Annotated in this window: 115 protein-coding genes, 2 tRNA genes and 1 riboswitch (1 of these 118 running past the window's edge); of the genes, 35 read left to right on the top strand and 82 right to left on the bottom strand. The window is 43.4% G+C overall.

All coding sequences use genetic code 11. The features are described from left to right. From L1070_RS11270 to L1070_RS11195, 16 genes are all read right to left on the bottom strand, one after another. On the bottom strand, positions 1 to 35 hold the beginning of the coding sequence (locus tag L1070_RS11270; protein WP_237125616.1) for an adenosylcobinamide-GDP ribazoletransferase. It extends 739 nt beyond the left edge of the window; only the first 35 of its 774 coding nucleotides appear in the window; its start codon is at positions 33 to 35; the stop codon falls past the left edge of the window. After that, positions 32 to 1,099 (bottom strand): nicotinate-nucleotide--dimethylbenzimidazole phosphoribosyltransferase, encoded by a 1,068-nt coding sequence (gene cobT, locus L1070_RS11265; protein ID WP_237125615.1) that lies wholly within the window; start codon positions 1,097 to 1,099, stop codon positions 32 to 34. The genes L1070_RS11270 and cobT overlap by 4 nt, the downstream gene beginning before the upstream one ends. Positions 1,100 to 1,107: 8 nt before the next feature. Next, positions 1,108 to 2,103 (bottom strand): iron ABC transporter permease, encoded by a 996-nt coding sequence (locus L1070_RS11260; RefSeq protein WP_237125614.1) that lies wholly within the window; start codon positions 2,101 to 2,103, stop codon positions 1,108 to 1,110. Next, complete coding sequence (locus L1070_RS11255; RefSeq protein ID WP_237125642.1) at positions 2,100 to 2,885, bottom strand: ABC transporter ATP-binding protein; 786 nt, start codon at positions 2,883 to 2,885, stop codon at positions 2,100 to 2,102. Before L1070_RS11255 ends, L1070_RS11260 begins: the two co-directional genes overlap by 4 nt. A gap of 135 nt (positions 2,886 to 3,020) precedes the next feature. Beyond that, positions 3,021 to 3,152, bottom strand: a riboswitch (cobalamin riboswitch). A gap of 12 nt (positions 3,153 to 3,164) precedes the next feature. After that, positions 3,165 to 3,764, bottom strand: a complete 600-nt coding sequence (locus tag L1070_RS11250; RefSeq protein WP_237125613.1) for a histidine phosphatase family protein — start codon at positions 3,762 to 3,764, stop codon at positions 3,165 to 3,167. An 80-nt stretch (positions 3,765 to 3,844) separates the two neighbouring features. Further along, the gene (nqrM, locus tag L1070_RS11245; protein ID WP_070983823.1) at positions 3,845 to 4,057 is read right to left on the bottom strand and encodes a (Na+)-NQR maturation NqrM; all 213 of its coding nucleotides are present in this window, start codon (positions 4,055 to 4,057) and stop codon (positions 3,845 to 3,847) included. A 90-nt stretch (positions 4,058 to 4,147) separates the two neighbouring features. After that, a complete protein-coding gene (locus L1070_RS11240; protein ID WP_237125612.1) occupies positions 4,148 to 5,167 on the bottom strand; it encodes an FAD:protein FMN transferase in 1,020 nt (339 codons plus the stop codon). A gap of 164 nt (positions 5,168 to 5,331) precedes the next feature. Continuing rightward, positions 5,332 to 6,558 (bottom strand): NADH:ubiquinone reductase (Na(+)-transporting) subunit F, encoded by a 1,227-nt coding sequence (nqrF, locus tag L1070_RS11235; RefSeq protein WP_237125611.1) that lies wholly within the window; start codon positions 6,556 to 6,558, stop codon positions 5,332 to 5,334. A gap of 17 nt (positions 6,559 to 6,575) precedes the next feature. Continuing rightward, the gene (nqrE, locus tag L1070_RS11230) at positions 6,576 to 7,184 is read right to left on the bottom strand and encodes an NADH:ubiquinone reductase (Na(+)-transporting) subunit E (protein WP_070983820.1); all 609 of its coding nucleotides are present in this window, start codon (positions 7,182 to 7,184) and stop codon (positions 6,576 to 6,578) included. A gap of 10 nt (positions 7,185 to 7,194) precedes the next feature. Then, entirely contained in the window at positions 7,195 to 7,827 is a 633-nt protein-coding gene (locus tag L1070_RS11225; RefSeq protein WP_070983819.1) for an NADH:ubiquinone reductase (Na(+)-transporting) subunit D, read from the bottom strand. Continuing rightward, on the bottom strand, positions 7,827 to 8,573 hold the full coding sequence (locus L1070_RS11220) for a Na(+)-translocating NADH-quinone reductase subunit C (RefSeq protein WP_237125610.1): 747 nt from the start codon (positions 8,571 to 8,573) through the stop codon (positions 7,827 to 7,829). Before L1070_RS11220 ends, L1070_RS11225 begins: the two co-directional genes overlap by 1 nt. After that, on the bottom strand, positions 8,566 to 9,765 hold the full coding sequence (locus L1070_RS11215; protein ID WP_237125609.1) for an NADH:ubiquinone reductase (Na(+)-transporting) subunit B: 1,200 nt from the start codon (positions 9,763 to 9,765) through the stop codon (positions 8,566 to 8,568). The genes L1070_RS11220 and L1070_RS11215 overlap by 8 nt, the downstream gene beginning before the upstream one ends. A 2-nt stretch (positions 9,766 to 9,767) precedes the next feature. Further along, positions 9,768 to 11,111 carry a Na(+)-translocating NADH-quinone reductase subunit A gene (locus L1070_RS11210; protein WP_237125608.1) on the bottom strand — a complete coding sequence of 448 codons (1,344 nt, stop codon included), beginning with the start codon at positions 11,109 to 11,111 and terminating at the stop codon, positions 9,768 to 9,770. Between the two features lie 769 nt (positions 11,112 to 11,880). After that, positions 11,881 to 13,071, bottom strand: a complete 1,191-nt coding sequence (gene fabV / locus L1070_RS11205; RefSeq protein WP_237125607.1) for an enoyl-ACP reductase FabV — start codon at positions 13,069 to 13,071, stop codon at positions 11,881 to 11,883. A 70-nt stretch (positions 13,072 to 13,141) separates the two neighbouring features. Then, the gene (locus tag L1070_RS11200; protein ID WP_070983815.1) at positions 13,142 to 13,456 is read right to left on the bottom strand and encodes a BolA family protein; all 315 of its coding nucleotides are present in this window, start codon (positions 13,454 to 13,456) and stop codon (positions 13,142 to 13,144) included. A gap of 20 nt (positions 13,457 to 13,476) precedes the next feature. Then, positions 13,477 to 14,097, bottom strand: coding sequence for an alpha-ketoglutarate-dependent dioxygenase AlkB (locus L1070_RS11195; RefSeq protein ID WP_237125606.1), 621 nt, complete (start codon positions 14,095 to 14,097; stop codon positions 13,477 to 13,479). A gap of 38 nt (positions 14,098 to 14,135) precedes the next feature. Here L1070_RS11195 and L1070_RS11190 point away from each other — a divergent pair, with 38 nt between their 5' ends. The 4 genes from L1070_RS11190 to L1070_RS11175 are packed head-to-tail and all read left to right on the top strand — an operon-like array spanning position 14,136 to position 17,869. Beyond that, the gene (locus L1070_RS11190; protein ID WP_237125605.1) at positions 14,136 to 15,278 is read left to right on the top strand and encodes a methyltransferase; all 1,143 of its coding nucleotides are present in this window, start codon (positions 14,136 to 14,138) and stop codon (positions 15,276 to 15,278) included. Between the two features lie 3 nt (positions 15,279 to 15,281). Beyond that, positions 15,282 to 15,833 (top strand): YajG family lipoprotein, encoded by a 552-nt coding sequence (locus tag L1070_RS11185; RefSeq protein ID WP_237125604.1) that lies wholly within the window; start codon positions 15,282 to 15,284, stop codon positions 15,831 to 15,833. Continuing rightward, positions 15,833 to 16,456 carry a peptidylprolyl isomerase gene (locus L1070_RS11180; RefSeq protein WP_237125603.1) on the top strand — a complete coding sequence of 208 codons (624 nt, stop codon included), beginning with the start codon at positions 15,833 to 15,835 and terminating at the stop codon, positions 16,454 to 16,456. Before L1070_RS11185 ends, L1070_RS11180 begins: the two co-directional genes overlap by 1 nt. A gap of 15 nt (positions 16,457 to 16,471) precedes the next feature. Further along, the gene (locus L1070_RS11175; RefSeq protein ID WP_237125602.1) at positions 16,472 to 17,869 is read left to right on the top strand and encodes an MFS transporter; all 1,398 of its coding nucleotides are present in this window, start codon (positions 16,472 to 16,474) and stop codon (positions 17,867 to 17,869) included. Positions 17,870 to 17,942: 73 nt separating this feature from the next. Here the strand turns inward: L1070_RS11175 and L1070_RS11170 are convergent, their stop codons facing one another. After that, positions 17,943 to 18,185 (bottom strand): helix-turn-helix transcriptional regulator, encoded by a 243-nt coding sequence (locus L1070_RS11170; RefSeq protein ID WP_070983810.1) that lies wholly within the window; start codon positions 18,183 to 18,185, stop codon positions 17,943 to 17,945. Positions 18,186 to 18,726: 541 nt separating this feature from the next. Next, entirely contained in the window at positions 18,727 to 19,065 is a 339-nt protein-coding gene (gene erpA / locus L1070_RS11165) for an iron-sulfur cluster insertion protein ErpA (protein ID WP_070983809.1), read from the bottom strand. 186 nt (positions 19,066 to 19,251) lie between these two features. Between erpA and L1070_RS11160 the strand changes: the two genes are divergently transcribed. The 5 genes from L1070_RS11160 (at position 19,252) to L1070_RS11140 (ending at position 25,779) form a co-directional block, all read left to right on the top strand. Continuing rightward, the gene (locus L1070_RS11160) at positions 19,252 to 20,934 is read left to right on the top strand and encodes a chloride channel protein (protein ID WP_237125641.1); all 1,683 of its coding nucleotides are present in this window, start codon (positions 19,252 to 19,254) and stop codon (positions 20,932 to 20,934) included. A 10-nt stretch (positions 20,935 to 20,944) separates the two neighbouring features. Next, complete coding sequence (locus L1070_RS11155; RefSeq protein WP_070983807.1) at positions 20,945 to 21,379, top strand: CopD family protein; 435 nt, start codon at positions 20,945 to 20,947, stop codon at positions 21,377 to 21,379. A gap of 109 nt (positions 21,380 to 21,488) precedes the next feature. Continuing rightward, positions 21,489 to 22,505, top strand: a complete 1,017-nt coding sequence (locus tag L1070_RS11150) for an aspartate carbamoyltransferase (RefSeq protein ID WP_237125601.1) — start codon at positions 21,489 to 21,491, stop codon at positions 22,503 to 22,505. 15 nt (positions 22,506 to 22,520) lie between these two features. Continuing rightward, entirely contained in the window at positions 22,521 to 23,801 is a 1,281-nt protein-coding gene (gene hemL / locus L1070_RS11145; protein ID WP_237125600.1) for a glutamate-1-semialdehyde 2,1-aminomutase, read from the top strand. Positions 23,802 to 23,943: 142 nt separating this feature from the next. Continuing rightward, the gene (locus L1070_RS11140; protein WP_237125599.1) at positions 23,944 to 25,779 is read left to right on the top strand and encodes a methyl-accepting chemotaxis protein; all 1,836 of its coding nucleotides are present in this window, start codon (positions 23,944 to 23,946) and stop codon (positions 25,777 to 25,779) included. 6 nt (positions 25,780 to 25,785) lie between these two features. On the opposite strand, the gene mrcB is transcribed toward L1070_RS11140, so the two are convergent. From mrcB to L1070_RS11125, 3 genes are all read right to left on the bottom strand, one after another. Beyond that, on the bottom strand, positions 25,786 to 28,140 hold the full coding sequence (gene mrcB, locus L1070_RS11135; RefSeq protein WP_237125598.1) for a penicillin-binding protein 1B: 2,355 nt from the start codon (positions 28,138 to 28,140) through the stop codon (positions 25,786 to 25,788). A gap of 144 nt (positions 28,141 to 28,284) precedes the next feature. After that, positions 28,285 to 29,517, bottom strand: a complete 1,233-nt coding sequence (locus L1070_RS11130; RefSeq protein ID WP_070983802.1) for an ammonium transporter — start codon at positions 29,515 to 29,517, stop codon at positions 28,285 to 28,287. 10 nt (positions 29,518 to 29,527) lie between these two features. Next, positions 29,528 to 29,866 (bottom strand): P-II family nitrogen regulator, encoded by a 339-nt coding sequence (locus L1070_RS11125; protein ID WP_070983801.1) that lies wholly within the window; start codon positions 29,864 to 29,866, stop codon positions 29,528 to 29,530. Positions 29,867 to 30,212: 346 nt separating this feature from the next. On the opposite strand from L1070_RS11125, the gene L1070_RS11120 reads away from it, so the two are divergent. Both L1070_RS11120 and L1070_RS11115 read left to right on the top strand, forming a co-directional pair. Then, complete coding sequence (locus tag L1070_RS11120; protein ID WP_070983800.1) at positions 30,213 to 31,724, top strand: carboxypeptidase; 1,512 nt, start codon at positions 30,213 to 30,215, stop codon at positions 31,722 to 31,724. Positions 31,725 to 31,837: 113 nt separating this feature from the next. Then, positions 31,838 to 32,650: a DUF2797 domain-containing protein gene (locus L1070_RS11115; RefSeq protein ID WP_070983799.1), complete on the top strand. Its 813-nt coding sequence runs from the start codon at positions 31,838 to 31,840 to the stop codon at positions 32,648 to 32,650. On the opposite strand, the gene L1070_RS11110 is transcribed toward L1070_RS11115, so the two are convergent. After that, complete coding sequence (locus L1070_RS11110) at positions 32,626 to 35,142, bottom strand: EAL domain-containing protein (protein WP_237125597.1); 2,517 nt, start codon at positions 35,140 to 35,142, stop codon at positions 32,626 to 32,628. The genes L1070_RS11115 and L1070_RS11110 overlap by 25 nt on opposite strands. Before the next feature lie 77 nt (positions 35,143 to 35,219). On the opposite strand from L1070_RS11110, the gene L1070_RS11105 reads away from it, so the two are divergent. Next, positions 35,220 to 35,519, top strand: coding sequence for a hypothetical protein (locus tag L1070_RS11105; RefSeq protein ID WP_070983798.1), 300 nt, complete (start codon positions 35,220 to 35,222; stop codon positions 35,517 to 35,519). A 7-nt stretch (positions 35,520 to 35,526) separates the two neighbouring features. On the opposite strand, the gene L1070_RS11100 is transcribed toward L1070_RS11105, so the two are convergent. The 6 genes from L1070_RS11100 to L1070_RS11075 form a co-directional block, all read right to left on the bottom strand. Then, positions 35,527 to 36,444 carry a histone deacetylase family protein gene (locus L1070_RS11100; protein ID WP_237125596.1) on the bottom strand — a complete coding sequence of 306 codons (918 nt, stop codon included), beginning with the start codon at positions 36,442 to 36,444 and terminating at the stop codon, positions 35,527 to 35,529. A 69-nt stretch (positions 36,445 to 36,513) separates the two neighbouring features. Then, on the bottom strand, positions 36,514 to 38,103 hold the full coding sequence (locus L1070_RS11095) for a serine hydrolase (RefSeq protein WP_237125595.1): 1,590 nt from the start codon (positions 38,101 to 38,103) through the stop codon (positions 36,514 to 36,516). 1 nt (position 38,104) lies between these two features. Continuing rightward, positions 38,105 to 38,629: a gamma-glutamylcyclotransferase family protein gene (locus tag L1070_RS11090; protein ID WP_070983796.1), complete on the bottom strand. Its 525-nt coding sequence runs from the start codon at positions 38,627 to 38,629 to the stop codon at positions 38,105 to 38,107. Between the two features lie 16 nt (positions 38,630 to 38,645). Then, positions 38,646 to 39,272 (bottom strand): LysE family transporter, encoded by a 627-nt coding sequence (locus L1070_RS11085; RefSeq protein WP_070983795.1) that lies wholly within the window; start codon positions 39,270 to 39,272, stop codon positions 38,646 to 38,648. Further along, positions 39,265 to 40,050 (bottom strand): hypothetical protein, encoded by a 786-nt coding sequence (locus L1070_RS11080; protein ID WP_237125594.1) that lies wholly within the window; start codon positions 40,048 to 40,050, stop codon positions 39,265 to 39,267. Before L1070_RS11080 ends, L1070_RS11085 begins: the two co-directional genes overlap by 8 nt. Positions 40,051 to 40,052: 2 nt before the next feature. Further along, positions 40,053 to 40,523, bottom strand: coding sequence for a CreA family protein (locus tag L1070_RS11075; protein WP_070983793.1), 471 nt, complete (start codon positions 40,521 to 40,523; stop codon positions 40,053 to 40,055). A 65-nt stretch (positions 40,524 to 40,588) separates the two neighbouring features. Here L1070_RS11075 and L1070_RS11070 point away from each other — a divergent pair, with 65 nt between their 5' ends. The 3 genes from L1070_RS11070 (at position 40,589) to L1070_RS11060 (ending at position 43,442) form a co-directional block, all read left to right on the top strand. Beyond that, a complete protein-coding gene (locus tag L1070_RS11070; RefSeq protein WP_237125593.1) occupies positions 40,589 to 40,918 on the top strand; it encodes a 5-carboxymethyl-2-hydroxymuconate Delta-isomerase in 330 nt (109 codons plus the stop codon). A gap of 56 nt (positions 40,919 to 40,974) precedes the next feature. Then, positions 40,975 to 41,685, top strand: a complete 711-nt coding sequence (rsuA, locus tag L1070_RS11065) for a 16S rRNA pseudouridine(516) synthase RsuA (protein ID WP_237125592.1) — start codon at positions 40,975 to 40,977, stop codon at positions 41,683 to 41,685. A 125-nt stretch (positions 41,686 to 41,810) separates the two neighbouring features. Beyond that, a complete protein-coding gene (locus L1070_RS11060; RefSeq protein ID WP_237125591.1) occupies positions 41,811 to 43,442 on the top strand; it encodes a methyl-accepting chemotaxis protein in 1,632 nt (543 codons plus the stop codon). Between the two features lie 123 nt (positions 43,443 to 43,565). Here the strand turns inward: L1070_RS11060 and L1070_RS11055 are convergent, their stop codons facing one another. The 4 genes from L1070_RS11055 to L1070_RS11040 form a co-directional block, all read right to left on the bottom strand. Beyond that, complete coding sequence (locus tag L1070_RS11055) at positions 43,566 to 44,741, bottom strand: mandelate racemase/muconate lactonizing enzyme family protein (protein WP_237125590.1); 1,176 nt, start codon at positions 44,739 to 44,741, stop codon at positions 43,566 to 43,568. A gap of 9 nt (positions 44,742 to 44,750) precedes the next feature. After that, entirely contained in the window at positions 44,751 to 45,518 is a 768-nt protein-coding gene (locus L1070_RS11050; RefSeq protein ID WP_070983788.1) for a class II aldolase/adducin family protein, read from the bottom strand. A 118-nt stretch (positions 45,519 to 45,636) separates the two neighbouring features. Next, positions 45,637 to 45,960, bottom strand: a complete 324-nt coding sequence (locus tag L1070_RS11045; protein WP_237125589.1) for a c-type cytochrome — start codon at positions 45,958 to 45,960, stop codon at positions 45,637 to 45,639. A 107-nt stretch (positions 45,961 to 46,067) separates the two neighbouring features. Beyond that, on the bottom strand, positions 46,068 to 46,610 hold the full coding sequence (locus tag L1070_RS11040; protein ID WP_070983786.1) for a DUF2058 domain-containing protein: 543 nt from the start codon (positions 46,608 to 46,610) through the stop codon (positions 46,068 to 46,070). A gap of 236 nt (positions 46,611 to 46,846) precedes the next feature. Between L1070_RS11040 and L1070_RS11035 the strand changes: the two genes are divergently transcribed. Next, the gene (locus tag L1070_RS11035) at positions 46,847 to 47,986 is read left to right on the top strand and encodes an MFS transporter (protein ID WP_237125588.1); all 1,140 of its coding nucleotides are present in this window, start codon (positions 46,847 to 46,849) and stop codon (positions 47,984 to 47,986) included. On the opposite strand, the gene L1070_RS11030 is transcribed toward L1070_RS11035, so the two are convergent. Both L1070_RS11030 and L1070_RS11025 read right to left on the bottom strand, forming a co-directional pair. Then, complete coding sequence (locus L1070_RS11030) at positions 47,959 to 48,462, bottom strand: prolyl-tRNA synthetase associated domain-containing protein (RefSeq protein ID WP_237125587.1); 504 nt, start codon at positions 48,460 to 48,462, stop codon at positions 47,959 to 47,961. The two genes, L1070_RS11035 and L1070_RS11030, sit on opposite strands and share 28 nt — an antisense overlap. Further along, entirely contained in the window at positions 48,459 to 48,863 is a 405-nt protein-coding gene (locus tag L1070_RS11025) for a hypothetical protein (protein ID WP_070983783.1), read from the bottom strand. The genes L1070_RS11030 and L1070_RS11025 overlap by 4 nt, the downstream gene beginning before the upstream one ends. Before the next feature lie 134 nt (positions 48,864 to 48,997). Between L1070_RS11025 and L1070_RS11020 the strand changes: the two genes are divergently transcribed. After that, positions 48,998 to 49,073 (top strand) — tRNA-Ala (locus L1070_RS11020). 149 nt (positions 49,074 to 49,222) lie between these two features. On the opposite strand, the gene L1070_RS11015 is transcribed toward L1070_RS11020, so the two are convergent. Together L1070_RS11015 and proB are read right to left on the bottom strand one after the other, a co-directional pair. Continuing rightward, a complete protein-coding gene (locus tag L1070_RS11015) occupies positions 49,223 to 50,470 on the bottom strand; it encodes a glutamate-5-semialdehyde dehydrogenase (RefSeq protein ID WP_070983782.1) in 1,248 nt (415 codons plus the stop codon). A 3-nt stretch (positions 50,471 to 50,473) separates the two neighbouring features. Then, positions 50,474 to 51,583, bottom strand: coding sequence for a glutamate 5-kinase (gene proB, locus L1070_RS11010; protein WP_237125586.1), 1,110 nt, complete (start codon positions 51,581 to 51,583; stop codon positions 50,474 to 50,476). Between the two features lie 683 nt (positions 51,584 to 52,266). Between proB and L1070_RS11005 the strand changes: the two genes are divergently transcribed. Further along, positions 52,267 to 54,132 carry a sodium:proton antiporter gene (locus L1070_RS11005; RefSeq protein WP_237125585.1) on the top strand — a complete coding sequence of 622 codons (1,866 nt, stop codon included), beginning with the start codon at positions 52,267 to 52,269 and terminating at the stop codon, positions 54,130 to 54,132. A 240-nt stretch (positions 54,133 to 54,372) separates the two neighbouring features. On the opposite strand, the gene L1070_RS11000 is transcribed toward L1070_RS11005, so the two are convergent. The 11 genes from L1070_RS11000 to L1070_RS10950 form a co-directional block, all read right to left on the bottom strand. Then, on the bottom strand, positions 54,373 to 54,984 hold the full coding sequence (locus L1070_RS11000; protein WP_070983780.1) for a tetratricopeptide repeat protein: 612 nt from the start codon (positions 54,982 to 54,984) through the stop codon (positions 54,373 to 54,375). A 177-nt stretch (positions 54,985 to 55,161) separates the two neighbouring features. Beyond that, a complete protein-coding gene (locus L1070_RS10995) occupies positions 55,162 to 56,478 on the bottom strand; it encodes an adenylosuccinate synthase (RefSeq protein ID WP_237125584.1) in 1,317 nt (438 codons plus the stop codon). Positions 56,479 to 56,656: 178 nt separating this feature from the next. Beyond that, positions 56,657 to 57,535 (bottom strand): protease modulator HflC, encoded by an 879-nt coding sequence (gene hflC / locus L1070_RS10990; protein WP_237125583.1) that lies wholly within the window; start codon positions 57,533 to 57,535, stop codon positions 56,657 to 56,659. A gap of 5 nt (positions 57,536 to 57,540) precedes the next feature. Then, on the bottom strand, positions 57,541 to 58,707 hold the full coding sequence (gene hflK / locus L1070_RS10985) for an FtsH protease activity modulator HflK (protein WP_070983777.1): 1,167 nt from the start codon (positions 58,705 to 58,707) through the stop codon (positions 57,541 to 57,543). A 103-nt stretch (positions 58,708 to 58,810) separates the two neighbouring features. Next, positions 58,811 to 60,097 carry a ribosome rescue GTPase HflX gene (gene hflX, locus L1070_RS10980; RefSeq protein ID WP_237125582.1) on the bottom strand — a complete coding sequence of 429 codons (1,287 nt, stop codon included), beginning with the start codon at positions 60,095 to 60,097 and terminating at the stop codon, positions 58,811 to 58,813. Positions 60,098 to 60,118: 21 nt separating this feature from the next. Further along, the gene (hfq, locus tag L1070_RS10975) at positions 60,119 to 60,382 is read right to left on the bottom strand and encodes an RNA chaperone Hfq (protein ID WP_070983775.1); all 264 of its coding nucleotides are present in this window, start codon (positions 60,380 to 60,382) and stop codon (positions 60,119 to 60,121) included. 79 nt (positions 60,383 to 60,461) lie between these two features. Further along, positions 60,462 to 61,379, bottom strand: coding sequence for a tRNA (adenosine(37)-N6)-dimethylallyltransferase MiaA (gene miaA / locus L1070_RS10970; RefSeq protein ID WP_237125581.1), 918 nt, complete (start codon positions 61,377 to 61,379; stop codon positions 60,462 to 60,464). Continuing rightward, positions 61,372 to 63,213, bottom strand: a complete 1,842-nt coding sequence (gene mutL, locus L1070_RS10965) for a DNA mismatch repair endonuclease MutL (RefSeq protein ID WP_237125580.1) — start codon at positions 63,211 to 63,213, stop codon at positions 61,372 to 61,374. The genes miaA and mutL overlap by 8 nt, the downstream gene beginning before the upstream one ends. 6 nt (positions 63,214 to 63,219) lie before the next feature. Then, positions 63,220 to 64,557 (bottom strand): N-acetylmuramoyl-L-alanine amidase, encoded by a 1,338-nt coding sequence (locus L1070_RS10960; protein WP_237125579.1) that lies wholly within the window; start codon positions 64,555 to 64,557, stop codon positions 63,220 to 63,222. Then, positions 64,550 to 65,020 carry a tRNA (adenosine(37)-N6)-threonylcarbamoyltransferase complex ATPase subunit type 1 TsaE gene (tsaE, locus tag L1070_RS10955; protein WP_237125578.1) on the bottom strand — a complete coding sequence of 157 codons (471 nt, stop codon included), beginning with the start codon at positions 65,018 to 65,020 and terminating at the stop codon, positions 64,550 to 64,552. Before tsaE ends, L1070_RS10960 begins: the two co-directional genes overlap by 8 nt. Positions 65,021 to 65,022: 2 nt before the next feature. Beyond that, entirely contained in the window at positions 65,023 to 66,516 is a 1,494-nt protein-coding gene (locus L1070_RS10950; RefSeq protein WP_237125577.1) for an NAD(P)H-hydrate dehydratase, read from the bottom strand. Between the two features lie 3 nt (positions 66,517 to 66,519). Between L1070_RS10950 and queG the strand changes: the two genes are divergently transcribed. Next, positions 66,520 to 67,653, top strand: coding sequence for a tRNA epoxyqueuosine(34) reductase QueG (gene queG / locus L1070_RS10945; protein WP_237125576.1), 1,134 nt, complete (start codon positions 66,520 to 66,522; stop codon positions 67,651 to 67,653). 40 nt (positions 67,654 to 67,693) lie between these two features. Here the strand turns inward: queG and L1070_RS10940 are convergent, their stop codons facing one another. From L1070_RS10940 to L1070_RS10930, 3 genes are all read right to left on the bottom strand, one after another. Beyond that, positions 67,694 to 68,833, bottom strand: a complete 1,140-nt coding sequence (locus L1070_RS10940; RefSeq protein WP_237125575.1) for a response regulator — start codon at positions 68,831 to 68,833, stop codon at positions 67,694 to 67,696. Between the two features lie 81 nt (positions 68,834 to 68,914). Continuing rightward, a complete protein-coding gene (locus tag L1070_RS10935) occupies positions 68,915 to 70,861 on the bottom strand; it encodes an ATP-binding protein (protein ID WP_237125574.1) in 1,947 nt (648 codons plus the stop codon). A gap of 76 nt (positions 70,862 to 70,937) precedes the next feature. Further along, on the bottom strand, positions 70,938 to 71,426 hold the full coding sequence (locus L1070_RS10930) for a GNAT family N-acetyltransferase (protein WP_237125573.1): 489 nt from the start codon (positions 71,424 to 71,426) through the stop codon (positions 70,938 to 70,940). Positions 71,427 to 71,497: 71 nt separating this feature from the next. Between L1070_RS10930 and L1070_RS10925 the strand changes: the two genes are divergently transcribed. The 4 genes from L1070_RS10925 (at position 71,498) to L1070_RS10910 (ending at position 73,426) form a co-directional block, all read left to right on the top strand. Then, entirely contained in the window at positions 71,498 to 72,043 is a 546-nt protein-coding gene (locus L1070_RS10925) for a glutathione peroxidase (RefSeq protein WP_070983766.1), read from the top strand. 77 nt (positions 72,044 to 72,120) lie between these two features. After that, positions 72,121 to 72,402, top strand: coding sequence for a peptidylprolyl isomerase (locus L1070_RS10920; RefSeq protein WP_070983765.1), 282 nt, complete (start codon positions 72,121 to 72,123; stop codon positions 72,400 to 72,402). Between the two features lie 68 nt (positions 72,403 to 72,470). Next, positions 72,471 to 73,049 (top strand): glutathione S-transferase N-terminal domain-containing protein, encoded by a 579-nt coding sequence (locus tag L1070_RS10915; protein WP_237125572.1) that lies wholly within the window; start codon positions 72,471 to 72,473, stop codon positions 73,047 to 73,049. A gap of 26 nt (positions 73,050 to 73,075) precedes the next feature. Then, positions 73,076 to 73,426, top strand: coding sequence for a DUF2750 domain-containing protein (locus tag L1070_RS10910; protein WP_070983763.1), 351 nt, complete (start codon positions 73,076 to 73,078; stop codon positions 73,424 to 73,426). Here L1070_RS10910 and L1070_RS10905 read toward each other — a convergent pair. From L1070_RS10905 to ndk, 10 genes are all read right to left on the bottom strand, one after another. Further along, on the bottom strand, positions 73,403 to 73,792 hold the full coding sequence (locus tag L1070_RS10905; RefSeq protein WP_070984046.1) for a VOC family protein: 390 nt from the start codon (positions 73,790 to 73,792) through the stop codon (positions 73,403 to 73,405). The two genes, L1070_RS10910 and L1070_RS10905, sit on opposite strands and share 24 nt — an antisense overlap. A 173-nt stretch (positions 73,793 to 73,965) precedes the next feature. Continuing rightward, on the bottom strand, positions 73,966 to 75,441 hold the full coding sequence (gene der / locus L1070_RS10900) for a ribosome biogenesis GTPase Der (RefSeq protein WP_237125571.1): 1,476 nt from the start codon (positions 75,439 to 75,441) through the stop codon (positions 73,966 to 73,968). 73 nt (positions 75,442 to 75,514) lie between these two features. Beyond that, positions 75,515 to 76,693: an outer membrane protein assembly factor BamB gene (gene bamB, locus L1070_RS10895; RefSeq protein WP_070983761.1), complete on the bottom strand. Its 1,179-nt coding sequence runs from the start codon at positions 76,691 to 76,693 to the stop codon at positions 75,515 to 75,517. A gap of 11 nt (positions 76,694 to 76,704) precedes the next feature. Next, positions 76,705 to 77,325 (bottom strand): tetratricopeptide repeat protein, encoded by a 621-nt coding sequence (locus tag L1070_RS10890; RefSeq protein ID WP_070983760.1) that lies wholly within the window; start codon positions 77,323 to 77,325, stop codon positions 76,705 to 76,707. 9 nt (positions 77,326 to 77,334) lie between these two features. Beyond that, on the bottom strand, positions 77,335 to 78,612 hold the full coding sequence (hisS, locus tag L1070_RS10885) for a histidine--tRNA ligase (RefSeq protein ID WP_070983759.1): 1,278 nt from the start codon (positions 78,610 to 78,612) through the stop codon (positions 77,335 to 77,337). 168 nt (positions 78,613 to 78,780) lie between these two features. Further along, complete coding sequence (ispG, locus tag L1070_RS10880; protein ID WP_237125570.1) at positions 78,781 to 79,899, bottom strand: flavodoxin-dependent (E)-4-hydroxy-3-methylbut-2-enyl-diphosphate synthase; 1,119 nt, start codon at positions 79,897 to 79,899, stop codon at positions 78,781 to 78,783. Positions 79,900 to 79,905: 6 nt separating this feature from the next. After that, positions 79,906 to 80,844: a RodZ domain-containing protein gene (locus L1070_RS10875; RefSeq protein ID WP_237125569.1), complete on the bottom strand. Its 939-nt coding sequence runs from the start codon at positions 80,842 to 80,844 to the stop codon at positions 79,906 to 79,908. Beyond that, entirely contained in the window at positions 80,841 to 82,397 is a 1,557-nt protein-coding gene (pilW, locus tag L1070_RS10870) for a type IV pilus biogenesis/stability protein PilW (protein ID WP_239032257.1), read from the bottom strand. The genes L1070_RS10875 and pilW overlap by 4 nt, the downstream gene beginning before the upstream one ends. Positions 82,398 to 82,490: 93 nt before the next feature. Next, complete coding sequence (locus L1070_RS10865) at positions 82,491 to 83,627, bottom strand: bifunctional tRNA (adenosine(37)-C2)-methyltransferase TrmG/ribosomal RNA large subunit methyltransferase RlmN (protein WP_070983755.1); 1,137 nt, start codon at positions 83,625 to 83,627, stop codon at positions 82,491 to 82,493. A 194-nt stretch (positions 83,628 to 83,821) separates the two neighbouring features. After that, positions 83,822 to 84,253 (bottom strand): nucleoside-diphosphate kinase, encoded by a 432-nt coding sequence (gene ndk / locus L1070_RS10860; protein ID WP_010377338.1) that lies wholly within the window; start codon positions 84,251 to 84,253, stop codon positions 83,822 to 83,824. 255 nt (positions 84,254 to 84,508) lie between these two features. On the opposite strand from ndk, the gene yegQ reads away from it, so the two are divergent. Further along, complete coding sequence (yegQ, locus tag L1070_RS10855; RefSeq protein ID WP_237125567.1) at positions 84,509 to 85,867, top strand: tRNA 5-hydroxyuridine modification protein YegQ; 1,359 nt, start codon at positions 84,509 to 84,511, stop codon at positions 85,865 to 85,867. Positions 85,868 to 85,869: 2 nt separating this feature from the next. After that, entirely contained in the window at positions 85,870 to 86,121 is a 252-nt protein-coding gene (locus tag L1070_RS10850; RefSeq protein WP_237125566.1) for a YfhL family 4Fe-4S dicluster ferredoxin, read from the top strand. 52 nt (positions 86,122 to 86,173) lie between these two features. Here L1070_RS10850 and L1070_RS10845 read toward each other — a convergent pair whose 3' ends face one another. From L1070_RS10845 to L1070_RS10815, 7 genes are all read right to left on the bottom strand, one after another. After that, positions 86,174 to 88,156, bottom strand: a complete 1,983-nt coding sequence (locus L1070_RS10845; protein ID WP_237125565.1) for a hypothetical protein — start codon at positions 88,154 to 88,156, stop codon at positions 86,174 to 86,176. Further along, positions 88,153 to 88,602, bottom strand: a complete 450-nt coding sequence (locus L1070_RS10840; protein WP_237125564.1) for a hypothetical protein — start codon at positions 88,600 to 88,602, stop codon at positions 88,153 to 88,155. The genes L1070_RS10845 and L1070_RS10840 overlap by 4 nt, the downstream gene beginning before the upstream one ends. Before the next feature lie 54 nt (positions 88,603 to 88,656). Beyond that, complete coding sequence (locus tag L1070_RS10835) at positions 88,657 to 89,502, bottom strand: hypothetical protein (RefSeq protein WP_237125563.1); 846 nt, start codon at positions 89,500 to 89,502, stop codon at positions 88,657 to 88,659. 66 nt (positions 89,503 to 89,568) lie between these two features. Next, positions 89,569 to 89,778, bottom strand: coding sequence for a hypothetical protein (locus L1070_RS10830; protein ID WP_237125562.1), 210 nt, complete (start codon positions 89,776 to 89,778; stop codon positions 89,569 to 89,571). Position 89,779: 1 nt separating this feature from the next. Further along, the gene (locus L1070_RS10825) at positions 89,780 to 90,847 is read right to left on the bottom strand and encodes a Fic family protein (RefSeq protein WP_237125561.1); all 1,068 of its coding nucleotides are present in this window, start codon (positions 90,845 to 90,847) and stop codon (positions 89,780 to 89,782) included. 288 nt (positions 90,848 to 91,135) lie between these two features. Beyond that, positions 91,136 to 92,065: a porin gene (locus tag L1070_RS10820; RefSeq protein ID WP_237125560.1), complete on the bottom strand. Its 930-nt coding sequence runs from the start codon at positions 92,063 to 92,065 to the stop codon at positions 91,136 to 91,138. A 215-nt stretch (positions 92,066 to 92,280) separates the two neighbouring features. Then, positions 92,281 to 93,126, bottom strand: coding sequence for a LysR family transcriptional regulator (locus L1070_RS10815; protein WP_070983747.1), 846 nt, complete (start codon positions 93,124 to 93,126; stop codon positions 92,281 to 92,283). 87 nt (positions 93,127 to 93,213) lie between these two features. On the opposite strand from L1070_RS10815, the gene L1070_RS10810 reads away from it, so the two are divergent. Both L1070_RS10810 and L1070_RS10805 read left to right on the top strand, forming a co-directional pair. Continuing rightward, entirely contained in the window at positions 93,214 to 93,585 is a 372-nt protein-coding gene (locus tag L1070_RS10810; protein WP_237125559.1) for a DUF413 domain-containing protein, read from the top strand. Between the two features lie 196 nt (positions 93,586 to 93,781). Further along, positions 93,782 to 95,017 (top strand): diguanylate cyclase, encoded by a 1,236-nt coding sequence (locus tag L1070_RS10805; RefSeq protein WP_237125558.1) that lies wholly within the window; start codon positions 93,782 to 93,784, stop codon positions 95,015 to 95,017. 12 nt (positions 95,018 to 95,029) lie between these two features. On the opposite strand, the gene rarD is transcribed toward L1070_RS10805, so the two are convergent. After that, positions 95,030 to 95,941, bottom strand: a complete 912-nt coding sequence (gene rarD / locus L1070_RS10800; RefSeq protein WP_237125557.1) for an EamA family transporter RarD — start codon at positions 95,939 to 95,941, stop codon at positions 95,030 to 95,032. Between the two features lie 105 nt (positions 95,942 to 96,046). Beyond that, complete coding sequence (locus L1070_RS10795; protein WP_237125556.1) at positions 96,047 to 96,502, bottom strand: thioesterase family protein; 456 nt, start codon at positions 96,500 to 96,502, stop codon at positions 96,047 to 96,049. A gap of 109 nt (positions 96,503 to 96,611) precedes the next feature. Here L1070_RS10795 and recQ point away from each other — a divergent pair, with 109 nt between their 5' ends. The 4 genes from recQ (at position 96,612) to L1070_RS10775 (ending at position 101,136) form a co-directional block, all read left to right on the top strand. Further along, the gene (gene recQ, locus L1070_RS10790; RefSeq protein WP_237125555.1) at positions 96,612 to 98,429 is read left to right on the top strand and encodes a DNA helicase RecQ; all 1,818 of its coding nucleotides are present in this window, start codon (positions 96,612 to 96,614) and stop codon (positions 98,427 to 98,429) included. Between the two features lie 18 nt (positions 98,430 to 98,447). Then, positions 98,448 to 98,744 (top strand): DUF3630 family protein, encoded by a 297-nt coding sequence (locus L1070_RS10785; protein ID WP_237125554.1) that lies wholly within the window; start codon positions 98,448 to 98,450, stop codon positions 98,742 to 98,744. 78 nt (positions 98,745 to 98,822) lie between these two features. Continuing rightward, positions 98,823 to 100,520 carry a ShlB/FhaC/HecB family hemolysin secretion/activation protein gene (locus L1070_RS10780; RefSeq protein WP_237125553.1) on the top strand — a complete coding sequence of 566 codons (1,698 nt, stop codon included), beginning with the start codon at positions 98,823 to 98,825 and terminating at the stop codon, positions 100,518 to 100,520. Between the two features lie 52 nt (positions 100,521 to 100,572). Continuing rightward, positions 100,573 to 101,136, top strand: coding sequence for a mechanosensitive ion channel domain-containing protein (locus L1070_RS10775; RefSeq protein WP_237125552.1), 564 nt, complete (start codon positions 100,573 to 100,575; stop codon positions 101,134 to 101,136). Between the two features lie 47 nt (positions 101,137 to 101,183). Here L1070_RS10775 and L1070_RS10770 read toward each other — a convergent pair whose 3' ends face one another. Genes L1070_RS10770 through L1070_RS10760 form a run of 3 tightly spaced genes read right to left on the bottom strand, consistent with a single transcriptional unit; the run spans position 101,184 to position 103,571 of the window. Continuing rightward, on the bottom strand, positions 101,184 to 102,242 hold the full coding sequence (locus L1070_RS10770; RefSeq protein ID WP_070983730.1) for a succinylglutamate desuccinylase/aspartoacylase family protein: 1,059 nt from the start codon (positions 102,240 to 102,242) through the stop codon (positions 101,184 to 101,186). Next, a complete protein-coding gene (gene rimK, locus L1070_RS10765) occupies positions 102,229 to 103,134 on the bottom strand; it encodes a 30S ribosomal protein S6--L-glutamate ligase (RefSeq protein WP_237125551.1) in 906 nt (301 codons plus the stop codon). Before rimK ends, L1070_RS10770 begins: the two co-directional genes overlap by 14 nt. Then, positions 103,131 to 103,571, bottom strand: a complete 441-nt coding sequence (locus tag L1070_RS10760) for an ATP-dependent zinc protease (RefSeq protein ID WP_237125550.1) — start codon at positions 103,569 to 103,571, stop codon at positions 103,131 to 103,133. Before L1070_RS10760 ends, rimK begins: the two co-directional genes overlap by 4 nt. Positions 103,572 to 103,713: 142 nt before the next feature. Here L1070_RS10760 and L1070_RS10755 point away from each other — a divergent pair, with 142 nt between their 5' ends. Then, positions 103,714 to 104,685 carry a zinc transporter ZntB gene (locus tag L1070_RS10755; protein WP_237125549.1) on the top strand — a complete coding sequence of 324 codons (972 nt, stop codon included), beginning with the start codon at positions 103,714 to 103,716 and terminating at the stop codon, positions 104,683 to 104,685. 32 nt (positions 104,686 to 104,717) lie between these two features. Here L1070_RS10755 and L1070_RS10750 read toward each other — a convergent pair. Continuing rightward, positions 104,718 to 104,792: transfer RNA gene (locus L1070_RS10750), tRNA-Arg, on the bottom strand. A 251-nt stretch (positions 104,793 to 105,043) separates the two neighbouring features. Here L1070_RS10750 and L1070_RS10745 point away from each other — a divergent pair. Beyond that, complete coding sequence (locus L1070_RS10745; protein ID WP_237125548.1) at positions 105,044 to 105,226, top strand: helix-turn-helix domain-containing protein; 183 nt, start codon at positions 105,044 to 105,046, stop codon at positions 105,224 to 105,226. Here L1070_RS10745 and L1070_RS10740 read toward each other — a convergent pair. The 9 genes from L1070_RS10740 to L1070_RS10700 all read right to left on the bottom strand — a co-directional run bounded on the left by L1070_RS10740 (position 105,223) and on the right by L1070_RS10700 (position 113,232). Then, a complete protein-coding gene (locus tag L1070_RS10740; protein ID WP_237125547.1) occupies positions 105,223 to 106,053 on the bottom strand; it encodes a phosphotransferase in 831 nt (276 codons plus the stop codon). The genes L1070_RS10745 and L1070_RS10740 overlap by 4 nt on opposite strands. Continuing rightward, entirely contained in the window at positions 106,016 to 106,618 is a 603-nt protein-coding gene (pnuC, locus tag L1070_RS10735) for a nicotinamide riboside transporter PnuC (RefSeq protein ID WP_237125546.1), read from the bottom strand. Before pnuC ends, L1070_RS10740 begins: the two co-directional genes overlap by 38 nt. Positions 106,619 to 106,641: 23 nt before the next feature. After that, complete coding sequence (locus tag L1070_RS10730; protein WP_237125545.1) at positions 106,642 to 106,890, bottom strand: hypothetical protein; 249 nt, start codon at positions 106,888 to 106,890, stop codon at positions 106,642 to 106,644. Between the two features lie 37 nt (positions 106,891 to 106,927). Then, the gene (locus L1070_RS10725; protein WP_237125544.1) at positions 106,928 to 107,422 is read right to left on the bottom strand and encodes a conotoxin; all 495 of its coding nucleotides are present in this window, start codon (positions 107,420 to 107,422) and stop codon (positions 106,928 to 106,930) included. A gap of 11 nt (positions 107,423 to 107,433) precedes the next feature. Continuing rightward, complete coding sequence (locus L1070_RS10720; RefSeq protein WP_237125543.1) at positions 107,434 to 108,816, bottom strand: Gfo/Idh/MocA family oxidoreductase; 1,383 nt, start codon at positions 108,814 to 108,816, stop codon at positions 107,434 to 107,436. A 136-nt stretch (positions 108,817 to 108,952) separates the two neighbouring features. Next, positions 108,953 to 110,026: an aminoglycoside phosphotransferase family protein gene (locus L1070_RS10715; RefSeq protein ID WP_070984043.1), complete on the bottom strand. Its 1,074-nt coding sequence runs from the start codon at positions 110,024 to 110,026 to the stop codon at positions 108,953 to 108,955. Between the two features lie 52 nt (positions 110,027 to 110,078). Further along, the gene (locus L1070_RS10710) at positions 110,079 to 110,930 is read right to left on the bottom strand and encodes an NTP transferase domain-containing protein (protein WP_237125640.1); all 852 of its coding nucleotides are present in this window, start codon (positions 110,928 to 110,930) and stop codon (positions 110,079 to 110,081) included. A gap of 112 nt (positions 110,931 to 111,042) precedes the next feature. After that, the gene (locus L1070_RS10705; protein WP_237125542.1) at positions 111,043 to 112,476 is read right to left on the bottom strand and encodes an NAD-dependent succinate-semialdehyde dehydrogenase; all 1,434 of its coding nucleotides are present in this window, start codon (positions 112,474 to 112,476) and stop codon (positions 111,043 to 111,045) included. A gap of 120 nt (positions 112,477 to 112,596) precedes the next feature. Next, positions 112,597 to 113,232 carry an NAD(P)-dependent oxidoreductase gene (locus tag L1070_RS10700; RefSeq protein ID WP_237125541.1) on the bottom strand — a complete coding sequence of 212 codons (636 nt, stop codon included), beginning with the start codon at positions 113,230 to 113,232 and terminating at the stop codon, positions 112,597 to 112,599. Between the two features lie 123 nt (positions 113,233 to 113,355). Here L1070_RS10700 and L1070_RS10695 point away from each other — a divergent pair, with 123 nt between their 5' ends. Both L1070_RS10695 and L1070_RS10690 read left to right on the top strand, forming a co-directional pair. After that, positions 113,356 to 114,246 carry a LysR family transcriptional regulator gene (locus L1070_RS10695; RefSeq protein WP_237125540.1) on the top strand — a complete coding sequence of 297 codons (891 nt, stop codon included), beginning with the start codon at positions 113,356 to 113,358 and terminating at the stop codon, positions 114,244 to 114,246. Positions 114,247 to 114,362: 116 nt separating this feature from the next. Continuing rightward, positions 114,363 to 115,316 (top strand): tyrosine-type recombinase/integrase, encoded by a 954-nt coding sequence (locus L1070_RS10690; RefSeq protein WP_237125539.1) that lies wholly within the window; start codon positions 114,363 to 114,365, stop codon positions 115,314 to 115,316. Positions 115,317 to 115,343 lie beyond the last annotated feature (27 nt).

Raw genomic sequence — 115,343 nt, 5'->3', positions numbered from 1 at the left:
AATACCACGGCCAACAAAAAAGCACCTTTGTTCACACGCTCACCACATCATTGACCTGCGCTTGTGAGAAACTGGCCATATCGTTGTAAAATGCTAATGCGCTTTGCAATATAGGTAGACACAGTGCGGCCCCGGTCCCTTCGCCTAACCTCAACTCTAAATTCAACAAAGGCTTGACCTGCAAATGAGCCAGCATTTTGGCGTGCCCTTGCTCACCTGAGTTATGCGCAAAGATCATGTAATCAAGACAATTTGGTTCCATTTCAATTGCCAGCATAGCAGCGGCAGTTGCGATAAAGCCATCAACCAAAATTGCTTTTTGAAGCCGAGCCCCCGCCAGCATGGCACCAACCATTTGACAAATTTCAAAACCACCCAAACAGCGTAAAACATCTCGCGCTGTACTCAAGTGTTCGCCATGAAATTGCAAAGCTTGCGTTATCAATCGCAACTTTTTGGCCTGTACGTCGTCATCAACTCCAGTGCCTCTGCCCACAGTTTGCTCCGGAGCCAAGCCACTTAATGCCGCAAAGATTGCCGCCGCCGAGCTGGTGTTACCAATGCCCATCTCACCAAATGCCAGCAGGTTGCAATTATGGTTGAGCTTAGTTTCTATCAACTGTTTGCCGTAAGCCAAACCTTGTTCAAGCTGCTGATGTGACATCGCTACAGACGTGGTAAAGCACGAAGTACTCGTGCCAAGGCGCTGAGAAATAACGCCTAACTCGGGTTCTGGCGTAGTTAAGATTCCACAGTCAACCACACTGAGTTGCCAGTCAAACTGACGGCAAAACACATTGATAGCCGCCCCACCGTTGGCGAAATTTGCGACCATTTGCCCTGTCACTTCGCTAGGGGCAATCGATACCCCATGCGCTGCAATGCCATGGTCACCGGCAAAAACAACTAGTTGAGGCTGAGTAATGGTAAAACGTGCGCACTCAAACTGCGCTAAGCTCAAACCTTGAGAAAAGATCAATACCAACTGCTTAGCCAGTACCTCAAGATCACCCAGCGCACCGAGTGGTTTTGTTTTAAGATCAATTCTCTGTTGTATTTGCGCCGCAAATTCTAGGTCTAATTTACGTACCTCACCCATATACTTTCCTATATTGAGGCTGTTGTGCGCTTACGTAGCACCAACAAAGTTAAGAAAAACACACTACCAATGGCCGCTGTGATCACACCGACTGGTAACTCTTGATTCTCAAGTACGGTGCGAGCAACAATATCCACCCACAACATAAATAGCCCACCACTCAAAGCAGTAATAAGTAAACCTGCGGTGCTTGCTTGCGACACAAAAAAGCGCACTATGTGTGGGATCATTAGACCCACAAATCCAACGCCACCACACATAGCAACCAATACCGCAGTCAATAACGAGCTTAATAGCAACATACCCAAACGTAACTTAGTCACATTCACGCCCAATGTTGTGGCACTTTCATCGCCCAACAGCATGGCATTGAGCGTTCTTCGAAATAACAACATGCAACCTACGCTCAAACAAACCACGATTGCTGGCAACCATAATGTCTGCCAATCAGCGCGCGAGAAGCTGCCTAATGTCCAAAATACAATGGCCGTGATCGCTTGTGGGTCGCTCCAGTACAACAGCAAGCTAGTACAAGCACTGAACAAGAAAGACAAAGCAACGCCCGCCAGCAGCATAGACTCCACTTGGTTATTCAGTTGTGCTTTAGCAATTAACAACAACGCACTCATTGCCAACAAACTGCCTGCAAACGCTGCGCCCGACAGTACTAAGCCCGCTTGTACTCCTGTGAATGCAAATAGCAGCACCACCCCAAATGAAGCACCCGATGACACCCCAAATAAGTATGGGTCGGCCAACGGGTTACGCGTAACTGTCTGTAAAATAAGACCAGCCATAGCTAAACCACCACCCGCTAAAAATGCCAATATGGCACGCGGCAAACGCAACTCTATAATGATTTTTTGCTCTAGATTAGTAGCATCATAGGACAGTAAAGCTTGCCAAATATCAGACAGTTCAATGGCTATCGCACCCAGACTCAAAGCTGATACAAAGCTAGTCAGCACCGCTAGGGACAGAGCGCTCAATGCAAACTTATTCATTGAATATATCCATAGTGATAGCGAATGTGTGGCACTAATGTTTGCTCACTGTGGGCGTTAGGCACTTGAGTCACCTGTGCACACACGCCAAACACATCACTGAGTAACTCACTGGTGAGCACCTGCAAAGGCGTACCCTGTGCTTTCAATTCACCATTTTGAAGTACCAACAAATGGTCTGATACGGCCGCTGCCAAATTGAGATCGTGAAAAGATGCCAATACGCTCACGCCCAACGACTTTGCCAACTCCATGATCTGAATTTGGTATTTCACATCTAGGTGGCTCGTTGGCTCATCCATGATTAACAATTGTGGCTGTTGCACCATCGCTCTGGCTATCATCACCCGTTGTTTTTCACCACCAGATAATGAACTGAACATCTGATTGGATTTATGTGAAAGGCCGACCTTTTCAAGCGCCATGGCAATATCATCTTTATCTTTATGATTTATGGAAGAAAAAAGTGGCTTATGTGGTGTCACTCCCATAGCGACCACATCAAATACCCCGAGATTAAATTGCTCGGGTACATCTTGCAGCACCACAGCAACTTGCTTGGCATATTCCGGCCTTGAGTAGCGCTCAATTGGCGCGTTAAGCAACTGAATTTGACCATAGGTTGGTTTGATAAAACGATAGATACATCTCAATAAAGACGATTTTCCTGCACCATTAGGGCCCAGTAGGCCCACAAACTGCCCAGCTTTGATGCTAAAGCTGACATCTTTGAGGATATTCGATTGATTTATTTGCAACCCAACCTGCTGGACATCCAACATAGAGCACGTTGCGTGTACTGACTGATTCATGCTTACCTTAAACACATAACCGCGAGTCGTAAGCACAAACAATAGCGCATTCACGTAATGACATGAACACTAGGAAAAGTATTATTGCATGTGACTCAAAGTACGCCCGCTAAGAGTATATTTTGCCGGTCTTGGTATCTGACTTTGGCCACAAGCGTGGACCTTCACAGTTGCGGGGACAGTTGAGTATTTGCAACTCATTCCCAAGATTCACCAACAAAGTTGGTTGCCATTATGCTGTCTAGACGTCTAAAATACAACTTTTGGCCAACCTTTATCCTGCTCATCGTAGTAAACTTTCACTTTAAGCACTTTGCCATATTCAATGTCTAGCGCGCTAAATATACAGCTGTTACTAATCGGTATCTGTAAAATATATGCCACGAGTTGCTTTATGACCCCACCATGTGTGAACACCACATTGTGAGGACTTCTATTGCTGTCTAATTGAAAGCACCACCATTGTTCGACGCGTCTTTTAAATTCCAGTAAAGACTCACCATTTGGCGGTGTATATAAATGAGGTGATTGCCAAAACTGGCCAAGAGTTGGTTTAGTTGTGAGCTGCCATAGTGACTCGTAAGATTGACCGTCCCAATCCCCAAAATCCATTTCTTTGAGTGCCTCATCAAGCTCAAACTGGTAGCCATGTAACTGTGCGTAATGCTGAGCAAATTCTTTGCAGCGCTTTAACGGTGAACTAAAAACAAGCGCGCCACTGCTCACAGATTCCACGGCTTTGCTAAGCTGTTGCCAGCCAACTTTACTTAACTCAACATTACTGCGCCCAAGCAAGTGCCCTGTAACTTGCGGCTGACCATGACGGATAAAGTACCAAGTTTGCTGCATAGGTTCACCTGTGTCTACTACATCTAGTTTTGGTGATCAAAAATGCGAGCCGAGGCTCGCATTTTCACTGAAGCAATGACTTACAAAATTTGATTTTCTTTCCAAGCTTGTTCCTTCGCCAGACGTTTTTTACGTCTGTCACAAGGGTCATCACAATCGCAGGCCTTTTCAACGCCAACAGCACCTAATCCACCACAGCTGCTAGCCATTGATTTCTTTTGTACGATAACACCGACAGCCATTGCTGTAACAATCAAAATAAGCAAACCAAAGGTAAGTAAAAACAGTGACATGGTACTGGCCTCTAAAATATAAAAATGGACTCAGCGTACTGAGCCTGTGACGGTCTAAGACCACTTTATTATAACTCGCTTATTCTCTAGTCACAAATAAGGTTTAAACGCCTCACTGACATAAGTTATAAGGCCTTGGTCTGATTTACTAATTAGATACACCGCCAACTGATGTTGCTCTGCATACGCCTTGGCACGCTCAGTGCCCATAACAGTCAATGCAGTGGCTAAGCCATCCGCCGTCATTGCCGATGGGTGCAAAACTGTCACCGATACCAACTCATGTTTAACTGGCATGCCCGTTGCGGGGTCGATTAGATGAGTAAAGGTTTCACCATCCATTTCATAAAAGATACGATAGTCACCCGAGGTCGCAATCCCGGTATCTCTTAACTTGAGTTCGCGGTGTACTTGCCTTTTCCCCATAGGAGCATCAGGCTGCTCTATGGCAATGATCCAAGGTTTATCATTCGGTTTACTACCCGAAACACGCAGCTCTCCGCCAATTTCAACCATGTAATTATCAATGCCAAGTTGCTCCAACAAAGCAGCGACTTTATCTATACCGAAACCTTTTGCCGTAGCTGAAAACGATACCTCTAAGCCATCTACAGTTTTCGCCAAGCCTTGTTCGCTCAGCAACAACTTATCTACGCCAATACGGCTGCGCATATCATCAAGTTGCGCCTGAGATGGACGCTTTGTAGGACGCTTATCAGGACCAAAGCCCCACAGATCGATTAACGGACCCATCGTGACATCCAGTGTTTCGGTTGACTTACCAAGGCGTATAGACTCAGCCACTACCGCACGAAAGTCTTCACTAATTACCATCACTTCACCTTGCGAAAGCATATTGAACTGATTGATTTCTGAATCTTCAACCCAAGGAGACATCGACTGATTTACCGCAACCAGAGTGTCATCTATCTGCTTTTTAAGCTGATTTTGTTCAAGCTCTAGCGCCCCTGGGAAAATCTTAATATTGTAGGTAGTGCCCATAGTTTTTCCATTTATCACTATGGCCTGTGAAGTATGTCTTGTACTGTTGTCACATCCACTTAGGACCAGTGTCAGCAAAATCATTACGGGTAAAAAAATACGTGCCATCTTCCATCCTATCGTTCATTTAGTTATTCGCAAGCGCTCGCACATTCATCCCTTTATATACTGTGTTCGCTCTTTTCATGCATTAAAAAGCCCCAAGACGCTAGCGCCTTGGGGCTGATATTTTATCTCAAAACTGTGTTTTGGATCATGTGCTAAAAGCCTAATTAGCCACCGAAGTCATCTAGTAAGATGTTTTCGTCTTCAACGCCTAAGTCTTTAAGCATGTTGATTACTGCGGCATTCATCATTGGAGGACCACACATGTAGAACTCGCAATCTTCTGGTGCTTCATGATCTTTCAAGTAGTTATCATAAAGTACGTTATGGATGAAACCTGTGTAACCTTCCCAGTTATCTTCTGGTTGTGGATCTGACAATGCAGTGTGCCATACGAAGTTGTCGTTCTCAGCAGCTAGGCCATCGAAGTCTTCAACGTAGAACATTTCACGCTTAGAACGCGCACCATACCAGAAAGACATCTTACGTTTAGAGTTAAGACGCTTAAGCTGGTCAAAGATGTGTGAACGCATCGGAGCCATACCTGCACCACCACCAACAAATACCATTTCTGCGTCTGTGTCTTTAGCAAAGAACTCACCAAACGGACCAGAGATAGTAACTTTGTCACCTTCTTTAAGTGACCAAATGTACGATGACATTTTACCACATGGTAGTGACAAGTTATTTGGCGGCGGAGTCGCAATACGTACGTTTAGCATGATAATGCCGAACTCTTCTGGGTAGTTAGCCATTGAGTATGCACGAATTGTTTCTTCATCCACTTTAGACTCAAGATTAAAGAAGCCAAAACGCTCCCAATCTGGGCGATACTCTTCAGGAATATCGTAGTCTGCATATTTAACGTGGTGTGGTGGCGCTTCAATCTGAATGTAACCACCGGCACGGAAAGGTACTGACTCACCATCCGGAATAGCAAGCTTAAGCTCTTTGATGAAAGTCGCTTTGTTATCGTTAGAGATAACTGTACATTCCCACTTCTTAACACCGAAAATTGACTCTTCAAGTTCAATTTCCATGTCGTTTTTCACGTTTACCTGACACGCTAAACGGCAGCCCTCACGAGCCTCACCTTTAGAGATGTGATCAAGTTCAGTTGGTAGAATATCGCCACCACCTGATTTTACATGTACGCGACACTGACCACATGAGCCACCGCCACCACAAGCTGATGATACAAAGATACCCGATTCTGATAGAGCACCAAGTAACTTGCTGCCAGCAGAAGTAGTAATACCTTTTTCAGGATCACCGTTAATTCCAATTGTGATGTCACCGCTTGCTACTAACTTAGATTTAGCTGCAATAATTACTAAAACTAAGATAACAACGATAGCAATGAACATCCCTACGCCTAAATATACCTCAAGCATGATTTTTCCTCGCTACCTTACAGTGAAATACCAGAGAATGACATAAAGCCAAAGCCCATCAAACCTACAGTGATGAAGGTAATACCCAAACCACGAAGACCATCTGGAACGTCTGCATATTTCATTTTCTCACGGATACCAGCAAGCAATACGATTGCCAATGCCCAACCCACACCAGAACCAATACCAAACACCACTGACTCACCAAAGTTAAGGTTACGCTCAACCATGAATGAAACCGCACCAAAAATCGCACAGTTTACAGTGATAAGAGGTAAGAAGATGCCCAGCGCGTTGTAAAGTGCAGGGAAGAACTTGTCTAGTGCCATCTCAAGGATCTGTACCAATGCAGCGATTACACCGATAAAGGTCAAAAAGCGTAAGAAACTTAAGTCAGCTTCTGCAAACCCTAACCATTCAAGTGCACCTGGTGCTAATACAGCGTAATACACTAGGTTGTTTACTGGTACAGCAACGCCTAGTACAAAGATTACAGCAACACCAAGGCCCAGTGACGTAGTTACTTTCTTAGATACCGCTAGGAATGTACACATACCCAAGAAGAAAGATAAAGCTAAGTTTTCAACAAAAACCGCTTTAACGAATAAACTAATATATTGTTCCATCTCTCTCCCCTTACGCCTTCGCTTCTACTTGATCTTTCTTGTATGTACGAAGTATCCAAATGAAGATACCTACCAAGAAGAACGAGCTGAATGGCATAATCAGTAGACCCATTGGGCGATACCAACCACCGTCAGAAACGAGTGGCAAGATCTCAACACCAAATAAAGTACCAGAACCGAATAGTTCGCGAACGAAACCAACCGTTAGCAGTACCACTGAGTAACCTAAACCGTTACCGATACCATCTAAGAATGACATTGCAGGTGGTGACTTCATCGCATAAGCTTCAGCACGGCCCATTACGATACAGTTAGTAATGATCAAACCGATGAACGTTGAAAGCTCTTTAGCCGTTGAGTAAACAACCGCCTGTAGCACCTGGTCAACAACGATTACCAATGAGGCAATGATGGTCATCTGCACAATAATACGTACACTCGAAGGAATGTGGTTACGCATCATAGAGATGAATAAGCTTGAAAATGCAGTTACCAATGTCAAAGCAATTGACATGATCAAAGCATTTTTAAGGCTTGATGTTACCGCCAATGCTGAACAAATACCTAACACCTGAAGGGCAATCGGGTTGTTCGCAAAGACAGGGCCAAACAAGACTTCTTTCATTTCTTTAGTGTTAGCCATTAGTTCAATGCTCCTTTACGTACTTTCGCAAGGAATGGACCAAAGCCTTTGTTGCTAGTCCAAAAATCAATCGTGTTATCCACACCGTTTGACGTCAAAGTAGCGCCAGACAAGCCATCGATCTTATGCTCGTTGTCACCTGCTGTACCTTTAACGATATCAATCGGAAGCTGCTTACCATTCCACGTTGCTGTCCACTTAGGGTTTTGGATTTCACCACCTAGACCCGCAGTTTCGTTGTGCTTGTAGAACTGAATCGCTTTGATTGTTTGACCATCATCATCCAATGCTAGGAAGCCAAACATAACACCCCAAAGGCCATAACCTTGAATTGGTAGGATAACCGTAGACACCTCACCGCTTTCATCTTTTGCAAGATAAACCGGAGAGTTATGAGTCATACGCTGAATGCCCGCTAAATCATCCTCTTTAGGGATAGCAAAGCTTCGAGCTGCATCATATTTAGTGCTTTCGAAATCAAATGAACTGTGATCTACATCTACATATTCACCTGTTTTCATATCGATAACGCGAGGTTCGATATTTGCTTTAAATGTTGCTTCAACGTCTTTCACATCTTTAAAGCCAGCAGCTGCAAGAATATTGCGTTGCACGTCTTGGATTTTGTTAGCTTGTTGTAATGGACGTAGTTGTACCGAAGCAACAGATACTACGACTGCACATACCAAACAAAGACTAACAACGACGCCTAATGTTTTGCCGATAGATTCATTGTTACTAGACACGTGCTAATCTCCTCTTAACATTGGACTGCACTACAAAGTGGTCGAATAGTGGAGCAAACAAGTTAGCGAAAAGAATTGCTAACATCATGCCTTCTGGGTATGCAGGGTTAACCACACGGATTAATACAACCATCACACCAATTAGTGCACCGTATGCAAACTTACCTTTATCAGTGAACGACGCAGAAACTGGGTCAGTCGCCATAAAGAACATACCAAATGCAAAACCACCTAATACTAAATGCCAGTACCAAGGCATAGCAAACGCAGCGTTAGTGTCTGAACCTAATGCGTTAAACAGGCTCGCCATCGCCACCATACCTAGGAATACACCTAGTACGATACGCCATGATGCAATACGAACATACATCAGGAAGAAGCCACCGATCATCAGCGCGAGCGTAGACGTCTCACCCATAGAACCTTGAATGAAACCGTAGAACGCATCCCACCAAAGAACCATGTTATTGAAGTCTAAAGCACCTTGAGCAGCTTGACCTAGGTATGTTGCACCTGAGAATGAGTCAACCGCTGTCCATACTGTGTCACCTGAAATATTTGCAGGGTATGCAAAGAATAGGAATGCACGACCAGCAAGCGCAGGGTTTAGGAAGTTACGGCCTGTACCACCAAACACTTCTTTTGCAACAACAACACCAAAGGTAATACCAAGGGCTGCTTGCCAAAGAGGAATCGTTGCAGGAAGAATTAAAGAGAAAAGTACCGATGTTACGAAGAAACCTTCGTTTACTTCGTGCTTACGGATTGACGCAAATAGTACTTCCCAAAAACCACCTACAGCAAACACTGTCGCGTAAATGGGTAAGTAAAAACATGCACCGTAAAATATCTTAGCGCCCCAACCTGATTGTGCGGTTAACTCACCACCCAATGCTTGGAAAATCGCTACTTGCCAAGTGTTTGCTAGTTCAAAACCGTTACCAAGTGCGATAGCTGCTTGGTGACCAATGTTGAACATGCCAAAGAACATAGCAGGGAATGTTGCCATCCACACTAAAATCATAATACGTTTTAGGTCGATGTTGTCACGTACGTGAGTTGCACCTTTGTTTACATAACCCGGTGTGTAGAAAATGGTTGCCACTGCTTCGTACAACGCATACCACTTTTCGTGTTTACCACCAGGTTCAAAGTGAGGTTCAATGTCTTCTAAAAATTTCTTTAAGGCCATTTTTAACCTTCCTTCTCGATAGTAGTCAGGCAATCGCGCAGGATTGAACCGTACTCATACTTGCCAGGACATACGAAGGTACATAGTGCTAAATCTTCTTCATCCAGCTCCAACGCACCCAACGCAATTGCACCATCTAGATCACGTGAGATTAAGTCACGTAATAGTGGTGTTGGTAAGATATCGAGTGGCATAACACGCTCATAGTTACCGATTGGTACCATGGCACGCTTAGAACCGCCCGTTGAGGTTGTCATTTTAAATAAACGACTTGGCGCTAAGTGTGAAATAAACGTACGTGTTACTGAGAATTTGTCACTACCTGGTGCAATCCAGCCAAATAGCTCTTTCTCGCGACCTTCAAGTAATACTGATACTTGAACATGGTAACGACCAAGGAAAGCATGAGGGCCAGTTGCTGTTTTACCAGCTAACACAGAGCCAGAAATGACTCGGTTATCACCGTCTTCAAGCTCGCCTGCTACTAAATCTGTTAGCGACGCACCTAGTTGAGTTTTAACTAAACGTGGGTTTTTAACACGAGGACCAGCAAGAGCAACGACACGCTCTGCGTAGATTTCGCCAGTTAAGAATAACTGACCAAACGCAATCACGTCTTGGTACCCTAAGTGCCATACCTGCTTATTCGCAGATACTGGGTCTAAGTGGTGAATGTGAGTACCCACTAAACCTGCAGGGTGAACACCCGCAAATTCATGCACTTCTACTTGAGAAAGCGATGAACTTGGCACCTTGCTACCTGCTTTCTTACAAACAAATACTTTGCCATCAGTCAAACGAGATACCACTGCAAGACCTGCTTCAAATGCTTCCACATTTTGGGCAATAATCACAGCTGGATCCGCAGCTAACGGGTTAGTATCGATTGCAGTCACGAAGATAGAACTTGGTGTTGCATCAATTGCAGCTACTTTGCTAAAAGGACGTGCTCTTAACGCAGGCCATTGACCTGACTCAACAAGCACTTCTTTCACTTTGTCACGCTCTAAGCCACTTAATTCGGTAGCAGAGAACTTGTCAAAAGTGAGTTGCTCGTTGCCTTGTACCTCAATCACTACGGATTGTAGTACACGCTTAGCACCACGGTTGATTTCTTTAACTACACCAGCAGCTGGTGCAGTAAACTTGACGCCAGGATTCTTTTTGTCTTCAAAAAGAACTTGGCCTTTTTTGACTTGGTCATCCACACGAACATGCATGGTAGGACGCATACCAATAAACTCTTCGCCAAGCACAGCAACTCGTTTGACGGCAGAACCATCATGAATCACTTGCTGAGGCGCGCCCTCTATGGGTAAGTCCAGACCTTTTTTTATGTTGATCATACGCACTTGCATTACATTAACGGAAAGAAATTGAAAAATCTTTAGTTACCACGGCGCTTGTTGCCTCATATCAATTCAGTATCAAAGAGCCACTTGAACAAATACCGAACAAGCATCGTAGTTGTATTCTCATATATTTCTGTGATTTTAACATTAATCACTCAAACTATGCGAGTGGAATTGCAAAATTAATATGGCTTTCATTGGCTTTGCCGCCAGCATTGAGAGCAGTATAGACTAAAGTAGCACAATAGAAAGTTTGTCCTTTAGAGAGTTCGCTTTCTCTGGACATAGCTGTTGCACTCGGTAAAAACCATATCATCCAACCAATAGAGAAAATCCACCAACAAAAATGGCGATGTAGCCGCTTAGTGTACTGCCACTGTATTGAAACAGCCAAAACATGCGCAAGTCTTGGTCGCCACTTTGCTTATTACAACTATCTGTCTTGAAGTTGTACCGCTAGATCTGGGTCGGTTACATTGTGTCACTCACAAGATTCGCGCCCTTCTTTATCTTGCGACTTCCTACCACGGATAAAACTTAAGGTTGATAATAGCTTTACATTGAAAAAATAAATGAAAAATCGTCAACAGAGAGTGTTTAGTGATTACACCGCACTATAATTGCTTTGATAACCAAGCAAGTATGGTGAATGAGTGTGTTACCGAATACCTTACCTGCAACGAGAATTACGACAATAAAAAAGCGGCTAATCAACCATCAAAGCCAATGGTCAACTTAGCCGCTTTATCTAATATAATTCGACTTAGATTAGATTGTTGATTGCCACATCTGGGTTAACGTCTTGCTCATAATCAATGGTATCGATACCAAAACCGAACAAGCGTAAAAACTCATTATGGTAACCTACATAATCAGTCAGCTCATCAATAGTTTCTGTCGTTACCGTATCCCAAATATGCTGCACGCGGGCCTGCACGTCATCTTCCAATTCTTTATAGTTTTGGAACAAGTGACCGCCGTCATCAAAGCGAGGTGTTTCGCCATATAGGTTTTCACGGAATAACGCATCAATCTGCTCGATGGTCCCTTCATATGTGCCATCTGCTTTCATGACTTTAAATAATGCAGAGATATACAAAGGCATAATCGGAATTGCTGAGCTTGCTTGCGTCACAACCGCATTTAGTGATGATACATATGCTTCACCGTTTAGCGCAGCTGTAGACGCTTTAATGGCCGCCGTTGCACGGTCTAAGTCTTCTTTTGCTTTACCAATGGTTGCATGACCGTAGATAGGCCAAGTAAGCTCTTTACCAATATAGGTGTAGGCCGTTGTTTTGAAGTTGTCAGCCAGTACGTCTGCATCTTTTAGAGCCTCAATCCAAAGCTCCCAATCTTCGCCGCCCATTACTTTCACGGTGTTAGCGATTTCATCTTCATTTGCTGCTTCTACCGTCACTTCATCAATTTCACGCTTAGACGTGTTTAAGTTTTTAGTCGTAACATCACGACCAATTGGCTTAAGTGTTGAAGAGTAAACTTCACCCGTTTTCGGGTCTGTACGACGAGGTGATGCTAGGCTGTAGATGATAAGGTCTACTTTACCCATTTCAGCTTTAATCGTCTCAACGGTCTTAGCTTTTATCTCATCAGAAAAAGCATCGCCATTGATATTTTTTGACCATAACCCTGCTTCATCAGCCGCTTGCTGGAAAGCCGCAGTATTATACCATCCTGCCGAAGCAGTTTTGCGCTCAGAGCCCTCTTTTTCGAAAAAGATGCCTAGCGTTTTAGCTCCGGCACCAAAAGCCGCAGTAATACGCGATGCCAAGCCGTAGCCTGTTGATGCACCAATCACTAGTACATTTTTAGGGCCATTGGCAACTTGGCCTTGTGCTTTAACGTAAGCAATTTGCTCTTTTACGTGCGCAGCGCAACCCACTGGGTGTGCATTGGTACAAATAAAACCACGAATTTTCGGTTTAACGACCATAATCAATCCTATAATTTTTCAAAAACTGTCATAGTTTAATGGTTGATCAGACAAATACAGGTCTGATCAGCTAGTTATCCAACTTAGAGCCACCTAAACAATTAGGTGAATCAGGTATTTGCCCTGCTTTTTCGCTGTATTCTTCAGGCGTATAGGCATGGATAGACAAAGCATGAATATGCTCTGCCAACTCTTGTTGCAAAACCTCATTCACTTTTCTATGGCGTTGTAGCAAACGTTTTCCAACAAACTCCTCGCTCACCACTACGACCTTAAAATGAGATTCTTCGCCACGACTATGCATATGACTTTCGTTTACGACATTGAGGTGTTTACAGCTAATTGCCGCCGCCAATTTATCGTAGATTTGCGCTTGCATCGACATGCTAACCCCTTAATTCGAATTTATTTACGGCCGTTACTATACGCTTTTGTTAACGCTTGACCAACCGTTCTGAAAGTTAAATTGATTCGCCCACCCGATACTTTTGCTTGCGCTGGCAAAGCGTGTTGGTACAACTGTTGGCTGTCGCCATGCATCACCAGCGCACTACCGCTTTGTAGCAACAGTTCATACTGTTGACCTGTCACTTTGTGTTTTATCTTAAACTTGCGTGATGCACCAAGAGAAATAGATACGATACATGGCTCTTGGCCAAGCTCAGCTTCATCATCACTATGCCAGCCCATTTTATCTTGACCATCTCGGTACCAATTGACCAATAAGGCATTAAATTCAAAGCCATACGTGCATTGCAACCGGTGTCGCATTGCCAAAAGAGGCGCAGGCCAAGGCGAATTGTTGAGCGTTTGTTTTGAATAGCTATAGACCACATCATCGTCAGCGATGAAGCATTGCTTACGGGGAATAGTGTGATATTTACCAAAAACCTTAATGCGAGGCTGCTGCCAAATCAGCTGCTCACAAAGATAATCATACAGGGCAATGCTTTTATCTAGACTGATGACAGCGGGATGATAATCAAAACCCGAGGGTAAGAGCTGTTCAGGCTGAGACAATGTCATGATACTATTCACCTATTCGATACATGTTTCTTTATATTATGACAACTGATGCGTTATTAGGTGGCAATACACTAACCCTACACCGTTTTCCTTTAGAACAAAAAAACCGCAGTCTGCAAGCATGGGATGCTGCTGACGAATACCTCGTTGACTACGTGCTTGAGCATCATAACCAAGCGCTGCGTATTTTGGTACTCAATGACGGTTTTGGCGCGTTAAGTTGTGCATTACTATCAACCAATACAAAGCGACAAGTTACCAATGTGAGCGACTCTTTCATCGCCCATCAAGCATGTCAATACAACCTGATTGAAAACCAGTTAGATGATAGTGATGTTCGTTATTTGGATAGCCTGAGTGCACTACCAAATGATGTCGATCTAGTGTTGCTTAAAGTCCCCAAGAATGCGGGTTTTTTGGCACACCAGCTATCTTTACTAAGCCAATTACCAGCCGATATAAAAGTCATTGCGGCAGGCAAAGCTAAAGAAATTCACACCTCTACTTTAAAGAGCTTTAGCCATTATTTACATGAACCGACCACAAGTTTGGCGGTTAAAAAAGCCCGACTCATTTTCAGTGAAACAACTGCCAAGCCCGTAACGAGCAAGTTTCCGGTGTCTTGGCCTTTGGAAAAAACAGAGTTTGTTTTAACGAACCATGCGAACGTGTTCTCTCGAGACTCTTTAGATATCGGAGCGCGATTCTTTATGAACTATCTCCCACAAGGAAAAAAGCCACTCAAAGTCATTGATTTAGGCTGTGGTAATGGGGTAATAGGCTTGCTAACTTTGCAGAATATGCCAAACGCACGCCTCACTTTTGTGGATGAATCGGCGATGGCGGTTGCCAGCGCTAAAGACAATATCACTCAAAACTTACCCGAAGCACTAGAGCGTTGTCAGTTTATCCAAAACGACTGTCTTAGCGATTTCACCTCAGGTTCAGCTGACTTAGTGTTATGTAACCCTCCTTTTCACCAAGCACAGGCAATTACCGACCATATCGCTTGGCAAATGTTTGTACAGGCAAAGCACGTATTAAAAAAAGGCGGAGAATTACGAATCATCGGCAATCGACATCTTGATTACCAAGACAAACTTAATCGACTGTTCGGTAACTGTAAGATCATTGGCAACAACAAAAAATTTACCGTACTGAGTACGATAAGAAGAGGTTAATAAATGAAATTAATTTTTGCTACCTTACTAATTTTTTTGGCCGGTTGTGCCAGCTCACCAAAAACGGTGATACTCAATCCAAGCTATTCATCTGGGGCACTTGTAAATATTCAAGCACCCGTGCAGGTATCTGTTTCTGACAATCGGATCGGTAACTTTACCATACGAGTGCTCAATCAAGAGCCGGCACTTTACCTACCCGACGCCAACGTACCAACCGTTGTTGGCAACGCGTTTAAGCAAGCGCTGCAAGTTAATGGTGCAACGGTGTCGACACTTGCAAACAACCAGTTAGTGCTACACATTAACGAATTTTCAAGCTTGATTACTGAATCGCTTAGCAAGCACCACAGCATCGCCAAAGCTCAATTTAAGGTGACAGTAACAAAAGGAAATAGAAGCTTTGAGAAAAGCTACTCAGCAAAATCTGAGCTAAATGGTCTGCTGCGCCACGATCAGGCAAAAATAGAATCTCAACTCAATGACTTGACTGAAATGCTCATTACTCGCATTGTATCAGACCAAGAACTCATACACTTCTTACAGGGATCATAATGAAAAATATCATCATTTTTTTATCGTGCTTATTATTTTCATTTACAAGCGTAGCGATGAACAAAGAAGGCCGCTTTGTTCAAAAAGACAATTTGTTTCCAAGGGTCAAAATAGCAACTAGCCTTGGCGAAATCGTGATTGAGCTGGATCGCTCGCGCGCCCCTATAACGGTCAATAACTTTTTAACTTACGTCATTAATGGCGATTACAAAGGCTCTGTTTTTCATCGTGTAGAGCGCGATGAAGTAAATGAAACCGATTTTGTGATCCAAGGTGGCGGATACGACAAAGAGTACGATGGTATGTTTGAACGTGCTCCGATTTTTAATGAAAGTGGTAATGGCTTAAAAAATGATATGTATACCGTAGCAATGGCCTACCAAGATAACAAACCACATTCAGGCACCCGTCAATTTTTCTTCAATATGAATGATAATGATCACCTAAACCCTGGTCGAGACTGGGGTTTCGCTGTCTTTGGTAGTGTTGTAGAAGGCTATGAAACACTTGATAAAATTATGCAAGTAGAGACCGGCTATAACAGTAAACTCGGCTACACCTTCATTCCTAAAACTCCTGTCATTATCTTTGATGTCAGTGTATTAGAAGCACAGCCTCTTTAATAAACAAGGAAGTATATGATCCTCAAAGCCAGTTTGCGCGAGTACCTAAGCTACTATAAAGACAAACGCTTAGTGACCATTTTCATGTTGGGGATCAGCAGTGGCTTCCCATGGGTATTAATTGGCTCGGTGATGTCTGCTTGGCTAAAAGACGAGGGCCTCAGTCGCAGTATGATAGGTTTGTTTGGCCTTGTCTTTGCAGCCTACACGGTTAATTTCTTATGGTCGCCGCTTATAGATCGGGTCAAACTGCCTATCTTAGAACGCTTACTTGGGCAGCGACGTAGCTGGATTTTACTGTGCCAGTGTATCATCGCAGCCGCCACCCTAGCGATGTCTACTGTGGCGCTAAAAGAGCAGCTATTTGTAGCCGCACTACTTTGCTTCGTCATCGCCTTATCATCTGCAACCCATGATATCGCCATTGATGCTTTTCGTATTGACTCACTTCCCGAGGAAGAGAGCGAAAAAGCAACTGCGGCGGCCGCTATGGCTACATCGGGATGGTGGACAGGATATGCTTTACTTGGCGCTATGCCATTTTTTCTAGCCGATCTTCCCAACTTAAATTGGCCACACATTTACGTATTTCTCGCCGCAATTATGTTAATGCTGGTCGTGGTTACCTTATTAGCAAAGGAGCCCGAATCTAATCGTGACGTTGTACAAGCGCAACTGGAACAAGCCTACCAAGCTAAGTTAATTGAGTTAGCCCCTGGAAAGCTTAGTCAGCTCACAGCATGGCTTGCGGTTACACTGATAGAACCGTTCAAGAGCTTTTTTCGCAAAAACGGCGTAAAAACAGCAATAGCCCTATTGGCATTTGTCTTTTTGTTCAAAATCGGTGAGTCATTTCTGGCACGTATGTCGATCGTCTTCTACAAAGAAATTGGCTTTACAAACAGTCAGATAGGACAATACTCTAAACTCGGATCGGGTGTTATCACTATCATATTTGCTTTCTTGGGCAGTATATTTAATCACCGTTATGGAATCGTCAAAGGATTGTTTGTCAGTGGTGTTGCCATGGCCGTATCAAACTTGATGTTCTCGTGGATTGCTATCGCGGGCCCAAAGGAGCACCTATACGCTATGGCTATTGTGATTGATGGTTTTACTCAAGCTTGGTCTTTGGTTGCCATGGTCGCCTTCATTTCTATGCTCTGTGACAGAGCATTTAGTGCGACACATTATGCACTGTTAGCATCACTCAGTAGTTTAGGTAGAACCGTGCTTTCGAGCTACAGTGGCGTAGTTATTGATGATTGGCTAGCTGGTAACTGGGCGGTATTTTTTGCACTAACAGCACTGATGGTCACGCCATCATTGGCATTTTTATACTTTATAAGGCACAAATTATACGCCATCGAGGCATCATATCATTCTAGAGTAAACTTTAAGGAAAAGGTTTAGCAGTATGGAGGCTGGATTAAAAAGGTGAGAGAATAATTGAGGTGCAAATCCCTGCACCTATCAAAATGAACTGTTACTGCTCATCTTTCAATAAATGAAGACCTTCATACGGGTCTACTTCTAATGCTTCGCAATAACGTAAAAATTCAATGACATCTAAGCGACGCTCTTGATTTTCAATTTTACCGATGAACGAATGCGGCGTTCCTAACACTTGAGCAAGGCTACGCATTGTATGGCCTTTTTCATGGCGCTTTGACTTAAGCCATTTAGTTAGCTTACCGTTCTCTTCAGAAGAAACAGTTTTTCCCATCATATTAAACATCTCCTACTAGATGATATTAATAAATTTCTCAAACGAAATATGCCCGTCTCGATTGAGCTGTTGTATTGTATACCATAAAGAACGCCAAGTATTCACTCTTTGTTCCCATGTACCAAATTAGGTATAGACTATAATTCTTTTAACACCTAATTAAAACTTCTGTTATGAAAAACTTTTTGTTTAAGTGTTTAGACACCTTAACTTTAACAAAAATTTTATAAAATGTACCACTTTTAATAATAAAATATTTTTCTTTAAAAAATATATAGTTAGGTCTAATATTAACATATTAACTATAATGTAGGCTGAATATAAATGATCAGATTGCTGTTTTTGTTACCAATTTTACTTTGTATAGCGTGGTATTGCTTTTTACGCACTAATGGAGTGCCAATTAAGAAAGGAAAACGCGGATTTGTGTATATCTTGGCATTTAGTACCTTTGTATTAGGCTTCTTTGTATTAATGATTCAAGTCACACAAAATACATAAAAAAGCCACTGCTATGAGTGGCTTCTAAATCAAATAAAAATTAAACGCTGAAGCTTGCACCGCAGCCACAGGTTGTTGTGGCATTCGGGTTGTTCACAAAAAAGCGAGCCCCCTCTAAGCCTTCAGTGTAGTCAACAACACCATCGATTAGGTATTGAATACTCATAGGGTCAACCACCATGGTCACACCATTTTTTTCAATTTCCAGATCGCCTGGATTGGCTTTTTCGTCAAATGTAAAACCATACTGAAAACCAGAGCAGCCACCACCTGTTACATAAACTCGTAGCTTAAGGTTTGAGTTTTCCTCTTCCTCAATCAACTCTTTTACTCTTTTCGCTGCTGCGTCACTAAATTGAATAGGTAACTGTTCAGACATATTCGCTCGACCTTTATACACTCTATAAGGCAATTATCTAATACCCGAGTATTTTAATCAAGTATAGTTATTTCTCTAAAAATCCGTGTTTGTGCACTAAACCTTGAAACTTTATATGCAATGAACAAGGACGATATGACATTTTTTTGGTAGACTTAAGTCCTTATTATGACTTGGAATTTAAACATGTCGCTGGATACTCTCAGGCGTCGCCTTGCTAAACCTAAAACTTCAGTTCAGTTATGCTTGCTTGGTGTTGCTGCGGGGTTACTAGCGGCTATTCTGATCATCCTATTTCGTTTGACAATTGCCAGTGTACAAGGGTTGTTTTTAGAAACTTCTGAGGATTTTTCAACGCTTGCTGAGCATCAACGCGTTATTCTCCCAGTTATCGCTGCGTTGTTGATTGCAGTATTTGCAGACTTAACGGGTTTCAAACACTACCGCCTAGGTATTCCTTTTGTTATCCACCGAATAAAGCATCACTATGGTCAAATGCCCATTTGGAATACCGCAAACCAGTTTTTTGGTGGTGCCGTTGCACTGATCTGCGGCTTTTCTGTTGGTCGTGAGGGTCCATCCGTACATATGGGGGCCACAGGCGCAAGTATTTTAGCAGAGCGCCTTCACTTACCGCTTAACTCAGCCAGAACGCTTGCAGGCTGTGGTGTAGCAGCAGGGATTGCAGCTTCCTTTAATACCCCCCTTGCGGCGGTTATCTTTGTTATGGAAGTCGTGTTGCGTGAATACAAGGTGCATATTTTTGTGCCAATTATGTTGGCTGCGGTCACAGGGGCGTTAGCCACACAATTCGTTTTCGGCAATGACAGCGAGTTGGCATTGATTAGTATCAGCACCTTGAGCTTTTGGCATTATCCGTACCTTATCCTGTGCGGCGTAATTCTCGGTGCTATTGCATTTAGCTTTAATCAAAATCTGATGCTCATTATCAGGGCTTTTAACCCAGTCAGCATGTTTCCACGACTGATGCTGGCGGGCCTTATTGCTGGTTTTATAGGCTATTTAGTGCCGGAAGCGATGGGCTCAGGTATGAGTGCCATACGCTTGGCCGTTGAGTCCCCCGATAATATCCAACTTCTGACTACCGTGTTAATTGCAAAGCTACTCGCCACTTTATTTGCTATTGGACTGGGGATCCCCGGGGGCCTGATAGGTCCAGTCATCGGCTTAGGAGTTGTGATGGGTACATTGATGTCTTTTTTTGCACAATATATTTCACCTGGTGTCGATGTGAGTGGTACATATGGCGTACTAGGTATGGCTGGGTTGTTGGCAGCAACTTTACATGCGCCACTGGCTGCTCTGACCGCTGTAATGGAGTTAACTTCCAACCCGAAAATTATCGTACCCGCGATGTTAGTGATCTCAGCTGCATACATTACCGCATTGCAAGTGTTTGGGAATCGCTCCATCTTTTTACAACAGCTCGACTTTCAAGGCTTGCCCTATCAAGTGTCACCAGCCAGTGAAGCACTTCAAAAAGCGGGGATCATGGAAGAAATGGATGAAAACTTTAAATTACTTTATTCCGACGACAAAGAGCAAATTAAAGATACCTTAGCAGCCGTCAACAGCCAAACACCACTCATCGTATATGATGAGCAAAATGGTTATCGTCTAGCAGAATATGATCTCAGCTTGATGAGTGATCAAAGCATGAGTATTTCATATATTCCACTGCAAGGGCTAAGTAGCCAAGCGACGTTGTCTGATGCATTTGATATTTTAAAAGATAAACGCAGTGGTGCTGTCTATGTCTACAACCAAAAAGATAAAAAGCAAATAATGGGGCTACTGCGTTGGGACCAGATTCGCCATATTCTAACCATTCGAAACAGCTTACTTTAACGAGGACGTTATGAGCGCATTACTTATTTATAAAGCACTACATATATTTTTTATGGTAGCTTGGTTTGCAGGTATTTTTTATGTCCCCCGCCTGTTTGTATACCATGCGATGACCGAAGAGAAGTCCTGTAGTGCCATGCTGAAAATAATGGAACGTCGTTTACTTTATTTTGTCACGCCTTTTGCTGTGTTTACCTTATTGTTTGGTGTACTTACCATCATTGAATATGGCCGTGATTGGTTTCGTCACAGCATGTGGCTGCACTACAAACTGGTATTCGTAATCCTGCTTTATATCTATCACGGTTACTGCTTTAAACTACTTAGCAACTTCAAACATGATAGAAACCAACGAAGCGATCGCTTTTATCGTTACTTCAATGAGTTTCCAGTGTTACTTTTATTAGCAATAGTTCTGCTCGCAGTACTCAAACCTAATCTATAACTATGCTATGATAGCGCGCCAAATAACCGCGATGTTATGTGCGCGTTATCACGGCTGGGTTGTCTGTAACATACAACCCGTTGTTTATGTGTGATTAGGAACCGCCCCCATGTTAAGTTTCCAAGGTGAAAATATACTTTCTGTCAATCAGTTAGACAGAGAAGCGATAGAGCATATCTTTACTGTTGCCAAAAAGATGGAACCTTACGCGAAAAAGCACAAGCGAACTCGCGTACTCGAAGGTGCTATTTTGGCTAATTTGTTCTTTGAGCCAAGCACGCGCACGCGAGTAAGCTTTGGTACGGCATTTAACTTATTAGGTGGATTGGTACGCGAAACCACTGGAATGCAGAGTTCGGCCTTAGCAAAAGGTGAATCACTATACGATACTGCACGAGTCATTTCAGCATATGCGGATGCGGTAGCCATGCGCCACCCTGATGCAGGATCAGTGAGCGAATTTGCTACAGGTTCAGATGTGCCCGTTATCAATGGTGGCGACGGTCCCAACGAACACCCAACACAAGCATTGTTAGATTTACTCACCATTGAGCGAGAACTCAGTCGTTTTAACAGTGCTATTGATGGAATGCACATCGCTTTGGTGGGCGATCTTAAATATGGCCGTACTGTTCACTCACTTTCCAAGTTGCTTTGTCATTACAAAGATATTCGCTTCACGATGGTCGCGCCTGATGGTTTGCAAATGCCTGATTACATTTTGGATAGCGTCACTAACGCGGGCCACAAAATTGAACTGGCCTCACAAATGGAAGGCAATCTAGCCGCTGACATCGTATATCAAACACGTATCCAAGAAGAACGCTTCCCTTCCCAAGAAGAAGCCAACAAGTATCGCGGTGGTTTTAGAATTAGTCAGGCTATTTACAACGCACACTGTAAGCCCAGTTCAGTTTTAATGCATCCTTTGCCACGTGATAGTCGCTTAGATGCAAATGAGCTGGATAACGACTTAAATAGCAATGATAATCTGGCCATTTTCCGCCAAGTACAAAACGGCGTACTGATTCGTATGGCTCTGTTTGCATTGACCCTTGGGGTCGAAAATCAGGTTGAAAAGTATGAAGCAGATGTACCTTGGTTTAGCCGCAAACGAAACAGTTAATTAATAGGAATAACCATGACGATTAGCCAAGATCTATTCACTCGTGCCCAAACATCTATCCCAGGTGGCGTAAACTCACCAGTTCGCGCATTTAATGGCGTAGGTGGCACACCGCTATTCATTACCAAAGCAGAAGGTTCGTACACCTATGATGCTGACAATAACAAATACATAGATTATGTTGGTTCTTGGGGGCCAATGATTTTGGGTCATAATCACCCACAAATCAAACAGGCTGTACTTGAAGCTGTTGAAAATGGCCTAAGCTACGGCGCACCAACCGAAACCGAAATTTTAATGGCAGAAAAAGTTAAACAGCTGGTTCCGTCAATTGAAAAAGTGCGCATGGTCAGTTCAGGTACAGAGGCAACTATGAGCGCCATCCGCCTTGCACGCGGCTATACCGGACGCGATAAAATCCTGAAGTTTGAAGGGTGCTACCACGGCCATGCTGACTCACTACTGGTCAAGGCTGGCTCAGGTGCGCTAACTATGGGCGTACCAAACTCTCCAGGGATCCCTGCGGATTTTGCAAAGCATACTCTCACTGTATCGTTCAACAACTTAGACGAAGTAAAAGCAATCTTTGCTCAATACAAAGATGAAATAGCTTGTATCATCGTGGAGCCCGTTGCGGGAAACATGAACTGCATTCCACCAACCCCTGGCTTTTTAGAGGGGTTACGCTCAGTGTGTGACGAACATGGTGCAGTGCTGATTTTTGACGAAGTGATGACCGGTTTCCGCGTCGCTTTAGGTGGCGCACAGCAGTACTATAACATCATTCCAGATCTTACCTGTCTAGGAAAAGTCATCGGTGGCGGTATGCCGGTTGGCGCATTCGGTGGTAAACAAGAGATTATGGACTTTATTGCCCCTGTTGGCCCAGTTTATCAAGCTGGTACGCTTTCGGGTAACCCTATTGCGATGGCAGCAGGACTCAAAGCGTTAGAACTACTTTGTGAGCCAGGCTTGCACGAGCAACTTGAAGCTAAGAGTAAAGCGCTTTGTGAAGGCTTCCAGCAAGCCGCTGATGACGCTGGTATTGCACTAACAACTAACTACGCCGGTGGTATGTTCGGCTTTTTCTTCACAGATGCTCATAGCGTAAGTAGCTATCAACAAGCGACCGAGTGCGATCTAGAGCGTTTTAAGCGATTCTTCCACTTGATGCTTGAAGAAGGGGTGTACCTTGCTCCTTCTGCATTTGAAGCGGGTTTTGTCAGTACCATGCATACACAACAAGATATTGAAAATACCATTGCCGCTGCCAAGCGTGCTTTTGCAAAGCTGTAACTAGCGCCTCATTTCGGCCAGTGTACAAATCGCTGGCCGAAACAAAACATTTCTTCTTCCCTTGCACAAACTCAACTAAATTGAACTAACATTAGCATTTGGCAGGTCTTTATCACTGTAAATGCAACCTAAAGAGAACTCCATGCAAGGCATAAGATCATTCTGCGCTCCGGCAATTCGGCTCATGGCGAGCCTCAAGTACAAAATAAAAATCGGATTGGTGTTTGGTATTTTATTGCTACCTCTGAGCCTTAGTTTATTTTTCTTAACAAATATCTTGTCTCAGTCAATTAACATCAGCATTGGTCAACAGGCAGGGTTAAACCTCTACCCAGCCTTGCTCGACAATACCATGAATATGCAAGAGGCTGCTAACTCATCGCTCGCCAAACGCGCGGGTTATAATATTGATGGCAAAAACTCTGTCATTGAACAAGTATCTATTCAATCTTTGCTGGCAATTGATGATGATTTAGCCCGCTCTTACATAAACCGCGCCTTGGTAGAATCCACACCAAAGCTACTTGAGCATGTAAATAAACTCTCAGAGCAAGCAAATGTTGTGATAAGTGATGGACAATTTAATCCCGATAGCTTTATTGCACTATCCAATCTCAATAAAGCCCTGCCCGCTCTATTCACACAGCTAAGCAGTAAACTCAATGTTGCAATGGCTGCAAATAATGACATTAGGCCACAGTTACAGCCTCATCTTGAGCACTTACAGGCCAGCTTAAACAATTACCAAAGCAATATTAAAAAGAACCTTTTAGACCCAGATGAGCTACAACTATCAGATGCACAGTTCCAAAAGATTCACGACAATGTTATACAAGATGTAAGTAGCTTTATTGGCACCGCAACTCCATTACTCAAGCAGTTGTTAGCCCAAAAAGTAACGCGACAAAGTTGGATAAGAAACAGTGTCGACACTGCGGCTGTGATCAGTCTGTTGTTGGCGATATACCTGATGTTTGGTTTCTACTTTGCGGTAGTCGATAGTATTTCTGCCTTTTCCACATCAGCAGGGCGTGCAGCTCAAGGTGATTTAAGCGCTAAGGCTACCGCGTTCGGCAACGATGAAATGTCTATCATCGTTGAACAGTACAATAAAGTGATTAGCGCATTTGTAGCGCTGCTCAAGGAAGTCAATAGCACCAGTGTAAACCTTGATACTGCAACAAAAAAGCTTAGCCAGATCAGCCAAGATACACGTAATGATGTTGATCAACAGCAAGAGAAAATTAGTACGATTCATGGCGCACTAAGCGAAATGGCGCAAGCAGCAGACTCCGTGGAACACTCGGCACAACATGCCACAGAGCTTGCCAGTACAGCGGCAGAACAAGTGAAACAAGGGTCTCATAACACTACCCAACTGGCTGAACATATGGCCGTGCTTCAGCAGGAATTCGAAGAAAGCCGAGTTGCCTTGGATAAATTAGCGCAAGATAGTCAAAACATTAGTAAAGTGAGTGCTGCTATCAGTGAAATTGCCGAGCAAACCAATCTATTGGCTCTGAATGCCGCAATCGAAGCGGCTCGTGCGGGAGAACAAGGTCGTGGCTTTGCTGTTGTTGCTGATGAAGTGCGCACACTGGCAAAGCGTACTCAACAACAAACAGAAGAAATTCATAGCATTATTAATTCGTTGCAAAACGCCTCAAATGACACACAAACAAAAATGCGCAGTAGTGTAGAAAAAATGGAGCAAGGTGTGAGCGCTGCAGAGCAAACCAATCAAGTGTTACTGCTCGCCCAACAAAGCATGGTGAATATTGATGAGCAAGGCGCTCATATTGCCCAGCTTGTTCGTCAGCAAAGTCACGCCACGCAACAAGCACTCAGTGATGCTGGTGAGATCAACAACTTGGCAGAACACACACTCAGCTCAGCGGTGTCCACTGAAGGCGACGCTAGGAAACTGGCCAATATGGCACAACATCTACAATCTGCCATGAGTCAATTTAAGACCTAGCAACTGTTACTCACACAGTGGCCTAGGTTCAAACTCACTGACGCGTATTGGCAGCTGAACCACTCGGCCACATCCCGGTGGAGCCTGCTTACCCGTTAGAGTATTTACAAACGCCCAGCGTATTCCCTTGGGGCGGTTATCAGCAATCGCTTGCGGGTTAAGAGGTTTTAAATAACGAATATATAACTCCAACGCACCATTACCACCGGTTAACCCAGTGGACTTATTGTCATCTCGGCCAATCCAAGTAACGGTGACCGTGTTGTGGTCAAAACCTGCAAACCAGCTATCTCGCAAGTCATTACTAGTACCCGTTTTACCCGCTAATTGAATCGAAGGGAAATGCTGATTAAGACGCTTTGCGGTGCCCTCTTTGGTGACCTTTTTAAGGCCAAACTTCGTCATATAGCTCGCCTCGGGTGTAAAGCGCTCGCGGCTAAATACATCATGCTCGTACAAAACCTTTCCGGTGGCGTTAGTCATGGCTGAAATGGTCGTTAACTGTCGGTACTGCCCGTTGGCAGCCAAGGTCGTATACATTTGCGCCACGTCATAGCTAGACAGCTCTAGCGCTCCAAGTAATAAAGAGGGGTATTGGTTAATCCGCTCTGCCACACCTAGTTTTTGCAACGTCGATGCGACATTATGTACGCCTAAATCAAGCCCTAAGTTAACCGCAGGGATATTAATGCTATTACTAAACGCTTGATACAGAGGTAATGTACCACGGTATTTTCGGTCAAAGTTTTCTGGACGCCACACATCTCCCGATTCATCGGTCACTTGCAAAGGCCCATCTTCCACTAAGGTTCCTAGGTTGTATGTCGGCTGTTCTAATGCCGTTAAGTACACCGCAGGTTTCACCAAAGAGCCAATGTTACGCTTTGTATCCAGCACACGGTTGAAACCGCTAAAGCGCATATCTCGCCCTGCAACCAGTGCCGACACCCCTCCCTTCTCAACGTTGACTGAAATCATTGCTGTTTCTAGCTTTGACGTATCAAATCGCCTTTCGAGATACGGTAGACCTCGCTCCACCGCATTTTCCATAGCAGCTTGTTTTTGTAGATCAAAGTAAGTGAAGATACGCACGCCCGCATTGATTATTTCTTGATTGGTTAGCAAAGTTTTAAGCTCTCTGTCGACCAACTCTAGATAGCCTGGGTAGCTCTGTTGACGGCTTTTGTCCAAAGGCTGAATTTTTATCGGCCGCACCAAAGCCTGACGTAGTTCATTGGTTGAAATATAGCCTTGTTCTGCAAGTAGGCGTAGCACCAAATCACGGCGCTCGCGAACACGCTCAGGGTAGCGTCTGGGATTGTAATATGAAGGCCCTTTAACGATGGCCACCAGCATAGCAATCTGATCAAACTCCAATTCATCCACTGGCTTGGCAAAATAAAACTCAGCCGCCAGTCCCATGCCATGAACCCCTTGATTATAAGCCTGCCCCATAAACACTTCGTTGAGATAAGCTTCTAAAATTTCGTCTTTGCTATATCGATAGTCCAATATTAAAGCAATAAATGCTTCGTTCACTTTTCGTACTAGAGAACGTTCACGACTTAAATAGAAATTTTTTGCCAATTGCTGGGTCAACGTACTTCCGCCTTGTACCGTACGCCCAGCTTTTAGATTGGTATACAACGCTCGTAGAATAGACCATGCAGAAACACCATGGTGGTCGTAAAACTCACGGTCTTCCACCACTAACAACGCCTGTTTAAGAATATTTGGGAATTTTTCGAGCGGTAGAAACTCTCTATCCTGTTTTGATTCATTACCAATACGCGCTATTTGAACTGGCTCTAAACGTGCCAGCTCAATACGTCGCCCACCTTTATCAACAATACTGGCAAGGCGTTTTCCTGCAAAATTAAGGGTAAAGATCTGACCTTCTTCAACACCATTGTAAAATTCAAATGCACGGCGGTAGATTTTTATCGTCCGCCCTTGAATTATGTACTGACCTGTACGGCTAAGATGGTTAACTTGCGAATAATTTAAGCGCTTTAGCTCCCAGATCACCTCCTGTTCAGACAAAAATTGTTCAGGATAGAAGTTCATAGCGCGAGCATATACTTGAACAGGCAGTTGCCATTTGCTGCCTTCAAACTGTCGGGTAATTTTTGAATCTAGATAAATAATATAAAAGCTGACTAACACTACTATGGCCAGCGTACCTTTCCATAATAAGCGCCAACAGGTTGCCAACGTGCGTTGCCTAAAGCGACCCAATGTCGAGCTCGGCGGTGCTTTTTTCGCTTTGCCCCTAGTGTTTTTTGCGCGTGTGGATTTAGATGTGGTACGTGTGGATTTAGTGTTTGTCTTCGTTGCGTTGTTATTCTTTTTATCTACCATACCACTTATATAAACTTCAAAATTAAATATGCCAGAGCATAGAGTACCCTAGATTAACCAAGCCTGAAAGAGCGAACGGACCACAATGGGTCCGTTCGACGTGATAACGGTCGACGTGATAACGGTCGACGTGATTTCGATGAATTAACTATTGCCACGCACAGAGACAAATTCTGGGTACGCATCAATGCCACAATCATGCTGATCCATACCGTTAATTTCTTCTTCCTCGCCAACACGGATCCCCATGGTATTTTTCAACAGAGCCCATACCAAGTAAGACACAATAAATACAAACCCGAGAATACATACCAAGCCGATAAACTGATTCACAAACGTTGCATCGCCGTTTGACAATGGCACCAACATCACACCTAACATGCCACATGTACCGTGAACAGAAATCGCACCTACTGGGTCATCAATTTTAGCTTTGTCTAAAAATACGATACTAAACACGACCAATGAGCCACCCAAGGCACCTAATAGACACGCTAATAAAGGTGTTGGAGATGCAGGTTCCGCAGTGATTACCACAAGACCTGCCAGTGCACCATTGAGTACCATAGTTAAATCAGCTTTACCCCACAACGCTTTACACACAAGTAGTGCAGCTATCGCCCCCGTTGCTGCAGCAGCATTAGTGTTAAGTAAAATTTGACTCACAGCAACGGCATTTGCTTTATCTGCCAAGAACAATTGCGAGCCACCATTAAAGCCAAACCACCCCATCCATAGAATAAATGTACCTAATGTTGCCAACGGCATGTTAGAACCAGGAATAGGATAAATCTCCCCGTTCTTCCCATATTTACCTTTACGAGCACCCAGTAATAGTACACCGGCTAACGCTGCCGCTGCACCAGCACCATGCACAATCGCAGAGCCTGCAAAATCTACAAAGCCAAGCTTAGATAAGAAGCCACCGCCCCACGTCCAAAACCCCTCAATAGGATAAATAAACCCAGTTAACACCACAGTAAATGCTAAAAATGCCCACAACTTCATACGCTCAGCTACGGCACCAGAAACTATCGACATTGCTGTAGCGACGAATACTACTTGGAAGAAAAAGTCAGATTCTAAGGCATGATCCGCATCCGCAGACGCTTCACCAATCAACGCACCAAAGCTTGGTACTATCCCACCTTCAGTGTTGCCAACATACATGATGTTGTACCCTACGAGTAAAAACATGGTACAAGCGATGGCATAAAGCGTAATGTTTTTAGTGAGTATCTCTGTGGTATTTTTTGAGCGGACTAAACCCGCTTCTAGCATGGCAAAACCTGCTGCCATCCACATCACCAACACACCAGAAATTAAAAAGTAAAATGTATTCAAAGAGAATTTTAGTTCTATGATTGCGTTTTCCATCTTCGGCCTCTCAAATAGCGTCTTCGTCTAACTCGCCGGTACGGATCCGCACGATTTGGTCTAAGTCATATACAAATATTTTACCGTCACCAATTTTACCGGTGCTGGCAGCTTTAGTCAGTGTATCTACCACACGCTGTGTGTTTTCACTGCGAGTTGCTATTTCTAGCTTTATTTTTGGAATAAAATCGACTTGATATTCAGCGCCACGATACAGTTCTGTATGACCTCGTTGGCGGCCAAAACCTTTTACATCTACGACTGTCATACCCTCTACGCCCAAATCAGCTAGCGCTTCGCGAACTTCATCCAATTTAAATGGTTTTATTATTGCACTTATCATTTTCATTGTTGGTCCCCTTAGGACAGGTTTATCCTGATTACTTAGCTAATCCAACCTTCGTGCCACAAAGTTAAAATGAATAATTTCAAATAATTAGATGATTACCATCGGCGATTTCTGTATAATTTCGCACCAATTGGGTGCAATATTGCGCGTCATGCTCATTACTGGTGCAAATGTAAAAATGTAGCTGTTATGGGCTCGTCAGCGATTTGCTGACTATGCATAATGCACTTACAGTTTCACTCGGGGTTCACCAGTCGTCCCACCATTGGGGGCATTCGACTCATACCCTTTGAAAACTGGAACAAAAGCAATTTTAATGGGAATAAATTATCGTTCGGGGAAATGTATGAACTTAACCAAATTGTTGGTTGTGTGCACCATAGTAATAAGCTTTGGTAGCAACGCAGCTGAGCACCAACGTAAGATTGATATTGATAGTAAAGTTGTTACCAACCACAAAGCGACCATTAATGGTGAGCGTATAAACTACAGCGTCGCCTCTGGCACACAGCCTGTTTGGAATGAACAGGGTGAACCCACCGCTACCTTGTATTACAACTACTACAAAAAAGACAAAGTAGACGATTTAAGTAAACGCCCACTGCTTATTTCATTCAATGGTGGACCCGGTTCTGCGTCGGTTTGGATGCACATTGCCTATACAGGCCCACGCGTTTTAAAAATCGATGACGAAGGGTATCCTGTTCAGCCTTATGGCATGAAAGACAACCCTTACTCTGTACTTGATGTTGCAGATATTGTGTTTGTGAATCCTGTAAACACGGGGTACTCTCGCGTGCTGCCTGACAAAGATGGCAAAATGCCCAGCAAAGAAGAACAACAAAAGCAATTCTTTGGCGTCAATGCTGATATTAAATATCTCGCCAGCTGGATCAACACCTTTGTCACCCGTAATGGCCGCTCACTATCACCTAAATTTTTAATTGGTGAAAGTTATGGCACCACCCGAGTATCAGGCCTTGCTAAAGAGTTACAGTCAGCGCATTGGTGGTTCTTAAATGGTGTGGTGTTAGTTTCTCCAACGGATATTGGTATCAACCGAGATGGGCCTGTGAAAGCCGCCAACCGTTTACCTTATTTCGCAGCAACTGCGTGGCATCACAAAGTATTACCAGCACACTTACAACAAAAAGACTTACTTGAGTTATTGTCAGAAGTTGAAGCCTTCACTTTAAATCAGTACTTACCGGCCTTAGCAAAAGGCGCATTTATCTCAGAACAAGATAAACAATCCATTGCCGAACGTGTGGCACTGTATAGCGGCCTGTCAAAACAATTTGTATTACAAAACAATCTGGATGTTAGCGATGATGCGTTCTGGAAAGAACTGCTGCGAGATCAAGGCTACATTTTAGGTCGTTTAGACTCTCGTTATTTAGGTATCGACAAACGTGACGCTGGTGACTCGCCAGACTACTTCCCTGAGTTAAGCGCTTGGTTGCACGCCTTTACACCATCAATCAATCACTATATTCGTGAAGAGCTGAACTACAAAACCGATGTGCAATACAACATGCTGGCCAATGTTCATCCGTGGGATCGCACTAATAACCATACCGGCGAACAACTGCGTGCTGCTATGGCAGAAAACCCTTATTTGAACGTATTGGTTCAAGCGGGTTACTATGATGGTGCAACCAACTATTTTGACGCCAAGTACACCATGTGGCAGCTAGACCCAAGTGGTAAAATGCGTGACCGTTTAAGCTTCAAAGGCTACCGTTCTGGTCATATGATGTATCTTAGACATGAAGATCTAAAAGCTTCAAACGATGACCTGCGAGAATTTATTCTTGAATCATTAACGAGCCAAACGCGCTCAGCGAAGTACAAATAACATTTGGCGGGTAGCAAAAGCTACCCGCTTCTTTTTAACAAACTCGTCTAACCATTGTGACTTATTCACCAGCTTGGTAGTATCGCCCTTTTAACATCTTTAGGGGCGTAAAGATGCAAGGCACTTTAAGCAAGCTCAAAGCACAGCTCACTCAACCAATTCAATATCAACTTCCCATTGGCGATGAGCGAGTCAATCTAAATGACTATATTGGCAAACAGCTAACACTGACCCACACAGGCAACATCTACTGCTGCAACTGTGGTAAGAAAACCAAAAAAAGTTACTCGCAAGGCCATTGCTTTGTATGCATGAAAAAGCTCGCAAGCTGCGACATGTGTATTATGAAGCCTGAAACGTGCCACTTTGATCAGGGCACCTGTCGCGAGCCGCAATGGGGCGAAGAAAATTGTATGATCCCCCACTATGTTTACCTTGCCAATACGTCAGGACTAAAAGTAGGTATTACACGCCATACCCAAATTCCTACTCGTTGGATAGATCAAGGTGCCACACAGGCATTACCTATTTTTAAAGTCCAAACCAGATTGCAATCAGGTCTTGTGGAAGTGGCCTTGGCTGAATTTATCGCAGACAAAACCAATTGGCGCAATATGCTCAAAGGCGTGAGCAATGAAGTAGATTTAAAAGCAACTGCTCAGGAGTTAATCCCTCAAATTCAAAGCAAGCTTGATGAGTTGGCCGAGTTGTTTGGCGCTACAGCCATTGAGCGTTTAGATGAGGAAGTTGTGGACTTAAGCTTCCCAGTTGAACAGTTCCCGAGCAAAATTACTTCCTTTAACTTTGATAAAAACCCAGAGGTGACAGGCACGTTACTCGGCATCAAAGGCCAGTACCTGATTTTTGATACCGGCGTTATCAATATTCGCAAGTTTACCGCTTACGAAGTCACTTTCTGCGCATGATAAAAGCGCAACCATTCGTCGGCACGCAGCGGCTTGCAAAACCAATAGCCTTGAATGATATTGCAGCCCAGTTTTTGTAAAAACTGGCGCTGCTCACTTTTTTCAACACCTTCTGCGACGACCTGCAAATTAAGCGCTTTTGCCATCGCAATAATGGCACTGACAATTTCACTGTTGCCGTATTCATCAGGGATCTTCGCCACAAAACTCGCGTCAATTTTCAACGTATCGATTGGCAGCTTGGTTAGGTAACTGAGCGCCGAATACCCTGTTCCAAAATCGTCCAATGCAATGGCAACCCCCAAGCTCTTAAGTTTTTGTAGCTCGCTTTTTGCCTCATGTAAATTACTGATAAAACTACTTTCCGTTAATTCAAGCTCAATGAAACGACCATCTAAACCGTGTTTATTCAAAGCATTAGCAACCGTGATTGCAAGCTCTCCCTGACATAAGTGCTGTGCCGATACGTTTATTGCAATCCGTCTAATATCACTGCCCTGACGACGCCAAAGCGCCATGCTCTCACAGACTTTATTGATCACCCATTGGTCCAACTTAATGATAAGCCCCAATTCTTCTGCCAATGGAATAAATTGAACGGGAGAGATCATTCCCAAATTAGGATCATTCCAGCGCAACAAGCACTCGACGCTGGATATTCGGCCACTAGCCAAACATTGTAGGGGCTGAAAATATAGCTCAAATTCATCATGCTCCAACGCATACTGAAAACGGCTCAGCATAGACAAACGCTCCAAGGAGCGAGCATTCATAGACGCTTTGTATAATTGAAATGAATTGCGACCAATTTCTTTGGAGCGATACATCGCCACATCCGCATGTTTTAATAAAGTTTCACTGTCTAGCCCGTCTTCGGGGTAAACAGCGGCTCCGAGCGAAGCTGTGGCGGTGACGTTTAGCTCATTGAGTTCAAACGCAACGCTTAGCTTTGACAGTACTTTGTTGGCAAAACTTGCCACATCGGAGATATGTTTTACTTCAGTAAGTAATACCACAAACTCATCTCCCCCCAAACGCGCTAAGGTATCGCCCTCATTTAACAGGCTCTTGATACGCTCACTCACCTGCACCAGCAATTCATCTCCAGCACTGTGACCTAAACTGTCATTAACTTCCTTGAAACGGTCAAGGTCGATAAACATCACAGCAAGTTTATGGTTATCTCTGTGCGCGGAGGCCAACGCCATGGATAACCTGTCATAAAATAAACGCCGATTAGGCAAGGCTGTTAATTCATCAAAATAAGCAAGCCGAGCTATCTTCTCTTCTGCATTTTTACGCTCGGTAATATCACTGAAAATTGCCGCGTATAAAACATCATCGCTATAAGGTTCATTAATTGCGATGATGGTTAACCACTCGACGTAGATCTCTCCACTTTTCTTACGATTACAGATCTCCCCCTGCCATACACCATTTTTTCTTAGCTCAGCCCACATTTGGTCATAATACTCTTGATCATGAAGGCCAGAACTCAAGATGCTAGGGTTCTTGCCTATCACTTCATAGTCCTGATACCCAGTAAGCTCACTAAAAGCAGGGTTGATCTGTAAAATTTCGCCATCCCCACGGGTGATCATAATGCCATCCAAAGAGGCATCGATAATACGGTTAGCCAAATACAGGTTTTTCTCTGATTTTTGTAAGGCAAGGTCGCGCTGTACCAATACCTTTTCAAGCTCACTACAGTAAGCTGTTTCTATCTCAGTCAGCACATTTTTCAACGGCAGCAGACCAATGACTTTACCAGAACATGGCTCTTTTACGACCAAGTGTCGAATCGATTCTGAGGTCATTAAGCGATATGCATCAAACAAACTGTCCTTTGGACTGACTTGCAACATTGGGTATGTAGCGAGCCGCCAGCATGGCATTCGCCAATCTGGATTAAGCAGCATATAGGCAATATCACGCTGTGTAATGATGCCATACTCTACCAACTCATGATTGTATACCAACACCGCTGTCACCCGCTTTAACCGCATGACTTCAATCACCTTTGACACGCAATCAGTGGCCTTCAAAATAACCACGTTGCGGTTGTAGTGATCTTCGATTGGGCGAAAATGCAAGTAATGGTCGAGCCCTTGGTTGCGCACAATGTCAGACAACGAAACCACACCAACCGGCGCTTGTTGTTGGTCTTTGACCAGCAGGTGTCGGATCCCTAACTGATGAAATTTTATCGTAGCTTCACTTAGTGTTTTATCAACTTGGATATCATGCACTGGCGACGTCATCGATGTGCCGATGGGTGCTTTAGCAAAATCAGGGTCATTAAAGTTAAGTTTGACACAATCTGATTCCGTCCAAATGCCTACAATCTGCTGTTGCTGAGTAACAAAAATAGAGCTTACTCGGCGCTTGCGCATCATTTTTACCGCCTCACTAAGCGGCGTTTGCTGATCGCATGACAATAGTTGATTAGAGAAAATATCTTTGATTTGTAATTGACGGTTATCAGAGACCATTAAGCACAACCTCGCATTTTGACTTGAATACGAAGTATAATGTTGTACACCTTTTATACTTTGATTGAGAACAAACAATGCCAATAAAATATTACCCATTCTTGCTCTATTTAGAAGAAAGTATTGAGTTTATTGATTGTGAAGAAACACTCAATCACGCCCTATTTTATCTGAGCAATACGCAAACACAGCACGCGCTATGCCTGTATGACAATGGTCAATGTTATGATTTACAAGGTTATAAGAAAGAGCTGCCTACGCTATCTCAACTCACAGGGAGAGTTCAGCAAGCACTGCTCGATGATGGCCAGTGTTGTGTGCAAAAGGTCGTACTTACAGATATTAAACAAGTCTTTTCACTGCTTTGTTCTGGGTAAGTAAAGACTACCCCTCGACCAATGCCTTGATGTGTGTCACAGCGCTGCGACCCAAAGCAGATAATGCATACCCACCTTCCAAAAATGAGATTATTCCTTTGGCTTGAGTTTCTTTACTCAGCTGCACGATTTGTTCTGTGAGCCACTGATAATCAGCCTCAACAAACTGCAGGCCGCCCATATCATCTTCCAAGTGGGCATCAAATCCGGCACTAATAAATATCAACTCAGCCTTAAACTCCCTGAGCCTTGGGAGCCACTGCTGAGTGAACAAAGCTTGTAAATCTTCTCCTTTGCTCGCCAAAGGCAACGGTGAGTTGATGATATGTTCATTGTTTTCAATGTCACTGTTAGGGTAAAAAGGATATTGAAATAACGAGCAAAACAATACGTCTTCATGTGTTTTAAAGATATCCTGCGTCCCATTACCGTGGTGCACATCAATATCTAAAATTGCGACCCGCTCAACACCTAAACTTTTGGCATACTCCACGGCTATCGCCAAATTGTTAAACACGCAAAAACCTGATGAATGGCTTCGATTAGCATGATGACCCGGAGGACGTACACTGCAAAATGCTGCGTCCAAATCACCCGCTAGAATTTGATCTACCGCTAGAATGCCCGCGCCAACCGCACGCTCTATCGCTTGTAAAGACTCTGGCGCTAGCCACACATCTTCGGAAAAAGCATTGATTTTATCGCTTGGGATACTTGCACATACTTTATCTATCAACGCTTGCTCGTGCACCAACGCAACTTGCTGCATAGACGCTTTGGGCGCTTGTAGCTGCTGAAGCGCAATATCTAACCCCGATGCCAGCAGCCTGTCCGCAATGGCATCCAGACGCTGTGGACACTCGGGATGCTCATCTGGCATTTTGTGCTTTCTACAGTGTGGGTGTGTGATCACAGCGGTACGCATAACACTCTCTTTATCTTCGTTTCAAGCAGTGTAACAAGCTTATTCACCATACACAGTGAGACTTTGGTGTTACTCTGCCTCAGCAGCAGGCAAAGCGGTTAGTTCTAAATCGTGAAAATCAAAACTAAAGTCGGTTACATCTGGACTCACAAACTCCATGTTAGCACCCACCACTTGCTGAAAGTTATTCATGTTAAACTGGATATAGGCATCCGCTTCAAGTAATCGTTCCTGCCAACGCACCACAAAGGTATTACCGCTATAGTGCTCAAGCTTACCTTTAAGCAAATCGGTATGAGTAAAATCTAGCATCAAATTACCATCTACTTGCTTTACAATCACATCACCATACCAGTCACTTGTTAACGTACCGGTGTAATGCTTCAGTGGTAAACTTGCTTGAACAGTTGTGAGTGGTTTTATGCCCGCAGTGGCATAGTTGTTGGCCTTTTCTTGCTCATAGTTTTGTAAGGCGACCTCCACTCGGTCTATCTCAGGCAATCCTAGGGCATCTTCAAACACCTCATCGATGATACCTGTCAGTGCTGGATATGCTTGCTGATTTGATAGTAGCACGACACCTAACTGCCGCTCTGGAAGTAGCGCAACCTGAGACACCATACCCAAAATTCCGCCACCATGACCCAGTTTCTTATACCCAAAGTAGTCCTCAATTGCCCAGCCTAACCCATAACCTCTAAATTGCTGGCGATGGGTTGTAAAACTCTCTTCCTTTGCCTCTCGCATGATATGAGGCTGCCACATTTGCAGTTGTTGCTGCGCACTAAATAACTGCTGGCCTTGTGGTGTTTTGCCCGCATTCAGCTGCGTTAATAACCACTGACTCATATCATCAACATTTGAGGCAATAGCCCCAGCGCCACGAAAATCTTCCAAGTAATTTACGAAAAAAGGGTTCAGCTGACCATCCATCGGGATGTGCCCTGTCGCCCAATTACGATTGTCAGGGCTAATACGCGAGAAACCAGCTTTTGAATCATCCATCCCCAATTTGGTGAACATACGCTGCTCAACAAAATCTTGCCAGCTCATACCACTGACTCTGGCGACCACTTCTCCTGCCACCACAAACATTAGATTGTTATAGGCATACTCACTGCGAAAACTTGAGCTGGGTTTTATGTTAGCAATACCTGCTATGAGTTGCTCTGTGGTTTTGTTGGTATCAGGCCAGATCATTAAATCCCCCGCGCCCAACCCTAAGCCACTTCGATGACTCAACAGGTCTCTAATGGCCATTTCAGCGCTCACATAAGCGTCAAACATCCTAAATTCTGGCAGATGCTTTATCACCTTATCATCCCAATTGAGTTTGCCTTCATCCACCAGCATCGCCAACGCTGCACTGGTGAAAGCTTTGGTATTTGACGCAATACCAAACAGAGTATGCTTATCAACTGGCTCTGATGTTGTAAGGTGCCTAACACCATAGCCTTTAGCCATCACGACTTGCCCTTTTTCAACAACCGCAATCGCAAGCCCTGGGATATTAAAACGTGTCATTGCTTGGCGTACTGCTGTATCTACATCTTGCACATTCACAGCGTTTTTCGCAGTAGAGGAGTCAGTTTGTTGAGCCAACGATGGCAGGGTTAATATCAGCGCAAGACCCGCACCAATCATGTTATGCAAATTCATACTATGCCTTTTTAGTTTTCTTTAGTGGGCGATGTAACTGCCACTCTCGTTCTGAGCGCTCGGTGAAGTGATCCGTAACATGAGTTTGGGCCTCAATGAGTGCTACGTACTCGCTTGGGAAGGTATGCTCCAGCGCACCGTTTAGTACATGCTGAACATACCAATCAAAAGGAAGCTGATCTTCAATAAAGGTGTTAGCGATGTAACAATATGCCTCTATCAAACCATGCTGAGCCGAGTCTACTTCGATACTCACCCTGTCGTAACGCTCTCCTTCAATGGCATCCAGCATGGCGAGTTCTTCATCATCAAGCCCGTACAGCACGCCAATGACAACATCATCACGGTAGCTTGTAGGTTCAATGGTACATTTTGCTGAACCATCAGTACTGAGCATATTGAACGTCAGTCTATGTTGATACAGTTTAGCAACGCCAAGGCATCGAGCTTGTGGAAGACGAGCAAACAATCTTTTGGTTGATAAGTTAGAACCAAATGCAAAATTAATATGCGGCTTATTACTCATAACGACTTAAAACCTTTTACAATACCACGCGCACTGCCAGTGCGATTAAAATAACGCCTATCCCTCTGTCAAACCAATGACCTGCTTTTTGAAAAAATGATCGGACCTGAGTACGGCTCAGCACTATCGCCAAAAACGAAAACCATACCCAGGTTGCCAATGCCATATAGAGTCCATAAAACGCCTGAACCATTGTTGGCGTCGTGGGTGATATCACCAAGGTGAATAGAGATAGAAAGAACAACGTAGCTTTGGGGTTGAGGGCATTAACCAAAAAGCCCCTTCTTAGCGCTTGTATCGCACGTTCTGAGGTTTGATGTTCTACACCTTTTACACTTTGCGTGTCGCCAGCAGGTTTAGCACGTAATGCTTGTATACCCATATACGCCAAGTAAGCGCCCGCAACATACTTCAAAACATTAAACATCGCAGGAGATTGAGATAACACGATAGCCACGCCGAGCAAACAATAGGTAACATGGACCAAAATCCCTAGCGCAACACCCGCGCTGGTCCACAAAGCATTGGCTCTGCCTCGCTGAATACTCTGTTTTAAAACAATCGCAAAATCAGGGCCTGGGCTGGCTACCGCAAAAAAGTGCGCCAGTGCTATCAATAAAAATTCATCTACGTATTCAAGCACCGCTTTGCTCCTTGAGCATTAACAGTAATGGGTTAGGAGTGCCTTTTATGTATTCTTGGATCTGTTTATGTGCCTTTTTGTAAACACTTTTAAGATGCGGTTTTAAATGCTTTTTGCCGTCGACTTCAGGTTTGATGTAGCATATCAAGGCATGCATAAACACCGTTTGTTCTTCACTTAATGCTGCTTGTCGGTTTGCATACGGGTTGTAACAAGAACCGCAACCACCTTTGAACTGGTACACGGTGTTACTCATCATCACACCAAACCCCATAAAACAGGCCAAAGCATCACTTGCCGCGGCAATTTGTGCTTCGCCACCTGGGGGTAATACGCCTTTTTGGTAGATAGCGATTGTTGCCAGTGTTCCTGCAAAGCTTGCAACTAAATCCTGTGGCTGGTTTATTTGATTGGGGTTATAAGACAACAGCACTGGCTGTGAAGGCGCTACTGCGAGCTCCGCTGTTTCACCCCTTGATATACCACTGAAGCTAAATGCCGGAATGCTTTGTTGCGCCGGTAAATGTGCGGGGTTTACCAATTGTAATGGCCAAGCTTGCATACCCGCATAGTCACGCACACGAGCGAATACTGTTTGTGCCATCTGTTCAACACTGGATACCTGATCGGGGAAATACTGCCCTGTCGGCTCAATTATCTTTGTTTGTGATAAAAAATGTTGCCCGTCAAAGTTTTCACAGGCCCACGCAAATGTATCGACAAGCCATGCCACTTCACCGTCACTTAACAAGGGTTTTGATTTAAATAACGCTAACATAATTACTCTGTCTCTGTGGCCCACTGCCATGCCTGAGTGTTATATAAAGGCACGGTGGAGAGCGCATGATGGTGACTGCCGCTGGTTTCTTTCGTTGAATATGATAAATACAATAAAGTGCGGGCTTTAGCATCATAAATACGACGAACTTTTAAAGACTTAAACAAAATGCTTTTAGATGTTTTAAACACCACTTCACCATCTTTTGATAAATCGATTTGTTGCATCTGCTCGGCTGTGATCTCACCGGTCTGTCGACATGCTATCGACATATCAGAGGGGTCTGAAAAATCTAAATTCGCCTCTACATGGCTGATATGACATGTAACGCCCGTAACGATCGGATCTTGTTGTGCAGAGACGACGACATCTTTGGTGGTGAATAGCCCAAGGCTAACTTTCGCCGCATCATCGCTACATCCAAACAGTGTCATCGCGCCCGCCAACATCAACCAAATTTTTTGTTTATACATCTGGTGTTTCCCTATAAATCACCTAACATAGGCCCATTTACTCATACTTGAAGCAATAAGTCATCATGCCACACCTTATCATTGAACACTCTAATAACTTGCCTATACCTGCACAACAATTGGTCGAAGCGGTCCACCTCGCAACACAAAGTACTGCTTTATTTGACCCCACAACATTAAAAACGCGCACCCAGAGCACCGACTATTATAAACTGGCAGAAGGAAAAACCGGTTTTGTGCACATTCACGCACATCTCATAGAGGGTCGCAGCGAAGCACAAAAGCAATTATTGAGTAACGCACTGCTGGAAGTACTGCAAACTATGTTTGATAAAAACTGGCTACTGAGTGTACATCCATATGATTTACTCCCGTCTATCTACCGAAAGAACTGATTAAAACCCTACGATCACGTATACTATCAACCTATTTAATTTACAGACAAAGTATTATGAAATTTCCTTGCCGACTGGATAAATTTTTGAGCCATCTGGCCGAGTTACCACGAACTAAAGTCAAAGCAGGTATTAAAAAACGTTATGTAACGGTAAACGGTGAAGTAATCACGAAATTTGATTATTCGGTTACACAAAATGATCAAGTTACTTGGCAGGGTAAGTCATTACAATATCTTGGTAAGCGTTACTTTATGCTCAACAAGCCGGTGGGCTACGTCTGTGCAAATAGTGATGAAATGCATCCAACAGTATTTGAATTACTTGATGAGCCTAACTTAAAAGATTTTCATGTTGCTGGGCGTTTAGACATCGACACCACAGGTTTAGTGCTACTGACCAACGATGGTGACTGGTCGCATCAAATTACGTCTCCCAAAAAGCAAAAATACAAAACCTATCTTGTTGAAACGCAAGAGCCTATAACCGAAGAAGCATTGCAACAATTGAGAGAAGGCGTGCAGCTTCACAATGAAAAACAACCCACATTACCTGCGATGGCCGAACAACTTGCTAGCTACAGTTTGCGATTGTCAATCTGCGAAGGTAAATACCATCAGGTGAAGCGGATGCTTGCAGCCGTAGGCAACAAAGTCGTTGAACTACATCGTGAAAAAATAGCCGATATTGAGCTTGACGCCAACCTAGCCAGTGGCGAGTACCGTCAACTGACCGACCAAGAAGTCGACATAATCAATGCAAAATAATGATATTTCCTCATCATTATGAGGAAATATCATCTCTATTTCTATCGAAATACACTATATGTTACTTACATGATTTCATTAAACATGGTAGATAATAATATTCTATTATCTGAAAGGGGCGTATTGTGCTATCAGGTTTAACATTAAGAATTAAAATAATACTTTTCGCAGCGGCTATTTTCCTCTCACTTTTGCTAGTCGCCATCTTAGGATTACAAGCGTTACGCCATGCCAGTGAATCTGACAACATTGCGCGTATCAACCAACTGATGAAGAGCACGGTAAACATTGTTGAGCAATTTGAAGGATATGTACAATCCGGCGCCCTGAATGAAGAACAGGCTAAAAAGCTCGCCACTAAGATGCTCAGGGAAAATAAATATCATGACTCTGAGTACGTGTATGTGGTCGACGACCAGCTAGATTTTGTTGCCACCCCACACGACCCACAATTACACGGCACCAGTTTTAACGACTTCAAAGATGCTAAAGGCAATAGTATTGGTCGAATGGTAGAGCGTTTAGTTGGCAATAAAACCAATCAAATTATCACTTATGAGTGGGATTCAGTTCGTGAAGGCGAAGTCGTAGACCTAACCTCTGTGGTACAAAAAACACCTGTTTTTGGCTGGTATGTAGGTACGGGGATCAGCGCCAAAGAGACCGATGAACGTTACTGGGCTACAGCTCGCTGGCTATTAACTCTATCACTATTGATCGCGGTGGCACTGACTTTTGCCTTGGCAAAATTTGGTCTAGGTCTTTCGAATAAGCTCGGCGGTGAATTAGATGATGTACTGACCATCGTTAAACAAGTATCTCGCGGTAACCTGAGCTCACCGATCAACACCAGTGCCGCCAAAGAAGACAGTATCATTGCCGCTATGAGCTATATGCAAAAAGGCTTACAAGGCGTGGTTGGTGGAATCGCTACGGTCAGTGACGCGCTTAAAGCGCAAAGCAACGATGGCGAAAAACGTTCCAACGAATTAGAGCAACTTACGCGTAGCCTGAGCAGCGAAACACAAATGGTCGCCTCAGCCATCACCGAGCTAACAGCATCCGCGCAAACGGTTGTTGAACATGCCGAGCAAACCGCCAACTCCGTACAAGAAGCAGAACGTCAGGGCCAAAACGCCGATAAACTGACAACTGAGGCAGCAAAAACCATCGCTCTATTGGAGCAGCAAATTGACAGCGCTGGTAATAATATCCAAACCTTAGATGAAGAAGTGGCCAATATCGCCAATGTATTGAGTGTGATCCAAAGCATTGCTGAGCAAACGAACTTGCTGGCACTTAATGCTGCCATAGAAGCGGCTCGAGCTGGCGAACAAGGCCGAGGCTTTGCTGTTGTTGCAGATGAGGTTCGCCAACTTGCTCAACGTACCCAAACCAGCACTGAAGAAATCCATACCATGATTGGCAAGCTGCAATCGGCCACGCAGGAGGCTAAATCATCGGTCACAGTGTCTATTCATACTAGTGAGAAAACCGTCAGTATGTCTAAAGAAGCAGGGGAAGAGTTGCGTAAAGTTGCCAACTCTTTAGGAGAGATCTCGCAAATGAGTCACCAAATTGCCCATGCAGCAAAAGAACAACTAGAGGCTGGAGAAGACACCGCGCGCCGTGTGGTGACCATTTCAGACACGGCCTCACAAACCGCTCATGTGTCTGAAAAAGCCCATCACGCTACCGACAGTATCAAAGAGTTAACCGTGAATTTGGAGTCAGAAATCGCCAAGTTCAGCTGTTAACCTACATTGATGTAAAGCATACATTTGTATACCTTGTAACTAAAAAGGACCGTCAGGTCCTTTTTTATGTTTAACAAAAAAAGTAGCTTCGTCCGTATTACGACTCCACTACTCTTTTGTCATTTATTTGATTTCTACACGCTGTGAACGCATCACCACTTCGTCGTTGAGCTCAATGCCGATACCTGGTTCCTCAGATACCTTAAACACCCCATTCTTAGGCTGAGGATCTTGAATACACAGTTCACGGTTCCACTTTTTGATCGCATAAGTGTGATGTTCATGAATTAAAAAGTTCGGGATTGCCGTTTCAAGATGTAGTGACGCTGCGGTAGCAACCGGACCACCACAAACATGCGCCTGAATACGAACATCAAAAATATCTGCGTAATCACACACTTTTTTGGTTTCAGTAAAACCACCACATAAGCCAATATCAGGTTGAAGCACGTCAATGCTCTGGTCTTCTAAATACGGACGCACGCCCCAGCGATTATACAAACGCTCACCGCCTGCAATGGGCACCGCGACTTTGTCGGCAACCTTAGCATGCAGCGAATGGTTTAGATAATTCACCGGCTCCTCGTAATACATACAATCGAATTCTTCTGCAATTTCGCCAATTTGGATAGCTGAAGTCGCCCCCGGTAAACTATGACACTCAAATATAATGTCAACTTCATCCCCTACCGCTTCACGAATAGCTTGCATACGTGCGCGATAAAGTTTCATTTCTGCACGAGAGATGATCTTAGTGCGATCGTAGTAGGTATTACCATATTTATCATACTGAATTGGGTCTACCTTAACGGCATCATATCCCTCAGCAATAGCTTTAAGTGCAGCTTCGGCATATTCCTGCGGTTCAACCAAGGCTTTAAATTCTTTGTCCCAATCAAATTGTAACTGTGATGCATAGGTTCTAAGCTCTGGGTTCACCTTACCACCGAGTAATTGATAAACAGGCAAGTTCAGCGCCTTGCCCTTGATGTCCCAAAGTGCGGTATCAATTGCACTCATGGCAGCGTAAACCACCGGCCCACCACCGAGTCCCCAAAAGCTCTCACGCAACATACGTGACCAGAGTAACTCCGTTTGAAATGGGTCATGACCAATCAAAAATGCTTCAGCCATTTCTTTGATCATGCTGGCCGCAGCGCTGTGTCCTAAATCATATGCCAGACCGGCCTCACCCACGCCGCTGATACCTTCATCGGTGTGAATTCTTACAAATACAGGGGTCCATGCTGGTCTATCAGGACAGTGAATATCAAATACTTCGACGCGATTAACTTTCATTGCAGATTCCTATTGTGCAAAGCCTGGGTCTAAGCGGTATGCTTTTCTGAGCATGGCAGGCCATGCGAGTTGCCCGCCTGTGCTGCCGCTGTGAACAACATTAGCTTGATTATAAATATTATCTATTATGGGCTGAGGAACTGGCACAGCGCGTTGGCCAGTTGACTGGATAGCCACTTGAATCTCACACGCTCGCTGCAAGTCATAAAAACGCATAAAGGCATCGCCAACCGTTGGACCAACCGTTAATCCGCCATGATTTACCAACAACATATGGTTGGTATTGCCCAAATCATCCTGAAGTCGTTTACGCTCATCATCATTTACCGCTAATCCTTCATAGCCATGATAAGACAGCGAAGGCAGTGAGAACATTGAGTGCTGGCTTAATGGCAGCAATCCGCATTCTAGGCTGGCAACTGCCACGGTCTCTTTGGTATGTAAATGGATCACGCAGTGAGCATCTTCTCTTACTTCATGGATTGCGCTGTGAATGGTAAAACCCGCGGGGTTTATTTTAAATGGTGTGTCATCCAAAATATTACCTTGCAAATCCACCTTAACTAAGTTGGACGCGGTTACTTCATCAAAGCTCAAACCAAATGCATTTACTAAATACTGATCAGTTCCCGGTAAACGCGCCGACATATGGGTATAAATCAAATCCCCCCACCTCATGTGCTCAACCAAACGGTAACAAGCAGCTAAATCAACTCTTAACTGCCATTCTTGCTCAGATACTTTACCTTTGAGGTTGAGTTTAGGTAGTTCAAACATAGAGGGTCCTCAAATACGCCCAAATAGATGTATAGAAGTCTAAATGACTCTGGGCATTTGTTCAACATAATAAAAACCACCGACAAGCGGTGGCTTTTGCAAAACATGTGGAAGATGCTTATTTAACTTGCGATAAATACTCAGCGATAGCTTCTAATTCCGCATCTGATACATTCGCAACCATGGCTTTCATCGCCGCCGACATACCATTACTGCGAGCACCTGACTTAATGTCTTTCATCTGGGCTAGTAAGTACTCTTTACTCTGACCTGCAACTTTTGGATACATTGGCATGATTGGGGCTTTGCCCTCTGCACCATGACAAGTTTGACACATTTTAGCGGTATATAATGCTTTGCCATCCTCTGCCTGCACCACATTGGCACCTAGCGCAGCCACAGACAACCCAACCCCACATATTAATTTTTTTATCTTACTCATAACATTACTCTTTTTATTAATTAACGGATAATTCCTTTACAGTGTAGACCATTTGTCAGCGCTACACATTAGTTGCTAATTAGTAGACCTATGATGAGTAAAAACGGTTACCAAATTAAATCGTCTGGAACCTCGTAAGCTGCATACGGATCGTCCTCATCAGGTCCGTTACTATCATCTTCCACATGGAAAACAATGTACTTTTCATCCACCTCAGCAATCTTCCGCGCGGGCTCATCTTGGAGCACGTAGAACTGACCTTCAAGCACACAAATAGCCAAACGCCCCTTAGACAAGGCTTGTTTAGTCTGCTCATTCACATCCAACTCTTTAACCTTATTTTCATAGGTAAAGTTAAAGGTAACCTCGCCACGTATCGAATCCTGATTGTGGTGTTCAAGTATCTGCTTAACGCGTGCGATTTGCTCGCGCTCTTTTAGCTCAGCCTGCTTCGCCTTGTTTAGCTCTTCAGCTTTTTGTTGTTGCTCAAGTTTTGTTTGAGCAATATGCTTTTGCAGATCACTCGGATCACTGGTTGCACCTTTTTTCTTTTTCTTCTTCTGTGCTTTACGCTTTTCCGACTTAGCAACCTTTGCTTTATGCTCTGTCGTTAACCCTGCCTTTAGTAGCTGCTCTTGTAAAGAACCCATTGTGCATGCTCCATGAAATACGAATTGTCATATTTTAACGCAGTGGTTTTTTTTGACCATATACAAAACTTGTAATAACGGATTTTTTTACCTTTACAAGCTACCTTAGCAAAGCACTGGTTTTACTTATATGATTTACCGCAAAGAAATACTAACTAACTGATCCAAAACTGTTCAATTAATACAAATCCACGCATAATGGAGACGGACTGTGCAACCCACGTTTTGGAACCTTAATGCCTTTAATACAGCTGCTTATCTCCTGTGTTTTTATATTTTTTGTGCTTTATGCACCACAGCCACTGCTAGCAATTTTTGCACAATCTTTTTCCGTCTCTCCTGCCACTAGCGGCGTACTTATGTCTATCACTATGGTGCCTTTAGCTATCGCACCTATTTTTTATGGCCTATTGTTTGCCCGCAAGAACCCGCTTGATATCCTTAAAAAGGCCATGCTGATACTAGCACTTACCAGTGTTTTGTTTGCCCTTGCACCCAGTTTTGAGTTACTGCTTGCGCTTAGGTTTGTCCAAGGGCTAACACTGCCCGCAGCCCTCACGGCCATGACAGGGTTTATTGGCCAACAGTACAGCGGCATGCAGCTACAACAAAATATGACGCGCTATATTGGCAGTACAATTCTGGGAGGGTATCTAGGGCGAGTATTGGCAGCAAACTTTGCCAGTTGGTTTTCATGGCAGAGCTTCTACTATTTATTTGCGTTTTCATTATTCGTTTTAGCTTTGTGTATCAAACCTCAGCGCTGTCAACGTCCAGAGCAGGCGCCTGCGTCTCCAAAAGCTTATCTAAAACCTTTACATAACCGGTTAATCGTACGCTTATTTGGCTGCGTTTTTTGTATGTTTTTCTGCTTCGCAGCATTAATGAATTACCTGCCTTTCATTCTTCAAGACATGTTCGATATAACCGATAGTAAAACTATTGGCTGGGTATATAGCGGCTATCTGATAGGGGCGGTTATTTCAATGGCCACACCGCGCCTTAATCAGTATTTCAACAACTCTTGGCGGTGGCTGAGCACCTTATTTGCGATGTACTGTATGACACTTGTGGCCATGCAAATGCCATTTTTGAGTGTATTCTTGGTAACATTTACGCTGTTCTGCGCCTGTATGTTTATGATCCATGCCAGTGCGGCTCCGTTGGCAAATAAGATAAGCGATGCCCCGCCCACCGTAACCAATGGCGCCTACGTCTCATTTTATTATAGTGGTGGAGCATTAGGGTCTTTTTTACCGGGTCTCGTTTTACAAAACTATGGCTACCATGCCTTTTTGTTTTCGCTGCTGCTCGTTTGCGCAACGGGTTTACTACTGACCTATATGACCTATAGACAAGGCACATCAATGACATGAGGCTGATGCCCGGTATGCTGCCAAAACTGAAGAAGTTGGCGTTTAGATAGCACCCAAGTTTTGCGGTTATCAAGCGGGTGACACTGCCACAATTGAGCATCCCAAAGTCCACTGTCGACCCAGAGCTCTACTTGGTGTTCATTATCGTTGAACAATGCCAGCGCTGACACACATCCAGGACGAATTTTTAGATACTTTTCCAAACGTTGATCAGATGCAAAGCCCAGGCGAGAAAGACCTTGTTGCGTAGACAGAGCTTTTAGGTCAACCTTTAGATGAGCTTCTAGCAATAACAATATATGGCGACGTCCATAATTGTCTCTTAAAAACAGGTTTTTAATCCTTGTTCCTTGGCGCTCAAGTTGTAGCCTATCCGCATCATCACAGGTGTGCAGTGCCGCATGTTCATATTGAACAGGTTCAATATTTAGCTCTTGTAGAGCCCTTGCAAGATCACTTTCTAATAAAGCGCTCACAAGCACATGCCTCTAAGCTGAACACTGCGCTGACGCCAATAAACACGGTTTACTTTGTGCCCAGTTTGGCAATAATTGCGCTGCGCAAGCGCCGTATCTAAAAGTTGAACTGCGCGCTCTTCTAATTGTAATTTCAGTTCTGGTGAGTCCTCAACTCGTTGATGTTCGGCGTACTTTTTTAGCTCAGTACGGCTCATCGGTTTATGACTGCTCACTTTCATAATAGGCGTTGGTTCTACAGTAACAATATATACGAAAAGCAAATCTCCCGACTCGGATTGCTTGGTATGAAGTGTTTGTTCTGCTATTTGAAATTCAACTGGCTCAGGTGCAGAGGCACATCCAGCTAATACAATAAAACATAAACTGGATAATAGTAGACGTACATTCTTTTGAAACATCAAATATTCTATCTTGGTAGTCTTTTCGCTTAGTCTATCAAAGCAACTTACAAAAATGTGAAAAAAATTTCAGGATAAAGACTTGACGAGTTATGCAAAAAGTTTTAAATTTCGCAGCGTTCGAAACGGAATGTGGGGCTATAGCTCAGCTGGGAGAGCGCCTGCCTTGCACGCAGGAGGTCAGCAGTTCGATCCTGCTTAGCTCCACCACTTTCCGCCTTCCTTGTCTAAACTCCATTGCAATGATTACATAGGTCTGATTGTTCAGTTTTATCACTTTTAATCTTTGTTAAGTCTCGCGTTTTTGCATAAAAAAACGGGCCAATTAGCCCGCTTTAAGATTTTGCTTTATATATCTATTATTCTCTTACCTGACCTTCGCCAGTTACTAGAAACTTTTCTGTCGTTAAAGACTCAAGTCCCATTGGACCGTAAGCGTGCAATTTAGTTGTCGCAATACCAATTTCAGCACCGAGACCCAGCTGTGAACCATCCGAGAAACGTGACGAAGCATTCACCATCACCACAGATGCATCGACGCTACGCTGGAATAGTTCTGCCTTATTACTATCTTGCGTACAGATCACCTCAGTATGATGACTACCAAAACGATCGATATGTTCGATAGCACCCGCAAAATCTTCAACAATTCGTACTGCAACTTCTAAGCTTAGGTATTCTTCACCAAATTGGTCGTCAGCGATGATATTTGCATTATCAAAGTACTTGGCTGATTGGCTATCCGCGTTAATAACAACTTGTTTATGAGCAAACGCCTTTTGTAAACGTGGTAAAAATTGCGAAGCAACTGCTTTGTGAACCACAATGCCCTCTAATGCATTACACACGCCTGTACGCTGTGTTTTACCATTCAATGCAAGCTTAAGTGCGATATCAAGATCAGCGTCTTCATCAACATACAAATGACACACCCCTTTGAAGTGTTGGATCACAGGAATCGTACTGTTCTGTGTAACAAAGTTGATAAGCCCTTCACCACCGCGAGGAATGATCAAATCGATATATTCTTTTTGCTGCATCAATTCCATCAACAGTGCTCTGTCTGGATCTGGTACAACGGTGATAAGTGCTTTTGGTAAGCCATGCTGTTCTAAAACATTGTGCATTACCTTAGCAATTGCTTGAGAGCTTTGTAGCGCTTCTTTACCGCCGCGAAGGATCACACCATTACCAGATTTAAAGCATAAAGCGCCTGCATCTGCTGTTACATTTGGACGCGCCTCGTAGATCATACACACAACCCCAAGAGGTACGCGCATTTTGCTAATTTTTATTCCGTTTGGTCTGACGCCCATATCGCGAGTTAAACCAACTGGATCGTCTAGTTCTACGATGGTTTTAATGCCCTCCGCCATATCAGCGATACGCTCCGGCGTTAATGTTAACCGGTCTACCATTGCGGGAGGTAAATGGTTGTCACGTGCTAGGGACAAGTCGTGCTCATTCGCCGCTAAAATATCACTGCTTTGAGCTACGAGTGCCGCTGCCATGTCTGTCAGTACCGCATTCTTTTGCTTTGTGCTCAGAAGTGCCAGTTGTTTTGCTGCACTTGCTGCTTGTTGTGATAATTCTGTAATTAAACTCATGAGTTACGATTTCTCCAAAATTGCAATATCTTGTTCCGAAACAACGGGGCCTATATTTTGTTGTAACTGCCCATTATCCGAAGTTTGTTCCTGTTCTGCTAAAAAGTTTAGCAAACAGCTACTGTAGTTAGTTGTAGCCTTAGCGAGTCGTTCACCTTTTTCAGTGCGCACAAGTACCGTGTCTCCCACCGAAAACTCACCATTAATCTGCGAAATATTACTTGCAGCTAATGGTTCAGCGTGATCCTTCAACTCTTCGGCATAATCATGTTCAACAACAATTTCACCTTGTTCAGATGCGGTATGTGTCATCCAGTGCTGCTGAGCGTGCATCGGTTCATCGTACGGCAAGAATACTGTGCCAGGGTTTTCCCCTCTGAGTAAGCGCTCAAATGTTAGCTCCTTAAAGCCATTCACGATATATGTACTAATACCATGAGATGTTGCTTTTTCTGCAGCTTCTATTTTTGTTTTCATACCACCTGTACCCACTTGGCTTGTGGCACACCCTGCCATCGCATATATATCTTCTGATATTTCAGGCACTTGTTGAATCAACTTTGCGTCTTCATGCAAATTTGGATTTTTGTCATAAAGACCGTCCACGTCCGAACACATCAATAACACATCAGCATCAGCCGCCGCCGCAACCATAGCTGACAAGTTATCGTTGTCACCCACCTTTAGGTCGTCGGTCGTCACCGCATCATTTTCATTGATAATAGGTAATATGCCATGATCAAGTAAAGCGAATATAGTTTCACGAATGCTGTTATAGCGCTCTAAATCTCGTAAATCACCATGCGTTAAAAGAATTTGTGCCGATGGGAAGTCAAAAAATCGATCCCAAGTGGCCATCATTTCAGTCTGCCCAGCAGCTGCCATCGCTTTTTTGAGCACTACGGATGAGTTTTTAGCACCTTGTGGAAACAGGTGTGACCCCGCAGCGACGGAACCCGATGAAACCAGCACGACTTCTTTGCCCATAGAGCGGCAACGAACAATAAATTGTGCAATGGTCAACAAGTAACGCGCACGACAACCGTCCTGGTCTGGTGCAATCAGTGCGCTACCTATTTTGATCACGATACGCCGAGAGTTTGAAATGTTCATATTGTTTCCTGTCGTTGCCTTACTAAATTAAAATTCACGCAGCGCCAACTTATTTTGGACGTGCGCGAGTAAAAACAACCAGAGTTGAACAATTCAAATATACAATACAGCTTACGCGTTAACACACATGTGCCCAACACTGGCTGTCGCTTTACTAAAAAATGGATTGTGACACTGTAATACTTCTACAATGTCGAGCCGTTTTCAGCAGGTACATCATGGTTTGATGAGGCTGAAAAGACCTATACCGCAATGAATGATTGCGCAATGAATAGTTTAATTGTTGAACAGTACCAAATCTTGCACATATAAAAATGAGCTTATAATCAGTACCAAAAGCTAGCTTGCTATAATTGCTACAGCAAAGCCAAAAAGAATTTCGATATACATCTACCGAACGCTTTATAGCTTACGCATTCGTCAGACATTTTTCAACTCCATAACAAAATAATCTCATATACCGACCATAAATACGATAAATAGCACTTTATGGGTACAAACTTGCTTGATAGATTGCCATCAAAGAGAACAATGTAATGATCCATTTTTGTTGATAAAGACTATGTTTAACTAAGAATGTTCGGCTTAGCAACGAATTCAACTTCGTCGCCGTAATATAACTGTGGTATAACCCGCTTAGTGTATTTTTAACTATGTTAACCAAAGAGTTAACTGGAGACATTATGTCAGCTATTTATATCGCTGGAATTGCCATATTTTCTGTGCTTGCCCAATGGCTTGCTTGGGTACTCAAAGTGCCCGCGATCTTGTTTTTATTATTAATCGGCTTGCTGCTCGGCCCTTTTACAGGCCAACTAAGCCCAGATGATTTGCTGGGTGAATTATTGTTTCCAGTCGTGTCACTGTCAGTCGCTATTATTTTATTTGAAGGTGCACTCACTTTACATTTTCGAGAGCTCAAAGGTATTGGCAAGATTGTCCGTAATCTCTGCTCCATAGGAATGTTTGCAACCTTTGTCATCATTGCACTATGTGGTTATTTTATTCTGGATTTAGATTGGCGGGTCGCTGCTGTACTAGGTGCAGTTCTGGTCGTAACAGGTCCGACAGTGATTGCCCCCATGCTCAATGCCATGAGGCCAAATCAAGATATAGACCGTGTACTTCGCTGGGAAGGCATCGTTATTGACCCGATTGGCGCGCTATTCGCGGTACTTGTATTTGAAGCTGTTAGTTTTGTAGGCCAAGGGGAGGTTCTCAGTCACACGCTAATCGCTCTGTTTTCAACACTAGGCGTGGGTATCAGCGTAGGCGTTGTCGCGGGCTGGATCACCAGCACATTAATACGTCGAGAGTGGCTCCCTTATGAATTACATAAGTTTGGCATACTGGCACTGGTGCTATTTAGTTTTACATTTTCAAACCATCTTGCCCATGAGTCAGGGCTTTTAGCCGTAACCATATTTGGTATTTGGCTGGCGAATCAAGATGACTTAGAAATTGACTCTGTGCTGGAGTTTAAAGAAGATTTGTCGATGATTTTGATCTCAAGTCTATTTATTTTACTCGCAGCTCGATTGCAGCTGAGTGATTTAATGTTGCTCGGTGTCGAAACCTTTATTTTCTTAGCGGTGGTCTTATTTGTCGCACGTCCTATTTGTATTGCAATCTCAACTTATAACACAGATTTGCCGTTTAAATCCCGCGTATTACTCTCATGGATCGCGCCACGAGGGATTGTCGCCGCGGCAGTAGGCTCAGTATTCGCGCTAAGCATGATAGACTCGCAAATCCCCGATGCGAACAAACTAGTACCACTAATCTTCACCGTTATCATTGTCACCGTCGTACTACAAAGCCTGACAGCGACGCCGCTGGCTAAACTGCTAGGTGTGCGTCAACCAAGTCCCAATACCTTGCTGATTATTGGTGCGAACCACGTTGCTCGCGCTATAGCCAAGGGCTTGAAAGAACAAAACATTGATGTGTACTTATCGGACCCAGCGTGGGAAAACTGTAAAATGGCAAGAATGGATGGTCTGCCCTGCTATTACGGTAACCCTCAGTCAGAACATGCCGAGCGCTATTTACCGCTAACAGCGCTTAAGTCCGTTTTAGCTCTATCACCTAACAGGCACCACAACGCATTAGGTGTACAATATTTCTCCCACTTGTTGAATGAGCAAAGTGTATACTCTTTACGCTCATCAACCAATCATGCCAAAGCAAACAAAGACAGCGCCACCTTTTTATCCAGACAGATCTTGTTTGGTGAACAAGGCTATTACGCCAGACTGAGTAGCCTGATAGCAAAGGGCGGCAAAGTAAGTGCAACACGCTTATCAGAAGAGTTTAGCTGGCAGCAGTATCTTGAGGTCAATAAAGAAGCCATCCCACTATTTATTATTTCGGACACTAATAGTGGTGAAGAGCAGCAAATCAGGCCATTTGTTATTGATATGAAAAAGCCACCAGAGCAAGGTGAACGTATCGTAGCTTTACAGCCACCTAAAATGTCAGTGCTCAAAGAGCCCACGCTAAACAAAGAGCAAAGCGGTACTTTAGGAGAGAAGCTCGGGAGTCAATAAAAGTCGGTCATCATCAATGTAACTCAACATTGGTGATGACTTTTTACATAACCTCAGCTGCGGATAAAAGTTTTACTAGAATTAAGAAATTAACCCTTTGCGATTGTAGCATCCGATGATGAAATTTTGCGCAAAATTAAAGCGTTTTTACACAGTAATAGCCAGCTATTACCAGTAGAAATAACGAAGATAATGTACAAGATAGTTTTATTAGGCTAATTCACTTATGTGTAGCTGAAATTACATCGGCAATCTGGCTCGGCGCACAACGCTTTCAGGCATTTTCTCAGCCAAGCGCGCAAGTGCGTTTTGTATTTGCTGATGCAGTTTTTTATCTGCCACTGCAGAGTGAAACAACCAGCGGTAAGCATCTTCGTAATCTCTTGGGCTACCATGTCCGCTGTTAAACAGATTAACCAAGCGCAACTGTGCCGCAAGGTTCCCCTGTGATGCGGCCTCTCTAAGATATATCACCGCCAACGCTTTATCAGCCTGTACCAACTGACCAACATCGTAGTAACGCCCTAATTGCTCTAATGCTGATGATAGACCCTGCTCAGCGGCCTTACGCATAAAATACAAACCCAGCTCAACATTTCTATCGACACACACCGCATAAGCTAACATATCGCCATACAGAAATTGATACGAGGGCAGCTCCATTGTTTCTGCTCGAGCCTCAATGTCCTGAACAAGCTGGCAATCATCATCCTTAACTCTCTTTAAGTGCTGATTTTTCTTAATTAGCTCGATTAACTCTGCTTCAGTATACAAAGGTACTGCGGTGAGTGGCTCCTGTGCCACCGCCGTCACACTCATTAATAAAGCAATGCAACACAACTTCTTGATCATAACTTACCTGATTTTTTTGACACGCTTTAAAATTATACAAAGTCCGTACCAGTTATTCATTTATTGGCACATTTGCCATTGCATGATAGCGCGCTTGCAACCTATTACAACAGAGTTTCGTTTATTATAGGCACAAAAAAAGCTGCACTATGCAGCTTTTTTCAAATCAACTATAAATTATGCGCCGAATGGGTTGCGAACAATCATAGTCTCGATACGGTCAGGGCCCGTTGAAATAATATCAACTGGAACGCCAGTAATTTCTTCTAAACGCTTAATATAGTTAACCGCAGCTTGAGGAAGTTGCTCAAGGCTGGTTGCACCGAACGTGTTTTCGCTCCAACCAGGCATTTCTTCATATACTGGTGTTACTTTTTCATAGCCCTCAGCGGCAAGCGGAGTAACGTTAGTCACTGTACCGTCTTCCAACTGATAACCGGTACAGATCTTAATCGTTTCTACACCGTCAAGTACGTCTAGCTTAGTCAAACAGAACCCTGAGATACTATTAATCTGTACCGCACGGCGCATTGCCACAGCGTCAAACCAACCTGTACGACGCAAGCGACCTGTTGTAGCACCAAACTCATGGCCTTTCTCACCTAAGTGCTTACCAACTGGGTCTTGCTTGTCTAGTCCATCATACAGCTCTGTTGGGAACGGACCTGAACCTACACGAGTTGTGTATGCTTTAACAATACCAAGTACGTAGTCAAGGTTAAGTGGGCCAAAACCTGCACCTGTTGCTACACCACCAGCAGTAGTGTTGGACGATGTCACATACGGATAAGTACCGTGGTCAATATCTAGCAACGTACCCTGCGCACCTTCAAACAAGATGTTTTCGCCAGCTGCACGAGTTTGATCTAACAATTCAGTCACATCAACAACCATTGACTTCAGAATTTGTGCCACAGCCATTGCGTCATCAAATGTCTTTTGGAAGTCCACAGCATCAACTTTATAGTAGTTCACTAGCGTGAAGTTATGATACTCAAGTACTTCTTTTAGTTTCGCAGCAAACTGCTCAGGGTTAAATAAGTCGCCTACACGAAGACCACGACGTGCGACCTTATCTTCGTAAGCAGGACCGATACCACGACCCGTTGTACCAATGGCTTTCTCGCCACGCGCTAATTCACGAGCCTGATCCAGTGCCACGTGATAAGGCAAGATCAAAGGACACGCTTCGCTTATTAATAAACGCTCACGAACTGGTACGCCACGCTCTTCAAGCATACCGATTTCTTTCATTAACGCATCTGGAGCTAACACCACACCGTTACCAATCACACATTTTACGTTATCACGCAAAACACCTGATGGAATTAAATGTAATACTGTTTTCTCACCATTGATCACCAAAGTATGGCCAGCATTATGACCACCTTGATAACGCACAACTAGAGAAGCTTTATCTGTTAGTAAGTCTACAACCTTACCTTTACCTTCGTCACCCCATTGGGTGCCTAATACAACGACGTTTTTACCCATTGCAAAATCACTTAGAAAAAATTAGGCGCAGATTTTACCAGAAAATCGGGTAGGAGATCACCCCGTTTTGAGTGTTTTTTCCGCATTCACTGAAATACTATTGAAAACAACTGAATTAAAACAAAAAAGCTCTGATAAATTTCAGAGCTTTTTTAAGCGATGAAGGCAATTGTATGTATTATTTGCCGCTTGCCCCTTTCATATAGTCAAAGAATTCACTATCTGGGGAAAGCACCATCACATCACCTTTGTTTTGGAAGGTTTTCTTATACGCTTCTAACGAACGTACAAAACTAAAAAACTCAGGATCTTTGTTATATGCATCGGCGTAAACTTTAGCCGCTGTCGCATCACCCTGACCGCGTACAGCGCGAGCATTACGCTCCGCATCCGCCAGCATGACCGTTACACGTCTATCAACCTCAGCACGAATCGTCTCAGCTTTTTCCTGACCTTCTGAACGGTGCTCTTTTGCCACAGCAGTACGCTCAGCACGCATACGCTGGAAAATAGAGCTACTCACTTCATTTGGTAGGTTAATTTGCTTAACACGAACATCTAGTACTTCAATACCTAACTCTTTTGCACTTTCAGAAGCCTGAACCAGCGCTTCTTCCATCAGTTCACTACGCTCACCAGAAACAATTTCTCGGATGGTACGCGAACCAAAGTTTGTTCTCAGACCATTGTTTACCTTTTGCTTCAATAGTGTTTCAGCATACTGTTTGTCACCGCGAGCACGCAGATAAAATGAACTGAAGTCATTCACGCGCCATTTAACAAAAGAATCAACAATTAAGTCCTTCTTTTCACTTGTTACAAAACGGTCTGGTGCACCATCTAGAGTCTGTATACGTGCATCTAATTTACGCACCTGACTAAAAAATGGCACTTTAAAGTGTAACCCAGGCGCATAAACAACTGCGTTATCTTCACTGTCTTTTTGTACTTTACTGAACAATAAGACAATTGCACGTTGTCCTTCAGTGACTACAAATACCGATGAAAAAGACATCAATACCGCAGCGAGCAAAATCACAATACTAAAATTCTTCATTGCGCTTATCTCCCGTTATTGAATCTGTCTTGCGAAAAACGATCATTGCTACCATTCACAGTACTATTGCGAGACTGGCCTAATGTTTTTCTAAGTTCATTGATATCGTTTTTGCTTGGTAACGTAATTTGTGTACCAGACGTATTCTGACCCATTATCTTATCCAAGGGCAGATACATCATGTTATTACCACCTTTTACATCAACCAATACTTTTGTGCTGCGACCTAATACTTCTTCCATCGCATCTATGTATAAGCGCTGTCTGGTAACTTCTTTTGCAGCCTGATATTCAGGTAATAGCTTCTCAAAGCGCTCCACTTCACCGCGAGCTTCTAGAGTCACACGTTCGCGATAAGCTTCCGCTTCTTGCGTCATACGTGTCACCTGACCACGGGCTCTTGGCTCAATTTCACGAGCATAAGCTTCTGCTTCACGGATAAAGCGTTCTTCATCCTCTTGTGCTGCAATTGCATCGTCAAATGCATCTTTGACTTCCGCAGGTGGGCGAGAGTCTTTAAAGTTCACGTCAGTGACCAAAATACCTAGATTATATGGTTCAATTATTTTATTGAGTTCATCCCAAGTTCTTTGACGAACCAATTCACGGCCTGTCGTAAGCACTTGGTCCATTCTCGAATGACCAACAACATAGCGTAATGCACTGTCCAAAGACTGCTGTAAGCTGTGATCAGCATCTGTCACGCTAAACTTGTAAAGTCTTGGGTCCATCACTCGATACTGAACTTCAAATTCAACACTCACCACATTTTCGTCTTCGGTCAACATAAAACCAGACGCCGACAACGAGCGAACCGCTTCAATATCAATAGGGATCACTTGTTCAATAAAAGTCATCTTCCAACGCAAGCCAGGTTCTGCGATGCGGTCAAACTGACCAAACTGCAACACAATGCCTCGCTCTGCTTCCTTGACGGTATAAATACCACTAAGTGCCCAAACGATAGCCGCTATCAGTAGGATGAAGGTCATGCCAGCACCACCAATGCCACCACTGCCTCCACCACCAGACTTGCCACCGAATAAACCACCAAACTTGTTGCTGAATTTACGGAATACTTCGTCTAGATCAGGTGGGCCTTGATCCCGTCCTCCGCGGTTTTTCCACGGGTCGTTATCATTGCCATTATTACCCGGTTCATTCCAGGCCATAGCTATACTCCATTGTTATTAAAGTCAATTAAGGTAAATCTACCAAATAAGCGGCGATTCTCATACCCAAATGCGAACAAAACTACACTTTTCTATGTAAAAATTATGTTTCAATAAATTTTTCGATGTCCATACCCTGTTCTTTTTTTAGCCGCTCCCAATCGACTTCCGGTAAACGCACCTGTATCAGCCAGTTGCCTCGCTCATCATAATCTTCCTGCTGTACCGCATTTAGATTGAATAACGCACCTCGTAAACGTCCAAAAGCGGGCGGAATACACAGGGTATGATTAAAAATTTTCTTTGCAAGCAGCTCTGATATTGCTTGCGATAGTAACTCAGTTCCTACGCCGGAATGAGCCGACAGCCAAACACGAATAGGCTGCCCTTCGTCATTTCGATCTATTCTAGGTCGCACATCCTCGAGTAGGTCAATTTTGTTATAAACCAACAACTGCGGAATGTCATCCGCTTCAATTTCTTTTAAAACGGATTGAACCTCTTCGATATTTTCCTTACGGCGACTATCGGCTACATCGACTACATGGATTTGTAGGTCAGCTTCACGAGTTTCAGTTAACGTTGCCTTAAATGCTGCCACTAAGTCATGTGGCAAATGACGAATGAAGCCAACCGTGTCAGCCAATATTACAGGCCCAATATCATCTATTTGAAGCTTTCTTAACGTTGGGTCTAACGTCGCAAATAGTTGATCAGCGGCGTACACATCGGAGTTAGTGATGAGGTTAAACAGCGTAGACTTACCGGCATTGGTGTAACCGACCAAGGACACCGTTGGTACCTCATTGCGACTACGTGCCCGACGACCTTGCTCACGAACCGTGGCTACTTTCTCTAAACGCTTGCGGATACTTTTAATACGTTCACGTAACAGACGTCTATCGGTTTCAAGTTGGGTTTCACCTGGCCCTCGCAGACCGATACCACCTTTTTGTCTTTCAAGGTGAGTCCAGCCGCGAATCAATCGAGTTGAGATATGCCTAAGTTGGGCTAATTCAACTTGCAACTTACCTTCGTGAGTACGTGCTCGCTGTGCAAAAATATCAAGTATCAGGGTTGTTCTATCCAATACCCGACATTGACAAACACGCTCTAAGTTTCTTTCTTGAGAAGGACTAAGTTGATGGTTGAATATAACGACATCTGCATTGTGGATTTTGACAATCTCAGCAATCTCTTCTGCTTTACCCGTACCGACGAATAGTTTGGCATGTGGTGCTTGACGACTGCCTTGCACAATCGCCAAACTACTAACACCTGCAGAAGAAACCAACATTTCCAGCTCGCGCAGATCTTCACGATCGCCTTCATTGGGAAAGTCGATATGAACTAAGACTGCCTGTTCGCCGGCTTCGTAACGGTCAAACAAGCATTATGCTCCTACTAAAAATTAATAATTACCATCATCAACTTGGTCACTACCTTCACTACCCTGAGCACTTTGGAAGTTTACCGCACGGGCTGGTACGACCGTAGAGATAGCATGTTTATACACCATTTGGTTGACCGTGTTTTCGAGTAAAATCACGAACTGATCAAATGATTGAATTTTACCTTGTAATTTAATGCCGTTAACTAAAAAAATTGAAACAGGAATGCGCTCACGACGTAAGACATTCAAAAACGGGTCTTGTAACGATTGGCCTTTTGCCATTTTCTTTTCCTTCGTTCTAGGTGTTATTATTAGTTTCGCCGTCGATTAAATCTTCAGTAGCTTGATTTAACAGCTACTATTAGCTTAGCGAAGTTAATACACGTTGCAAGTTTTGTTGCTCATCGGTCTCTAACCAAGTCACATCCGGCCAACCTCTTAACCAAGTAAGTTGCCGCTTTGCTAATTGTCTGGTTGCTGCGATACCTTTGAAAACCATTTGGTCGTAATCACAGTCACCAGCTAAATGCTCCCACATCTGTCGATAACCGACACAACGTATTGAGGGAAGATCAGGATGTAAGTCTCCTCGACGATATAAGGCCAAAACTTCATTTTTAAACCCCTGTTCCAACATAATTTGGAATCTTTTTTCAATACGTTGGTGTAGTACCTTTCGATCTGTCGGAGCAATCGCAAACTGATGAAATTGATAAGGCAAAGGCGACTGTTTTTGTTTTTGTAATTCTGTCATGTTTTTGCCAGTGATACGGAACACCTCTAACGCACGATTGATACGCTGAGAGTCTTTTTCACTTATTTTTGCAGCGGCTTCTGGATCTATTTCACTAAGCTGCTTATGCAATTGGGACCATCCCAGTTCGGTGGCTTCAATTTCCAATTGTGCACGTACATCAGGGTCAGCTTCAGGTAGTGGGGATAGCCCTTCAATCAGCCCTTTGAAATACATCATAGTACCACCCACTAGGATCGGCACTTTACCTCTTTGATGCAAAGCATCTATGTGATGACAGGCATCGCGGCGAAAATCTGCAACCGAATAACTTTCGAGTGGATCGATAATATCTATTAAATGGTGCGGTGCCAAAGCTAATTCATTTGCATCTGGCTTTGCAGTACCAATATCCATGCCTTTATAAACTAAGGCAGAATCAACACTGACCACTTCAGTGTCTAAATGCTGACATAACTCTATTGCTAAGGCCGTTTTTCCTGCCGCAGTCGGCCCCATCAGGGTTATAACAGGTAAATTATTCACTCTTAAACTCTTGTGGTAATAACGTTGAAAACATCTTCTGATCTATTTTAACCGCTTTTTCCTGAATGCGCGCCAAACATTTTTGATTTTTTTCAATATATTGCTGTGCTTTTGCAAATTGCTCAGATGAAAAGTAGCGGCTAGGAGTGTGCGCCACCAACCAAGTTAACCACCCTTCCACGCTGTCTAAACCATTCTGACACGCCTGTATGACTTTAGAAATAAATGTTCCCACATCAATACTATAAAGGCTCACAGGAAGTTTTTTCACCATGATGTAACGGTCAAACAGTTGCACATCAAAGCCAAGTAAAGTCAACCAAGACTCATACTCTGCCAGCAGCGCAATTTCTTGCTTTTCAAGATTGACCCTGACAGGTAGCAACAATGCCTTGCAAGGCAAACTTGCATCTTTTTCCAACAGTTCCAGCCAATAATTGTGAAGTGCATATTTGAAATGCGATACCCGAAGTTCTTTTTGCTGCTCAATTAGCACAACGCCATCTTCTAAGGTCAGCAATGATACATACCTAGCTTGGCTTTGTAGCTGCTCCTCTATGCGTGGCTGAATGTCAAACGCACTCGCCTGTTGATGTGACAAACCTTGATAAAGTTGATTCACATTATAGTGTCGAGAGTTTGCCTCTGGGCGTGTGCCCCCTTTGCTTTGGCTAAAGTTACCTCCCCCTGCGGATAACCCGAAGCTTGGCGCTCGAGGTTCATATTCATCACTCATATTGGTCGCTTGATAAGCACCTGAATCAGATAGAGGCTGCAAAGTACTACGATACTCTTGATGATCAACATCAGACACATGAGTATCCACAGTTACGTTAGCCAGCTCTGAGTTTAATGGCATCACGGCCTGCTTTATAGCCTGCACGATAAAGTCATGGACCAAACGAGCCTGATGAAAACGCACCTCATGTTTTGCAGGGTGTACATTAACATCCACTTGTCGCGGGTCTATTTCTAAATACACGACAAAGCCTGGCACTTCTTGTTCACCAACCACTTCCTCAAATGCTTGGCGAATGGCATGTAAAATCAGCTTATCACGCATCATACGACCATTCACGTAGGTGTATTGAGCGTTATTACTGCAACCAACCGGTAGTACCCAAGCATGAAGCATCAACCCTTCCGAGCCCGACTCAATATAGGTTGCTTGCTGTTCGAAGTCTTTTCCACCAACCTGCGCTACGCGCTTTACCCCGTCTTCTTTAGTGCGAGCACGATATTGGCGTACTACTTTTTGATTGTGTGTTAAGGTAATGGCGACGTCAAAGCGACTCAACGCAATGCGTTTAACCAGTTCATCAATATGGCTAAATTCTGTTTTTTCAGTACGCAAAAATTTACGTCGCGCCGGAGTATTAAAAAACAGATCTTTCACTTCAATAGTCGTGCCATCGGGGTGAGCGGTTGGCTGGACTTGCACCGCCATATCTCGCCCTTCCGCGAAGGCTTGCCAAGCCGTTTCTTGCTCAGCCGGTTTCGAACTAAGGGTTAAACGCGAGACGGAGCTGATAGAGGCAAGCGCTTCACCGCGAAATCCAAGAGACAAAATACATTCTAAGTCATCTAGACTTTTTAATTTGCTGGTTGCATGACGAGAAAGTGCCAACATCAGCTCATCTTTAGCAATGCCTTTACCATTGTCACGGATCCGAATTAGTTTGTGCCCGCCACGTTCAATATCAATATGAATTCGGGTTGCCCCAGCATCAATACTGTTCTCTACCAGCTCTTTTACCACAGAAGCGGGACGTTCAACTACCTCACCGGCGGCTATCTGGTTAGCTAACCGCGCCGGCAAAATCTCTATCGTCATATCGAATTAAGCCTTTGGAATCGTCAACACTTGGCCAACATATAAGATGTCTTTGGTCAGTTGGTTTGCTCGCTTTAATGCCGCAACGGATACACCATAACGGCTAGCCAGTACGCTCAATGACTCGCCACTTTTTACCACATGCTGACCGGGTCCTTTTAGGCGAGCAAAGAGCGAGTCATCCGGCGGATTACGTTTATAGTAGCTCTTAATAGACTTGAAAATAGCCCTTGCTAGCTTTTCTTGGTGACTACTCGATTGTAACAAGCGCTCTTCTTTTGGGTTAGATATGAATCCAGTTTCAACCAAAATTGACGGAATATCCGGCGACTTCAAAACCCCTAAATTAGCCGACTGAGGCCTTTTTTTATGTAATTTAGTCACTTTTTTTAGCTCACCAACCACTTCATCGGCTACCTGCACCGCGGTTCGCATTGAGTGGTCCATCGACATATCCAACAATGCTTTGGCTAAGTACTTTTCGTTTTCTGTATCTTTAATGAGTTCCGCAGCCCCGCCCAAGAGCTGAGAATGTTTTTCTTTATCTTCCAGCCACTTACCTATTTCAGAATTCGCTCTGCGTAACGATAGTACCCATACCGAAGCACCGCTTGGGCCCGGCGTAAAAAACGCATCCGCGTGAATTGATACAAAAAAGTCTGCGCGTTTCTCGCGAGCCTTGACAGAACGAGTATTCACTTTTAGGAAGTAGTCGCCCGTTCGAGTTAAGCGTGCTTTCATACCTGGCTGCTTATCGATTAGCCGTGCTAAGCGTCTTGCTATTGGCAACGTAACATTTTTCTCATATGTACCAGAAGGGCCTATTGAACCTGGATCTTCACCACCATGCCCAGCATCAACCGCAATGATAATATCTCGATCTGTTACTCTCTCGCGCTTTTTCGATTGTGGCTTGTCATTACTGTATAAACTGGCTTGTTGCGCGTACAAATCAACCACCAAACGGTGTTTCTTAGGTGGCGTGGGAGCAAGCGCAAACACGACAGGCTTCGCACTGCTTGATAAATCAAAGACCACTCGAGTACTTCGTGAGTTTTTTGCTTTGCTGTAGCGAATCTTAGATATGATACGATGTTCATCGGGGATCTGTGGCAACGCATCGGCTTTACTTGTGTTATCGAAGTCAACAACCAATCGCAGCGGGTTTTTCAGCATAAAATAGCTGTAATCAGGCTTGTTTGATAAATCAAATACAACACGGGTGCTATCTGGCGATGGCCAAACTCGCACCCCTTCAATGTCATTTTTTGCTTCGACAACCAAACTTAGCATCATGATCATGATGCTAAAAAAGCTGTTTACCAGAAATCCTATACTACGCATCTTGCCCTAATTGTTTTATGATTTGTTGTCCACGTTCACTTGCTGCTGACACAGTAATGTTTCTGTGTTGCCCATCGTATGTCATTTCAACGTTTAGATCAGGGTTTGGAATAAACCCACGCCCCTTCTCTGGCCACTCTACAATACAGATAGCCTCAGGACTAAAATAGTCCCTAATACCCATATATTCTAGCTCTTCTGGGTCACCTAAACGATATAAATCAAAATGATATATTGAGACCTCATTGAGCTCATAGGGTTCAACCAAGGTATAAGTTGGACTTTTTACTTTTCCTTTATGCCCCATTCCTTGCACTATACCTCTGGACAAAGTGGTTTTCCCAGCACCTAAATCTCCGTGTAAAAACAATACTGCTCCGTCTTTTATATATTTACACAGGCGTGCGCCCATAGCCACCGTTTGGGCCTCATCGGCCAAATGCTGACTAAAAGTATTACTCATGGTTACCCCAATAAACGTCGTATATGCACAAAAAGATCGCTGGCGAGTAATCCCCGTTCACCTTCTTTTGCGGCGATTTGTGCTGCTAAACCATGAATATACACAGCTAAAGAGCTTGCCGCAAATGACTCCATGCCTTGCGCTCTCAAAGCGCCAATTATACCAGATAAAACGTCCCCCATCCCAGCGCTTGCCATAGCAGAGCACCCTGAACGGTTAATATTTATGCGTTTGGTATCTGCGACCAGTGAACCGGGTCCTTTTAACACTATCGTAGCCTTGTAATTGGTCGCTAACCAAGTAGCCAATGTAAAGCGAGACAAAGGGTCAACATCTTGAGCGTCTGCAAGTAAACGCTTTGCTTCGCCAAGGTGTGGTGTCAACACAGCATGAGCGTAGTGTTTGTGTGAACTTGCTAGCATGTTTAAGGCATCCGCATCAACCACTACTGGTCCCTCAAATGATAGGCTTTTTTCGAACACTGTTTTTGCCCAATCATTCTGACCAAGACCTGGGCCTATAACCATTACATCCGCCTTATCCATGAGCAGCTCTAGCTCATCCGCTTTATCGATGCCATGCACCATAAGTTCGTATCGCCCTTGTAGTACACTTGCAGCACTATCTGGATGTGTTGCTACACTTACCAACCCAGCACCGCTGCGAAGTGCGGCTTCCGCGGCTAGTCGCACCGCCCCTGCCATACCTTTATTGCCACCGATAACTAATACATGACCACAGCTATTTTTATAACTATCTTCCGCTCTTTGTTTAAGTTGGCTCAACAAAGAATGTGAAGCGAGTAAAGTTGCACTAGGTTTCACCAGCTGCTCGAAGGCATCAGCGACATCTAATGAAGCATACAGTATCTGACCACAGCAGGCTTTAGCAGATCCCGTTAATGTGCCCTGTTTCAATGCGATAAAAGTCATCGTCATATCGGCAGCAAAAGTCCCCTGTGCAACCACGGATGTGGTTCCGTTAACACCACTGGGTATATCAATACTGACACGCTTTGCTTGGCTATTTTTGCAATCTCGGAATAACTCTATTAATAGCGGTGGAAGCTGCCCTTTAAATCCAGTGCCAAATACCCCATCAACTATCACGCAAAAATTTTGAAGTTCGGGCTGCTCAGTCACAATATTTACCCCACTTTGTCCAGCCGATAAATAAGCCTGCTGAGCGTCACCCAACAGCTGTTCAGGAGGGAACACTGCATAAACGCATACTTCTCGCCCAGCGTGATGTAGGAGTTTAGCCAGCACATAAGCGTCACCCGCGTTGTTGCCTTTGCCCGCAAGTAGCAGTACTCGTTGAGCGGTCACTAATTCGTGGTCAAACAATGAGAACAATGCTTGACCTGCGCGGTGCATCAATTGTGATAGATTGGTGGCGGACATACGTGCGGCTTCACCTTCATATTGCTTGACCTGTTGGGCGCTGTAGGCAACTTGTGGTAAATTAGTCGAGTATTTAGCTTCCAAGATAAACATTCCGTGACGACTGATAGTATTAATTATATTGAACTGGCAGAAAAAATTAAGCAATGGGGCAAAGCGCTCGGTTTTGCCGATGTAGGTATTACAGATATAGATTTGTCTGCTCATGAAGAGCAATTGCAACGCTGGCTTGACCACGGCAACCATGGCGACATGGAATATATGGCAGCACACGGGATGAAAAGAGCTCGCCCTGATGAGTTAGTTCCTGGCACGCAAAGAGTCATTTCAGTGAGGATGAACTATCTACCACCTGATGCCAGCTTTGCTAAAGCACTAGCAAACAAAAGTACGGCCTATATCAGTCGTTACGCACTTGGACGCGATTACCATAAGGTTATGAGAAACAGGCTAAAACAACTTGGCCAAAAAATATCTAGCGAAGTTGAGCCGTTGGGATATCGACCTTTCGTCGACTCCGCTCCCGTATTAGAAAGACAGCTTGCGGAAAAGGCGGGGTTAGGCTGGCGAGGAAAAAACAGTTTATTAATTCAAAAGCAGGCGGGCTCATGGTTTTTCCTCGGTGAATTGTTTGTTGATATTCCCCTACCCATTGATCAAAAAGATCAGTTTGAAGGATGTGGTAAGTGTAATGCTTGTATCACCTTATGCCCAACAGGCGCCATTATAGAACCTTATGTCGTCGACGCTCGCAAATGTATTTCCTACCTCACGATTGAATTACAAGGCGCAATCCCTGAGCAATATCGCTCACTCATAGGCAACAGAATTTATGGCTGTGATGACTGCCAACTTGTATGTCCTTGGAACAGATATGGTCAGCTCACCAAAGAGCAAGACTTTATGGCCAGACCTCAGTTAAAAGATCGCTCGTTAGTTGAGCTATTCATGTGGGATGAAGCGACCTTTTTAAAAGTAACTGAGGGTAACCCAATTCGCCGTATTGGCCATCAACGATGGCTACGTAATCTAGCTGTTGGGCTAGGTAATGCTGACTACGATGAAAGTATTGTCGAGGCTTTAGAAAAGCGCCTAGTGGGTGCATCTGATTTGGTTAAAGAACATATCAATTGGGCGCTGAAACAACAAAGCCATAAGCAACAGCAAACGCAACGTAAGCAAGCTCGCTTGATCCGTATTATAGAAAAGGGCTTACCTAGGGACGCTTAGTCAGGGACGCTTACCCGAAACGTCCCCACTCCAATTTAAGTTACTTCTCATCTACTTTATGGCTCAAGGCCGCTAAGTCAGTTTCTATTTCTGCAAATGCAGCTTTAACTTGCATCACAGCTTCTTGTCTTGCCACTGACTTTTGAATTGCTTCGTCAACATGGTTATAAATATACCATTCTTGGTCTTCATCCAAGCCCATGGTTGGAATTCGGTGCTCAAACTGTTCCTGTAAGCCTCTAAAAACCGCCTCGTTTTGTTTACGATTATTGTCCAGCAAGGAGATCAGCCCTTTGAATTTGCTGTTAATCATGGCAATGGCACCATTGAGGTTTTGCTGTTGCTGCCGCAATTCATTACGAGTTTGTATCGCTAATAATTGCTGTTCCGTAACGCTCACAATAAAACAAATATGATCTCGAATACGGCCATGTTTATCCGCATCTCCCTCTGGCATGTTTAACACTAATGCACTGATGTAGTCATAGTTCACCAAAATCCTACTGGTGAACTCATGTAAACGCCCCTTGGATTTCAATATCTCAAACAATTCCAGAACTATCGGAGAGCAGACGCCTGAAGAAGCAAAATGCATGTTTTGTGTATCCGTGCGGACCTCAACATTGCAGCTAAGCCCAAAGTTCGCCATACAGTTTATTAGTGCTGCAGCCAAGTCAGGTATATTGTCAATATTTCCGATGTGCTCAATATAATTGACAATTTGCCCCATTTCACTGCTGGTCGCCATAGCACTGAATGCCGTTGATGTGGCATCTTCTACTTGTTGCTCTAAAATGTCCTTCTCAAGCAACATCTGGCCAAGTTTAATAAGCTTTGATGTGAGCTCACTTTGCCCAAAGGGCTTCACAATGTAATCTTCAGCACCGACAGCATATCCTTCCATACGCTCTTCAACTGAACCTCTAGCCGACACAAACATAACCACAATATGACTCGTTTCTGGGTTCGATTTGATTTTACGGCACACCTCGTAGCCATTCATATTAGGCATACTAACATCAAGCAAGACCACCTGAGGGTCAAAGTCCTCAAGCATGCCTAAACATTCTGGACCACTGCAAGCAGTGCGCAGTTCAAAATCTAAGTCTTCTAGAATTTCTTCGATGATCTCGAGGTTGAATGGTTCATCATCCACGGCGAGTACACGTTGTAATGCCATGCTTATACTCCTTGTATTATCGTAAGCCTCTATATAGTTATAGCTGCGCTTACCCTGTTATGCGAATGTAAATGCGATGGGTTACTGTTTATCTACCGGCAACTCAATATGCATTGTCACCCCTGCATCATCGTTATTAGTTGCGTAAATTCGACCTTTATGCAGTAACACAAACTCCTTACAAATCGCCAACCCCAAACCCGTGCCTCCTGCACCACTGTTAGTCGTGCTGCTTTGTACAAACTTCGAAAAAATCTGATCTAACTCGTCATTTGGAATACCAACTCCCTGATCTCGAATTTCAATTTTTACTAAATTACCCAGATCTTTAATGCTAATAAACACAATCGCCTTCTCTGGACTAAATTTAACAGCGTTGCCTAATATATTGCGTATAACCTGATTCATCTGCTCTGGGTCACAAACAACCATAAATGGCTCTATCGGTGCAGATAATTTAAATTGGATTTGTTTGGCTAATGCGCTGCCAGAGACATCATCAATCCCCGTTTTGACTGTGGTACACAAATCTTGAAGACTGGGATTAAACGGAAAACGTCCCGCATCTAATTTCGATAAATCCAACAGATTATTGAGTAACAACAGTAACCGTTCACCACTGGTTTCTATCCTAGATAAGTACTTGCCTAGCTTATCAACGGGCACGTCGTCACCGGCAAGTTTGTCGATACCAAAACGAGCGAAGCTCAAAATTGAGTGCATGGGAGTGCGCAATTCATGCGACATATTGGCCAAGAATTCTGATTTGCTCACGTTCGCGGCTTCCGCGGCTTCTTTGGCTTTCTGTAATTGTGCTGTGCGCGCCTGAACTTCCGCCTCTAGCACCTCCTTTGCCTCTTCCAACACCTGCTGCCTTTTTTTCAAGTGTGTCACATTTTTTAGGATCACTGAAAACGCTAGCTCACCGTGATGGTCAATTTCATGAAAAGTCCCCATCAAAGGAATGTCTTTATTTTCGTGAGTCAACAATAACTCACAGTCAAAACTTCTTTTCCCTTTCAGATCTTGTATTTGTTGCTTCAATTTCTCGACTGATTCATCATCAAAAATTTCGAATATTGATCTTGAGCATATTTGCTCTTGTGAACATTGAAACAACTCTACACACGCATCATTCCCTTCGATAATATTGCCATTGCGAGAGAAAAGCATAATTGAGTCTGGGGTATGTTTATAAATTACCCGCAGCAAACTATCTCGTTCAATAAGTGCATCAACTGTATCTTGTAGTCGTTCAACCAGCTCCTGATTATGACGTTTTAACACCTCTGTTTGCCAAAGCTTATGTAAGGATTTTAGTAAGTCACCGTCATCAAACGGGCTAATTAGCACATCTTCAACCCCCAGTCGAATTGCCTCTAACATATCTATCTGATCGGCTTTTTCGGTGTACAACAAACAACGCGTTCCTGCATTGATAGATTTCAGCTGGCTGAATAGATCCAAAGCACTTTTATCATGTGGTTCAAACGCTGCGATGAGCAAATCAATATTCTGATGCTGCGCTTGAGTGATACCAGCAAAGCTAGACTCCGCTGTATAAACTTGCAGCTGAGCCCCCGACAAGCTTGACGCTAAATCAGCTAAACGAGACAGAGAATGATCAACCAACAGAACCGTTGGTAAAATTAAGCGGTGTTCTGAGCCGATTTCAAATACCCTTTCAAGCAGGTTGGTTATCTCTTTGTTTGAAAAAAATGGGTATACCACAATGCCATTGGGTAGAGCTTTATTGAACTGGCTAAAAATAGACAGTTGTTGCGCGTTGTCAGGTTTGGGAGCAAGTAAAATCAGTTTATCGTGATGGCGTAACGTGGCAAGTTTTTCTAAGCAAGTGTCTGGAATACCGTTGGCGATAGCCACTGCGTTGTACTTGGTAAGATCATCAAGCTGCTCCAACATTCTATAATGAATATGCTCAACCTCTCCCCCAAGCAGTTCAAACAATACTTTAATGCGCATTGCCAAAACACTGTTACTATCGATGATCAAAACCTTGTTCGTCATATTGCCACACAGATCTGTCCTTCGTGTGCTTCTAGTGTAGACGAATTTTGCGCGCTTGAACGTGGCGCACCAAAGGTTAGCTTAAGTGCTTACCCATAATGGTCAAGTTATAATGCTTTTCATCCATTACTGCGACAGCTGGTAGCTCTCCCCAACAACTAAAACCATGCTTTTTGAATAAATTTATACTCGGAGTGTTATGGCTGAAAATAAACCCAAGCAGGGTCGTCACACCAATACTTGGTGCATGCTCTTGCGCAAATGTCATAAGAGAGTGTCCAAGTCCCTTACCTCTGGCTCTGGTGGCAATGTAAATGCTAATTTCACAAGTTTGATCGTATGCTGGTCGGCCATAAAATGATTTGAAGCTCAACCACGCTAATATTTCTTCCCCCTCCTCATACACAAACAATGGCCGCTGTGAGTGATGGCTATCAAACCAAGACAAGCGCTGCTCAACAGTTGTCGGCTCGGTATCCGCGGTAACCATACGACTGGCGATAGTTTCATTATAAATATCTACTATGTGCTGCAGGTCTCTTGTTTGTGCTACTCTTATTGTCATTTCGTGAAAATTTGATCAAATCATAACGGGTTGGCGTATCATAGAAGATATTCACCATAGAGGGAAAGCCGATGTTCAGAAAATTATTACTTCCAACGTTAGTATTGTGCGGCATGCTCGCCAATACACACTCATTAGCCAGCGAGTGTGACGACTTTACAAACGTTGAGCTTAGGAAGTTGCGCTCAGAAGAAACAGTTAACTTGTGCCAGTTTAAAAACAAACCGTTACTGATTGTGAACACAGCCAGTAACTGTGGCTTCACCGATCAATTTGCAGGTTTAGAATCGCTACATAAAACCTATAAAGACAAAGGGCTGGTAATACTAGGATTCCCGTCCGATGACTTCTTTCAAGAAGAAGATGACGAAAAAGAAACAGCAAAGGTCTGTTTTATAAATTACGGCGTAACCTTCAATATGTTTGCCACCTCTGCTGTACGTGGCGAAGATGCTAACCCTATTTTCAAACATCTGAACGAGCAAACAAGTTCACCTAATTGGAATTTTTACAAATATTTGGTGTCTGCAGACAGAAAACAAGTGACTCGCTTTAACAGTCGTACTAAGCCCCAGTCTGAAGAATTGGTCAGCGCGATTGAGAAGTCGCTAAAGTAGAAACCGTGAGTTTTTGATGTTCTTGTATTAGAATAAAGTTTGAGTAAAAAATAATCATAAGAATTTATGGAGACCATATGACAGTTGCAAGTGCAAGACACATTTTAGTAGACAGTGAGGCTGAATGTTTAGATCTGAAAGCCCGCATCGCAGCCGGTGAAGACTTTGCTGAGTTAGCAAAGCAGTATTCAAGCTGCCCATCAGGACAAGATGGTGGTGCATTGGGCGAATTTGGCCCAGGCATGATGGTGCCAGAGTTTGATAAGGTCGTTTTTTCGGCGCCAGTTAACGAGGTGCAAGGTCCAGTACAAACACAGTTTGGCTATCATTTACTTGAAGTTACCAGCCGCACCGAGTAAGTTACTAATTAAGTTTGTGAGGCCGCTTTATGCGGCTTTTTTTATACCTTGTTTGATAAGGAAATACCATGCAACTGTACGGTTCTAATACGTCTCCCTACGCCCGCCGTATTCGGATGTTTTGCGCACGCCATAACTTAAACGTTGACTACCTACATTTAGATATTTTCAGTGACCAGGGCAAGGCTGTGCTAGTGGCCAATAATCCTGCAAGGAAAATACCTTTTCTTGTGGATGGTGAGCACACGATTTGTGACTCCGGTGCGGTGTACCGCTACCTAACGGAGAAGTTCAACTTTTCTAAGATGACGTATTGGCAGGAAAATCAACTCACTAATATTAATGCATGTAATGACTCTTTGGTAGAGCTTCTGCTATGCGAGCGCTCTGGTTTTGATACGCAAAGTGATACGTTGTTTTTCAATCTACAGCGAGAGCGAACAGAGGCGGTATTAACCGATTTAAATGAACAATGCGTTAAAACTGATTTTTTAGACTGCGACTATTTGCAGATCAGTTTATACTGCTTGCTGGATTGGATCATATTTAGATCTTTAGCCGAACTGGCCCCCTACAACGCACTGTTGGACTTTTATGAAGTTCACAAAAGCTTACCGGGAAGTACACATTCTGATCCAAGAATATGATGGTCAAATCAAAGAGGTAAAGAGTCATGAACGACATTGAAATAGAATCAGAATTGGTCACATTTGTTGAGCAAGTACGCAAAAGTGAACAAATTTGGGCGCTTGGCGCAGAGGATGGTGGCGTTGTAGTCTGTGAATCAAATCAGTTCGAAGAAACAGATGTACTTCTAATATGGGATAGTGAGCAAAAAGCACAGGCGCAATGTAAAGATGAATGGCAAGATTACGCTCCTGTTGCAATTACTCTGAACGAATTTTTAGACGAATGGGTTGAAGACCTGAATGAAGATCAAGCCCTGTTCGGCCTTAACTGGAATGATGATAATGTTTGTGTAGAAATCGAGCCTGTAGGACTAGCCCGCGCACTCGTTGACTAATGCAATCAAAGTTCCTTCTATGGCGCGTACATATGCTTGCGCGCCTTCGCCTCTAACACTTGGAGGCATTAACGGTTCCGCCCCCGCAATAACTGCTTTATCATAGCTTTCACTGACATTGTCACAACATAGAGTCAGCTCAAAGCCTAACGCAGGCTGTTTAGGCTGCGCCCGAATATAGCTTTGCTTAAACTGTGCCTGAGCCAAAGGGTGAGATGCAAACCCTAGAATCACTTCCCCACTGTCGATTTCACCATAGTCACCCGACTCTGTTAACGCTTGGGTGCTTAAACCAAACGCTTGGTAATAAAAATCTAGGACTTCTTCTACGTTATCTACATATATGATTGTTTTTGCATAGCGCATGGATACACCACTCAATAATACCATCAGCCATATTCATAACTGGTTTTGTTTTACTTAAGCATAAAGTCAAAGCAGTGCAAAATACAATCAAAGGGAGCCACAACGTTAAATCAAACTAGTGAATAGTATGTAGACATAAAAAACGACACATTAAGTGTCGTTTTTCGATGAGGTTATGACTTATTGCGATTCTCTTTAGTAAATGCTCTTAGCTTACGCTTTTGAGATAATGTCATCTTATTGCTGCGGCCAGCATAAGGGTTGTCCCCTTCTCTAAACTCTATCTTGATTGGCGTACCCATAATATTGAGCGCTTTTCGATAGTAGTTCATCAAATAACGTTTATAGCTATCTGGCAAGTCATGAACCTGATTACCATGAATCACAATCCGTGGTGGGTTATAACCACCGGCATGCGCATATTTCAGCTTTACACGACGACCGCGTACCAGTGGAGGCTGGTGATCCGCTTGCGCCATATCCATGATACGACGCAGCATCGCCGTGCTGATTCGCTTAGTCGCGGAGTCGTAAGCTTCGTCCACTGACTCAAACAAGTGGCCCACGCCCGTGCCATGCAAGGCTGAGATAAAGTGTAAACGAGCAAAGTCGATAAACCCTAAACGGCGGTCAAGTTCAGACTTGATACGCTCCTTTACGTAGTCATCCAGCCCATCCCATTTGTTCACTGCAATTACCAGTGAACGCCCTGAGTTTAAAGCAAAGCCTAATAGGCTTAGATCTTGATCCGAGATGCCTTCTCTTGCATCTACAACTAACAATACAACGTTAGCATCTTCGATAGCTTTAAGCGTTTTGATAACCGAAAACTTTTCGACCACGTCACTAACTTTCTTACGTTTACGTACACCTGCCGTGTCGATAAGCACATATTCGCGCTCATTTCGCGTCATTGGGATATAAATAGAATCTCGTGTTGTGCCAGGCATATCGTACACAATCACTCTTTCTTCACCTAATATACGATTAGTTAGTGTTGACTTACCAACATTAGGACGACCAATGATAGCAAGCTTAATTGGCTTGTCTTCAAAGCCTGCTTTACCATCCTCAGCTTCGCCGTCTTCTCCTTCAAGGTAAAGCTCGGCCAACTCGCCGTCATCTTGTTGTAATTCATCTTCTTGGCTAGCAAGCTCCGCGATAACAGGCTGCAAAGTTACATCAAGTAATTGGGTAACTCCTCGACCATGCGCTGCGGCGATATGGTAAACCTCACCTAGAGCTAACTGGTAAAACTCAGCACAGCTAGAGTCTGCATCAATACCATCCGTTTTATTGGCCACCAAAAAGCACTTTTTTTGCTGTTTACGTAAGTGTTGCGCAATGGCCTGATCGGCAGCATTCATGCCCGCACGCGCATCTACCAAAAAGAGTACAATATCAGCTTCTTCAATCGCTAACAGCGATTGCTCGGCCATTTCTGTTTCAATACCTTCTTCAGAGCCATCAATACCGCCGGTATCGACTACGATGAACTCATAACCATCATAATTGGCTTGACCGTACTTACGGTCACGCGTAAGACCGGGAAAATCAGCCACCAAAGCATCTCTAGTACGCGTTAAGCGGTTAAACAGTGTGGATTTACCCACATTAGGTCGCCCAACAAGAGCGATCACCGGAAGCATAGACTACCTCTTTAATAAACAACAAAAGGCTTCGCAAAGCGAAGCCTTAACAAACTTAACTAAATATTAAGTGTTACGGAATTTTAACTGCGCTGACTTCACCATCACGGGTGTACAAAATAAGCCTATCATCAGCTTTCACTGGCTCAGTAAAAAAGCCCGAACTATCAAACGATTCGCGTGATACTAGCTGACCTGATTGCTTATCAAGCCAATGCAAATTACCTTCTTGATCACCCACAACTATGTAGTTGCCAGCAACCGTTGGCGCAGTTAGATACCACCCTCTAAGCGCCGGTTGACTCCAGCGTTCAATACCCGACTCTTTGTCCAAGGCATATATCACACCATCGCTATCGACAATATAAATAATATTTAGGTCTATGGTCAGATCACGATAGCTACTATATTCTCGCTTCCAAACCACATTACCGTTACGAACATCAACTGCTGCTAAATTACCATTATAGCCGATTGCATACACTAAAGCGCCGCTAACTACAGGCTTAGTATCAACATCAACCAAACGTTCGAACTCTGAAGAGCCTTTCGCCAAAGCAACATCAACGCTCCATGCACTGTAACCGTTTTCTGCAATCAACACTGAAAGTTTGCCGCTCTCCTCGCCAAACAGCACACCACCATTTGCTGATGTAGGAGAACTTAATCCTCGTAATGTCAAAGCGGGTACTTCTTGTTCATGGCGCCAGCGCTCTTCGCCGGTATCAGGATGCAGCGCAAGTAACTTACCAGATCCTAAATTTACATATATCAGTCCATCGCCAGCCGCTGGAGATGAAAGTGCTTCACCAGGCACATTTTTACGCCAAACTATTTCACCGCTATCTCTATTAATGGCAATCACTTCGCCATGCTCAGAGCCGATGTAAATATTGCCATATGCCTGCAAAATGCCGCCAGACAACTTGGCGCTGTCATTATCTTCCCACGGCCAAAATGCGGGGGATTTACGCGTGTCTGTTTCCCACAAGGTTTTACCAGTGTCAGCGTTGAGCGCTTTAACTTTACCGTAGCGTTCAGCCACAAATACCATATCCTGGTATACCGCAGGTGTCAGACGTGAAAAGTAATGCTCAACACCACTACCGACACTCTCCTGCCATACAATTTGCGTTTCAAACTGATTGGTTATTTGTGGCAATACCAGTTCTTCTTCATCATCGTCACTTGATGAACACCCTAACAGCGACGCCATACATAGCGCCAAGGTTGCCATACTAAGCTTTTTCATACAGATGACTCCTATGCAGCAGGCTGAGCGGCTGCTAAGTCGTCTAGCTTAATTTTCAGCAGAGTATTTGCATTGCCAGATGATGCATCTAAAGCAGCTTGATACTGACTTTTTGCCTGTTCCTTATCACCCTGAGCCAACAGTATGTCGCCTTTAATTTCAGCGATTTGTGCTTTAAAGCTCTCTGGCATAGGCTGATCTAAAGTCGTCATTGCCGCATCAAACTGTTGTTGTGCTAATTGCACACGAGCCAAACGCGTTAATGCAGTAGCCTTTAGTTCAAGACTTGCTACATTATCAGCAGCCCACTGCAATTTTTGCGCAGCTACGTCAAGTTGTTCTTTATCTGCCGCTTCTTTAGCTGCAACGAATGCCGCTAAAACTGCATAGCTAGAATCAGCATTGTCTTTTACAAAACTCTCACTAGCTGTAAGTACATCATCACTTTCAACAAACTGGTTATAAGCATTTGATGCAGCTTCAGCACTGTCAATTTGATTCTGGTTATAAGCTTTCCAGCCATATAAACCACCAAGGCCAATCACAATGCCCAACGTCAACGACACGCCATTATCGCGGAAAAATCGTTTTATGGCTTCTGCTTGTTGTTCTTCTGTTGAGTAAATTTCCATTCTAACCTCTTATACTGTCAGTGCTTGCAATAAGGTTTTCACCTCAGCTAACGTCACTGTAATTTGTTCTTTTTGTTCTCGCAGATATTTTACGGTGACTTTACCCTCTGCAAGCTCATCTTCACCCAAAATTAGGGCAACTAAAGCATCACTTTTATCTGCGCGTTTCAATTGTTTCTTGAAGTTACCGCCGCCGGCATGAACCATGACACGTAACCCTGATACCTCAGAGCGTAGTTGTTCGGCTATCACAGGTGCTTGAATACTGGCTTTATCACCCATCGCAGCAACATAAACATCCGCACTACGACGAATTTGACCAACACATTCTAACTCTTGGAGCATCAATACTAGACGCTCCAAACCCATGGCAAAACCTACAGCAGGGGTGGCTTTACCACCAAGCTGTTCAACGAGACCATCGTAGCGACCACCCGCACACACTGTACCTTGTGCACCTAGACTCTCTGTCACCCACTCAAATACTGTGCGATTGTAATAGTCTAAGCCGCGAACTAGCTTTTCATTAACCTGGTATTCGACGCCTGCAGCATCTAAACGTTCACATAAATTTGCAAAATGTGATTTTGACTCTTCATCAAGGTGCTCTGACAACTTAGGTGCATCAACAAGTAGTGCCTGCACGTCAGGGTTTTTGCTGTCTAATACTCGTAGAGGATTGCTATGCATACGACGCTTGCTGTCTTCATCTAACTGCTCAACATGCTGTTCTAAGAAGGCAACTAAAGCATCACGATATTGCGCACGGGCTTCATTTGAACCTAACGAGTTAAGCTCTAAGCGAACATACTGGCTAATCCCAAATTCTTTCCATAAACGCGCTGTCATCAGGATCACTTCCGCGTCAATATCTGCACTGGCGATACCAAATGTCTCTACACCAAACTGATGAAACTGACGATAACGCCCTTTTTGCGGACGCTCATGACGGAACATCGGACCCATGTACCAAAGACGCTGCTCTTGATTGTATAGCAGCCCATTCTCGTTTCCCGCGCGCACGCACACGGCCGTACCTTCGGGACGAAGTGTCAAGCTATCGCCACTTCTATCTTCAAAGGTATACATTTCCTTTTCAACAATGTCGGTCACTTCGCCAATTGAGCGCTTAAATAGATCGGTAGATTCAACAATCGGAAAACGGATCTCTTGATAGCCATAAGACGCCACCGTTTCACGTAATGTTGCTTCGACCTTCTGCCATATTTGCGTTGTACCAGGCAGACAATCGTTCATACCACGCACTGCTTGAATTTGTTTTGCCACTGAAATTCCTAAATAAATCTGTTTTTTATCAAAGCGATTGCCGCAAAGTACCGTACTTGCGTAAAAAATGAATCGCTTATTATACCCAAACCGACTAAAAATGCGACCAACTAGCGAACATAGCCAGACTAGGTTCACTTTTATTGACAGCTAAATGGTAACTATCAGTTACTCAACAATTTTTATGTCTATCTCGCCCTGTTGCTCTTTTTTAGCAACAAACTCACGAACTTGGGCTTCCAACTGCTCAACAATATTATCATTGTCGATACGCAGCTTCTGGCGCTCACCATTGATGTACAAGCCTGAACGACGATTCGCCCCCGCCAAACCGATATCACTCACTAAGGCTTCACCAGGGCCGTTTACCACGCAGCCAATCACTGAGACAGAAATTGGAGTAATAATGTCTTCTAAGCGCTCTTCGAGTTGGTTCATCGTATTGACTACATCAAACTCCTGACGAGAGCAGCTGGGGCAGGCGATGAAGTTAATACCACGAGAACGAATTCGCAAAGATTTTAATATATCAAAACCGACTTTAATTTCTTGAACAGGATCAGCGGCCAACGATACACGGAGTGTGTCGCCTATCCCTTCTGCCAACAGCATACCTAAACCGACCGCAGATTTTACTGAGCCAGATCGAAATCCACCCGCTTCTGTGATCCCAAGATGTAATGGCTGATCTATCTCCTTTGCGAGTAAACGGTACGCACCGACAGCTAGAAATACATCTGAAGCTTTAACTGACACTTTGAATTGATCAAAGTTAAGACGCTGAAGAATTTCCACGTGGCGCATTGCCGACTCTAATAATGCCTCTGGTGTTGGTTCACCATACTTTTCTTGCAGGTCACGCTCAAGAGAGCCCCCATTAACACCAATGCGAATAGGAATATTACGCTCAGCAGCCGCATCAACTACGGCACGAATACGCTCTTCTGAGCCAATGTTACCCGGGTTAATTCGCAAACAATCAGCACCATACTCGGCGACTTTCAAGGCGATGCGATAATCAAAATGAATATCTGTGACTAATGGAATATCAACCTGCTCTTTAATACTTTTAAAAGCTTGTGCTGCATCCATTGTCGGCACAGAAACCCGTACAAGATCAGCCCCAGCATCTTGAATTGCTCGAATTTGTGCCACCGTTGCATCTATGTCAAGCGTATTGGTGTTGGTCATAGACTGAACTGCAATAGGTGCACCGTCTCCAATCGGCACATTTCCCACATTAATGCGAGTCGATTTTCTGCGTTTAATAGGAGATTCTGAAAACATGGACGATTACTCTGCTAACGGTAATTTAAATTTTGCTAAACGGTTTCTAGGAAGCGCTGACAAGTTGACGAGTTGGCCATCAAGCTCTACCTCGACAACTTGATGCTTACCCAACACCACCGAAAAAGGCGCTTTGCCTTCCACAGTCATGGTATAGCCTGCTTTTTTAACGCCAAAGGCAACACGCTCTTCTGTTGCATCGAAGATTTCGACCCAACTGTCATCGTTAAAACGCATAACTATGGTACTCAATGAGGTACCTTTATTCTCAGTGATACTTTGTGATGCGTTTGCCTGTGCTGCTGCCACACTCACTACGCCATCACCGAGAGCCTCATCTTCAAAAGTCGCTATAGTATCATTTTGTGCTGCGGTATTCTCACTTTCAGTCGTTATTTTTGGGTGATTGCCATCTTGCACAGGACTGGTGCTTTGAACATTTGAAGCGGTTGTGCCATCTTGGTTCAGCGGCTCCTGCAAATTTTCGTCTGACGTGACAACTGAAGTCTTTGTTTCAGCAGGCAACTCTTCAACTGCGCTGTTGCTACTTTGCCATACCCACACGCCAGATGAGCCAATCACAAGTGCTAAAATAAGATAGCTAAACACCATTAGACGGTTGTCACTCGCTTCTTTTTCAGTGCGTCGTGAGAAGCTTTGCATCCGCTTTGTTGCCTCAGGTGCTTTTGGTGCATCCATCAATGCTAGCGTTTTTTCAGCATCCAATTCCAGCAAACCACAATAGCTCCGGATATAACCACGCACAAAGGTCATCGGGCCTAAATCTTGATAATCATCTTGTTCGAGTTTTGTTATCTGCAATGCAGTTAACTTTAAACGCGTTGACACGTCTTCAATACTTAACCCCGCAGAAACTCTCGCTGTATGTAACGATTGTCCTGTGGTTGGAGTCTGCTCTTCCATTTCAATGTTTTCTTGTTTCATAAAACGTAACTATCAGGGTCCACTATCAAAATCCCGTAGCCTTGTGTTAAAGCTACATCGGGTGTTAACTCATTCCATCGCATTAAATCATCGATCTGCAGTCCATGCTGAGTCGCTATTGTAAACAAAGTTTCACCCGCTTTAATCTCGTGGGTGATAGCTGGGTTATTTAAGTAAACTTTTTGACCCGCAGCCACTTTATCCGATTCTTTTAAGTTATTCCAACGCAATAAATCAACCAACTTAATGTCGTATTTTACCGATAAACTGAATACGTTCTCACCGGCATTCATAATGTGAAATGGCACCTTTGGCACCTGCACTGTATTATTCACCAACGGTAATTGACTGGCAGCGACTTCGCTACGAATAGGACGCACCTTAACGATCGTACCCGAATTTGGCACAAACCTCACTTCCCCAGGCTCTGGCTCATAAAACCGAACCTTACCCACTCCCTGTTCATCAGATGATGAGGCGTTGTAACGCGCTTTTTTACCCGTTGAGCTTGTTGCTTTGTCGTAGTCGCGATTGGAACCGTTTTGTTCGTCCGCTATGGTAGTTTTGTTGCCTGAATGCGCTGTGAATTCAGCATCAGTTCTTAAAGAAACGCTGCCACTATTTGACGTTACAGTTGGGTTTGCATCACTTGGCTCTGAGATAACCTTGCGCTTAATTTTTATCTGTGGATTTTTTACCACATGAGCTGGGGCTTGTTGCGTGATAGTTTTTAACTGCGCTAACCGATATTGCTCTTTTAATCGTACAAACTCACTGTCTGCCAGCTCGTTGTTTATTACCAACTTTGCTTGATAAGACTCCGGGTAAGTCTTAATGAGTAAATCGACAACTTCTTGCGCTTTTTGCAGATGCCCCATACTGGTGTACAGCAAGTGCTGTAACAACAAACTACGAGCAGAAATAAACCCTTTATCAGCGTAGTTTTCCATCACTGCCATCGCTTGATGCAAATCACTCTTTGCATAAAACAGCGCTGCTAAACTTATTAGCGCAGATTGGCTGCGGCCATCATGGGCAATCGCACTATTTAAGTAGTCTTGTGCTTGTGTAAAGTTGTCTTGTTTGATGGCACACAAAGCCAAATTTTCATAGCTACGAGAGACGCGTAAGTAACTAGGCACATCAATGGCTTTAAAAAACTGTTCTTGAGCGGCTTTGTACTCGCCCATACGGCATAAAAATGTGCCGTAGTTATTTAAGGTGTTTGGATCGCTAGGATCTAGTTCGAGAGCTTTGCGATACGCTTTGCCAGCACGCTCTTCTTCTCCTACCTGTTCGTAGTAATAGGCCAATGAGTAGTGACCTTGCGGTAATTCAGGCGCAAGCTGAAGCGCTTTTTCGAGATTATATTTGGCTTGGCTGTTATTACCCGCTCTTAAATACTGAAGCGCTAGGGTAATACGCGTTTTTGCAGCCTCTTGGTTATTTGCTTCAGTTCTTACATTTGGTTTATTGCGGGTCACAGAGCTTGTCTCAGTCACACATCCGCCCAAAAAACTAAAAACAGTCAGTAAAATAAAACAAGAACGCATGCACCACCTACCATGTAATAACATTGTGCCCTTATACTACCTAAAAGTCCTTATGATTCATCTATTTTTTACCATAAGGACAACTTTTTAGTGTTAACCCGCATTGACCTTTACTGCAATGGCATTATCGGCACGTTGCTGTTTTTTGGCTAAACGCTTGGTTCTGTCTACAACATCGCCCACTAATTGGCCGCACGCCGCGTCAATATCATCACCACGCGTACGACGAACAATACACGTCAGGCCCGCAGCTTGTAGCACTTTTGAGAAACGGTCAATACGACTGTTACTCGAACGGCCATACTCGTTGCCAGGAAATGGATTAAACGGGATCAAATTGATTTTCGATGGTGTCCCTTTAAGTACCTTAACTAACTCGTGGGCATGATCAGTACTGTCATTCACACCTTGCAGCATAACGTACTCTATGGTGATATCTTTGTTCGCTTTAGAGCCGTCGATATAACGACGACAAGCCGCTAAAAACTCCTCAATCGGATACTTTTTATTGATTGGAACAAGCACATCGCGCAATTCGTTATTAGGAGCATGTAGAGAGATTGCCAACGCTACATCTATCTTTTCTTTCAAAATATCTAAGGCAGGTACTACCCCCGATGTGCTCAATGTAACACGACGTTTAGACAAACCAAACGCCCAATCATCCATCATTAATTCCATCGCTGGTACAACGTTGTTAAGGTTAAGCAGTGGTTCGCCCATCCCCATCATCACCACATTGGTGACTGGACGTTTCGTACTGTCGCCATCGTGCATACCGATGTCTTTTGCTACACGCCACACCTGACCGATGATCTCAGATACTTTTAGGTTGCGGTTAAAACCCTGTTGCGCTGTTGAACAGAACGTACATTCCAACGCGCAGCCCACTTGTGAAGACACACATAGCGTAGCGCGGTCTTTTTCTGGGATCCAAACAGTTTCAACTTCCTGACCGCCATCCAATAACAATGCATATTTTATGGTGCCATCGCTGGCTACCTGCTTGACAGAAATTTCCGGTGCTCTGATCTCACATTCCGCAGCTAGCTTTGCTTTAAGCTTTTTATTGATGTTGCTCATCTGTTCAAAGTCGTCAACACCAAAGTGGTAGATCCATTTCATCACTTGATCAGCACGAAATGGCTTTTCGCCGAATGAAGCAAATAGCTCGCGCATCCCCTCGCGGTTTAAATCAAGTAAATTAATCTTTTTCTCGGTATTGGCCATGAAACAACCTCAATTCAGGTGACGGTATAACATTAGTAAGGTAGCCGCGCATTGTACAAAAAACGAACGGTTATAACAATCTTGGTACGCGTGTTTTGCTAAATATTCAGCATTTGAGTAGCTAAAGCCTTAGCAAAACATCCTAGGGACGAAAAAAGGGCTCAAAAGCCCTTCTTTCATGCTCACACTCGAAATTAACGAGTACGTGGGCAGATCTCTTCTTCTGCGAAGAAGTATGCGATTTCGCGAGCCGCTGATTCAGGCGCGTCTGAACCGTGTACCGCGTTCTCGTCGATGCTGTCTGCGTAGTCAGCACGTAAAGTACCAGCTAGTGCTTCAGCAGGGTTAGTAGCACCCATGATTTCACGGTTCTTACGAACTGCATCTTCACCTTCAAGAACCTGAACCATTACTGGGCCAGAAGTCATGAAAGAAACTAAAGCACCAAAGAAAGGACGCTCTTTGTGCTCTGCGTAGAAACCTTCAGCTTTCTCTTGAGAAAGGTGAACCATTTTAGAAGCAACGATCTTAAGACCAGCTGATTCGAAACGGTTGTAGATTGCACCGATGTGGTTTTTAGCTACCGCATCAGGCTTGATGATTGAAAAAGTACGCTCTAAAGCCATCTTTTTTGCTCCAAAATAGTTTGTGATTATTGACGGGCGCGAATTATACGCGGTTTAGCTGCAAAAACCTACTACATTTACCTGTAATGTTGCGAAGTTGATGCACAAGCAAACGACATTCTCAATAAAACAATTTATGATCTACATCAAAATAACCCCTTCATACATCTCTTATACTGCCCCGCTTTTTTATTTCAGTGTCAATTTTGACCCCAACAGCTGGCTTGTACCCAGTTCGATGTATGAGGTTTTACTATGTTTGTACCAGAACTCCTTTCGCCTGCGGGTAGTTTAAAGAATATGCGTTACGCTTTTGCGTACGGTGCCGATGCGGTGTATGCCGGTCAGCCTCGCTATAGCTTGCGTGTTCGCAATAACGAATTTGATTTAGACAACTTAGCTTTGGGTATCAATGAAGCCCATCAACAAAATAAAAAACTGTATGTCGTTTCAAACATTGCGCCACACAATAGCAAAGTAAAAACTTACTTACGCGATATCGAACCTGTCATTGCCATGCAGCCTGATGCGCTGATCATGTCAGATCCGGGCCTCATCATGCTAGTACGAGACAAATGGCCTGATATGCCTATTCATCTATCTGTACAGGCCAATGCGGTGAACTATGCCAGCGTACAATTTTGGGCCAAGCAAGGCATTGAACGAGTCATTTTATCTCGCGAACTATCACTAGAAGAAATCGCAGAAATCCGCGCACTATGCCCACAAACTGAGTTAGAAGTATTTGTACACGGTGCTTTGTGTATGGCTTACTCCGGCCGCTGTTTGTTATCTGGTTATATAAACAAACGCGATCCCAACCAAGGCACCTGCACCAATGCGTGTCGTTGGGAATATGACGTCAAACCGGGTAAAGAAACCGAAACAGGTGATGTAGTTCACAAAATTGACCCTAAGTCCGTGATACCAACACTCGGTGAAGGCCAGCCCACATCTGAAGTATTTATGCTCGAAGAGCAAGGTCGCCCAGGCGAGTACATGCCAGCTTTTGAAGATGAACATGGTACTTATATCATGAATTCAAAAGACTTACGCGCCGTGCAGTATGTGGATCAGCTCACAAATATGGGCGTACATAGCTTGAAAATTGAAGGCCGTACCAAGTCTTTTTATTACGTGGCTCGCACCGCACAGGTTTACCGTAAAGCGATTGATGACGCTGTTGCGGGCAAACCATTTGATGCCAATCTAATGCATACCTTAGAAAATTTAGCGCATCGCGGTTATACCGAAGGCTTCTTGAAGCGTCATGCCCATCAGGATTACCAAAACTATGAATATGGCCACTCCGTTTCTGATAAACAACAGTTTGTTGGCGAAGTACTTGGCCGCCATGACAATGGTTTGGTCGAAATTGACGTTAAAAACAAATTCTGTACCGGTCACAGTTTGGAGTTGATGACACCGCAGGGTAACATCGCCTTCAACCTTGAACACATGGAAAACAAAAAAGGCGAGCGCATTGATGATGCCAAGGGCTCCGGTCACATTGTAAAAATTCCATTACCTGAGGATATCAATCTAGATCACGCCATTTTAATGCGTAATTTAGACAGCAACCAAGATACGCGTAATCCGTTCAAAAAGGCCTAAGCATGGCGTTGATGATTAATTCCAAATGCATCAATTGTGATATGTGCGACCCTGAATGCCCAAATCAAGCCATTTACTTTGGTGAGAAAATCTATGAGATTGACCCAAATAAATGCACTGAGTGTGTAGGGCATTACGACACCCCCACCTGTGTGAGTGTCTGCCCTATTGACTGTATCAAACCCGATCCCAATCATAGGGAAGACTTAGATACGCTGGCTGAAAAATACTTGCGTTTGACGGGTCAATCCTGACTCGATTTATCTGAACTAGCTTTGAAAAAGGCTAGTTCAGATTGAAAAAGGATTAGGGCCCCAAATAGAGACTCGGCTCATACGCGTCAACATTTTGTAGCTGAGTGAACTTCCTCTGCAACACGCTAAAATAAATAGGCATCTTCATCTTAAGACGACGTAAACGCTGATAGTGATACTTATCTAACTGAGTATTACTCAATAAGTAGTCCAGTAGCTTTTTCTGCTCTGAGTTTATATAGGCGGCTCTGAAAGGGATCACTCTGTCTAGCAGTAAATGAAGGCTATCTCTACCAAATTTATAGCCATTTAAATACGGAAATGCCTCTGCAAGCTCTAATGCACGACCATAGTTACGCTCATATATCATTTCATACATTTCAGACGGAGATGTTTTGCCGACTGCTTTATAATCATTCAAAAATTGATGGTAGTCACCCGTCGCCGCCTCCAAAAAAGCAGCTTTATAAAAATCAATATACCATGCGTTTTGCATCACGATATCAAGAACTTTATGGCCAATGCTTGTATACAGTTTGTAGACTAAATAGTTTTGTTCATGAGGAAGAGATTGATTCCCTAACTGGATTATTTCGGGTGTTATTTCACGTACCCCCTCCACGATACTGTCAATTTTAGCGAAATCTGTCGTATCGCCTTGTGATATCAAATCCAAAATAAAAACTTCTGATAACACGGGGGATATATCAAATAAATGAGCAACCTTCTCAGCATTACTTTTATTAGTCATCTGTGCCAAATAGTCATCAGGCATAAGGGGGTAAAAGCTTGGCTCAACTTTCACCAATGCAACTTTTAGATTTTGGCACCTAAGCGCATCTTCATCTAACTTGATTTTTTTCTGTGACCACTCTTCGAGCTCAGGGTCAACGAAAGTTTCGGTTTCGTCACTTGCTACGGTGCGCTGCACTTCAAATTTAATGGTATGCTCTAGTTCCATTGGTAACCGAATACCTCCCGTGCCTATAAGCACACCAGCTTTATTTACACTAGGAATCAGCCCTTGTTTTGCAAGTTCTTGCAAATAAGTTATATGAGATTCAGTGAGACCATCTGCCAGCATTTTGTCTTTAATATATTTATTCACAGGCGGGGTTAGTAACTGTTGCTTTTCAAATTTACCACTTTTTTTCAGCACATCGATTAACTCTAAGTTTTCCAATTGTACTGAAATGGTCAGCAAATCCACTACATCGCCGTCTTCAAACAACAACGGCTCGTTTAAACCATCATTATTTTCAACCAGTTTTTGTAAGGTCTCTGGCTTAACTTTTCCACCAATAGCACCATATACCAGCAAGTTGTTTGAGTTGCTTTTTTTGAGGATATAATCGCGGCTACTCTGTGGTAGTTTCTCCCAATACAGTCCTAAAATAATTTTGCTAGAAACAGTTGCAAACTGACCAGATTCACGCCAAATAAAAAATTCATCTAACAAATTCAAGTTGATTTCAAGCCATGTATTTATAGCGCTTTCATCATCGCTTTCTAATAAATCTGCCAGATTACTGTTCCTGTCTAAAATAGCTACGCTATCTTTGCTTTCAAAAACATCATTCTCTTTGACTATTTCGTCCTTTATTTCTCTATCGACATAAGCTTGCTTAAAAAATGATACAGATTCATCAAAGCTTATAACTTTTGCTCTTTCAAGCTCATTCAAGGATTCCTCAACTTTCCCATTATTTAACCTTGCTCTTACTAGATCCTTTTTCTGGGACTTTAATAACTGCTTGTTCTCAGATAACTCGTTGTGGCATTGTTCAGATTCATAAGCTAGTTTAATAACTTCGTTTTCAGTGTAGGCAGCATTAAGCAGAGACTGCCCACTATCTGCGTTTACTTTAGTTGATGCAGCACTTTGGCCTTTTACTAAATCAACTACTGCATGTTCTTTATCTGGAATATCACTTTCTAAATCAGCTTCCTCAAAAGTAGACTCTGAAAGAAAAAAAATTATACCAGAAAGTAAAATAAAAGAGAAAATAAAAACCCTATTTAACACTGTGTTCATCCACCATTTTTACTAACTTCTATTTTCTCATTACCTTTAAACATATCGATTAACCTTTCATACCTAGCATTTAGGCTAAAAATACCCGAGAAGAAAAAGGTTTCGCCATCATTATATTTATAGTAAACCTCAACCTTTCTAGCCCAGTTAAGAGACTCAAAAGCATATATAATATGAACATTAACGTAGCAAAGTTCATTCATATCAATCTTTCGGTCATCTAAAGACAAATAACTCTCACACACAGTGACATTTTTATACATTCTAAAAAACGAAAACAACACGTATAAAAAAACGACAAAGAAAATCGGAGTCAAAAAGTACAATATTTTTATTTTACTTTCATCTATATATTCTTGGTTAAAGTGTAAAAAAACACCATGCAAGGTAAAATAAAGCGATATAATCACTTCATAATTAATTAACTTCTTTTTCAGTTTTAGCATCAACTTACCTAGATAAAAATGGGGGACCCCTCCCCCAATAAGTATAACATTCAGCTATGGTATTCTACTATTTCGACAATCAGGATTCATAACTTGATACATACATCTCAAGCTTCTATCTATTTCTACTTGATCATACCATTCGCTGCGATCATAATAATCTATCATATGATCAAAGTAGGCTTCTGCAGCAGACTCTATTTCAGATGTTGCTTTTAGTGTGATAAGAGGGCCCAAAGGTCCTGCTACACGTGTAGCAACTATACCTATTGGTATACCAGCAAGTCCAGCAAGTACCTCAGCAGCTGCTTTTGAATACTGTTTTTGGTAGATATGGGCCAATGTCTGCGACCCCGAGTTAATAGCAGCTAAAAATAGGTTGCTCTTATCATTTAGTGCATCCATTAACTCGAGTAAACGCTTAGCTTTTTTACGTCCCTCAGGTGAGAGCAAGTTTTTACTTAAAAGCTTGTGTATTTCCGCCTTAATTGCAATGGCTGTCGCGGCCGCATCTCCGAGCATTTCTAAGTCATCACTAGAAATAGGTAGAGGTTCCTTGCCGCCACTGTTGTCGCCACCACTACCTCCACCGCCGCCACCGCCGCCACCACTGGGTGGCCTAGGGTCTTCAGGTTCACCTATTCGTTCAGGAGGCTGAAAAATTGGGTCTTCGGGTGGCTCAGGAGGCCTTGCCGTACATTTATGTTGATCTGTATTGGTGCATAAGCCAGCGCTGGCACTATTGAAACCAATCCAACCATCACCAATCATTAAATAGCTACTAGCACTTTTGTAATCGAAATCATTTTCAATAAAATTATCAACAGCTGCATCGTTAATGCTACCACACATCAAAAGTGCAGTAGTCACTGCTACTTTTGATAACGCAAAAACTCTCATTTATGATCCTTGCTATAAAGTCCAAGTTCTAACTTGGTTAAAATTAAAAGTTACTTAAATATTTTATTAAGCCTGTGGAGGAGATATACCTGTCTCATAATTGGCGTAAAAACCACTATTTTTACTAGCCCAACCATTTATTTCAAGAAGTTCACTATGTGGCTGTTGATAGTTACTATCATTTTCTATATTACTAGTTTCTGTTTCTGCTTGTACGCCACCATTAAACGCAACACTGACAGCTAAAGCGACTGATGAAAACTTTAAAAAATTCATTTTAATTCCCTGCTTCTGTTGAAAAAATTAAACTTTCTATTTTATCTCTATATGCGGTAAGTATTTCCGCTTCAAACACACTTCCGGTTTCCAAAATATTTGTGCGCTTATTTTTAATAATCCCTGCTACTTTCAACTCCTCTATTATTTCAAACTTCAAAATCTCGACACCTTTAAATACCAATGAATTTATGGTGAAAACTGGATACAACCACAGCCTATTTACTACAAGCATCGATTCTTTCATCATTGCTTTAAAAAGCAATTTTGTTTGTATCGCACTTACTGTTTTCTTTGTTTCAACGTTTATTTGCTCTTTTAACTTTTCACCCCATAATGCTGAGTTCACCCAATAATTAACTGTTTCATGGTCTTTAAAGCCTTTGCTTTTATATAATTGCGGTGTTTTGCTTATCGAGAGTCTATATAAAGAAGGGTGGATTGGCTTAACGCTCTCTTTATCAATAATTGACTCCCACAGCAATCTAGAAACACGTCCATTGCCGTCAGTATATGGATGTATCTGCGCAAGCTGACTCATCGCAACATATGATTTAGTAATTGAGCTGACCTTATCGCAATTAAGAAAGCTTATTAAGTCTGACATGAGCTCTTCTAGTAAGGTATAATTTGGTGGTATGTAGGTCGCTTTTTCATAACTTTTTCCTACAAATACTTCAGACGTTCGAATCCCAATTTGCTTTCCATCCGAGTCTGATTTTCTCATCAAATAGTTAATATCATTTAAACTCTCTATACTTATCCTATTCTTTAATAGCCAGCTTTTTGCTGCTATATAGTTATCAATTTGTTTGGACAGGTATAGAGACTGTGCATCAAAACAATTTACCCCGGAATATGCCATTGCAAGGCGTTTTCGAGATACACCTCTACACCCTTTCAGTGCTTCTCCACCACACAGATATCTAGCAAAGAAAGCTTCAAAAAACCCCTTGACAGGCTCATCTAGAGCAATTAAGTGAATATGCTCAAGTGCCTCAATATTTTTTGCGTCGGTAAGAAGATCAACTAGAGAGGTTCCTTTGACTTTGTCACTTTTCATACTCATTTCAAGCACCACCTTGTACCCATAAACAGCACAATGATATTGTAAAACATGTTGTGATACCATAGGTATTACTGTAATTTTGTAAACAGTAGTAAACAAACTCTAAATTTTTTGCTATGTCATGAAGTAGCTGTTAGCTGGAATAATTACATGTAAGGGAGTTAGCAACCCGATATTCGCGTTGTATATAGTTGCCGCTCGTTAATGGCTTAAAAAATGATTAGATAATGAAAGAAAAGACAAAAAAGGCTCACAATGTGAGCCTTTTGGTGGGAATCTTCTGTTTTATTAGAATTTGTATTCAATACCTAAACCAAGGTAATCACGCTCAACTTGGTTATCGCCATCAAATGTTGAGTAGAAACCATATAGCTTAGTTACTTTGTTCAGCTTGTGATCGATACCGATTGAAACGCCGTCTAGCTTGTCGCCTTGGTCAAAATCAAGTACTTGATACTGAGCCTTTAACGTGTTTGCGCCAAAGCTGTAAGCGGCGTTTAGCATGTAGCCATCAGCTTCTTCAGAACCATCCACTTTCTCTTGCATTTGGTACATAGCGCCAAGTTTAAAATCAGCTACTTTACCTTGTACTGAGAAGCGTACCGCGTCACGACCCTTAACTTCGCTATCAACGGCAACCGCTGCATAGATAGACGACTTTTTCAGACCACTGTCACCATAAGTCAACGCCGTTGAAAAACCGTTTTCGCCTTCTGTGTTATCTTCAGCAATATAAGTACCTAAGAATTTAAAACCATTGAAGCTGGCAGACTTATAAGAGATTGAGTTGCCAAGACGGTTTTCACCCTTGAACAAGTTTTTGATATCACCTTCAAGGTCATTGAACAAATCAAGTTTACCTTGAGATTGCTTGAATGCAGTATCGTTACGGCCAATCACTACTTCACCAAAGCTACCTTTTAAACCAACGTATTGGTTACGTGCTGTGATGTTGTCATCGTCACCTTTTGAATCAGCATCAGATAAGTCTACTTGAAACTCAAGTTTGTAGATAACTTCTAGACCACCTTCTAGCTTTTCAGCGCCTTTGAAGCCAAAGCGAGATGCATTACTTTTGATCTCAGTTGCTGAACCTTCACCTTCATCACTCGATTGCAGTGAAACGTTCGCTTTACCGTATACCGTTACATCAGCATAGGCATTTAATGAAAGCGCACTCAATACAGAGAACAAAAGTGCAGAGTTAGTCAGTTTCATGTGTATTTCCTCAATATCGCAACACGTAAATTTTTAAAACATGCGCAGTTTGCCAGCGCTTAATGACAGAAATATTACACACACTCAAAAGCAGTAAAAAAACTGACTTAAATATGAAACCATAAAGAAACATTGCAAAATACTACAACAATAACAAACAGATAAACAAATTACCTAAAAAGACAACATGTCATAAAAAAACAATATAAGTGACATTATTTTAATGACATAAGTAAGCTTGTAATGGTTTCTATTTGCTCTTTTTGCTCATTGTCTTTGTGATAAGCGATAAAGATTTCTCTAGATACCTGATCAACACACTCAATATGAAATAACTTACCCTGTTCAATCATATCTCGCGCCAGCGCCTGTGGAATAAAGGCACTACCGCCACATTGCATGATTAGATCTAGGGCAATTCTTCCGGTGCTGGTTCTAAAATAAGGTGGCGTGGTGCCGCTAAACTGCTTGGCGTGCCATAGTGAAAACGCGGTGCCCCAATCAACATAGACGTACTGATTATTAAAAAATGCTAACGCATCTTCACACTCAAAGGTACTGACCGGAATAATCGGCAAATCGCGAATAGACTTTACGACCAGCTCATCAACTTTTGGGGGATCAAATAAAACCGCTAGATCAAGTGTACGCTCCAACAACAGCCTCGTGCTCTCTTGTTGAGCTTTCACTTCTGCAACCAAAGAAACACCGGGCATTGCAGCGACGATATTATTGATACCAAATTGCAAAAATGCATCCCAAATATTGGGCGTACCAGAGAGTGACAGCTGCTTGTGCATATTGTTTGCCAGCGCAACATCAACCTTCGCCCGCTGCATTCCCGTCAAGATCATAGTCGCATGAGGCAATAAGCGCTCACCAGGTGCTGTCAGCTGAATATTGTTACGCTGACGAATAAACAAATTCACCCCTAAGCTTTGCTCCAATTGGCGAATTCTAAAGCTGACAGCCGACTGAGTTATATACAAATTTTCTGCAGCTCGACCAAAATGACGAGTCTTCACTACTTCCACAAAAGTCTTTAACAGATCTATGTCCACTTTTGTTCCTTACGATAAAAAAAACTTGTTTAAAAAAATTCTATTCCTGATCCATACTCCACCCAATATCAAAGTGAGGATAAAGTTATGGAACAAAACCTAGCGAACTTACATAACGCCTTTGCAAGCCCACGCGCCTTTTACGATGATGCTAACTTTCCTAGAGGCTTTAGCCGCAGCGGTCACTTTACTCTCGCTGAAGCGCAGGTCTTAGAGCAACATGGCGTAATTCTAAAAAGCTTATACAACAAAGACTGTGAACCACAAAATAGTTTTCAAGTTCAGTTTGTTAATGTGATGGAGGGCCAACTGCCTCCAAGCAATATTTTTGAACGCACTTGGGCCAAATATCTTAAGCTTACAACCTGTAAAACCAAGTTTCACACGCTTTTTGGCCGCTCAAGAATCGTGCCGGACCCATCAATGCATCAATATAGCAGCGCAGACGACGAGCTATAAATAATTTAGTGCAGTGTATGCTAGACTGTTTTGCCAAGTATACCTGCACTACCCCACCCCAACTGAACAAAATATTAACCCCTTATAACTTATTCAAAATAAATCAAAACTAATATTTTTGTCTCACTCCTAGCGTTGCTTTTTATGGCAGATCAGTTTACAACTAACAGGTGAATAAAAATAACAAGGCTGGGTTGTGGCTCGACGAATTCTTATTATTGAAGATACCCCAACAATTGCAAAGGTACAAAAACACATTGCAATATCTTGTGGTTATGAAGCTGATATTGCAGGATCACTTGCGCAGGCTAAAACATTAGTTACAGATCACAAGTATTTTTGCGCTGTCGTTGATTTTATACTGCCCGATGCGCCAAGCGGCGAAGCGATACCCTTTACCATTAAAAATGAGATCCCAACCATAGTGATGACAGGCAATATTGATGCCCGCACTCGAGCTGCGGTCGATAAGTACCCCATCATTGACTACATCACCAAGGAGAACAAACAAGCCTATCAGTACCTTAAAAACCAACTCACACGTTTACCCAGAAACGAAAGCGTAAAAATACTCGTTGTTGAAGACTCACGCCATTCTAGAATGTACATTTGTAGCCTTCTCCTGCGACATAAATATCAAATCCTAGAGGCGTCCGACGGTGTTGAAGGGCTAGAAGTACTTAGGCAAAATCCTGATATTTCGGTGATCATCGTAGATAATGAAATGCCGAAAATGAATGGCGAGGAGCTCTGTGTAGAGATCCGCCGCCTATACAGTAATGAGGATAAAGTGATCATTGGTGTCTCGGGATCAGACACATCGCATCTATCCGCTCGCTTTTTAAAAAGCGGCGCCAATGACTATTTACGCAAACCGTTTAACGCCGAAGAGTTTTACTGTCGACTCAGTCTTAACGTGGATATGCTCGATCACATCGCGACCATAAGGCTACAAGCTAACACAGACTATTTGACGAAGCTCCCCAACCGCAGATACTTTTTTGAACAAGCTAATCGCGAGCAAAAGCTGCGTACCGTCAAACAGCTTAAGAGCAATCTTGCCATGATTGATATTGACTATTTTAAGCGTATTAACGACAACTATGGGCATGATGTGGGCGATGACGTATTGAGTTCGTTCGCTATGTTGTTTGAGAAATTCTTTCCTGGTCAATTGGCAGCGAGGATGGGCGGCGAAGAATTCGCCGTTTACTTTTCAGATGACACAGCCGAGCAAAACCTAGAAAAGCTCGAACTGTTTCGGCAATATATTGAGTTCAATAGCGCCTCATTCTCGGCGCACCAAGTCGCATTCACCGTTTCTATTGGCTTTATCTCGGCGCTGGAACCTAAGATTGATGAACTACTTAAACTGGCTGATAGAAAGCTATACGTCGCCAAAGACAATGGTAGAAACCAAATCGCACATTAACGGTAAAAAGGGCTATACGCCCTTTAAATCACCCTTTCTGGCTTTTCGTGCACTTTGATAAGAGTCCCAACTAAATAGCGCTAACGCGCTCCATATAAAGGCAAATGTAACCACTCGCTGCGCAGAGAACGCTTCACCATAAAACACCACAGCCAAGATAAACATCAAACTCGGACCTATGTATTGGAAAAACCCGAGTGTTGAGTAAGGAATACGCTTTGCCGCCCCCGTAAAACATAATAATGGTAAGGTGGTAACCACCCCTGCACTTACCAACAGTATATTCGTCATCAGGTTATTTTGAATTAAATCAGATGTGGCCGTGGGCACACTAAAATACCAATATGCCAGTGCAAATGGCGTGAGTATTACCGCTTCAAGCAATAGCCCTGGTAAGGACTCCACAGGAATTTTTTTGCGGATCAACCCATACACGGCAAACGAACTGGCCAGTGAAAAGGCAATCACGGGGAAAGAACCAAAACTTATCACTTGAATGGTAACACCTATTACGGCCATCGCCACCGCGACAAGTTGCCACTTTCTCAATCGTTCTGCTAAAAACACCATACCCAGTAAGACATTGAGCAATGGGTTAATATAGTAACCTAGGCTTGCATCAAGCATATGGTTGTTATTCACCGCCCAAATAAACAGACCCCAGTTAAACCCTAACAACCCTGCACTGATACACAGCATCAACAATAACTTTGGCTTTTTCAGTACGTGCTGAACTTTATGCCATTGTTTTAAGAAACCAATGATGATGGCGATGAATACCATCGACCAGATCACCCTATGGGTTAAAATTTCAATCGCATCAATAGTATCTATTTGTTTGAAGTAAATAGGCGCAAGGCCCCACATAAAAAATGCCAGTGCAGCAAAAATATATCCCTGTTGCTGAGTTCCTGTTTGGCCCATACCACCCCCTAAAAATTTGAGGCGGCATTATACCTTTTTTGCGGAAAGTTTAATGACTAATTTGGCCATATAGACGTAAATTAATTATGCGCAGATTGTAAGTTGCTATCCCACTAAATAAGTGCCTGTGCCAAAAGCCAGCTGCACTCCCTGTTCATTATGCAGCTCCATGCGACAAACACATACTTTATTGCCCGAGCGTATCAAAGTCGCACTGGCAATAAAGCGCTCACCTCTACCAGGACGTATAAAGTCAGTGCGAATATCAATCGTGCCCAATGTCGCTAGTTTACTGGGAACGCTATGTAACTCATCTTCTGGCAGTTTATCAATAATTGAAGCTGCAGCGAGCAAACCTCCTACATTATCTAGAAGTGCAGAGATCACGCCTCCGTGGAGTATTTTTTGCGTTGGATTGCCAATAAATTCGTCCTTCCAAGGTAATTGAATTTGTGCCTTTTCAGCACTGATCGCTTGAACACTCATCCCTAAAAAACGATTAAACGGCATTTTTTCTACAAAAATATTGCCAACTTGATCGAGCAACACTGCCTTATCCATGTACTTCCCCTCAAACTCATCTGACCAGTAAATTTAAGCCCAGAATGGTTATTTTGCAAGCACTAAAAGTTACAGACAAGCGTGACAAAAACATCTAGAATGCACGGCGATGGAAAACCAAGCCCTTACTATAGAACAAACCGATATACACACCGTACTCAAAGAAATCTTTGGCTACAGTGAGTTTCGTGACGGCCAAAGCGCCGTAATTAATGCTGTTCTTGGTGCACAAGATGCTTTGGTGTTGCTACCGACCGGTGGTGGTAAATCATTATGCTATCAAATTCCAGCTTTAACCTTACCGGGCCTGACAGTGGTCATATCACCACTCATTTCACTGATGCAAGATCAAGTTGCTCAGCTTCAAGCGCTAGAGATCAAAGCTGAATTTATTAATAACAGCCTCACCTTCCAGCAGCAGCAAGAAATTTATCAACGCCTACATCACAACGATGTAAAACTGCTGTATGTCGCACCAGAAAAAGTACTGCAATACGAATTTAAAGAGCGCTTGAGAAACCTCAATATTAGCTTGTTTGCGATTGATGAAGCGCACTGCGTGTCACACTGGGGGCATGATTTTCGACCACATTACTGCCGCCTAAGCGAACTAAAACAACAGTTCCCTGCCGTTCCAATGATGGCACTCACCGCCACTGCGGATATTGCAACACGTAAAGACATTGTTCATCAGCTAGGGCTTAACCAGCCCTATATCCACACCGGCAGTTTTGATAGACCGAATATTCGCTACACTATCGAAGAAAAGTTCAAGCCGCTGTCCCAGCTCATGCGCTATCTGAGAACTCAGCAGGGCCAAAGTGGTATCATCTACTGTACCAGTAGAAAAAGAGTTGATGAGATAGCTGAAAAGCTCGCAGATGCAGGTTTTAATGCCGCGGCTTATCACGCAGGGATGAGCAATGAACAGCGCCAGTTTGTGCAAACAGCCTTTGCTCGAGACGATATTCACATCGTGGTAGCCACCGTCGCATTTGGCATGGGTATTAACAAATCGAATGTGCGTTTCGTTCTACACTACGACATTCCAAAAAGTATCGAAGCCTATTACCAAGAAACGGGACGCGCAGGTAGAGACGGCCTCGCAGCGGAAGCGATCATGTACTTTGACCCTGCAGACATTGGCCGCGTGAAACGCTTTTTTGAAGATATAGAAGACGAGCACAGACGCCGTGTTGAAGAGCAACGTTTTAACGCGATGGCCAGCTTTGCTGAAGCACAAACCTGTCGTAGACAAATTCTTTTAAACTATTTCAGTGAATATCAGCGTGAACCGTGTGGTAACTGTGATATTTGTCTAAACCCACCGAAGCGCTTTGATGGCACTTTAGTAGCCCAGCAAGCACTTTCATGTGTGTACAGAGCAGAGCAACGATTTGGTCTGGGGTATATTGTTGACCTGTTGCGAGGGGCAAATACCAGCCGTATCAGAGATAATCAACATCACACACTGAGCACTTACGGTATTGGTAAACAACACAGCAATGAATTTTGGCTCAGTGTATTACGCCAACTTATTCACCATGGATTACTCGCACAAGATATTACACAAGGTGCTAGCCTGCGTTTAACTGAGGCCGCCAGAGCGGTTTTAAAGGGCGAGTACACGCTACAACTTGCGCAGCCAAGACTTGAGGCTAAACACGTTTACCAGGACAAACTGGCTCAATTTAACTACGATAAAAAGCTCTTTGCGAAGCTACGTAGTTTACGAAAAGAGCTGGCCGATGAAGACGACGTACCACCCTATGTGGTCTTTAATGACAAAACGCTGGCAGAAATGGCGCAGCTTATGCCAACCACAGACAGCGAGTTTTTGAAAGTCTCTGGAGTTGGCTTTACCAAGCTCAGCAAATACGGCGCGCCTTTTATGCAACTTATTCGCAACTATCTGGCAGCCAGCTAATTAGCTAAGAGAAAAATCATGAGCCAAGTCGAATTTGACCCTGAATACCAAATATTGATCATTACACCAACATGCTTGCCCGAAGCAGATGAATTTGAACTATGGGGCAGTATCTTTTTGCACCATCCACAGCACATCCAAATCATAGAGTTTGCGCAAGGGGCAGACCGTCATCAACTACGATTTAGCTACGCTCAGCAAAGCTTCAACCTCAACTTTGAACATTACAGTGAGAGTATTTGGATAGCCCCTGAAGGACAAGATGCGGCACCTTTTTTGCCAAAACTCGCTCAATTATTTCTATCAAATTCTTAATTATGAAATAGACTTAAAGACTAAGGTTTGTTTATAGTAAAGCATTCATATGGTTAAATAATTGATTGGGAGTTGCGAATGAAGGCACTGAAATGCAATCACTTTTTAGTCATTTTCAGCGCCCTAATGTCCGCTCCAAGCGTCGCTCAAAACCTTGAACACGCAACCCAAAGCTGTGCTAATCAAAGAGCTGAAGAACCACTCAACAGCAACTTACAACGCCAGCTGGATAAAGAACCTAACCTCCCTCCCGAAGGTGAAACTAAGCACATTGAAACAGTGAGTTTTCATCAGCTCAATGTTTTTGATACCAGTTTACCAGAAGAAGATAACGCGCTATTTCGCTTTGCCAACCGCGCCCATATAACCACCAAACCTGAAGTATTGCGTAGCATATTGTTATTCCAAGAAGGAGATATGTATTCGCAAAAAAGGCTTGTTGAGTCGGAGCGATTGCTCAGAAACCAAAACTTTTTGTACGACGCCAGAGTATTTGCCGAAGAAGACTGCCATGGCAACATTCATGTGAGTGTCGTTACCCGTGATCTTTGGACCTTGTTGCCTGAACTGAGCTTTAGCCGTAGCGGTGGCGAAAATTCATCACGCATCGGCTTTAGAGAAACTAACTTACTAGGTTGGGGTAAGCGCCTATCACTGACTCATACCAGTGACAAAGACCGCTCTGGTTACTTATTTGTGTATGACGACCCCAACATACTGTCAACCCGCTATCGTGGCCGTGTTGAATATGCTGATAATGACGACGGAAAACGCCACTACATCGGTGTGCACTACCCATTTTTTTCAACGGAAACGCCTTATAGCTATGGTATGTCTGATTACGAAAACCGGCGTATTGAATCTTTGTACGAAGCTGGCGAAGTGGTGTCTGAATTTGAACATTTAACCCAAATATCAGATATATATTTTGGTGCTGCTACCACGCTTTCTCGTGATTGGACCCAGCGCCTAAGTGTCGGCTTTCACCACCAAGAAGATGAATTTAAAGGAATTCAAAAAACTCGCTTGCCGATTGCTGAAAATAGAACAGTAAGTTATCCCTACCTCAAAGGTCACTGGTTTGAGGACAATTACATCAAAGTCAGAAACTTTGACTCCATCTACCGCACAGAGGATTTAAATCTGGGCTGGAACATCAACGCCATGCTTGGGTATTCTGATGATCAGTTGAGTAATGAGGACAGCCACTTGGTTTATCAACTGTCCGCACAAAAAGCCCATTTCACATCCGACAGAAGCCTGTGGCGGGTGGCTTTATCTGTTGATGGACAATGGAATAGCGAACAAAACACCGCACGCAACATGGTCACTGAGGCCAATTTTGAATATTACCTCAATACCAGTTTATACCAGTCTTGGTATGCTAAAGTGCAACTAAGATTTGCTAAAAACCTCACCCAAGACAAGCAGCTAACTTTGGGAGGCGAAACTGGCCTAAGAGGCTTTCCAATTAAATATCAACATGGTAGCAAAAGTGTTTTGGTGAATATAGAAAAACGCTACTATTGGGAGTATGACTTGCTGCAACTGTTCAAAGTCGGTGCAGCAGTGTTTTTCGATATAGGTCGCGTGCGTGGCCATTCGTTAGTCGACAGTAATCCTGATTATTTGAAAAATATTGGGATGGGACTACGCCTTGCCCCTAGCCGCGCCAACGCGGGGTTAGTGCTACATCTTGATGTTGCGGCACCAATCAATGGGCCAGAAAACATCGATGACATTCAATGGCTATTCACCGTAAAGAATCGCTTTTAAGAACTGTACCACTATGCTATAACCATGCAAATTTCAGTTATGGGATAGAGACTTGTCTTATTTAACGACTATATTAGCGGAACAGTACCGCTTAGTGGTCACGGCATTCGTGTTACTACTTTTTCCTATCATTTTTAAATACAGCCAACGGGTACTTGATAGAGTTACTCAAGGCAAGATAGATACACATCGTCAGCTCAGAGCGGAGCTACTGCTAAAAATAATCACAGCCATCGTGCTGATATGCTTACTGCTTGTTTTTTGGGGCATAGAGCTTAGAGGACTGCTGGTACTTGGGTCTTCATTGTTCGCAATGTTAGGTGTAGCCCTGTTTGCAGGCTGGTCTTTACTCAGTAATTTGACCTCATTTTTACTGATGTTTATACAAAACTATTGTCGTGTCGGAAACTGGGTGCGTATTGTCGATGGTGCAAACCACATTGAAGGCTGCATCGTTGAAATGGGCTTAATGAATGTTGTTCTAAAAAACGTTGATGGCCACCGTGTAATTTACCCAAACAACTTATTTGTTACCCGTCCAGTATTAGTACTTCGCGAAGAGCCAAGCAAACCCAAAACACCAGCGCCAAAACGCGTATTGGGCCCGAAAAAGTAAACGAGTAACCTGTGTTTAGGCAGGTTACTAAGTTATGTAGATAGTAATTAATTATTTAACTCTACACTACCGTTGGTTTCATTGGTTTCGCTAAGCTCATCGATAAATGACTCAACCTGTTGCTCCACCAGCGAGTTTGCATGAGCAAAGTAGGCCAAATGAAACACAGCATCCCCTTCATTTACCAAAGGTAGCGTTTGCTGGCCGATAACGATACCGCTGCGCGGAGCCTTAAGTGCCAGCTCGTTACTGCCTAACGGGTTATCGATATAAGCTAACACCTGCCCTTTGGTGACCCGTGCGCCTAAATTGACTTGAGCACGAACAATGCCATCTACCTCTGCACGGATCCAGCTGGTTGACGCTGCAATGACAGGTTCTGGCCCTTTTTTGCGCCTTCTTCCTTTTAGCATTTTTAGCTTTTTCAAGACATTTTCAACGCCTTGTAAACCGCCCGCTATGGCCAAGGGGTCAAATCTTAGCGCCTCCCCTGCCTCATAAGTGACAACCGGAATACCTCGGCTGCTGGCTTCACTACGCAGCGATCCATTTCGCAACGTGGCGTCAATCACCACAGGCGTACCAAACGCATGGGCAATTTCAGCCGTCTCAGGACATGATAGGTCAGCACGCACTTGAGGCAAGTTTGACCTATGTATAGCCCCCGTATGGAGATCAATAATATGCGTACATAAACTGGCCACTTGAGAGAAAAACATGTGCGCCATTCTCGCGCCAAGCGAGCCCCGCTCTGAACCTGGAAAACAACGATTCAAATCGCGTCTATCTGGCAGATAACGTGACTTTTGTACAAACCCAAATACGTTAACCACTGGCACTGCGATAATGGTGCCTTTAAGTTCTCGAACGTCTATCTTACCAAGTAATTGACGAACCACTTCAACACCATTGAGTTCATCTCCGTGAATTGCAGCACACACTAAGACAACCGGTCCTTTCTCAAGCCCGTTAACCACCTCTATTGGGATGGTCAACGGCGTGTGCGTGTATAGCTTAGCAACTTCCAACGATAATGTTTTTCTTTCACCGACACCGATACAGGTATCAAGTAGGGTGAATGGCCTGTTTATTCTAGCCTTTGCCACGTGTTGCAGTCCTCTTAAATGCAGCGTTTTTTTCGATAAAATCAATGATCATACCGGCAATGTCTTTGCCCGTTGCTTTTTCGATACCCTCTAATCCCGGTGATGAGTTTACTTCCATCACCAAAGGACCACGGCTAGAGCGCAGTAAATCTACCCCAGCCACGTTCAAACCCATCGCTTTAGCCGCAGCCACCGCCGTTTTGCGCTCTTCTGGAGAAATACGTACAAGACTGGCGCTGCCACCACGGTGAAGGTTAGAGCGAAACTCACCTTCTTGTGCTTGACGCTTCATTGCTGCAATCACTTTATCGCCGATAACAAAACAGCGAATATCAGCACCGCCTGCTTCTTTGATGTATTCTTGCACCATAATATTGGCTTTGAGGCCCATAAACGCTTCAATCACGCTCTCGGCTGCTTTACGGGTTTCTGCCAATACCACGCCAATCCCTTGGGTGCCCTCTAACAACTTGATCACAACAGGCGTACCACCGACCATCTCAAGTAGGTCTTTTACGTCATCGGGCTTACTGGCAAACCCAGTAATTGGCATACCGACACCTTTGCGTGACAGCAATTGTAATGATCTCAGTTTATCTCGTGAACGCGTAATTGCGACAGATTCGTTCAGCGGATAAACGCCCATCATTTCAAACTGACGTAATACCGAGCAGCCATAAAATGTAATCGAGGCACCAATACGAGGGATCACGGCTTCTACTTCGGTGATACGCTCGCCCTTGAAGTGAATTTCAGGTTCTTGTGAATTAATATTCATGTAACAGCGCAACGCATCCAATACAATAATTTCATGACCTCGCTGCTTCGCTGCTTCGATTAAGCGACGAGTCGAGTAAAGTTGCTTGTTGCGGGATAAAATCGCTATTTTCATTGTTGTTCCGTTTCTTTGGTTAAATATGAAGCGTTTGGGTCAACGACTATTCGACCAGCCATTGCTGTGCGTCCTAATAACATTCTAAATTTCATGTTGTCGCGGTTCGTCAAAGTAATCTCTATCGGCCAAGTTTGCCCTGCGATGACGACGTTACTCTCTATAACGTAGCGCATTTCTCTATGACCACCAGAATCTGTCACCTGCCGCTCGTCTTTAATTGCCGCCTCGCAATAGAGTTCCACATCTGTGCGCTCTTGTTCTGGATGAAGCCAAAACCTGACCCAAGGCTGCCCTTGGTTATCAAATGGTTCAACCCTAAATGCATGTAAACAAGAAGTACGTGCGCCGGTATCTACTTTTGCCTTAATACGAGCAATTCCAAGCTCTGGCAGCGATAACCACTCACGCCAACCAACATTAATCTTGTCAGACATACTCGCTCCTTAAAAAACTGTCTTATACAGCAATTTTCAGCATATAACAGCGAGTATTATTTATCCAAACAATTAGAAAATTACATTGAAGTATCAATAATTTTATACAACCATGGTAAAACTGTCGCAAAGGAGTATTACAATGAATTCAGGTTTAGTACATGCGGTACAACTAGATGGCTTAGGTGGCGCCCTTGAGCTAAATGATTTACAAAGCGTAGCCCAGCTACAAGCGCAAAATAAGCCCATTTGGTTGCATTTCGATTATAGTGCTAACGACACAATAACTTGGCTTCAAGCTCAGTCTTATTTGCAAGAATGGGAATGGCAAGCACTCACAACAGATGAAACAAGGCCACGGGTCACTCAAGCGGAACATGGCCTGCTACTGTTTTTACGGGGTGTAAATTTAAATCCTCAACAAAGCCCTGAAGATATGGTCTCAATTCGTTGCTTTGTGAATGAGAACCTGTTGATTACTCTACGCAAACGCCAATTGATGTCTGCACAAGACGTGTTGCAGTCACTAAAGCATAAAAAAGGCCCTTGTGATATTGCTGATCTACTGAGCAGCTTGGTGCAGCGCCTGACCTCAAGAATGCAGGATGTGATCTATCAAATTGATGAACAACTCGATGCCTTTGAAGATTGCCTAGATAATCACGATGGGCAAATTGATGCCGGTGTGCTCTCGACCACCCGCCGTCAAACCATCGCTTTAAAGCGTTACTTAAAGCCGCAAAAGGTTGCCATCACAGAGCTTGTTGATTGCCAGCCATCATGGCTCAACGATAGCGCGATACATAAATTGGATGAGGCAAATAACGCATTGAGTCGTTATGTTGAAGAATTGGAGTCGGCAATAGAGCGAGCACAGGTCATACAGCACAGCCTATCAAACCAACTGAGCGAACAATTAAACCAGCGTATGTATGTTATGTCAGTCGTCGCAGCTTTGTTTCTACCATTGGGGTTTTTGACGGGCTTACTGGGAGTCAATATTGGTGGAATTCCAGGCACAGAGTCACCTTATGCCTTTGCGCTATTTGTAGTCTCTTTGTGCTTATTAACGGGCGGAATTGGCTATTATTTCAGAGCCAAGCATTGGCTATAACATACAAAAGTGAGTGTTGAAGATAAGGTAACTGGCGCTCTCGGCAGGGATCGAACCTGCAACTCAGCTTCCGGAGAGCTACGTGATATCCATTTCACCACGAGAGCACATCAGTATGACCTGAGGCGTTATGATAATGGCATCGAAAAATAAATACTAGCATTTGTGCGCTATATGGTTAATAAACCACCTGAAATTCAAAAAAATACTATACAAGACACAAAAAACACGATATTTAACTATGCTTATTGGTACGGTTGCCTAAGCTAGGCACTGTAATAGCGTAAAACAAAGTAATGACCACACATTTTAACAACAAAGCGTCATTACGTATTTGTACATCAAGAGGACGATATTTATGACCCCTATGACCACTGAGCAAGTCGCAGAATTCCTTGGCGTAAAAGTTGAACGTGTTAGACGCTTGGCAAGAGAAAATCTACTCGTTGCGAAGGATCAAGACCCTCAGGGACAGCCCATTTTTGACCGCGCGGATGTTGAGAAGTATAAAGAACTTGCACAACGCTTGGGCGGTATTTAACCCGCTAACCCCTGTAGTTGAAGTCGCAAAGGCGCTGCTAACTCAACGTAATCGCGACTTTCATACCACTGTACGCTTAACAGTAAATAGCCAATCTGGTACGCCCGCAACTTATCCGTTGCATATTCAGGCGTCGACATATGCTTGTATGAAAAGTACATGTCCAGCATTTCACTTTGCTGTACTACTGTTAAATTAAAACTACAGCAAAGCGCAGCCAAATCAAAAAACACATCGTTATAGCCTGCATATTCGAAATCAATGAACTTGATACCCTGGCTACTTGCAATAATATTATCAGTAACTAAGTCATTGTGACAAAAAGCCATGTCCCTAGGTAAGGATGCTATTTTCTCCACCGCCCAATGTAATCTACACTCAGCAAATGAATAACGTGTCGTGTCTATCTCTTGTAATAATTTTCCTATATCCAAAATTTCACTGTCTTCGTTGGCTTGAAATTCATGGATTTCAAACAGAGATGACAGAATCGCGTTTAAGTCGAGCGACTGTTTGATCTCTGGTGCAAATGCAAACAGAGCAAGCTTCTCTTCCTTGTGCCACATAACGACCGGCTGGGTGACGGTTGTTTCTATTGCAAGGCGTTGCTGAGCTTTAAGCGCACTCAGTGGAAAGTGACTACGATATAGTTTGAGCAATAATGGACCAAGTGAAGAGTCTAACCAGTAATTTTCATTGCTTAAGCCCTTGTTGAGTGGTCTCAGTTGATAAATCTTCAATTCAGGTTTGAGTTGTGTAAGTTTGGCAATCAATGCTTGCTCTTTCATCTCATAGCTTTCCAAGTGACTTGCCCTGACGATACTCATAGCTTTCATACCAACATTTGTAACCCCAACAAGCCATCAGCGTATAAACAACACTTAGCAACAGCGTTGCATAATAACCTTTCACCAAAAGCAAATACATCGTCGCTGTATTAATCACTATCCAATACAACCAGTTTTCAAGCACTTTATTTACCAGCAGATAGGTTGCCAATATTGAGAAAAAAACGGTTAAAAAGTCTATGTAAGCGACCTGTATATAATAGCCCGCCACCTTGGCTAATAATGCCACCATAATAGCAAGGGAGGCGGCCACAAACACAAGCAGCATATGCAATTTAAGGGGCCACGAGCAAATGGGTAACTTGTTGTTATTAAAACCCTGTCGCCACATCCACCAGCCAACGAACGACATCAACATGTAATAGCCATGCAGTAAAGCCTCAACAAAGAGTGCTCCTTGCCAATACATCGCGGCATACATAAATGTGCTCAAGAACCCGAATGCCCAACAACCATTATGCTCTTTAATCGCTAAAACGAGATAAAGAAGCGCAAACAATACGGCCGTATACTCCCAGTATGGCAGTGTTACGAGTGTACTCATATGCCTCCTCTAACTCTCTAGCATCAGGCTGACAAATCACCGCTGATAAATTTGCATACAAACACGACTTTTCCATACTCCTCAAAGGAGCGCTTCATATGCTTTTGTAACTGACCCATAACGACATCATAGTCACCAAATACTTGTGTAGACATACTATTACTAATCACTTTAAGCTCTTGATGTGCTTTAAGGCGCTCAATGAAGTCTTTAATAAATGGTACATAATCTTCATGTAGTGGATATTTACTGATTTCAACTGATAGTTTCATTACAATTCCAACTTTTGTAAAACTAAAAAACCAATACCTAATCTATTCGTAGATTGAGGTTTTTTCCATCGCTTACCATGGCTTTAGGGGTATAGTTTATCCAGTCTTGCTGATATGTTATCAGGCCATGTTCATTAAATTGCAGTTTTATTAAAAAGCGCCAAGGCCCAAGTTTATCACCACCATAATCAAAACGATGAAACTCACCTGATACGATTGCTACTCGTTGCTGCACGTCGATAATCTTCTGCTCGATACTAAATAAGGGTTTGTTATCAAGTACCGTAACCTGACTTGTCGGCCAAGCATAAAACTGCTCTATCTCAGCTCGGTTCGCTGCGTAGTGACCATATACCATATCTTCGAGCTGCGCGCGTTCATCATAAAATGATAAAAACGTATCGAAGTCTGTACGCTGTTGATACACATCAAGATACCGATTAACGGTTTGCTCAAGCGATAGATCAGCTTTTTGCGTTACACATGCACTGAGCAACAGGGTGCTAACTATAAAAAGAACTGGTAGTTTCATCACTTAATCTCTTAAACGCCTACGATGCCTAGCGGTTTACCCTGTTGCCAAGCTCCACGAGTAAAATCAGGAATATCAATAGATGCACTGCGATTAGACACAGATAATGCCGATAAAGGAGAAATCACCGACCACGCTGCACCGTCATAAACATCTTGATCCAAAGGTTCGCCATTGCGTAGACAATAAATCATACGCCAGAACATCAGAAAATCCATTCCACCGTGTCCGCCATTACGTTTTGCCTCTTCGCCCATGCGTAACCAAAGTGGATGATCGTACTTAGCGTACCAACTGCTCATCTCATAATCCCACTCATGGAAGCTGATCTCACTGCCATGCTCCAATGCAATGCGATTAGGGAACCCTGCAAATACCCCATTAGTACCTTGAATAAGATTATGGCGTGAATATGGTCGTGGTGTGGTTGTATCATGCTGAACCATAATACTGCGGCCTTTCACCGTCTTTATCAAAGTCGTGTTCATATCCCCTGAGATATACTTTGCCTGATTACGTATATGTTCAGGCGAAAACTCTCGCTGAGCGTATGCGGCACGGCCCAAAGCGGGAGAACTCATCGACGTTAAATAATCAAATCGATCGCCCCGATTAATATTCATGTATTGAGACACAGGACCTAAGCCATGGGTCGGATATAAGTTGCCGTTACGTTTGCTGTGCCAATCCGTGCGCCAAGACCCTGTTTTATGTTCCACTTCCTTCATTTGCCAGCGTAGTTCATGAATATACGCTGCCTCACCATGGAGCAACTCACCAAACAGGCCCTGACGAACCATGTTCAATACCATTAGTTCATCACGACCATAGTTTACATTTTCCATCATCATGCAATGACGTTGGGTACGCTCTGCGGTGTTTACCACGTCCCACATTTCTTCAACGCTAAGCGCTAAAGGCACCTCAACAAAGGCATGCTTACCACTGTTCATGGTATCTATAGCCATCGGTGCATGCCATTTCCAAGGTGTAGAGATGATGACAATGTCAATATCATCGCGCGCTAACAAATCTTGATAGGCCAGCTCTGCGCCCGTGTAAGTTGCTGGTCTTTGCTGGCCTTGTTCACTCAGGAAATTAATCGACCGGTCTAGGACCTCTTGATGAGTATCACAAATAGCCACTATTTGCGTCCCCTCAATTTGACTCATACGTTTGACATGACCATAACCGCGTTGGCCAACGCCAATAAAGCCAACTCTCACGATATCTAGCTTTTTTGTAACTAATCCCATCACAGATTGCCCAGCACGAGGTGGGATGTTTCCTTTTACACTCTGTGCGCACCCTGTCAGAGCGGTTCCAGCAATGGCTGTTGCCCCCACTGCGCTGCCTGCCGCTTTGAGAAAATCTCTACGATTCATTTTTGTCATTATTATTGTTCCTTAAAAGATACTTCATCTGCACGCTACCGCATACGGGCAGCAATGCAAAAAAGAATGCGACTAACTCCCCACGGCTTAAGATAATTCACGTGATACAAAAAAAGCGCCGTAGCGCCTTTTCATGTCAGTATTGAGCCAAAATATCTTTCAGTATTTTCTCCTTAGCCAACACATCTTGATATAGCTTAAACTGATTACGAGAGCGCTGAAGATTGTGCTGTTCTCTATGCACTGCAAAGTAATTATCTCCGTCTAGATAGTCAGTTAAAAAGCGTAGGCCAATCATAAAGGGCATCACTTTAGCCCCCAGTAAAAAGCTGTTTTTTTCTTGCTCGGTCAAGGTATCTGCCAACGGCTCCACATAACCTTTTACAATCGCTGAGAATATTTCTTCGCGAACCACAACATTTTCCAGATTAAGAGAATCCTCCGCCTCTGGTGAGCAGAACGTGCGCACCATATCTCCAAAATCAAATAACCAATAGCCAGGCATACATGTGTCCATATCGATCACAGCCTTTCCTTGATTAGTTTTAGTGCAAAATAGCATGTTATTGATTTTTGTATCGTTGTGGCAAGGGCGCAATGGGATGGATTTAAGCAATACTTGCAATTCATCAGCTAAGCTAAATTGAGACTGACAAAAAGCGATATCATCAATACATAGTTGCGCACGATTGTGGCGGTCCTGTTGGAGTGTCTTTTTAAAGGTTTCAATACGTTTGGCAAGATTGTGAAAGTCAGGGATCACATGATGTAATTGCTGAGCTTCAAAATCTTCAAGCGCCTTGGCAAATTGACCAAATGCGTTAGCCGCCGTTTGCGCCTTACTTGTGGAGTCAACCACATCTTCACTATAACTACCGCCAATAAACTCCAATGCCCGCCACACGCCGCCATTGTGGTTAACTAGATATTCATTTTCGACAGTGGGCAAGTGCTTAATAATATGTAAGCCATATTCACCTTGTACCACTTTATCAGATAAATGTTGCTCAATGGCACGCGCATTCTCTACCAGTTGCTCTGGATTGGGAAACACATCGGTATTGAGCTTTTGGACGACCACAGCTTGTTTTGTATCTTTGAGTAACATTGTGGTATTAATGTGTCCATTGCCAATTGGATTCATGACAGGCTGCTCACCCTGAAGTCCAAACTGCTGTGATAGGTGTGCCGCTACTGCACGATTTTCCATACTAACCTCATTGAATAATGGCATACAACCGAAGAGCACTTCTCTTTCATTATTAGCGTTGTTCATGTATTTTTCCTGCCACCGCTGCTAATTCTTCTTTAAACGTAACGCCATACCAATGATCTTCGGCTGAATACACAATCAAATCCAGGTTCCTTGATACGATGCATTGTTCAATACAATTTGGTAAATAATACTCTTTTTTGACACCGTTGTCATAACTCATTAAGAACTCAACAAAGCCCTGCTCTAGGCTTTCTATCAACTTAGGCGTTATTCCCCAGAATGTCATTGATGCCAGCGCAGAGTCAGGCAGAAGTTGCTGTCGGCCTTCATAACACCCGACAACCCCCTTTGCGGTATGATAGATATCTGTATATTCCTTAACACTGATTAATTTATCATCATTTAACTGGCATATACCTCTGTTAACACCACCTAGTTGAGACAAGGTGTTCAATAACGGGTAAGCCACCATTGCCATATCTTCAGGCCGCCTGTGAAAGTGTTCTACCATTTGTTGATACGCGGTCGGACCATAATAATCATCGGCAGTGATCACTATTGCGGGTTTAGTTATATATGCCTTGGCGCATAGTAAAGCATGGCCCGTTCCCCATGGTTTTTGTCGTTGCGCAGCATAACTTGCAAACTGCTCGGGTACTTGTCTAATGCTTTGTTCAACCAAGGTAACTTTCATTTGCGAAGGTAAACGCGGCAAAATGTCTTGCTGTATTGCGGCTTTTACCTGCGCATTAATAACTAGAATAACCTCACGCACACCAGCATGATAAGCATCTTCAATACTCAGCTCCATGATAGTGCGATTTACTTTCGGTAACAGCGCAATTTGTTTGCCACCACCAAAACGGCTACCAAGCCCAGCTGCTAAAACCACCAACATAGGTGTATTGACGTGTTGCAATGGTTTTGCTCCTTGCTTGAAAGAAAAAAATAATCCAGCGCGAAAGTTTATCGCTCTTTGTGATTAATGAAAAGTCATTGCGAAAAATGCGCTAATCAAACTTTTGACAAAGGTATTTAACCGTTAAGTATTCATCCAAACCTTGATGGCCACCCTCTTTGCCTAAGCCAGACTGCTTTACACCACCAAATGGTGCCACAGGGTTTGAAATTATTCCCTCATTAATACCCACCATGCCATAATCCAAGGATAAAGATACCCTATGTATTTGTGACACATCCTGAGAGTAAAAATAAGCTGCTAATCCTTCTTCTACACTATTGGCCAATTTAACGGCGTCAGATTCACCTGAGAATGACATGATGCTCACCACGGGGGCGAATATTTCTTGATTTGCAATATCCATGTTTGTGGTAACCCCCGTCAATATAACAGGCGCCATAAACAGACCTGATTGCGGCTTACCTTGATAAATAACCTCAGCACCTTTTTTAATGGCATCATCAATAAGCTGTTGTGCTTTTTCCTTGGCCTCAAAGGTAATAAGCGGACCAATATCAACCCCTTCTTCTAAGCCATCACCCACCACAAGCTTATCGACTGCTTTAATCAAACGTTCAAGAAAATGCTCTTCAATACCTTGTTGTAATAAAACACGATTTGCAGCCACACACGTTTGCCCCGCATTGCGAAACTTTGCAGCCATCAGCCCAGCCACAGCCTCATCTAAATTTGCGGATTCAAAAATGATGAAAGGCGCATTGCCGCCAAGCTCCATCGAAGTGCGCTTTATCGTACTTGCACATTGCTCAAGCAAAATACGGCCAACTTGTGTTGAGCCGGTAAAGGTGAGCTTACGAATGCGGCTTGTCTGACAAAGCGGTTTAATGAGTCCCGCAGAATCGGATGTTAACAATACTTGGAAAGCGCCCTTTTCCATTCCAGCTTGCAAAGCCAGTTGAGCCAATGCCAATGCGGATAATGGGGTTTGCTCCGAAGGTTTGAGAATAAAGCTACAACCTGCGGCATAAGCAGGGGCGACTTTACGTGTGATCATTGCCAGTGGAAAATTCCATGGCGTGATCCCAAGGACTATGCCAACCCCTTGTTTTATGGCGCTTAAATGATGTTGCGCATCATTGGCCGGAATAATCTCACCATAGCTGCGCTTTGCTTGTTCCGCATACCACTGAATATACCCAGCAGCATAATCAACCTCTCCCATCGCTTCTTTGAGTGGTTTACCTTGCTCTTGTGTTAGTAAGCGAGCAAGTAGCGGTTTGTTTTCCATTACCAGCTCGTACCAGCGCCATAACACTTCACTGCGTTGCTTAGCACTGGTCGCTTTTAGCACTTCATATGTGCCTGTTGCACTTTGTAGTGCCAGCGCAGTGCCTCGCTCATCAACCTCACTAACATAAGCCAACGGCTCACCTGTGGCAGGGTTCAAAACTGAAAAATGTTGCTCTGTGTGATAAGACTCACCCGCTATTAGTGAATGTTCCAGCCCTTCTAATAAACTCATCTTTCACCTCATAAAAGCGCAAAAACCGCAGCTTCCACTACGGTTTATAGTTATTTGCTCAATGATGTAATACTAATCTTAAACCTGCATTAGAACAAACCGAATCGCCATGGTATCACTTTAGTATGCAATACCGATGCGCTGGCGGTGATACACCGAGTTTTGCGCCTCATCTACCAGCGCTTTGGCATAGTCCTGTACCGAAATAGTGCTATTACCTTGTGTATCCAATAATAACTGATCGCCGCCAACACGATATGTGCCCGTGCGCTCACCTGGAAATATCTGCGCAGCAGGACTGACAAACACCCAGTCCAATTCACTTTGGGTATTTTTGAACACATCCAACGCTTGCCCTTGTGCTATGGCTTCATCTTTATACTCTGGTGGAAAGTTAGGTGATGATAATAATGACTCACCACTTGAGGTGATCAGGCTGCCAGCTCCCCCAACCCACAGCAGTCGTGCAATTCCCAGTTGTGGTAGCTCATCTAGTAAACGCTGTGCTGTATTTACAACTATCTCATGATTACCAGCGGCACGACCGCCTATAGCACTTATCACTATATCCGCTCCCAAGACCGCTTCTTTAAGCCCCACTGTAGCTAACAAATCCAATGGGCGCACAACCACATTTGAGTTATCCGTCGGTACCACCTCACGGCTGATAGCGATTACTTGATGGCCCTGTGCTAACGCTTCACCCACGATGGTTGAACCAATCCAGCCTGTTGCACCTATCACTGCTATTTTCATGTTTATCTCCAATTACAATATGTCTGTTTAGCCAGTGGTGCAATTATGTTTAAAACAGTATTTGTAATAAATATATAAATATGAACATAATTAGTTCATAAAAAGAAACAATGAAAGTGTGTTATGGATAAGATCACAGCGCTCAGAAGCTTTGCCGAGGTGGCCAGTACCGGTAGCTATACTCAAGCGGCGGAGCAGTTGGGCATTAGTCGGGTTAAAGTCACAAGGCATATCAAAGAATTAGAAGATTGGCTTAATGTGCGTTTATTGCACCGCACAACACGTAAGGTGAGCTTAACAGCACCTGGAGAAGAGCTCATATCTCAATCCGAACGCGTACTGCATGAAGTTGCTCATTTAGAAAGGATTGCTCATAGTCACAATGAAGAGCTGATCGGTGAGATCCGTATCGCAAGCCCTATTGGACTTGGCCAGAACTTACTCTATGAAGCGCTCGTGCCGTTTACTTTGCAACACCCTAAAGTACGTGTTCAGTTAGTGATGTCAGATAGTAATGCCCAACTTGTCGAAGAGCATATCGATGTCGCCCTACGCTATACAAACCAACCCGATGACACCCTTATCGCGCGTAAGCTGATGAGCATAGATAGTGCGCTATGTTGCTCACCCGAGTACATACAAAAACATGGTCAGATAGACGCTCTTGGTCAACTCAAACATCACAACTGTCTTGTGCATGTGCCGCAACGCAGCTGGACTTTTATAGAGCAAGATCAATTACGCACCATTGAAGTAAATGGAAATATCAAAGCCAATGATGTGTCGGTTTTGATCAACGCCTGTATCGACGGCCTAGGAGTTGCCTATCTCCCCTGCGATTTAGCCAATCCACACATCCAATCTGGCAAACTGGTGCGACTGCTTCGGGGCACCATATTACCGACCATGTCACTGTGGGCAGTGTATTTATCCAGAAGCTATCAAAGACCCGCTGTACGCGCTTTTATCGACCACCTAGCCGCACAGTGGCAGACGGATATTAAAGCACCTTAAGTGGTGCGCTTGGACTTTGTGATAAATGATTGGTGCGTCTTGGTAGGTAATATTTCTATTTTCGCAATAACTACACTATCATATTAATTTCATTGAATTTATATAGAGTAGTATCAATGCAAATCAGCGAAACATGCGAACAATTTCTAGCCTACTGTAAGACCAATAAACAACTTTCAACACTTACCCTAAAAGCATATCGCCAAGACCTGACAACCTTTCAATCATTGGTTCGCGAACAAGAAATTAGTGAATTTGATAAAAAGCAACTACAAAACTACCTACACAGATTGCAGCAAACAAGTCTCAGTGTACGTACAATAAAAAGACGCATCGCCTGCCTAAAAGCCATGTTTAGATGGCTTGAAAGAGAAGAGTTTATCCAAACGAATCCATTTCATAAGGCAGACATTAGTATCAAGGTGCCCACCCAACTGCCTCGTAATATCCCAAAAAGTAACCTAAGAAAAATGCTCAGAACCGCGCGTACGAACCTTAATATTTGCAAGCATGACAGCTATAACATCACTACGCTAAGCGCGTTGATCAAAACACCCAAGCACCTTAATCAACTTACCGCGCTTTTAGCGATAGAGCTGTTGTTTGCTACAGGAGTGAGAGTGAGTGAATTGGTCAACATCGACATAAAACATATTCATCTAAGCGAAAAGAAAATCAAAATATTTGGTAAAGGCCAAAGAGAGCGCTATGTTTTTATTCCTAGTAGTGAAGTTGTAGAACTCATAAGGGCCTATTTATCATTAAGAAACGTCACCACCGCTGGGCACTCATTATTACTCACCAACAGCCGTGGAAAACCGGCCTCCGCTCACTTTATTCGTAAACTCATCAGAGAAACATCACATGCAGCCAAGCTCGAAAAAGTCACGCCACATATGTATCGACACTCAGCCGCGTGCCAACTACTTGAATCAGGCGTAGACATTCGATTTGTACAGCGCTTGCTCGGCCATCAAAGCATCTTGACTACTCAGCTATACACTCATGTCAACGACAATGCCCTGCAAAAGCAAATCACCAAAGCCAATACCCGAGGAGGGATATTCTAAAAGTAACGATAACTAGGAATTATGATG

The organism is Pseudoalteromonas sp. MMG022, from assembly GCF_021654245.1.
GTDB classification, from domain to species: domain Bacteria; phylum Pseudomonadota; class Gammaproteobacteria; order Enterobacterales; family Alteromonadaceae; genus Pseudoalteromonas; species Pseudoalteromonas amylolytica.
This window is presented reverse-complemented; position numbering and strand designations above follow the sequence as displayed.

Coding starts and splice junctions, on each gene's coding strand:
- cobT (WP_237125615.1), bottom strand. CDS start 1,099: ATGGGTGAGGTACGTAAATTAGACCTAGAATTTGCGGCGCAAATACAA.
- L1070_RS11260 (WP_237125614.1), bottom strand. CDS start 2,103: ATGAATAAGTTTGCATTGAGCGCTCTGTCCCTAGCGGTGCTGACTAGC.
- L1070_RS11255 (WP_237125642.1), bottom strand. CDS start 2,885: ATGTTGGATGTCCAGCAGGTTGGGTTGCAAATAAATCAATCGAATATC.
- L1070_RS11250 (WP_237125613.1), bottom strand. CDS start 3,764: ATGCAGCAAACTTGGTACTTTATCCGTCATGGTCAGCCGCAAGTTACA.
- nqrM (WP_070983823.1), bottom strand. CDS start 4,057: ATGTCACTGTTTTTACTTACCTTTGGTTTGCTTATTTTGATTGTTACA.
- L1070_RS11240 (WP_237125612.1), bottom strand. CDS start 5,167: ATGGCACGTATTTTTTTACCCGTAATGATTTTGCTGACACTGGTCCTA.
- nqrF (WP_237125611.1), bottom strand. CDS start 6,558: ATGCTTGAGGTATATTTAGGCGTAGGGATGTTCATTGCTATCGTTGTT.
- nqrE (WP_070983820.1), bottom strand. CDS start 7,184: ATGGAACAATATATTAGTTTATTCGTTAAAGCGGTTTTTGTTGAAAAC.
- L1070_RS11225 (WP_070983819.1), bottom strand. CDS start 7,827: ATGGCTAACACTAAAGAAATGAAAGAAGTCTTGTTTGGCCCTGTCTTT.
- L1070_RS11215 (WP_237125609.1), bottom strand. CDS start 9,765: ATGGCCTTAAAGAAATTTTTAGAAGACATTGAACCTCACTTTGAACCT.
- L1070_RS11210 (WP_237125608.1), bottom strand. CDS start 11,111: ATGATCAACATAAAAAAAGGTCTGGACTTACCCATAGAGGGCGCGCCT.
- fabV (WP_237125607.1), bottom strand. CDS start 13,071: ATGGTCGTTAAACCGAAAATTCGTGGTTTTATTTGTACCAATGCACAC.
- L1070_RS11200 (WP_070983815.1), bottom strand. CDS start 13,456: ATGTCGATGCAAGCGCAAATCTACGATAAATTGGCGGCGGCAATTAGC.
- L1070_RS11195 (WP_237125606.1), bottom strand. CDS start 14,097: ATGACATTGTCTCAGCCTGAACAGCTCTTACCCTCGGGTTTTGATTAT.
- L1070_RS11190 (WP_237125605.1), top strand. CDS start 14,136: ATGACAACTGATGCGTTATTAGGTGGCAATACACTAACCCTACACCGT.
- L1070_RS11185 (WP_237125604.1), top strand. CDS start 15,282: ATGAAATTAATTTTTGCTACCTTACTAATTTTTTTGGCCGGTTGTGCC.
- L1070_RS11180 (WP_237125603.1), top strand. CDS start 15,833: ATGAAAAATATCATCATTTTTTTATCGTGCTTATTATTTTCATTTACA.
- L1070_RS11175 (WP_237125602.1), top strand. CDS start 16,472: ATGATCCTCAAAGCCAGTTTGCGCGAGTACCTAAGCTACTATAAAGAC.
- L1070_RS11170 (WP_070983810.1), bottom strand. CDS start 18,185: ATGATGGGAAAAACTGTTTCTTCTGAAGAGAACGGTAAGCTAACTAAA.
- erpA (WP_070983809.1), bottom strand. CDS start 19,065: ATGTCTGAACAGTTACCTATTCAATTTAGTGACGCAGCAGCGAAAAGA.
- L1070_RS11160 (WP_237125641.1), top strand. CDS start 19,252: ATGTCGCTGGATACTCTCAGGCGTCGCCTTGCTAAACCTAAAACTTCA.
- L1070_RS11155 (WP_070983807.1), top strand. CDS start 20,945: ATGAGCGCATTACTTATTTATAAAGCACTACATATATTTTTTATGGTA.
- L1070_RS11150 (WP_237125601.1), top strand. CDS start 21,489: ATGTTAAGTTTCCAAGGTGAAAATATACTTTCTGTCAATCAGTTAGAC.
- hemL (WP_237125600.1), top strand. CDS start 22,521: ATGACGATTAGCCAAGATCTATTCACTCGTGCCCAAACATCTATCCCA.
- L1070_RS11140 (WP_237125599.1), top strand. CDS start 23,944: ATGCAAGGCATAAGATCATTCTGCGCTCCGGCAATTCGGCTCATGGCG.
- mrcB (WP_237125598.1), bottom strand. CDS start 28,140: ATGGTAGATAAAAAGAATAACAACGCAACGAAGACAAACACTAAATCC.
- L1070_RS11130 (WP_070983802.1), bottom strand. CDS start 29,517: ATGGAAAACGCAATCATAGAACTAAAATTCTCTTTGAATACATTTTAC.
- L1070_RS11125 (WP_070983801.1), bottom strand. CDS start 29,866: ATGAAAATGATAAGTGCAATAATAAAACCATTTAAATTGGATGAAGTT.
- L1070_RS11120 (WP_070983800.1), top strand. CDS start 30,213: ATGAACTTAACCAAATTGTTGGTTGTGTGCACCATAGTAATAAGCTTT.
- L1070_RS11115 (WP_070983799.1), top strand. CDS start 31,838: ATGCAAGGCACTTTAAGCAAGCTCAAAGCACAGCTCACTCAACCAATT.
- L1070_RS11110 (WP_237125597.1), bottom strand. CDS start 35,142: ATGGTCTCTGATAACCGTCAATTACAAATCAAAGATATTTTCTCTAAT.
- L1070_RS11105 (WP_070983798.1), top strand. CDS start 35,220: ATGCCAATAAAATATTACCCATTCTTGCTCTATTTAGAAGAAAGTATT.
- L1070_RS11100 (WP_237125596.1), bottom strand. CDS start 36,444: ATGCGTACCGCTGTGATCACACACCCACACTGTAGAAAGCACAAAATG.
- L1070_RS11095 (WP_237125595.1), bottom strand. CDS start 38,103: ATGAATTTGCATAACATGATTGGTGCGGGTCTTGCGCTGATATTAACC.
- L1070_RS11090 (WP_070983796.1), bottom strand. CDS start 38,629: ATGAGTAATAAGCCGCATATTAATTTTGCATTTGGTTCTAACTTATCA.
- L1070_RS11080 (WP_237125594.1), bottom strand. CDS start 40,050: ATGTTAGCGTTATTTAAATCAAAACCCTTGTTAAGTGACGGTGAAGTG.
- L1070_RS11075 (WP_070983793.1), bottom strand. CDS start 40,523: ATGTATAAACAAAAAATTTGGTTGATGTTGGCGGGCGCGATGACACTG.
- L1070_RS11070 (WP_237125593.1), top strand. CDS start 40,589: ATGCCACACCTTATCATTGAACACTCTAATAACTTGCCTATACCTGCA.
- rsuA (WP_237125592.1), top strand. CDS start 40,975: ATGAAATTTCCTTGCCGACTGGATAAATTTTTGAGCCATCTGGCCGAG.
- L1070_RS11055 (WP_237125590.1), bottom strand. CDS start 44,741: ATGAAAGTTAATCGCGTCGAAGTATTTGATATTCACTGTCCTGATAGA.
- L1070_RS11050 (WP_070983788.1), bottom strand. CDS start 45,518: ATGTTTGAACTACCTAAACTCAACCTCAAAGGTAAAGTATCTGAGCAA.
- L1070_RS11045 (WP_237125589.1), bottom strand. CDS start 45,960: ATGAGTAAGATAAAAAAATTAATATGTGGGGTTGGGTTGTCTGTGGCT.
- L1070_RS11040 (WP_070983786.1), bottom strand. CDS start 46,610: ATGGGTTCTTTACAAGAGCAGCTACTAAAGGCAGGGTTAACGACAGAG.
- L1070_RS11035 (WP_237125588.1), top strand. CDS start 46,847: ATGCCTTTAATACAGCTGCTTATCTCCTGTGTTTTTATATTTTTTGTG.
- L1070_RS11025 (WP_070983783.1), bottom strand. CDS start 48,863: ATGTTTCAAAAGAATGTACGTCTACTATTATCCAGTTTATGTTTTATT.
- L1070_RS11015 (WP_070983782.1), bottom strand. CDS start 50,470: ATGAGTTTAATTACAGAATTATCACAACAAGCAGCAAGTGCAGCAAAA.
- proB (WP_237125586.1), bottom strand. CDS start 51,583: ATGAACATTTCAAACTCTCGGCGTATCGTGATCAAAATAGGTAGCGCA.
- L1070_RS11005 (WP_237125585.1), top strand. CDS start 52,267: ATGTCAGCTATTTATATCGCTGGAATTGCCATATTTTCTGTGCTTGCC.
- L1070_RS11000 (WP_070983780.1), bottom strand. CDS start 54,984: ATGATCAAGAAGTTGTGTTGCATTGCTTTATTAATGAGTGTGACGGCG.
- L1070_RS10995 (WP_237125584.1), bottom strand. CDS start 56,478: ATGGGTAAAAACGTCGTTGTATTAGGCACCCAATGGGGTGACGAAGGT.
- hflC (WP_237125583.1), bottom strand. CDS start 57,535: ATGAAGAATTTTAGTATTGTGATTTTGCTCGCTGCGGTATTGATGTCT.
- hflK (WP_070983777.1), bottom strand. CDS start 58,707: ATGGCCTGGAATGAACCGGGTAATAATGGCAATGATAACGACCCGTGG.
- hfq (WP_070983775.1), bottom strand. CDS start 60,382: ATGGCAAAAGGCCAATCGTTACAAGACCCGTTTTTGAATGTCTTACGT.
- mutL (WP_237125580.1), bottom strand. CDS start 63,213: ATGACGATAGAGATTTTGCCGGCGCGGTTAGCTAACCAGATAGCCGCC.
- L1070_RS10960 (WP_237125579.1), bottom strand. CDS start 64,557: ATGCGTAGTATAGGATTTCTGGTAAACAGCTTTTTTAGCATCATGATC.
- tsaE (WP_237125578.1), bottom strand. CDS start 65,020: ATGAGTAATACTTTTAGTCAGCATTTGGCCGATGAGGCCCAAACGGTG.
- L1070_RS10950 (WP_237125577.1), bottom strand. CDS start 66,516: ATGTTTATCTTGGAAGCTAAATACTCGACTAATTTACCACAAGTTGCC.
- L1070_RS10940 (WP_237125575.1), bottom strand. CDS start 68,833: ATGGCATTACAACGTGTACTCGCCGTGGATGATGAACCATTCAACCTC.
- L1070_RS10935 (WP_237125574.1), bottom strand. CDS start 70,861: ATGACGAACAAGGTTTTGATCATCGATAGTAACAGTGTTTTGGCAATG.
- L1070_RS10930 (WP_237125573.1), bottom strand. CDS start 71,426: ATGACAATAAGAGTAGCACAAACAAGAGACCTGCAGCACATAGTAGAT.
- L1070_RS10925 (WP_070983766.1), top strand. CDS start 71,498: ATGTTCAGAAAATTATTACTTCCAACGTTAGTATTGTGCGGCATGCTC.
- L1070_RS10920 (WP_070983765.1), top strand. CDS start 72,121: ATGACAGTTGCAAGTGCAAGACACATTTTAGTAGACAGTGAGGCTGAA.
- L1070_RS10915 (WP_237125572.1), top strand. CDS start 72,471: ATGCAACTGTACGGTTCTAATACGTCTCCCTACGCCCGCCGTATTCGG.
- L1070_RS10910 (WP_070983763.1), top strand. CDS start 73,076: ATGAACGACATTGAAATAGAATCAGAATTGGTCACATTTGTTGAGCAA.
- L1070_RS10905 (WP_070984046.1), bottom strand. CDS start 73,792: ATGCGCTATGCAAAAACAATCATATATGTAGATAACGTAGAAGAAGTC.
- der (WP_237125571.1), bottom strand. CDS start 75,441: ATGCTTCCGGTGATCGCTCTTGTTGGGCGACCTAATGTGGGTAAATCC.
- bamB (WP_070983761.1), bottom strand. CDS start 76,693: ATGAAAAAGCTTAGTATGGCAACCTTGGCGCTATGTATGGCGTCGCTG.
- L1070_RS10890 (WP_070983760.1), bottom strand. CDS start 77,325: ATGGAAATTTACTCAACAGAAGAACAACAAGCAGAAGCCATAAAACGA.
- ispG (WP_237125570.1), bottom strand. CDS start 79,899: ATGTTTTCAGAATCTCCTATTAAACGCAGAAAATCGACTCGCATTAAT.
- L1070_RS10875 (WP_237125569.1), bottom strand. CDS start 80,844: ATGAAACAAGAAAACATTGAAATGGAAGAGCAGACTCCAACCACAGGA.
- pilW (WP_239032257.1), bottom strand. CDS start 82,397: ATGCGTTCTTGTTTTATTTTACTGACTGTTTTTAGTTTTTTGGGCGGA.
- L1070_RS10865 (WP_070983755.1), bottom strand. CDS start 83,627: ATGGCCAATACCGAGAAAAAGATTAATTTACTTGATTTAAACCGCGAG.
- ndk (WP_010377338.1), bottom strand. CDS start 84,253: ATGGCTTTAGAGCGTACTTTTTCAATCATCAAGCCTGATGCGGTAGCT.
- yegQ (WP_237125567.1), top strand. CDS start 84,509: ATGTTTGTACCAGAACTCCTTTCGCCTGCGGGTAGTTTAAAGAATATG.
- L1070_RS10850 (WP_237125566.1), top strand. CDS start 85,870: ATGGCGTTGATGATTAATTCCAAATGCATCAATTGTGATATGTGCGAC.
- L1070_RS10845 (WP_237125565.1), bottom strand. CDS start 88,156: ATGAACACAGTGTTAAATAGGGTTTTTATTTTCTCTTTTATTTTACTT.
- L1070_RS10840 (WP_237125564.1), bottom strand. CDS start 88,602: ATGCTAAAACTGAAAAAGAAGTTAATTAATTATGAAGTGATTATATCG.
- L1070_RS10835 (WP_237125563.1), bottom strand. CDS start 89,502: ATGAGAGTTTTTGCGTTATCAAAAGTAGCAGTGACTACTGCACTTTTG.
- L1070_RS10830 (WP_237125562.1), bottom strand. CDS start 89,778: ATGAATTTTTTAAAGTTTTCATCAGTCGCTTTAGCTGTCAGTGTTGCG.
- L1070_RS10825 (WP_237125561.1), bottom strand. CDS start 90,847: ATGAGTATGAAAAGTGACAAAGTCAAAGGAACCTCTCTAGTTGATCTT.
- L1070_RS10820 (WP_237125560.1), bottom strand. CDS start 92,065: ATGAAACTGACTAACTCTGCACTTTTGTTCTCTGTATTGAGTGCGCTT.
- L1070_RS10810 (WP_237125559.1), top strand. CDS start 93,214: ATGGAACAAAACCTAGCGAACTTACATAACGCCTTTGCAAGCCCACGC.
- rarD (WP_237125557.1), bottom strand. CDS start 95,941: ATGGGCCAAACAGGAACTCAGCAACAGGGATATATTTTTGCTGCACTG.
- L1070_RS10795 (WP_237125556.1), bottom strand. CDS start 96,502: ATGGATAAGGCAGTGTTGCTCGATCAAGTTGGCAATATTTTTGTAGAA.
- recQ (WP_237125555.1), top strand. CDS start 96,612: ATGGAAAACCAAGCCCTTACTATAGAACAAACCGATATACACACCGTA.
- L1070_RS10785 (WP_237125554.1), top strand. CDS start 98,448: ATGAGCCAAGTCGAATTTGACCCTGAATACCAAATATTGATCATTACA.
- L1070_RS10780 (WP_237125553.1), top strand. CDS start 98,823: ATGAAGGCACTGAAATGCAATCACTTTTTAGTCATTTTCAGCGCCCTA.
- rimK (WP_237125551.1), bottom strand. CDS start 103,134: ATGAAAATAGCGATTTTATCCCGCAACAAGCAACTTTACTCGACTCGT.
- L1070_RS10760 (WP_237125550.1), bottom strand. CDS start 103,571: ATGTCTGACAAGATTAATGTTGGTTGGCGTGAGTGGTTATCGCTGCCA.
- L1070_RS10755 (WP_237125549.1), top strand. CDS start 103,714: ATGAATTCAGGTTTAGTACATGCGGTACAACTAGATGGCTTAGGTGGC.
- L1070_RS10745 (WP_237125548.1), top strand. CDS start 105,044: ATGACCCCTATGACCACTGAGCAAGTCGCAGAATTCCTTGGCGTAAAA.
- L1070_RS10740 (WP_237125547.1), bottom strand. CDS start 106,053: ATGAGTATCGTCAGGGCAAGTCACTTGGAAAGCTATGAGATGAAAGAG.
- pnuC (WP_237125546.1), bottom strand. CDS start 106,618: ATGAGTACACTCGTAACACTGCCATACTGGGAGTATACGGCCGTATTG.
- L1070_RS10730 (WP_237125545.1), bottom strand. CDS start 106,890: ATGAAACTATCAGTTGAAATCAGTAAATATCCACTACATGAAGATTAT.
- L1070_RS10725 (WP_237125544.1), bottom strand. CDS start 107,422: ATGAAACTACCAGTTCTTTTTATAGTTAGCACCCTGTTGCTCAGTGCA.
- L1070_RS10720 (WP_237125543.1), bottom strand. CDS start 108,816: ATGACAAAAATGAATCGTAGAGATTTTCTCAAAGCGGCAGGCAGCGCA.
- L1070_RS10715 (WP_070984043.1), bottom strand. CDS start 110,026: ATGGAAAATCGTGCAGTAGCGGCACACCTATCACAGCAGTTTGGACTT.
- L1070_RS10710 (WP_237125640.1), bottom strand. CDS start 110,930: ATGTTGGTGGTTTTAGCAGCTGGGCTTGGTAGCCGTTTTGGTGGTGGC.
- L1070_RS10705 (WP_237125542.1), bottom strand. CDS start 112,476: ATGAGTTTATTAGAAGGGCTGGAACATTCACTAATAGCGGGTGAGTCT.
- L1070_RS10700 (WP_237125541.1), bottom strand. CDS start 113,232: ATGAAAATAGCAGTGATAGGTGCAACAGGCTGGATTGGTTCAACCATC.
- L1070_RS10695 (WP_237125540.1), top strand. CDS start 113,356: ATGGATAAGATCACAGCGCTCAGAAGCTTTGCCGAGGTGGCCAGTACC.
- L1070_RS10690 (WP_237125539.1), top strand. CDS start 114,363: ATGCAAATCAGCGAAACATGCGAACAATTTCTAGCCTACTGTAAGACC.